The sequence below is a fragment of the Rhizobium mongolense subsp. loessense genome (genome assembly GCF_900099775.1).
Taxonomy (GTDB): Bacteria; Pseudomonadota; Alphaproteobacteria; order Rhizobiales; family Rhizobiaceae; genus Rhizobium; species Rhizobium loessense.
Genome location: NZ_FMTM01000014.1, coordinates 1 through 113,357 on the forward strand (window position 1 = coordinate 1; position 113,357 = coordinate 113,357).

The 113,357-nt window shown below is 60.1% G+C and carries 104 protein-coding genes, 3 pseudogenes and 1 riboswitch (1 of these 108 running past the window's edge); of the genes and pseudogenes, 63 read left to right on the forward strand and 44 right to left on the reverse strand.

Features of this window, described 5'->3' with window-relative positions:
• From BLP23_RS28555 to BLP23_RS28565, 3 genes are all read left to right on the forward strand, one after another.
• Positions 1-176 (forward strand): cupredoxin domain-containing protein (locus BLP23_RS28555; protein WP_233426816.1); only part of this gene is annotated, 176 nt, incomplete at its 5' end.
• Between the two features lie 22 nt (positions 177-198).
• On the forward strand, positions 199-486 hold the full coding sequence (locus BLP23_RS28560) for a copper-binding protein (RefSeq protein WP_092588106.1): 288 nt from the start codon (positions 199-201) through the stop codon (positions 484-486).
• A 139-nt stretch (positions 487-625) separates the two neighbouring features.
• On the forward strand, positions 626-1,981 hold the full coding sequence (locus tag BLP23_RS28565) for an adenylate/guanylate cyclase domain-containing protein (protein ID WP_092588200.1): 1,356 nt from the start codon (positions 626-628) through the stop codon (positions 1,979-1,981).
• Between the two features lie 863 nt (positions 1,982-2,844).
• Here the strand turns inward: BLP23_RS28565 and BLP23_RS28580 are convergent.
• From BLP23_RS28580 to BLP23_RS33935, 7 genes are all read right to left on the reverse strand, one after another.
• A complete protein-coding gene (locus tag BLP23_RS28580; protein WP_092588201.1) occupies positions 2,845-5,064 on the reverse strand; it encodes a copper-transporting P-type ATPase in 2,220 nt (739 codons plus the stop codon).
• Complete coding sequence (locus BLP23_RS28585; protein ID WP_092588109.1) at positions 5,057-5,734, reverse strand: methyltransferase family protein; 678 nt, start codon at positions 5,732-5,734, stop codon at positions 5,057-5,059. Before BLP23_RS28585 ends, BLP23_RS28580 begins: the two co-directional genes overlap by 8 nt.
• On the reverse strand, positions 5,727-5,990 hold the full coding sequence (locus BLP23_RS28590) for a DUF2933 domain-containing protein (RefSeq protein WP_092588110.1): 264 nt from the start codon (positions 5,988-5,990) through the stop codon (positions 5,727-5,729). The genes BLP23_RS28585 and BLP23_RS28590 overlap by 8 nt, the downstream gene beginning before the upstream one ends.
• A gap of 57 nt (positions 5,991-6,047) precedes the next feature.
• Entirely contained in the window at positions 6,048-7,526 is a 1,479-nt protein-coding gene (locus tag BLP23_RS28595) for a multicopper oxidase family protein (RefSeq protein ID WP_092588111.1), read from the reverse strand.
• Between the two features lie 112 nt (positions 7,527-7,638).
• The gene (locus tag BLP23_RS28600; protein ID WP_092588112.1) at positions 7,639-8,010 is read right to left on the reverse strand and encodes a hypothetical protein; all 372 of its coding nucleotides are present in this window, start codon (positions 8,008-8,010) and stop codon (positions 7,639-7,641) included.
• A gap of 23 nt (positions 8,011-8,033) precedes the next feature.
• Positions 8,034-8,339, reverse strand: a complete 306-nt coding sequence (locus BLP23_RS28605; protein WP_092588113.1) for a hypothetical protein — start codon at positions 8,337-8,339, stop codon at positions 8,034-8,036.
• Positions 8,340-8,921: 582 nt separating this feature from the next.
• Complete coding sequence (locus tag BLP23_RS33935) at positions 8,922-9,110, reverse strand: hypothetical protein (RefSeq protein WP_167364023.1); 189 nt, start codon at positions 9,108-9,110, stop codon at positions 8,922-8,924.
• A gap of 119 nt (positions 9,111-9,229) precedes the next feature.
• Here BLP23_RS33935 and BLP23_RS28615 point away from each other — a divergent pair, with 119 nt between their 5' ends.
• The 5 genes from BLP23_RS28615 (at position 9,230) to BLP23_RS33940 (ending at position 14,537) form a co-directional block, all read left to right on the forward strand.
• Positions 9,230-10,444 (forward strand): metallochaperone AztD, encoded by a 1,215-nt coding sequence (locus tag BLP23_RS28615; RefSeq protein WP_139187132.1) that lies wholly within the window; start codon positions 9,230-9,232, stop codon positions 10,442-10,444.
• Positions 10,445-10,483: 39 nt separating this feature from the next.
• Positions 10,484-10,717, forward strand: a riboswitch (cobalamin riboswitch).
• Positions 10,718-10,971: 254 nt separating this feature from the next.
• Complete coding sequence (locus tag BLP23_RS28620) at positions 10,972-12,012, forward strand: ABC transporter substrate-binding protein (protein WP_233426849.1); 1,041 nt, start codon at positions 10,972-10,974, stop codon at positions 12,010-12,012.
• Between the two features lie 59 nt (positions 12,013-12,071).
• Complete coding sequence (locus BLP23_RS28625; RefSeq protein WP_092588202.1) at positions 12,072-13,049, forward strand: FecCD family ABC transporter permease; 978 nt, start codon at positions 12,072-12,074, stop codon at positions 13,047-13,049.
• Positions 13,046-13,810, forward strand: coding sequence for an ABC transporter ATP-binding protein (locus tag BLP23_RS28630; protein WP_092588116.1), 765 nt, complete (start codon positions 13,046-13,048; stop codon positions 13,808-13,810). The genes BLP23_RS28625 and BLP23_RS28630 overlap by 4 nt, the downstream gene beginning before the upstream one ends.
• A 580-nt stretch (positions 13,811-14,390) precedes the next feature.
• Positions 14,391-14,537: a hypothetical protein gene (locus BLP23_RS33940; protein WP_167364024.1), complete on the forward strand. Its 147-nt coding sequence runs from the start codon at positions 14,391-14,393 to the stop codon at positions 14,535-14,537.
• A 16-nt stretch (positions 14,538-14,553) separates the two neighbouring features.
• Here BLP23_RS33940 and repC read toward each other — a convergent pair whose 3' ends face one another.
• From repC to repA, 3 genes are all read right to left on the reverse strand, one after another.
• Positions 14,554-15,816 (reverse strand): plasmid replication protein RepC, encoded by a 1,263-nt coding sequence (gene repC, locus BLP23_RS28635; protein WP_092588117.1) that lies wholly within the window; start codon positions 15,814-15,816, stop codon positions 14,554-14,556.
• A gap of 149 nt (positions 15,817-15,965) precedes the next feature.
• Positions 15,966-17,006, reverse strand: a complete 1,041-nt coding sequence (gene repB / locus BLP23_RS28640) for a plasmid partitioning protein RepB (protein WP_092588118.1) — start codon at positions 17,004-17,006, stop codon at positions 15,966-15,968.
• Positions 17,007-17,057: 51 nt separating this feature from the next.
• On the reverse strand, positions 17,058-18,272 hold the full coding sequence (gene repA, locus BLP23_RS28645; protein WP_040116398.1) for a plasmid partitioning protein RepA: 1,215 nt from the start codon (positions 18,270-18,272) through the stop codon (positions 17,058-17,060).
• Positions 18,273-18,651: 379 nt separating this feature from the next.
• Between repA and BLP23_RS28650 the strand changes: the two are divergent.
• Positions 18,652-19,238 (forward strand): annotated as a pseudogene (locus BLP23_RS28650) (DUF2955 domain-containing protein); the annotation flags it as partial.
• Positions 19,239-19,367: 129 nt separating this feature from the next.
• Here the strand turns inward: BLP23_RS28650 and BLP23_RS28655 are convergent.
• From BLP23_RS28655 to BLP23_RS28685, 6 genes and pseudogenes are all read right to left on the reverse strand, one after another.
• Positions 19,368-20,456: an AI-2E family transporter gene (locus tag BLP23_RS28655; RefSeq protein ID WP_092588119.1), complete on the reverse strand. Its 1,089-nt coding sequence runs from the start codon at positions 20,454-20,456 to the stop codon at positions 19,368-19,370.
• Positions 20,457-20,571: 115 nt separating this feature from the next.
• Positions 20,572-21,015, reverse strand: coding sequence for a potassium channel family protein (locus BLP23_RS28660; RefSeq protein ID WP_092588120.1), 444 nt, complete (start codon positions 21,013-21,015; stop codon positions 20,572-20,574).
• Positions 21,016-21,317: 302 nt separating this feature from the next.
• A pseudogene (locus BLP23_RS28665) lies at positions 21,318-21,703 on the reverse strand (IS6 family transposase); the annotation flags it as partial.
• A gap of 229 nt (positions 21,704-21,932) precedes the next feature.
• The gene (locus BLP23_RS28670; RefSeq protein WP_092588121.1) at positions 21,933-22,319 is read right to left on the reverse strand and encodes a type II toxin-antitoxin system VapC family toxin; all 387 of its coding nucleotides are present in this window, start codon (positions 22,317-22,319) and stop codon (positions 21,933-21,935) included.
• The gene (locus BLP23_RS28675) at positions 22,319-22,576 is read right to left on the reverse strand and encodes a type II toxin-antitoxin system VapB family antitoxin (protein WP_092588122.1); all 258 of its coding nucleotides are present in this window, start codon (positions 22,574-22,576) and stop codon (positions 22,319-22,321) included. Before BLP23_RS28675 ends, BLP23_RS28670 begins: the two co-directional genes overlap by 1 nt.
• A gap of 300 nt (positions 22,577-22,876) precedes the next feature.
• Positions 22,877-23,443 carry a TetR/AcrR family transcriptional regulator gene (locus BLP23_RS28685; protein WP_092588203.1) on the reverse strand — a complete coding sequence of 189 codons (567 nt, stop codon included), beginning with the start codon at positions 23,441-23,443 and terminating at the stop codon, positions 22,877-22,879.
• Positions 23,444-23,755: 312 nt separating this feature from the next.
• Here BLP23_RS28685 and BLP23_RS28690 point away from each other — a divergent pair, with 312 nt between their 5' ends.
• The 3 genes from BLP23_RS28690 to BLP23_RS28700 are packed head-to-tail and all read left to right on the forward strand — an operon-like array spanning position 23,756 to position 27,503.
• On the forward strand, positions 23,756-24,232 hold the full coding sequence (locus BLP23_RS28690; RefSeq protein ID WP_092588124.1) for a (2Fe-2S)-binding protein: 477 nt from the start codon (positions 23,756-23,758) through the stop codon (positions 24,230-24,232).
• On the forward strand, positions 24,229-25,212 hold the full coding sequence (locus BLP23_RS28695; protein ID WP_092588125.1) for an FAD binding domain-containing protein: 984 nt from the start codon (positions 24,229-24,231) through the stop codon (positions 25,210-25,212). The genes BLP23_RS28690 and BLP23_RS28695 overlap by 4 nt, the downstream gene beginning before the upstream one ends.
• A complete protein-coding gene (locus BLP23_RS28700; RefSeq protein WP_092588126.1) occupies positions 25,209-27,503 on the forward strand; it encodes a xanthine dehydrogenase family protein molybdopterin-binding subunit in 2,295 nt (764 codons plus the stop codon). The genes BLP23_RS28695 and BLP23_RS28700 overlap by 4 nt, the downstream gene beginning before the upstream one ends.
• An 87-nt stretch (positions 27,504-27,590) precedes the next feature.
• Here the strand turns inward: BLP23_RS28700 and BLP23_RS28705 are convergent, their stop codons facing one another.
• A complete protein-coding gene (locus BLP23_RS28705) occupies positions 27,591-28,052 on the reverse strand; it encodes a helix-turn-helix domain-containing protein (RefSeq protein WP_092588127.1) in 462 nt (153 codons plus the stop codon).
• Between the two features lie 317 nt (positions 28,053-28,369).
• Here BLP23_RS28705 and BLP23_RS28710 point away from each other — a divergent pair, with 317 nt between their 5' ends.
• The 7 genes from BLP23_RS28710 (at position 28,370) to scpA (ending at position 36,897) form a co-directional block, all read left to right on the forward strand.
• Positions 28,370-29,572 (forward strand): MFS transporter, encoded by a 1,203-nt coding sequence (locus BLP23_RS28710; RefSeq protein WP_092588128.1) that lies wholly within the window; start codon positions 28,370-28,372, stop codon positions 29,570-29,572.
• 153 nt (positions 29,573-29,725) lie between these two features.
• Positions 29,726-31,081 carry an LLM class flavin-dependent oxidoreductase gene (locus BLP23_RS28715; protein ID WP_092588129.1) on the forward strand — a complete coding sequence of 452 codons (1,356 nt, stop codon included), beginning with the start codon at positions 29,726-29,728 and terminating at the stop codon, positions 31,079-31,081.
• Positions 31,082-31,095: 14 nt separating this feature from the next.
• The gene (locus tag BLP23_RS28720) at positions 31,096-31,938 is read left to right on the forward strand and encodes an ABC transporter ATP-binding protein (protein ID WP_092588130.1); all 843 of its coding nucleotides are present in this window, start codon (positions 31,096-31,098) and stop codon (positions 31,936-31,938) included.
• Positions 31,939-31,961: 23 nt separating this feature from the next.
• Positions 31,962-33,026: an ABC transporter substrate-binding protein gene (locus BLP23_RS28725; RefSeq protein ID WP_092588131.1), complete on the forward strand. Its 1,065-nt coding sequence runs from the start codon at positions 31,962-31,964 to the stop codon at positions 33,024-33,026.
• Positions 33,027-33,048: 22 nt separating this feature from the next.
• The gene (locus BLP23_RS28730; protein WP_139187133.1) at positions 33,049-33,867 is read left to right on the forward strand and encodes an ABC transporter permease; all 819 of its coding nucleotides are present in this window, start codon (positions 33,049-33,051) and stop codon (positions 33,865-33,867) included.
• Position 33,868: 1 nt separating this feature from the next.
• Complete coding sequence (locus BLP23_RS28735) at positions 33,869-34,642, forward strand: ABC transporter permease (protein ID WP_092588132.1); 774 nt, start codon at positions 33,869-33,871, stop codon at positions 34,640-34,642.
• Between the two features lie 116 nt (positions 34,643-34,758).
• Positions 34,759-36,897, forward strand: a complete 2,139-nt coding sequence (gene scpA, locus BLP23_RS28740; RefSeq protein WP_092588133.1) for a methylmalonyl-CoA mutase — start codon at positions 34,759-34,761, stop codon at positions 36,895-36,897.
• A 196-nt stretch (positions 36,898-37,093) separates the two neighbouring features.
• On the opposite strand, the gene BLP23_RS28745 is transcribed toward scpA, so the two are convergent.
• Positions 37,094-38,158 carry an extracellular catalytic domain type 1 short-chain-length polyhydroxyalkanoate depolymerase gene (locus BLP23_RS28745; RefSeq protein WP_233426850.1) on the reverse strand — a complete coding sequence of 355 codons (1,065 nt, stop codon included), beginning with the start codon at positions 38,156-38,158 and terminating at the stop codon, positions 37,094-37,096.
• A gap of 119 nt (positions 38,159-38,277) precedes the next feature.
• The gene (locus tag BLP23_RS28750; RefSeq protein WP_092588204.1) at positions 38,278-39,444 is read right to left on the reverse strand and encodes a fumarylacetoacetate hydrolase family protein; all 1,167 of its coding nucleotides are present in this window, start codon (positions 39,442-39,444) and stop codon (positions 38,278-38,280) included.
• On the opposite strand from BLP23_RS28750, the gene BLP23_RS33945 reads away from it, so the two are divergent.
• Positions 39,440-39,610 (forward strand): hypothetical protein, encoded by a 171-nt coding sequence (locus BLP23_RS33945; protein WP_167364022.1) that lies wholly within the window; start codon positions 39,440-39,442, stop codon positions 39,608-39,610. The genes BLP23_RS28750 and BLP23_RS33945 overlap by 5 nt on opposite strands.
• Before the next feature lie 20 nt (positions 39,611-39,630).
• Here the strand turns inward: BLP23_RS33945 and BLP23_RS28755 are convergent, their stop codons facing one another.
• The 7 genes from BLP23_RS28755 to BLP23_RS28785 form a co-directional block, all read right to left on the reverse strand.
• Positions 39,631-40,488, reverse strand: coding sequence for a transporter substrate-binding domain-containing protein (locus BLP23_RS28755; RefSeq protein ID WP_092588135.1), 858 nt, complete (start codon positions 40,486-40,488; stop codon positions 39,631-39,633).
• A gap of 35 nt (positions 40,489-40,523) precedes the next feature.
• The gene (locus BLP23_RS28760) at positions 40,524-41,306 is read right to left on the reverse strand and encodes an ABC transporter ATP-binding protein (RefSeq protein WP_324613835.1); all 783 of its coding nucleotides are present in this window, start codon (positions 41,304-41,306) and stop codon (positions 40,524-40,526) included.
• A complete protein-coding gene (locus BLP23_RS28765; RefSeq protein WP_092588136.1) occupies positions 41,303-42,043 on the reverse strand; it encodes an ABC transporter permease in 741 nt (246 codons plus the stop codon). Before BLP23_RS28765 ends, BLP23_RS28760 begins: the two co-directional genes overlap by 4 nt.
• Positions 42,043-42,762, reverse strand: a complete 720-nt coding sequence (locus tag BLP23_RS28770) for an ABC transporter permease (RefSeq protein WP_092588206.1) — start codon at positions 42,760-42,762, stop codon at positions 42,043-42,045. Before BLP23_RS28770 ends, BLP23_RS28765 begins: the two co-directional genes overlap by 1 nt.
• A gap of 108 nt (positions 42,763-42,870) precedes the next feature.
• Positions 42,871-43,725 carry a transporter substrate-binding domain-containing protein gene (locus BLP23_RS28775; RefSeq protein ID WP_092588137.1) on the reverse strand — a complete coding sequence of 285 codons (855 nt, stop codon included), beginning with the start codon at positions 43,723-43,725 and terminating at the stop codon, positions 42,871-42,873.
• A gap of 32 nt (positions 43,726-43,757) precedes the next feature.
• Complete coding sequence (locus tag BLP23_RS28780) at positions 43,758-45,440, reverse strand: M28 family peptidase (protein WP_092588138.1); 1,683 nt, start codon at positions 45,438-45,440, stop codon at positions 43,758-43,760.
• Positions 45,433-46,857, reverse strand: coding sequence for a M20 family metallopeptidase (locus BLP23_RS28785; protein ID WP_092588139.1), 1,425 nt, complete (start codon positions 46,855-46,857; stop codon positions 45,433-45,435). Before BLP23_RS28785 ends, BLP23_RS28780 begins: the two co-directional genes overlap by 8 nt.
• 174 nt (positions 46,858-47,031) lie before the next feature.
• Here BLP23_RS28785 and BLP23_RS28790 point away from each other — a divergent pair, with 174 nt between their 5' ends.
• Entirely contained in the window at positions 47,032-47,667 is a 636-nt protein-coding gene (locus BLP23_RS28790; protein WP_092588140.1) for a GntR family transcriptional regulator, read from the forward strand.
• Positions 47,668-47,697: 30 nt separating this feature from the next.
• Here the strand turns inward: BLP23_RS28790 and BLP23_RS28795 are convergent, their stop codons facing one another.
• Entirely contained in the window at positions 47,698-48,342 is a 645-nt protein-coding gene (locus BLP23_RS28795) for a ThuA domain-containing protein (protein ID WP_092588141.1), read from the reverse strand.
• A 175-nt stretch (positions 48,343-48,517) separates the two neighbouring features.
• Here BLP23_RS28795 and BLP23_RS28800 point away from each other — a divergent pair, with 175 nt between their 5' ends.
• From BLP23_RS28800 to BLP23_RS28820, 5 genes are all read left to right on the forward strand, one after another.
• Positions 48,518-48,916, forward strand: coding sequence for a VOC family protein (locus BLP23_RS28800; RefSeq protein WP_092588142.1), 399 nt, complete (start codon positions 48,518-48,520; stop codon positions 48,914-48,916).
• Positions 48,917-49,071: 155 nt separating this feature from the next.
• A complete protein-coding gene (locus BLP23_RS28805; RefSeq protein ID WP_092588143.1) occupies positions 49,072-49,326 on the forward strand; it encodes a DUF2934 domain-containing protein in 255 nt (84 codons plus the stop codon).
• A gap of 86 nt (positions 49,327-49,412) precedes the next feature.
• Positions 49,413-50,810, forward strand: a complete 1,398-nt coding sequence (locus tag BLP23_RS28810) for a c-type cytochrome (protein WP_092588144.1) — start codon at positions 49,413-49,415, stop codon at positions 50,808-50,810.
• Complete coding sequence (locus BLP23_RS28815) at positions 50,807-51,301, forward strand: (2Fe-2S)-binding protein (protein WP_092588145.1); 495 nt, start codon at positions 50,807-50,809, stop codon at positions 51,299-51,301. Before BLP23_RS28810 ends, BLP23_RS28815 begins: the two co-directional genes overlap by 4 nt.
• Complete coding sequence (locus BLP23_RS28820) at positions 51,298-53,544, forward strand: xanthine dehydrogenase family protein molybdopterin-binding subunit (protein WP_407691818.1); 2,247 nt, start codon at positions 51,298-51,300, stop codon at positions 53,542-53,544. The genes BLP23_RS28815 and BLP23_RS28820 overlap by 4 nt, the downstream gene beginning before the upstream one ends.
• A 55-nt stretch (positions 53,545-53,599) precedes the next feature.
• On the opposite strand, the gene BLP23_RS28825 is transcribed toward BLP23_RS28820, so the two are convergent.
• Both BLP23_RS28825 and BLP23_RS28830 read right to left on the reverse strand, forming a co-directional pair.
• Positions 53,600-53,842 carry a DUF2934 domain-containing protein gene (locus BLP23_RS28825; protein WP_092588146.1) on the reverse strand — a complete coding sequence of 81 codons (243 nt, stop codon included), beginning with the start codon at positions 53,840-53,842 and terminating at the stop codon, positions 53,600-53,602.
• Positions 53,843-53,852: 10 nt separating this feature from the next.
• Positions 53,853-54,383, reverse strand: coding sequence for a sigma-70 family RNA polymerase sigma factor (locus BLP23_RS28830; protein WP_092588147.1), 531 nt, complete (start codon positions 54,381-54,383; stop codon positions 53,853-53,855).
• Positions 54,384-54,729: 346 nt separating this feature from the next.
• Here BLP23_RS28830 and BLP23_RS28835 point away from each other — a divergent pair, with 346 nt between their 5' ends.
• The 8 genes from BLP23_RS28835 to BLP23_RS28870 all read left to right on the forward strand — a co-directional run bounded on the left by BLP23_RS28835 (position 54,730) and on the right by BLP23_RS28870 (position 61,988).
• Complete coding sequence (locus tag BLP23_RS28835) at positions 54,730-56,064, forward strand: PQQ-dependent sugar dehydrogenase (protein ID WP_092588148.1); 1,335 nt, start codon at positions 54,730-54,732, stop codon at positions 56,062-56,064.
• A gap of 127 nt (positions 56,065-56,191) precedes the next feature.
• Positions 56,192-57,493 carry a hemolysin family protein gene (locus tag BLP23_RS28840; RefSeq protein WP_092588149.1) on the forward strand — a complete coding sequence of 434 codons (1,302 nt, stop codon included), beginning with the start codon at positions 56,192-56,194 and terminating at the stop codon, positions 57,491-57,493.
• A 115-nt stretch (positions 57,494-57,608) separates the two neighbouring features.
• Complete coding sequence (locus BLP23_RS28845) at positions 57,609-58,253, forward strand: lysophospholipid acyltransferase family protein (protein ID WP_092588208.1); 645 nt, start codon at positions 57,609-57,611, stop codon at positions 58,251-58,253.
• The gene (locus tag BLP23_RS28850) at positions 58,250-59,200 is read left to right on the forward strand and encodes a phosphatidate cytidylyltransferase (protein WP_092588150.1); all 951 of its coding nucleotides are present in this window, start codon (positions 58,250-58,252) and stop codon (positions 59,198-59,200) included. The genes BLP23_RS28845 and BLP23_RS28850 overlap by 4 nt, the downstream gene beginning before the upstream one ends.
• The gene (locus BLP23_RS28855; RefSeq protein ID WP_092588151.1) at positions 59,197-59,586 is read left to right on the forward strand and encodes a hypothetical protein; all 390 of its coding nucleotides are present in this window, start codon (positions 59,197-59,199) and stop codon (positions 59,584-59,586) included. Before BLP23_RS28850 ends, BLP23_RS28855 begins: the two co-directional genes overlap by 4 nt.
• Positions 59,586-60,230, forward strand: coding sequence for a CDP-alcohol phosphatidyltransferase family protein (locus BLP23_RS28860; RefSeq protein ID WP_092588152.1), 645 nt, complete (start codon positions 59,586-59,588; stop codon positions 60,228-60,230). Before BLP23_RS28855 ends, BLP23_RS28860 begins: the two co-directional genes overlap by 1 nt.
• A 117-nt stretch (positions 60,231-60,347) precedes the next feature.
• Positions 60,348-60,980 carry a LysE family translocator gene (locus tag BLP23_RS28865; RefSeq protein WP_092588153.1) on the forward strand — a complete coding sequence of 211 codons (633 nt, stop codon included), beginning with the start codon at positions 60,348-60,350 and terminating at the stop codon, positions 60,978-60,980.
• A gap of 93 nt (positions 60,981-61,073) precedes the next feature.
• The gene (locus tag BLP23_RS28870) at positions 61,074-61,988 is read left to right on the forward strand and encodes a DMT family transporter (protein WP_092588154.1); all 915 of its coding nucleotides are present in this window, start codon (positions 61,074-61,076) and stop codon (positions 61,986-61,988) included.
• Positions 61,989-62,017: 29 nt separating this feature from the next.
• On the opposite strand, the gene BLP23_RS28875 is transcribed toward BLP23_RS28870, so the two are convergent.
• The 4 genes from BLP23_RS28875 to BLP23_RS28890 all read right to left on the reverse strand — a co-directional run bounded on the left by BLP23_RS28875 (position 62,018) and on the right by BLP23_RS28890 (position 66,487).
• Positions 62,018-63,094 (reverse strand): ABC transporter ATP-binding protein, encoded by a 1,077-nt coding sequence (locus BLP23_RS28875; protein ID WP_092588155.1) that lies wholly within the window; start codon positions 63,092-63,094, stop codon positions 62,018-62,020.
• 9 nt (positions 63,095-63,103) lie between these two features.
• Positions 63,104-64,192: a carbohydrate ABC transporter permease gene (locus BLP23_RS28880; RefSeq protein ID WP_092588156.1), complete on the reverse strand. Its 1,089-nt coding sequence runs from the start codon at positions 64,190-64,192 to the stop codon at positions 63,104-63,106.
• On the reverse strand, positions 64,185-65,108 hold the full coding sequence (locus tag BLP23_RS28885) for a carbohydrate ABC transporter permease (RefSeq protein WP_092588209.1): 924 nt from the start codon (positions 65,106-65,108) through the stop codon (positions 64,185-64,187). Before BLP23_RS28885 ends, BLP23_RS28880 begins: the two co-directional genes overlap by 8 nt.
• Before the next feature lie 101 nt (positions 65,109-65,209).
• Positions 65,210-66,487 carry an ABC transporter substrate-binding protein gene (locus BLP23_RS28890; protein WP_092588157.1) on the reverse strand — a complete coding sequence of 426 codons (1,278 nt, stop codon included), beginning with the start codon at positions 66,485-66,487 and terminating at the stop codon, positions 65,210-65,212.
• A 257-nt stretch (positions 66,488-66,744) separates the two neighbouring features.
• Between BLP23_RS28890 and BLP23_RS28895 the strand changes: the two genes are divergently transcribed.
• From BLP23_RS28895 to BLP23_RS28905, 3 genes are read left to right on the forward strand one after another with little or no spacing between them, the layout of a single operon-like run.
• Positions 66,745-67,755 carry a Gfo/Idh/MocA family protein gene (locus BLP23_RS28895; RefSeq protein ID WP_092588158.1) on the forward strand — a complete coding sequence of 337 codons (1,011 nt, stop codon included), beginning with the start codon at positions 66,745-66,747 and terminating at the stop codon, positions 67,753-67,755.
• A gap of 11 nt (positions 67,756-67,766) precedes the next feature.
• The gene (locus BLP23_RS28900; RefSeq protein ID WP_092588159.1) at positions 67,767-68,864 is read left to right on the forward strand and encodes a Gfo/Idh/MocA family protein; all 1,098 of its coding nucleotides are present in this window, start codon (positions 67,767-67,769) and stop codon (positions 68,862-68,864) included.
• A gap of 54 nt (positions 68,865-68,918) precedes the next feature.
• A complete protein-coding gene (locus tag BLP23_RS28905) occupies positions 68,919-69,689 on the forward strand; it encodes a FadR/GntR family transcriptional regulator (protein ID WP_092588160.1) in 771 nt (256 codons plus the stop codon).
• A 149-nt stretch (positions 69,690-69,838) separates the two neighbouring features.
• Here the strand turns inward: BLP23_RS28905 and BLP23_RS28910 are convergent, their stop codons facing one another.
• From BLP23_RS28910 to BLP23_RS28925, 4 genes are all read right to left on the reverse strand, one after another.
• Positions 69,839-70,147: a helix-turn-helix transcriptional regulator gene (locus BLP23_RS28910; RefSeq protein ID WP_022713018.1), complete on the reverse strand. Its 309-nt coding sequence runs from the start codon at positions 70,145-70,147 to the stop codon at positions 69,839-69,841.
• Between the two features lie 21 nt (positions 70,148-70,168).
• Positions 70,169-71,491 carry a type II toxin-antitoxin system HipA family toxin gene (locus BLP23_RS28915; protein WP_092588161.1) on the reverse strand — a complete coding sequence of 441 codons (1,323 nt, stop codon included), beginning with the start codon at positions 71,489-71,491 and terminating at the stop codon, positions 70,169-70,171.
• A 301-nt stretch (positions 71,492-71,792) separates the two neighbouring features.
• On the reverse strand, positions 71,793-72,980 hold the full coding sequence (gene uxuA, locus BLP23_RS28920; RefSeq protein ID WP_092588162.1) for a mannonate dehydratase: 1,188 nt from the start codon (positions 72,978-72,980) through the stop codon (positions 71,793-71,795).
• A gap of 47 nt (positions 72,981-73,027) precedes the next feature.
• A complete protein-coding gene (locus BLP23_RS28925; RefSeq protein WP_092588210.1) occupies positions 73,028-73,750 on the reverse strand; it encodes a GntR family transcriptional regulator in 723 nt (240 codons plus the stop codon).
• Positions 73,751-73,979: 229 nt separating this feature from the next.
• Between BLP23_RS28925 and BLP23_RS34775 the strand changes: the two genes are divergently transcribed.
• From BLP23_RS34775 to BLP23_RS28940, 3 genes are all read left to right on the forward strand, one after another.
• Positions 73,980-74,348, forward strand: coding sequence for a replication initiator protein A (locus tag BLP23_RS34775; protein ID WP_233426854.1), 369 nt, complete (start codon positions 73,980-73,982; stop codon positions 74,346-74,348).
• Positions 74,349-74,686: 338 nt separating this feature from the next.
• A complete protein-coding gene (locus BLP23_RS28935; RefSeq protein ID WP_092588163.1) occupies positions 74,687-74,887 on the forward strand; it encodes a hypothetical protein in 201 nt (66 codons plus the stop codon).
• Positions 74,888-74,938: 51 nt separating this feature from the next.
• Positions 74,939-75,478: a Fic/DOC family protein gene (locus BLP23_RS28940; RefSeq protein WP_233426851.1), complete on the forward strand. Its 540-nt coding sequence runs from the start codon at positions 74,939-74,941 to the stop codon at positions 75,476-75,478.
• A 347-nt stretch (positions 75,479-75,825) separates the two neighbouring features.
• Here the strand turns inward: BLP23_RS28940 and BLP23_RS34990 are convergent, their stop codons facing one another.
• Together BLP23_RS34990 and BLP23_RS34995 are read right to left on the reverse strand one after the other, a co-directional pair.
• On the reverse strand, positions 75,826-76,476 hold the full coding sequence (locus BLP23_RS34990; protein ID WP_267890112.1) for an APC family permease: 651 nt from the start codon (positions 76,474-76,476) through the stop codon (positions 75,826-75,828).
• The gene (locus BLP23_RS34995) at positions 76,359-77,192 is read right to left on the reverse strand and encodes an APC family permease (RefSeq protein WP_267890110.1); all 834 of its coding nucleotides are present in this window, start codon (positions 77,190-77,192) and stop codon (positions 76,359-76,361) included. The genes BLP23_RS34990 and BLP23_RS34995 overlap by 118 nt, the downstream gene beginning before the upstream one ends.
• Positions 77,193-78,049: 857 nt before the next feature.
• On the opposite strand from BLP23_RS34995, the gene BLP23_RS28955 reads away from it, so the two are divergent.
• Together BLP23_RS28955 and BLP23_RS28960 are read left to right on the forward strand one after the other, a co-directional pair.
• Positions 78,050-81,430 (forward strand): adenylate/guanylate cyclase domain-containing protein, encoded by a 3,381-nt coding sequence (locus BLP23_RS28955; RefSeq protein ID WP_092588166.1) that lies wholly within the window; start codon positions 78,050-78,052, stop codon positions 81,428-81,430.
• A gap of 20 nt (positions 81,431-81,450) precedes the next feature.
• The gene (locus BLP23_RS28960) at positions 81,451-81,831 is read left to right on the forward strand and encodes a YybH family protein (protein WP_092588167.1); all 381 of its coding nucleotides are present in this window, start codon (positions 81,451-81,453) and stop codon (positions 81,829-81,831) included.
• Between the two features lie 109 nt (positions 81,832-81,940).
• On the opposite strand, the gene BLP23_RS28965 is transcribed toward BLP23_RS28960, so the two are convergent.
• Together BLP23_RS28965 and BLP23_RS28970 are read right to left on the reverse strand one after the other, a co-directional pair.
• Positions 81,941-83,281: an alpha-L-fucosidase gene (locus BLP23_RS28965; protein ID WP_267890113.1), complete on the reverse strand. Its 1,341-nt coding sequence runs from the start codon at positions 83,279-83,281 to the stop codon at positions 81,941-81,943.
• Positions 83,278-84,285: a LacI family DNA-binding transcriptional regulator gene (locus BLP23_RS28970; RefSeq protein WP_267890111.1), complete on the reverse strand. Its 1,008-nt coding sequence runs from the start codon at positions 84,283-84,285 to the stop codon at positions 83,278-83,280. The genes BLP23_RS28965 and BLP23_RS28970 overlap by 4 nt, the downstream gene beginning before the upstream one ends.
• Before the next feature lie 193 nt (positions 84,286-84,478).
• On the opposite strand from BLP23_RS28970, the gene BLP23_RS28975 reads away from it, so the two are divergent.
• The 8 genes from BLP23_RS28975 to BLP23_RS29010 all read left to right on the forward strand — a co-directional run bounded on the left by BLP23_RS28975 (position 84,479) and on the right by BLP23_RS29010 (position 94,712).
• Positions 84,479-86,404, forward strand: a complete 1,926-nt coding sequence (locus tag BLP23_RS28975; RefSeq protein ID WP_092588170.1) for an ABC transporter substrate-binding protein — start codon at positions 84,479-84,481, stop codon at positions 86,402-86,404.
• A 90-nt stretch (positions 86,405-86,494) separates the two neighbouring features.
• Positions 86,495-87,481: an ABC transporter permease gene (locus BLP23_RS28980; protein ID WP_092588171.1), complete on the forward strand. Its 987-nt coding sequence runs from the start codon at positions 86,495-86,497 to the stop codon at positions 87,479-87,481.
• A gap of 16 nt (positions 87,482-87,497) precedes the next feature.
• Positions 87,498-88,640: an ABC transporter permease gene (locus BLP23_RS28985; RefSeq protein WP_092588172.1), complete on the forward strand. Its 1,143-nt coding sequence runs from the start codon at positions 87,498-87,500 to the stop codon at positions 88,638-88,640.
• Positions 88,615-89,679, forward strand: coding sequence for an ABC transporter ATP-binding protein (locus BLP23_RS28990; protein WP_092588211.1), 1,065 nt, complete (start codon positions 88,615-88,617; stop codon positions 89,677-89,679). Before BLP23_RS28985 ends, BLP23_RS28990 begins: the two co-directional genes overlap by 26 nt.
• Positions 89,676-90,737, forward strand: a complete 1,062-nt coding sequence (locus tag BLP23_RS28995; RefSeq protein ID WP_092588173.1) for an ABC transporter ATP-binding protein — start codon at positions 89,676-89,678, stop codon at positions 90,735-90,737. The genes BLP23_RS28990 and BLP23_RS28995 overlap by 4 nt, the downstream gene beginning before the upstream one ends.
• A complete protein-coding gene (locus BLP23_RS29000) occupies positions 90,738-91,577 on the forward strand; it encodes a 5-deoxy-glucuronate isomerase (RefSeq protein ID WP_092588174.1) in 840 nt (279 codons plus the stop codon).
• Between the two features lie 30 nt (positions 91,578-91,607).
• On the forward strand, positions 91,608-93,497 hold the full coding sequence (locus tag BLP23_RS29005; RefSeq protein WP_092588175.1) for a GH39 family glycosyl hydrolase: 1,890 nt from the start codon (positions 91,608-91,610) through the stop codon (positions 93,495-93,497).
• Between the two features lie 207 nt (positions 93,498-93,704).
• The gene (locus tag BLP23_RS29010) at positions 93,705-94,712 is read left to right on the forward strand and encodes an alpha/beta hydrolase (protein WP_233426853.1); all 1,008 of its coding nucleotides are present in this window, start codon (positions 93,705-93,707) and stop codon (positions 94,710-94,712) included.
• 61 nt (positions 94,713-94,773) lie between these two features.
• On the opposite strand, the gene BLP23_RS29015 is transcribed toward BLP23_RS29010, so the two are convergent.
• Positions 94,774-95,487: a GntR family transcriptional regulator gene (locus tag BLP23_RS29015; RefSeq protein ID WP_092588177.1), complete on the reverse strand. Its 714-nt coding sequence runs from the start codon at positions 95,485-95,487 to the stop codon at positions 94,774-94,776.
• 267 nt (positions 95,488-95,754) lie between these two features.
• Between BLP23_RS29015 and BLP23_RS29020 the strand changes: the two genes are divergently transcribed.
• The 6 genes from BLP23_RS29020 to BLP23_RS29045 all read left to right on the forward strand — a co-directional run bounded on the left by BLP23_RS29020 (position 95,755) and on the right by BLP23_RS29045 (position 101,414).
• Complete coding sequence (locus BLP23_RS29020; protein WP_092588178.1) at positions 95,755-96,837, forward strand: ABC transporter ATP-binding protein; 1,083 nt, start codon at positions 95,755-95,757, stop codon at positions 96,835-96,837.
• A gap of 28 nt (positions 96,838-96,865) precedes the next feature.
• On the forward strand, positions 96,866-98,164 hold the full coding sequence (locus BLP23_RS29025) for an ABC transporter substrate-binding protein (RefSeq protein WP_092588212.1): 1,299 nt from the start codon (positions 96,866-96,868) through the stop codon (positions 98,162-98,164).
• A 154-nt stretch (positions 98,165-98,318) separates the two neighbouring features.
• Positions 98,319-99,233 carry an ABC transporter permease gene (locus tag BLP23_RS29030; protein ID WP_092588179.1) on the forward strand — a complete coding sequence of 305 codons (915 nt, stop codon included), beginning with the start codon at positions 98,319-98,321 and terminating at the stop codon, positions 99,231-99,233.
• Position 99,234: 1 nt separating this feature from the next.
• A complete protein-coding gene (locus tag BLP23_RS29035) occupies positions 99,235-100,056 on the forward strand; it encodes an ABC transporter permease (RefSeq protein ID WP_092588180.1) in 822 nt (273 codons plus the stop codon).
• Between the two features lies 1 nt (position 100,057).
• The gene (locus BLP23_RS29040) at positions 100,058-100,801 is read left to right on the forward strand and encodes an aspartate/glutamate racemase family protein (RefSeq protein ID WP_092588181.1); all 744 of its coding nucleotides are present in this window, start codon (positions 100,058-100,060) and stop codon (positions 100,799-100,801) included.
• A gap of 1 nt (position 100,802) precedes the next feature.
• Positions 100,803-101,414 (forward strand): flavin reductase family protein, encoded by a 612-nt coding sequence (locus tag BLP23_RS29045; RefSeq protein ID WP_092588182.1) that lies wholly within the window; start codon positions 100,803-100,805, stop codon positions 101,412-101,414.
• A 256-nt stretch (positions 101,415-101,670) separates the two neighbouring features.
• On the opposite strand, the gene BLP23_RS29050 is transcribed toward BLP23_RS29045, so the two are convergent.
• Positions 101,671-103,506, reverse strand: a complete 1,836-nt coding sequence (locus BLP23_RS29050) for a potassium transporter Kup (protein ID WP_233426856.1) — start codon at positions 103,504-103,506, stop codon at positions 101,671-101,673.
• Between the two features lie 462 nt (positions 103,507-103,968).
• Here BLP23_RS29050 and arfA point away from each other — a divergent pair, with 462 nt between their 5' ends.
• The 7 genes and pseudogenes from arfA to BLP23_RS34780 all read left to right on the forward strand — a co-directional run.
• Positions 103,969-105,489: an arabinosylfuranosidase ArfA gene (gene arfA / locus BLP23_RS29055; RefSeq protein WP_092588184.1), complete on the forward strand. Its 1,521-nt coding sequence runs from the start codon at positions 103,969-103,971 to the stop codon at positions 105,487-105,489.
• 61 nt (positions 105,490-105,550) lie between these two features.
• Positions 105,551-106,636, forward strand: coding sequence for an ABC transporter ATP-binding protein (locus tag BLP23_RS29060; protein WP_092588185.1), 1,086 nt, complete (start codon positions 105,551-105,553; stop codon positions 106,634-106,636).
• Positions 106,637-106,777: 141 nt separating this feature from the next.
• Complete coding sequence (locus BLP23_RS29065) at positions 106,778-108,046, forward strand: ABC transporter substrate-binding protein (protein ID WP_092588186.1); 1,269 nt, start codon at positions 106,778-106,780, stop codon at positions 108,044-108,046.
• Positions 108,047-108,148: 102 nt separating this feature from the next.
• Complete coding sequence (locus tag BLP23_RS29070; protein ID WP_092588213.1) at positions 108,149-108,982, forward strand: carbohydrate ABC transporter permease; 834 nt, start codon at positions 108,149-108,151, stop codon at positions 108,980-108,982.
• Between the two features lie 3 nt (positions 108,983-108,985).
• On the forward strand, positions 108,986-109,810 hold the full coding sequence (locus tag BLP23_RS29075; RefSeq protein ID WP_092588187.1) for a carbohydrate ABC transporter permease: 825 nt from the start codon (positions 108,986-108,988) through the stop codon (positions 109,808-109,810).
• Between the two features lie 164 nt (positions 109,811-109,974).
• Positions 109,975-110,898, forward strand: coding sequence for an ArsR/SmtB family transcription factor (locus BLP23_RS29080; RefSeq protein WP_092588188.1), 924 nt, complete (start codon positions 109,975-109,977; stop codon positions 110,896-110,898).
• Between the two features lie 181 nt (positions 110,899-111,079).
• Positions 111,080-111,657, forward strand: a pseudogene (locus BLP23_RS34780) (nucleotidyltransferase); the annotation flags it as partial.
• Positions 111,658-111,923: 266 nt separating this feature from the next.
• Here BLP23_RS34780 and BLP23_RS29095 read toward each other — a convergent pair.
• Positions 111,924-113,357: the 3' portion of a pyridoxal phosphate-dependent decarboxylase family protein gene (locus BLP23_RS29095; RefSeq protein WP_092588190.1), read on the reverse strand. The gene runs 30 nt beyond the window's last position; the window shows 1,434 of its 1,464 coding nt (coding positions 31-1,464); its start codon lies off the right edge, out of view; it ends in the stop codon at positions 111,924-111,926.

Below are 113,357 nucleotides of genomic sequence, written 5' to 3' on the forward strand. Positions count from 1 at the left end.
TGGAGAAGTTCCCCGAGATGGAACATGACGATCCAAACTCGATCCGCCTTCCGGCCGGTCAATCCGGCGAGATCGTCTGGAAGTTTACCACCGGTGGCGAGTTCAAGTTCGCCTGCCTGATCCCCGGTCACTACGAGGCCGGCATGCACGGCGACGTCACCGTCGCCGGAAAGTAATCGAAACCAAGGAGACACAGAGATGAAAACTGCAATGATCAAGATCGGCGTAGCGGCCCTGCTCTGCGCCAGCGCGGCCTTCGGCGCCTTCGCCGAGGAATTCACCAAGGGCGTCGTCAACAAGGTCGACGCCAAGGCGAAGAAGGTCACCATCAAGCATGAAGACCTGAAGAGCCTCGACATGCCCGCGATGACCATGGTTTTTCGCGTTGAAGACCCTGCGTTGCTGGAAAAGCTGAAAGAAGGTTCGAACATCGAGTTCGTGGCCCAACGCGTGAATGGCAAGCTGACAGTCACCGAGGTGAAGTAAGCCAACCCACCGTCGCTGAGGCGACTTTATACGCGGCCGTCGCTGGCGGCCGCGTACCCTCTTCCGCATCAAAGGTAACAGCGAGCGCTTCCGCCATAAAACCGGCAGGCGCATCGAATAGCCCCTGGTAACGATGGCCATGAAATCTGCAATCGGCACTCATTGGGATGACGCGCGAGAAATTCGCTCGATCCTTTTGCGCTTTGTCGCCTTCGCCATCCTTCTCGCCAACCTCTTGCTAGGCGGCAATGAAGGTGCCGAAAGGGCGCATTTAATCGTCGTCGTCAGCTATCTCGTCATCAGCATCGCTTCCGTCGCGACAGCGCGATTCCTTCCTGATCGCGCTTGGCTGAAAACGCTGTTTGTCGTGCTCGACGCCTTGCTGGTCGTCTTAATTCTATATGGGCACATCCTTGGCGGACCGGTTACCGAGAACCACAATTTGACGACTACCAGCTTGGTGGTGGCATTTATCCTGCTCAACCATGTCGGCCTCAAGCTGGATCGGCGGCTGGTCCTTATCTTCTCCAGCCTCGTCCTCGTTTCCTGGATGACCATGCTGGCTATCACCGCTGCGAGACATGATACGGCTGACACGGTGTCGTTGATCGCATCATTCTTCAATCAGGACCTGGGTCTCACGGTCAGCTTTGGCTTTACCGCCTTTGCAATCTATCTTCTCGCGAAGGACAATGACCGGACGCGCATGGAGGCGCTGCGAGCGGATGAGCGACGTCTCAACCTTTCGCGTTTCTTCTCGCCGCTCGTGGTCGCCGACCTTGAGGAAGGCAGCTCGGCGCTCGATCTCGAACGTCGCAACGCGGCGATCATGTTTGTTGATCTGCGTGATTTCACGAGCTTTGCCGAGACTGCGCCAGCACGCGAACTGGCCCGTGTGCTGGGGGAATATCGGCACCTTGTTTCCGGCACCATTTTTGAGCATGGCGGGACCGTTGATAAGTTTATCGGCGACGGGGTCATGGTGGTCTTCGGCCAGCCCTCCCCCACAGAAGACGATGCGGACCGTGCCTTGGCGTGCGCTCTCGACCTCGTCGATGCGCTCAGCGATTGGAAGAACCACAGCGTGCGCAATGGCTATTCTGCCCTCAACGCAGGTATTGGCTTGCACTACGGCACGGTCGTCGGCGGCGTTCTGGACAGCGGATGCCATAACGAGTTCACCGTGATCGGTGATGCGGTTAACGTCGCCCAGCGCCTGGAGTCTCTGGCCAAATCATTCGATGCGCCGCTCGTCGTATCGTCAGCTCTGATGGCCCAACTGCGTAAACCAGTTCCGACCGCGCTCTGGATACCGCAGAGTTCGGTTGTTCTGCCGGGGCGTCGACTTCCAATAGATGTGTGGTATTTGCGCCGAGAAGCGGGCCCTGCACTCGCTGAGGATAACTTGCGCTACGAGACAGGGGGCATGCAGACCGCCCTCCAAAGGTCGTCCTTCCAGTCATCGCCTCCCGGGCCTGATTTGTGCACCGGATAGTCGATGCCTCGGACGGATACCTTCGCTGGATCGTCACATTTAACGAATGCTCGATGCTTTCCCGGGTCGCGGTAACCGGCACCCGCTGCATTGCCTCGTGAAAGCGATATGAGGACATCGAAATCGTATCCAGCTCGCTCTGCGGTGTGGTTGCTTATAAGGCCAAGGCTGACAACGGTGTCGTCGTCGAAATGCGCCGTATGAAAAATCAATGGTTCCGTTGCCTTCGCACTAGAAACGAACGATAGCCCGGCGGCAAATGCGGTCAGATACCAACGCATTCACCCCTCCCGTGGTTCATGCGAATGCCAGATCATATCACTTCAACGGTCGGGCTGCTATCAGTTCCCAGAGATCAGATGCGGCTATCGGCTACACAATACGCAATGCATCGTCATCCGAATGGCGCCCAAGAAGTGCCGCGAGTACGGCAGCATCTTCTGATGGCGAGGCCAGCGCCTTGCCCGAGGTCCGGTGTCACTGCATGGGCAGCATCACCGAGACGAGAACGGCCAAGTCCTCGAAAGAAGGAGGGCATTGGATCGACATCAATGATGTCGGAAACTAGTGATTCCGCCGGCGTTGCGTCCAACATCTCCGGTAAGGGATCATGAGTATCCGAAAAAATGGCCTGAAGCGCGGAAAGTCCGATGCCCGACAGCGCGGGATCGGCAATCGTGTCTGCATTGGAGCAGGCAAACCAGTACACCCGGTCGCCAGGGATTGCCGCAAGGTTGCCTGCTTCGAAGTTGCAGGATGATGCGGGTCGGCATCGTTCGTCTGCGCGGGGGCGAGACCAGCTTCGCCGACCGCAATCAGCGCGGTCAGCATGGCCGCCTTTGGTTTTCTTCTTCCACCTGCGCCTAGTCCAGGGACGAGCGGCGCAGGCGCAGGGAATTGCCAATGACGCTGACGGAGGAGAGCGCCATGGCGGCGGCGGCGATGATCGGCGAGAGCAGTAGCCCCAGGGCCGGATAGAGCACGCCGGCCGCCACGGGCACGCCGGCTGCATTGTAGATGAAGGCGAAGAACAGGTTCTGGCGGATGTTGCTCATCGTCGCGTGGCTGAGCTTGCGCGCCCTGGCAATACCCTGCAGATCGCCCTTCAGAAGCGTCACGCCGGCGCTTTCGATCGCGACGTCCGTCCCCGTGCCCATGGCGATGCCGACGTCGGCGGCGGCAAGCGCAGGGGCGTCGTTGACACCGTCGCCGGCCATCGCGACGACGCGTCCTTCGCTTCGAAGCCTGGCGACCACCTTGCCCTTGTCCTCCGGCAGGATCTCCGCTTCCACCTCGTGGATGCCGAGCCGGCGGGCCACCGCCTGCGCGGTTGTCCTGTTATCGCCGGTCAGCATGACGACGCGGATGTTCTCCTCCTTGAGCGAGCGCAGCGCCTTTTGCGTCGTCGCCTTGATCGGATCGGCGATGGCGACAAGACCGCCGACCTTACCGTCGATGGCGATGTAGATCACCGTCGCGCCCTCGCCGCGCAGCGCTTCGGCGTCGGCCATAAGAGTCGCAAGATCGACGCCCGACTCCGCCATGATCCGGTGACTGCCGATGACCAGCTTCCTGCCATCGACCGTACCGGTGACCCCTTTGCCGACGGGGCTGTCGAACTCGCGGACCTCGCTCAGGGCAAGGCCCCTCTCCTGCGCCGCCGCGACAATGGCCGCGGCAAGGGGATGTTCGCTGGCACGCTCGAGCGTGGCTGCCAGCCTCAGGAGTTCCGTTTCGTCGAATCCTTCGACGGCCTTCAATGCGGTCAGCTTCGGCCTGCCTTCCGTCAGCGTACCGGTCTTGTCGACCACCAGCGTGTCGATCTTTTCGAAGCGCTCCAGCGCCTCGGCGTTCTTGATGAGGACGCCCATTCGCGCACCGCGCCCGACCCCCACCATGATCGACATCGGCGTCGCCAGGCCGAGAGCGCATGGGCAGGCGATGATCAGCACGGCGACGGCAGCGACGAGGCCGTGGGCGAAGCGCGGTTCCGGTCCCCAGACGCCCCAGGCGACAAAGGCGGCGACGGCAATCAGGACCACCGCCGGAACGAACCATCCCGATACCTGGTCGGCGAGCCGCTGGATCGGAGCGCGCGAACGCTGGGCCTCGGCGACCATTCGGACGATCTGCGATAGCATCGTGTCGCGCCCGACTTTGCCGGCCCGCATGACGAAGCCGCCGCTCTGGTTCATCGTGCCGCCGATCACCTTCGCACCGACCTCCTTGGTGACCGGCATGGATTCGCCGGTGATCATGGATTCGTCCACGGAGCTGCGCCCCTCCGACAACTCCCCGTCGACGGGGACCTTCTCGCCCGGCCGGACGCGTAGGCGGTCGCCGACAGCGACGGCGTGCAGCCCGATGTCCTCGTCCGAACCGTCGTCCCTGATGCGGCGCGCCATCTTCGGCGCAAGGTCGAGCAGCGCTCGGATGGCGCCGCCAGTCTGCTCCCTCGCCCGGAGTTCGAGAACCTGGCCGAGCAGCACCAGTACGGTGATGACCGCGGCCGCCTCGAAATAGATCGCGACCGAACCGTCGGCGGAACGGAACGTGGCAGGAAAGATGTCTGGTGCCGCCGTGGCGACGACGCTGTAGATCCAGGCGACGCCCGTTCCCATCGCGATCAGCGTAAACATGTTGAGGCTGCGGTTGACGAGCGAGGCCCAGGCCCGCTCGAAGAACGGCCATCCGGCCCATAGAACCACAGGTGTCGCAAGCGCGAGCTGGATCCAGTTCGCGAGCTGCGCACCGAGCACCATGTGCAGGTTGGTGAGATGGCCGCCCATCTCCAGCGCGAGAACGGGCAGGGACAGGGCGAGTCCGATCCAGAACCGCCGGGTCATATCGGCAAGTTCGGCACTCGGCCCGGTCTCCGTGGTCGCGACCTCCGGTTCGAGCGTCATGCCGCAGATTGGACAGGCGCCGGGGCCGATCTGCCGGATCTGCGGATGCATCGGACAGGTGTAGATCACGCCTTCAGGAGCCTCCGGCCTGGTGGTCGCCTGCGTGGCCGGCCGCCCATCCTCGTGATGGTGATGGCCGCCACGGGCATGGGTCTCATCGACGTTGTGGTCAGTCATGAACCGCTCCTCCTCGATGGCTTCCGGCGGCATCCGTTCCGCGGCCGAGCCTTGGGATGAAGCGGGGAACGGCCTTGGCATAGGCGTCCCATTTAGGTCCAAACTCGGCCCGCGACGCCTCTTCCTCGCGCTTTGCAAGGCGAATATAAACCCATACCAGCGCGGAGAACATGATGAGAGTCAGGAGAGTCGGCCATTGCAGCAGGAATCCGGTCATGATGACGACAAACGCGTCGTATTGCGGGTGCCGGACGCGGGCGTAAGGCCCCGTCGTCGCCAGACGGTGGTCGCGCTGGGCGGCATAGAGCACATGCCAGCTTAAGGCCAGCAGCCAGAAGCCGGCGACGATCAGGACGTTGCTCACGAGATGGAATGGCCCGAAATGCGGGTTGACGCGCCAGCCGAACATCATTTCCAGAAGGTGGCCGGCGTCGTGGGACCAGAAGTCGACGCCTGGAAACTGTCGGCCGAGCCAGCCGGACAGCAGATAGATGGTCAGTGGGAAGCCGTACATCTCCGTGAAGAGCGCCACGACGAAGGCGGAGAACGCTCCGAGCGATCGCCAGTCGCGCTTGGTCTCGAGCCTGGTGAAGCTCGCGGCGAAGACGATGAACACCACGGAGTTGATGATCACGAGACTCCAGAGTCCATAGGCGGGAGTGTTAGACATCGTCTTTCTCCTTCGGCTTGTGCGGCGTCATGCGCGCATCGTGGTCCGAATGATCATGACCGGAGTGGGCGCCGTGTCCGTGATGCATGAACATATGCATGAGCGGACAGGCCAGGATGAGAAGCCAGGGCAGGACACCGAGGACGTGTACGCGGTGCTCGTAGGCGATGAGCCCTGCCGCGATGACGGCGAAGGCGATGAAGACAGTTCGGCTGTACGTGCTCCATGCCGACGGGAAGGAATGGTTCTGATCCATGAGGATGCCTCGATTCCATAGAGTTGCAGAAGGGGCTTCGCGGTCTCGGAGATCGCGTCAGCCCATGCCGTCGTAGGTGACGTAGGCCATCATGCCCGTCGCCATGTGGTAGAGGTGATGGCAGTGAAGCGGCCAGCGGCCGGGATTGTCGGCATCGAAGGCCACGGTGACGCTCGCCATCGGCGGCACCAGGACCGTGTCTCGCACGGCGCCCGCAAGCGGCGTCCCGTTGATGGCGGTTATCTGGAAATGATGGCCGTGCAGATGCATCGGGTGCGCCATCATCGACATGTTGCGGATGGCGACCTCGATCCGCTCGCCCCGCTTCACCACGAGACCGTCCGCGCCGTCGATGCCCCAGCTATAGGCGGCCATGTCGCCGGTCAGCGAGAGCCCGAAGCGGCGGTCCGCCGCACGGTACGCCAGGGGGCTGACGGGGCGCAGCCGCTGCTCGAGTTCGAGCCCGAGAACCGGCCCCTTCGTTTCGCCCGCAACCGGAATCCCGCGAACGTCCGCCCCAGCGGTGGCCAGGACGACGCCCGTGCGTTCCGCAGCGCCTTCGCGAAGCGCGAGAACGGGAAAGGCGCCGCCCTCCTTCGGCAGGCTCAGGCGGATGTCGAGGCGTTGGCCCATGGCGACGGGGAAGGACGTCCCGGTGACAGCCTGCACGCCTTGTCCGTCGACGGCGACCAGTTCTCCGGAAAGGCGGCCGGTGTCGATGGTGAAGACGGTCGCCGTCGCGCCGTTGATGATGCGCAGACGGACGCGGCCGCCTTTGTCGACCCTAACGACTTCGGGATCGTCGAGCGTGCGGTCGTTGGCGAGATAGGCGTCGTAGTCGATGTCGTTGAGGTCCATGGCGGACGTTCCCGGCATTGCCATACCGGACATGTCGTTGGCGGGCATCACGTGCTGCATGCCGGCCATGCCCTGCATCGAGCCGTGGTCCATCGGCATGGCGCCGGGTGCGACATTTCCCTTCAGCTTCGCCAGCAGTTCCTCCGCCGGCAGGAAGGAGAAGTCGTGCAGCAGGACGACGACCTCCTGCTCGTCCCGCTTCAGGTCGTCCGCGGTCCGCACGATGAGCGGGGCGGCGAGCAGGTTCTGCTCCTGCAGTGTATGCGCGTGCATCCAGTGCGTGCCGCCCGCGCCGACCGGAAAGGTGTAGCGGCGGGTTTCGGTCGGCTGCAGAAGCGCGGCCGGATTGTCGGGCACGCCGTCGGCCGCCCAGGGCGGCGTCAGACCGTGCCAGTGGATCAGCGTCGGCTCGTCGATGACGCTCGATAGAGCAACATCGAATTCGGTTCCGGCCTCCAGCGTCAGTCCCGATTTGCCATCGGGCTGGATGAGCCCGAAGACGCGGGCGGATCTGCGGTTGATGTTAATGGTTCGATAGCCGACGGACAGGGCACGCGGCGAAGCCGGGGGCTTAGCGGCGTTGTCCTGCGACCAGGCGCGGATCGGATGAAGGGCGGCCGATGTGCCGAGCGCTGCTGCGCCGACCATCAGGCCGTTGAGAAAGTCACGACGTTTCATTGTGGTGCGGTCCTTGGTTCCGGGTCGGCATAGCCGACTATTGGTCTTGGGCATTTAGGAGGAAGCCCGTGGAAGCGACCAGAAGCCGCAACGAATGCGGCTTCCAGTATCCTCAGACCGGAAGACGAGGAGGACCGAGCGTGGGCGGGAGCGCCACACCGCTGCGGGTCTGCTCGCCCCATGCGAAACGAAGGAAGGAGCTTATGGCTGCGGGAGCTTCCGTCCTGTCCATGCTGGTCAGAACGATGCAGAATCCGCACGGGGCGGCGCAGCAGGCCTTGTGATCAGGAGTGTGAAGACCGCCTTGAAGCGAGACGTCGTCTGTCAGGGCTGACGATTGCTCGAAGCCGGATTGTCCGTGTCCCGAATGTTCATGGCACTGCATCGCCTGCGCGCTGGCCGCGGGCGCGAGGAGAAGCGCAAGTGCGACCAAGATGGTCAGCATTGCGTTCACCCATGCGAACTTGCGACGGTCGGCGACCATGTGCGCGGCTCCGTTCCCCCTGCTCAGCCGAAGCGCCGGCTGACGAAGTTGAAGATCGCAGCGATCAATGTTCCTGCATATCCGCCGAAGACGATGCTTTGAAGGAGGCCTAGCGCCACGCTTCGAAGATCAAAGCCCGTCAGGCCGAGATAGAACTGCAGCCATGGCCTATGAAGGCCCCATTCGGGAGCGACCAAGCCGAGCAGCATGCACAGCAGGAACGAGATGGCCGCGAAGGCGGCAAGTGTTACGCCAAGGATCGGGACGGAGACATGCGCCGGCATCGCTGGAGATGCTCCTGGATGGGACTGCAACGTTATGTTTGCCATTGAACGACCCTCCGTCGGTCCAGCCATGATAGTAGATCAGTATTGAGCCTTCAGTCGGCAAATTCTTTGATTCAGGTCAACAACGCCGAAACGGACCCGATGAAGTCCGGGAGCACGATTGCTGTGGCCCGCGGTTCCACCGCATCTCCTACCAGGAAAGGTCTCGGAGACCATCAGCACTCGGCGCCAATGGGGCGGAAGTGCTGAAGCTCGCCCAAGTTACCGCTCAAACGCGAATGAAAGATCGGGATGAGGGACCAAGTTTTCTCTTTGAATGCGTCTGCACGTCGCCTGCGTCGATACCGGCCTCGCACGCGGTCGCCATTCTTTCTACTTCAGCGCAAACCGGGCCGGAAGCGGCCCCTGTTAAGATGTAATGCTCAAGTCTTCCAGCCTGGATCGACAAAGGCGATCGATCAGCTCCGTCAAGTGTTTACTTCTTTCTATCAGCCAGGCGAGTGCTTCTTCGCTGATTTGAAAGTTTTTCGACAAATCGGCTTTGTTTGCGGGGACGCGAGATCACCGAGCCATGGCCCGTCGCCGGTCTGCTGGAGGCATTGCAGGTCGACAACCGCGCCGGCTTTAGGAGCCGTGCTTTCCAGAGGGGTGCCAGGATGGCGCCATCGCGATCGAATGGCGACCATCGGGTGCCCACGCTCCGGTGGCCATATCGAGCGTCTCATCGGCGCTCGGATGCGGAAGCACCACCTGCTGCCCGGCACCATGTTCGGCAACGCGCATGAGCGCGGCGAAGGCGATTCGAAGCGGCATTCGGCACTCACTTGCGCGACCTCGAGCGCTACATCGCCTTTGGCCCCGACGGCCTGGACATGTTTCTGGAACTTCGCTAGAGATTGTAATGTTATTACATATCAGAAAAGGGATTTCCGATGTTACCCAGATTGACGATCGCCGGGGCCTTTGCAGCAAGCCTCTTGGTAAAGCCGGCCTCCGCTGAAGAGGAAAAGCAGACATGGCGCCTGTTCATCGCCGACCACACGGCACCCGTCGCTCGTTCATTCGACGTCAAGACCGGTGAGCAGATCGGCGCGTTTGGGCTAAAGGGCTATGCGGCGCTGGCCGCCAGTCATTCCGGCCAGACTGTTTTTGCCGTCCAATCAGAAGCCAATACCGTCCAGGTGATCAAAACCGGCGTGACGCTTTCCGACCATGGCGAGCATCGCGATCTGGAAACATCCGCACCTTCGCTGCTGCAGGCCACACTCGACGGGAAGCGGCCGGTCCACGCCGTCATGCATGGCGACGACGTGGTATTGTTTTACGATCGCGAAGGCAAAGCCAAGCTCGTTTCCGAAGAAGGTCTTCTGGAAGGCGCAGCATCCGAAAAGCTCATAGACGCGACGGCACCTCACCATGGTGTCGCCGTGCCCATGGGGTGGAATATGCTGGTCTCGGTTCCCGATACCGACGCGGAAACCAAACCGGATGAGCTGCCGCCGCGTCTGGGCCTACGTGTTCTAAGCGCAAACGGAAGACAGGTCGGCGACGTCACACCCTGCACGGCGCTGCACGGGGAAGCCTTCTCGGCAAAGCTCGTTGCCTTCGGCTGCGAGGAAGGTGTCCTGATTGCGCGTCCTGGCAAGGACCAGACCGTGCAACTTAAAATGCTGGAATACGGCGACAAACTGCCGAAGGGAAAAGTGACGACCTTGCTCGGCAGTAAGGCGATGCAATTTTTCCTGGGCAACTACGGCGAGGACAAGATTGCCCTGATCGACCCAGACGGCACCGAGCCGTATCGCTTGGTCGACCTGCCGACCCGACGTATCGATTTCGCGCTCGATCCTACGCGGGTCAAGAATGCCTATGTACTGACCGAAGACGGGCAACTGCATCTTGTCGACGTTCTAAGCGGTCAGATAACGATGTCGGCAAGCATCACCGAGCCTTACAGCAAGGATGGTCACTGGCGCGATCCGCGCCCGCGGCTCGCAGTTGCAGGCGATCAGATTGCCATCACCGATCCTCGCCATGGCGTTGTGCGGATGATCGATATTGAGACCATGAAAGAGGTTCGGACCATCCCAGTTGAGGGACTGCCTTTCAGCATCGTCGCCGTCGGGGGATCGGGCGCCGTGCATTGATCGTCCTTGTATCTACGGCTTGACGTGACGGTTGCGCTCGGCATAACTGAGCGCGACGGTTCCCCGAAGTAGACACCGAGGGGATTAATAGGGAACACGGTGCGGATGACCCAAAAGGGACCAAGACCGTGGCTGCCCCCGCAACTGTAAGCGGATTGCCGATCATCCTCGTGGCGCCAAGCGCCATGCCACTGTGAGCTCGTTCTCACGGGAAGGCAGATGGTCCGGCGCATATCCGCGAGCCAGGAGACCTGCCGTCAAAGAGAGATCCAATTGATCGGGCGGGGTTGCCCGGAACAGGAGACGAGATGATTTCTTTTGACGCCCCTAGTCGGCGCAGACCCCTTCCGCGTGAGACGGAACGGATCGCTCTTTTCAATAAACCATAGCCGCTGCAGGTAACGAGCCGGTCGTGCCGGACGGCTCGCCCGTCCGTATGGCCTGTGACCACCTTAAGCGTTTCCCATCAACATCAGAGCGATCAGGCCGCCGTGCCGACGTATCCTCAATTCCCTATGAGTGTTTCCATGTCATCCCATCCAAAACTTCGGCGGTACATTCTGCGCCTTGCCTTCGCGGCGTTGGCAACCTGCGCGATTTCTGCACCTGCTTTTGCCGCTTCGACCACCTACCCCCTGACAATTGCCAATTGCGGCCGATCCATCACCTTCGATAGGGCGCCGGACACGGTCGTATCGATCGGCCAGGCGATGACCGAAATCCTGCTCTCGCTCGGCCTTTCGGATCGCATCACGGGCACGGCTGTCTGGTTCAGCCCAGTGCTCAAACAATTCGATGCGGAAAACAGCAAGATCAAGCGGCTCGCCGACAATGATCCGAGCTTCGAGGCGGTGGTCGGAACTGGCCCCGACCTGGTTGCTGCCGAGTTCGAGTGGCATGTCGGCCCGAACGGCTCGGTTGGAACCTACGATCAGTTTTCGAAGCTTGGCATCAACACCTATGTCGCGCCGGCCGATTGCGCCGCCAAGGACAATACGACGGGTGGTGATGGTGTCCGCAAGGAAATGCTGAAGACCGAGGTCATCTATCAGGAGATCGCCGAACTTGCTGCGATCTTTAACGTTCAGGACCGCGGCGAGGCATTGGTCGCAAGGCTGAGGGAGCGTGAGGATAAGGCAATTGCATCCGTTGCCGGGGCGAGGGTAAAGGATATCCCGGTCGTATTCTGGTTCTCCAGCAAGGAAGTCGACGGGGAAGCCTTCTTGGCCGGCCGCAACGGCGCGCCCGCCTATATCATGCAGACCCTTGGGGCAAAGAACGTGATTGCCGCCAACGAGGAATGGCCGTTAGTCGGCTGGGAAACGGTCGCCGGTCTTAATCCTGCAATCATCGTCATCGCCGGGATGGACCGTCGCCGCTACGCTGCCGACGATCCGGCCATCAAGCTTAGGTTTCTGAACACCGATCCTGTGGCAAGCAGGATCAGCGCTGTGGAAAAGAAGCACGTGGTCGTCATGGACTCGCAGGCAATGAGCCCATCGATCCGCCTTGTCGACGGCATCGAGGCGCTTGCGGCAGCCATACGGCAGTTTGGACTGGTAAAGTGAGCAAAGACGCCGGGCAACACAACGGATGGGGCGGCTTTGCCGTCTTGTCCCTGCTTTCAATGGCCGCACTGGCATTGGCGATAGGCCTTGCCGTGTCGATCGGCGAAATCGTCATACCGCTGCGGACGATTGCGGAAGCTATTGCCAACCGAATGTTCGGCACCTCCTTCGCAATTGAGCCGATCCATGAGGGTGTCATCTGGGACTATCGACTGAGCCGCGCGCTGGTCTCTGCAAGTTCCGGCGCGGCTCTTGCGATGACGGGCGCCATGCTGCAGGCCCTGCTTCGCAATCCGCTTGCCGAACCTTATGTACTTGGCATTTCGGCGGGCGCTTCGACCGGCGCGGTCGCCATCATGATCCTCGGCATCGGGTCCGGCGTGCTTTCGCTTTCCACCGGTGCTTTTTTCGGTGCGGTGGCAGCCTTCGGTCTCGTCTCGCTTTTGGCCGCAGGCGCAGGCGGCGGCGCCGATCGGATCATCCTGGCAGGCGTTGCCGGTTCGCAGCTCTTCAATGCGTTGACGTCCTACATCGTCACGACCTCGGCCAATGCCGAGCAGGCAAGGGGTATCATGTTCTGGTTGCTCGGGAGCCTCAGCGGCGTGCGCTGGACGGATGTTTTGCTCGTCACCCCCATTGCCGGCGGCGGCTTTGTTATCTGCATGCTTCACGCACGCGTGCTGGATGCCTTTGCCTTCGGTACGGACTCGGCCGCAGCGCTCGGCGTACCGGTACGGCGGGTGCGGATGACGCTTCTTGGACTGACGGCCGTGATGACCGCTGCCGTCGTCAGCATCGTCGGTTCAATCGGCTTCGTTGGTCTTGTCATTCCGCACGCGGCGCGCTTTCTGGTCGGTCCGGCTCACGAGCGGTTACTGCCGGCAACTGCGTTGATCGGGGCGATCTTCATGGTACTTGCCGATATCGTCTCGCGCACGATCATCCCGCAGCAGGTGCTTCCAATTGGCGTGGTAACGGCACTTTTCGGCGCTCCCGTCTTCGCTCTCATCCTCTACAAGGCAAGGAGGCCGGTATGAGCATATCGATGCGCAACGTCACCTGGTGCGCTGGCGGCACAATGATCGTCGATGGCGTCAGCCTTGATGTTGCGCCGGGCAAGACGCTGGGTCTGCTCGGACCCAATGGCTCTGGCAAATCGAGCCTGCTGCGTCTCATCTGCCGGCTGCGGCAGGTCAAGAGCGGCGTCATCAGACTGGGCGAGAGCGATATCAGCACAATGGCGCGTCGCGAGATTGCCCAGCGTATCGCACTGGTCGAACAGCAAGCGACAACCGATGCGGAGCTTACGGTAAAGGATGTTGTCCGCCTCGGGCGAACGCCGCATCGAGGCGCGCTCTCACTCTGGGATAGGACCGACGAAGACGCCGTCAATGCGGCACTGGAACAGGTCGGCATGACGGCCAAGGCTTTACAGCTGTGGCGTACGCTGTCAGGCGGAGAGCGTCAGCGCACGCACATCGCTCGCGCGCTTGCGCAAACGCCGACCGAACTGTTGCTTGATGAACCAACCAATCATCTCGATATCCAGCATCAGTTGGAGCTGCTGGGTCTCGTCACGACGCTTCCGGTCACCAGCGTCATCGCATTGCATGATCTCAATCTGGCGGCAATGTTCTGCGATAGCCTGGCGGTCCTGCACAGCGGCCGCGTGGTTGCGGCCGGGCCGCCCGAAGCGGTTTTGACCGAAGAGCTCGTTCGGGATGTATTTGGGGTCCGGGCTCATATTGAAAAGTCGGCGGTTCACGGCAGGCATTACATCCAGTATCTCGCCCGTTAACGACGTTACAGTCGATGGCGGCGGGGCAGGCATCATTCGCTCCTGCCTTCGGCATCCTCGTCTGGAGCGACGTCCGCTTTCAAGGCTGGCGCCGACCTGTCCGTGCCGCCGGTTTTGCCGCAAAGGTTGGTTCGGTGTCGTATCTTGCCGATCTATGGCGCTGGACGAGATGCTTTCCTTGACCATACGGCCCCGTTTAGGTACCATATGAGCATGATTTCCGGGAGATCGGATCAAGTTTAGCCGATCTCTAACAGTTTGTTATCACAGACTATTCAACATCTAACGGAAACAATCACGACATTTCGTTCGGTCACTGTGGCCCCTGTTTCAGGCATCTGGATGCGTTGATTTCTCGGCCTCAAACGAGTGATGCGCCTCCCCTATCTCTCCACCCCTGCCGGATCCCCGAATTTCGACGCTATTGCAACTCCATCCGTTTGCCTCAGGGTATTTGAAGTCGCACCTCCGACTCGGGTGAGCGCTCCACACTCTGCCTATTGCAGACCCGAGGAAGCTGCTTGGTGACGTCTGACGTATTGATTGCAGCGTCTGGCCGATCAGCGTGCCGGCGGGCATCATGTCCTACGAGGCTTTGATCGTTTCGACGGGACCGTATCCCGCAGCGTTGGGCGTGCCGGCAAACGAGGAAGAGCCGAAGCAAGGTGGATGCGGCGTCGGCTGGTGGATGCTGCCGGGCTGTCGTTTTGGGGCCGGTCAAGTGTGAGTTTACTGCGGTAAACTCAGTGATGGGCGTCATGATGTTCCTGGGTCCTTGCGAGTGCTCTTAACATCGATCCGATCGCAAACTCTCCGCGTTGAGCACGCCGGGTGAGGTCGCGCAAATAACCGCCGGCTGAATTGATTGTCCCCGACCGTTCGAAAATGCAGGCGAGCACGGCTGAGGCAGCTTGCGGACCCATGACCCTGCAGGCGTCCCTGTATGCCGAGGGACTGATATGAAGCATTGAACTGACGATGGCGCCGGCGGCAATAAGGTCCTGCCAGGTTCTGACAGTTCCAGCAGGTCCATAGCTACGCACTTCCGGGCATGCCTGCAGGACGAGGGAGAGCGGAAATATCGTGGATACGGTGTTGGTTCCTGCCTGAGGTTGAGGGAGTTCACTGTCGCTGTCGTTTGCCGGATCGATTACTTCCGAGTTTACTGCAGTCAACTCAGGGGTCGGAATTTTAGCCGCGGCTTCAGAATCAAGATTAGATTCGGATTCTGTTATCTGTATGTGCCGCTCATTTTGTGAGTCATTGGCGCTCAGATTGTCCGTTTTAATCTGTATTTCCAGTCGCTTGACGATTTCATCGCGCAATGCCTCGAGGAGATCCAAGGTGGACGCAACCGCATGGGCGCCAGCTGCGCGCGGCAATTGGTTCAGGATATCGTGAAAGCGTCCGTTGACCGCCTGCCAGTCTCCGGGAAGCTCTTCACCGATCGCTGCGTGGACAAGCTTTGAAATGTCGCGGCGGGTGAGCGTGAGACGTTCCTTGAGCGTTTGGATATAGAGACGGTCGGCAGAGACTTTCGCGGCCAGGCGTTCGATTTCGCAGGCGCGCGCAAGCAGAGGGGCGAGTGAGAAGCCAAAAGCTTCGTGGATCTCACCATTGCGGCTCTTGCGAGCGTAGCGCTTTCCGTTGGGGCTGTCCTTGCGGATCACGAGACCGGCAGCGACGAGGACGGCCATATGGCGCCGGATCGTTTGCTCGGCCATGCCATGGCAGCGGAGCGAAAGCTGCGCGTTGGAGGGAAAGACGACAAGACTGTCGTCTGCAGCAAGCTCGCCTTTTGGGTAGAAGCTCAAAAGCGCGTTCAATACCGTGAGCGCTCTGTCGGATATATCGAGCAGAGGCTTGGCTTCGCAAAGCGCACGATAGATTTTCCATTTGTCGATCGAGGCGCCTGGCTCAATTTTTTGGCTGGTGACCTGACTTGCGAGCATGCCAAGTGTCATCGGCCGCCGCCCAAAGGGCGTCGTCACACTTCCGCTTTCCATTTTCTTCGCCTTCTTCAAGGCAAAAGATATCAGCTCACCGAAAATAGGTGCCGGAGACTCTTGACTATGTTGTGCGGAAATGTGATTCTCTGGGTGTCTAGATCAGAGAGGGCTTCCGCTACGGCAACGTTCGGGGGCCTTTTCTTTTGCTATTGATCTCCGTTCTTTCCTGTCGTCCTGCTATCTTCGAACGCCTCGTAGAGACGATCGAGATTATCCGCAATATAGGTGCCGAAGGCTGACGCCTTCCCTGCCCTCAGCGCGATGGTGAATTGCTTCCCGTCATCCTTGATCTTCGCCTTGACGTCGCTCCGCTGCCACTCAGTCACGGCAGAAGATGGCGTTGTGGTCTGGACGGCTGATGCCGGCTTCTTGCTGAGGAATGCGGCAAGCATGTCGAACCGTGCGTCCGGCTCGGCAGCTTCGAAGGCTGTCGTTCCGATAAACAGCATGGCCCGCTCGGCAGCGTTGTCTTCTTCGAATTTCGCCGAAAGGTCATGCCAACGGTCGCGGCCGGTTGCGCGCGCTGCGCCAATTGCCAAAAGAACCTCGGCCGGAATGCGCCGGGTGACGGACAGCATCTTGGAGATCGTCGTCTTGTCAGCGTTGAGCGCTGCCATGATCGTCTCACGATCGAAGCCGAGCTTGTCGAGTTTGTCGGCAAACATCGTCCGTTCGATGAAGGAGAGATCCGCGCGTGCGGAGTTTTCCTGTCCCTGGGCAATTACATGATCGCGGTCGGCAAGTTTCTTGACGACGGCGCGAACCGGCCGGCCAAGTTCCTTGGCAGCGCGTGCGCGGCGATGGCCGAAGGCAATCTGGAACTTTCCGTCCCTTTCCGGATGCGGGCGGACAAGAATGGGTGAATCCTGCCCTCGCAGGCGGATGGCTTCCACCAATTCCTGAAACTGCTCGTCGTTGTGCCCGAGGCGATCGCTGACGAAGGAATCTTCAATGAGTGCGGTGTCGAGATCAATCACGGTTTCGCCATGGGCGAGCTTTTCTTCGATCTCGCGCGCGGCGTCGGCCCTTGCGGCAAGGGCATCGATACTACGGGTAACGGCACCGAGGGCGCCAATTCCCTTGAAGTTCATCTGCTGCTTGTCGGGGTCGTTTACGGGCTCGCTGTTTACGGCGGTAAACTTCTTGGAATCGTCCATCAGGCCCGAGAGGATATTCTTACGTGCCATTCTTTCTCCTCCTGGCGGTTGAACGGTTGGTTGAGGTCAATCGGTGCGCCGTCATCTGCGCCCCCATGCCTTATGGATGAGCTCGGCGATCTCGCCATTGACGGCGCTCATGGCCTCCATGGCGCGGTCGTAGGTCGCGCGGGTAAACTGATTGCGCTCCACCTCGTAGAGGGTCTGGTTTGTCATAGCAGCATCCGAAATCGCCACGCTTCGCAGCATGGGATTTGTAAGGACGTGATTGCGGAACATCGAGCGCATGAAGGCGACCATCTGCGTCTGTGGCCCATCCTGCGGGTCGTAGCGTGTCACGAGATAGCGCAACCAGTCGAGATTCATGTTGCCGCCGGCGCCTTTCAGCGTGTTCAGCACCTCGCCCAGCATCTGCAGGAACTGGCACATCGACATCACGTCGAGCATTTGCGGATGAACGGTGATGAGCACGGCGGTTGCGCTGCAGATGGCGCTCATCGTCAGGAAGCCGAGCTGGGGAGGGCAGTCGATGACGACGACATCATAGTCGTCGGCGACGGAAGACAGTGCCTCGTCGAGGCGGGCAAAGAAGATGCGGCCGTAGTCGCTCGCTTTCCCCTGGGCAAGCACGCGCGGCGTATCATGCTCGAATTCCATCAATTCGAGATTGCCCGGAACCAGGTCGAGATTGGGAAAATTGGTCTTGCGAATGATTTCCTTAAGCGGTCGCCGTTCGTCGTCGTAACGGATTGCCGCATAAAGCGTCTCGTTTTCGTCGACGTCGAATTCGGGCTGGAAGCCGTGGATCGCCGAAAGCGAGGCCTGCGGGTCGAGGTCGACGGCAAGAACGCGGTGGCCAGTCAGCGCCAGATGCTGGGCGAGATGGGCAGCACTCGTGGTTTTGCCGCTGCCACCCTTGAAATTCACGACGGCGATGACCTGCAGGTGCTCATTGCCCGTGCGGTGGGGGACGTAACGCGTGCTGCCTCGGGCATTCTGATCCAAGAACAGGCGCATTTCATCCATCTGCCTGGCGGTATAGGATCTGCGCCCGGATGGCGTCACCTGCGGCAGGGGGCCCTTGCCCTCCAGCGAAAGATTGCGAAGATAGCCGCTCGTAACGCCAAGGAAGCGCGCAACCTCGGCAAGCTGGAATTCGCGCAGGCTTTTCATCGCACGGGGCGGAAACATTTCCAGGCGATGCTGCTTCAATTTGTCGGACAGTTCCTGTGCCTGGCCGATGATCAGCTGATCGACATCAGAAATTGCTTTACCAATTGTAGGTGCCATATTCATGGAAATCTCGAAAATGCGATTTTAACGCCGTGAGGCCAATGAAACCGCATTTAGCGCCGATTCTCATTTTCTTGCAAGGCCGCTGGCTTAACAGGCGGTTAAGCACCTTCTAAACGGGCTTTCTTCGCGCAATACTGACCCGAGCGACAGAAGTATGACTTGCGGAAATGAACCTCTTTTTAGCTTCCGTAATGAACTGGATACAAATCATATCAGCATATTAGCTGGAAAGCGCCAAGGTCTGCACCAGCCGAATCGGGGTAAGCGGGGCAGATCTAGTGGCACTGCTGGTTTGCCAGGCAATCTTGCCCCTCCTCCTTGTCTGATTTGAAGAAGATCGCCGCCCGCGACCCAGATCGACAGGCATCGACGCCACCCCGGCAACCTCGGTGGCACGCTCCTGATGTGGCGCGCCCATGCGGTGTTCCCGCAGCCGCCTTCGACGCGCCGGGTGGCGGCTTCAGCAACAGTCGGACCTCCCTCCTATCTGCGCGCACTGGCGAACACGGCGATACTGCTGGGGGCGGTAGCGGTCTGTCTGATCAACGATCAACTGTCCGCAGCGCTCGTCATCCCATCACCGTCGCTTCGCTGCTCGGCCAGTTCGATGCCGCTGCCAGCGGCCGAGTGGCACTCGGGCTTGTGATCATCAATCTGTCAGGAGGGATTCTGGCATCCATCGCCTACAGCATCCTCACTCTGCGCCCAAGCCTGTTCTCGATTCTCGTGGTGGCATTGCTCCTTGGCCGGCGCGCCGCTGCCAGTTCGAAGGACACCCGGATGTACGCCGGCGCTCTGACGACATTCCTGATCCTGTTCGGACTTGGCGTGTCACCGGTGCCCGGCGGCGCCGCCGAATCCTTCGCGACCGGCATTGTCTACGTCGGCGCGGCGTTGATCTACACGGTGCTGATGGCGGTAATCTTCTGGCCGCAATCGGAAACACGAGAAAGTCATGCCAAATGACGCGCATGGCCTCTTCAAAGGTTCCATTTGAGGGTGAGCCGTCCGTACCCGCCAGACCGACTCCGGACGGCCCCGAGGTTTTGCGGACACCAACCGACCCAAACAGCAGCATCAAGCTGAAGCACACACTCACGTGACCGCCGCCGACTGCTCCTCCTTGGTGCCGAGCCAAGTCTGCAACACGGTCCAGAGCACGGCCAGCGTCGTCGCACCGATGAACATGCCGGTAAAGCCCCAGGCTGCCAGGCCCCCGATCACGCCGATGAACAGCACGAGCATCGGGAGCTGGCCGCTGCGCGCGATCAGCATAGGCTTGACGATATTGTCTGATCCCATGAGCAGAATGATCCCCCACGCGGCGGTGAAGATCGCCCAGCCGGTCTGCCCCTCGGCACCTAGCCAGATCGCCACCGGCAGCCAGACCAGAAGCGGTCCAATCTGGATAACGGCTAGGAAAAACGTCGCGGCAGCCAAGGCGATGGCTCCCGGAACGCCGGCGATTGCGAAGCCGATCCAGGCCAACACCGCCTCGAGCAGAGCCGTTCCAATGACGCCGATTGCCACGCCGCTTATTGCCCTTCCCGCGGCATTCAGCAGTTCTGGTCCCTTCGGTCCAACTATACGTACCATGATGGCGGAAACATACCGCAGCACCCAGGTGCGCGACGCATGAAATATCGCGGCTATGATGACACCCACGCAGATTTCAAGGACAGCCACCAGAAGACCTGCACCCAAATTGATGAGCCAGCGCCCTGCGGCAGCGAGCTGGGGTTGGTAGCGCTGCATCAACACCAGACCCTCGCGCTGCAGTTCCTGCCATGCCGCCGATACCTTGTTTCCAACCAGCGGAAGTCCTGCAATCCACTCGGGAAGGTTGGGGATTCCGCGAGTGCTGGCCGTGCTCAACCACGCCTCGGCGACGCTCAGATAGTCGGAAATAGCGGAACAGAGATAGATCAACGGCACGATGATGATCGTCACGGCGACCACGCCGAACAGCACCGCAGCCAGGCGACGCCTTCCATTCAGCAGCGCAACCATTCGATCAAACAGCCCCGCTGTGGCAGTGGCAAGGATCACCGCATAGGTGAGGACACCGACAAAGGCTGACAGTACCCAGAAGCTCGCGACGATCAGCATGGACACAAGCAGCAAGGCGAGAGCTGCCTCGATGAGCTTCCGGTGTCGCCCGCCTTCAACATGCAATTCCTGCATAACAGCACCTCCTGGATTGATCAGAAGTCGGCGAGGCCCCTTTCTGCAAGGGACAGCCGCTGATGGTGGCGTACGTCGTGCACCGGGGGCCTGTCTCGCACCGCAAGTCCTTGTTTCACGGTTGCGCGATGTTTCGATCCGCAGCGCGCCGGGAGGACCACAGTTCCGAGACTTTGAAAAGAAATGCCGTAGTCCAGCCGAACAGCAGGATTCCGTTTACACCTTCGATGGCACTGGCGAGCCGCCATTCGTTGGATAGCGTGATGTCGCCATAGCCGATCGTGGCGAAGGTAATCGCCGAGAAATACATGGCGTCCTCAAAGTTCGGCAATTCGCCGACTAGCCGGTACGCCGTGGCCCACAGCATGATTTCGATCATGTGAGCGATCACAAAGCCGGTGACAAAAAAGTAACTGATGCCCAATCGGGCGTAGCCGGAGAGTTTCCGCGTGCCGTCAAGGTGACCTCGTCCTATCCGGAACAGCAGCATAACCGCCATGCCATGAATAAAGATCGTGGCAAGCAGCACGCCAGTGCCCGTGACAATCTGAAGTAACATCCTCGCGCGTCCCCCAGCACCAACAAAGCCCCCGGCGTTTCCACCCTGGCCGTACCCCGCACCAACGCTGCATCGTATGAAGCCTGCCTCGCCAACTCCAGTCGCACTGGAAAATCACCCCTGTTCCGAGGGGAGGCCACAACTCCGATGCATCATTTTGCCTCAGAACGCAACCGCCGACAAGTAACTTACCGGAACCGTAATAAGCCCCAAAGTCGCTGGCCACCGCTGGGAGCCACCGCGGCATGCGGGAACCTGAGCTGGCGACCTCGATCTCCGTGGTCTGAACGCACCTGGCCGTGCAGCTTTCGCATCAGCCGAAGAGCGGCTTTCTTGTTTCTCCGGCTTTGAGGAGGGCGTCGAGAATATAGCCGTTGGCATCGACGGCGCACCACAGCCAGTATCTCGTTCCCTTGATCGACACGACCATCTCGTCGAGGTGCCATTTGGCGGCAAAGCTGGCCCGTGATCGCTCGCGAAGATGATTGGCAAATTTGCGACCGAATTTTACGGCCCACTCCGACACGGTTTGAAACGAGACATCGATCCCGCGCTCGGCGAGCAAGTCTTCGACGTCACGTAGGCTCAGCGGGAACCGATAATAAAGCCACACCGCATGGGCGTTCTCGGCAGGGAAACGATGGCGCTTGTACCGATGGACCGTGCTGTCACTTGGAAGCCTTGTCATGGCTACGCATACCATTCCGATCAGCACCAATCGGTTAAGGCGACGCCACCATCCAGCGTCTCCAGTATGGCGACCAGGTCCAGCCGGCGGCACAGGCGCGTCGGGTACTGGCAGAGTTCGCCGCCTCGACATAGCCGCGGGCACGATAGGTGACATCCTGCAAATGCGCGGGTAGGGCAGGGGGACGATGTTAGACGGTCGTTATCGGAAGCAGCGTCGCCAGCCATCACTATGCCGCCTCGATATCGGTGCGCGAAAAGTCCTCGCCGATGAAGAGAAGCGGTTCGTCCGCACGCTTTGCCAAAGCGTAGGAAAAACAATCGGCAAAATTCAATGCGGCCGGATGGCGGCCCTTGCCGTAAGTAAGCCAGGCCTGTGTCGCCAGATCCACCAGATCGGCGTCGACCGGAATGATGTCGGCCTCGATTCTGGCGAGCCACAGATCGATCTCGGCAAGTGCGTGTTCGCCGCGCCGGCTGACCAAGACCATACGCGCCTCAAGAACACATGTCGCGGGGACCAAGCGAACAGGGTTAGCAACGACCGTTCTCTCGAGCGCTGCGGCCTCTGGTTCACTGCGCAGGATCGCGACAATTGCAGAGGTATCGAGCACCATCAGTTCGGAATTCCATGCTCATCGTAGCCGATGATTTCTTCATCGCTTCGGCTGTCGAGTTCGGGCAATCGCGACACTCGCCCACGGATCGCCTGCATCTCGGTGAGCAGACGCTCCTGCGCCACATCGCCGTATCCCATGCGATGTAGACGCTCCGTCAAAGCCTGATGAATGGCTGCGGTCTTGCTGATACCTAGCCGCCGCGCAAGTTCGTCAACGAGAGCGACTGTGGCGGGGTTTTTGATATTGAGCGACATGACAGCTTCGAAATTTCTACCTTCTCAAGCATTTCTACCCTAGATCTCGATCGCTGTCAAAACTCCGATCGATCCTTGTATGAGCGAGGCGGTACGGTTTGTGGCGCATCAGGGACATAAACCGCTCTCCCGGTGGCATGGATTTCAGCCGCGAGGAGCTATCTGCTATATCGCGGCTGCCGCGGTCGCGCTCTTTGCGAGCCCCGCTATGACCCTGCCATGGCCAAAATCGCGGCTTAACTTCCTGTCGATCCTACAGGCCGGTCATCAGGACTACGTCCTGAACGACGAGGCAATGACCTAATCGGCCGGCCCCACTTTTACCCCCCATTTAAGTCCATCCATCAACAGGCGGATCAGCCTGCGCGAGCGTTCCCGCCATTCCGGCGAGTCGGGCATCGAATAGATACTCGAAAGCGCATGCAAGAGGTCGGTGCTCTCCACGTCGCTGCGGATCATGCCTTTTGCGGCAGCGTTGTCCATCAACTGTCGAAGAGCCCCGGAGATGATGCCGGCGCTTTCGGCAAAGAGCTCCGAGTTGCAATTCAGCAAAATGCGCAGGCTTTGTGCCATGCCGCGCTTGGCGGCAATGTAGTTGACGAAACGGTGCATCCACTCTTCGAGGGCCTGGTCCGCCGGATGCGTTGCCGCCAGATTGCTCGCGGCAGTAGCCAAATTCTGCAGCTCCCGCCGATAGACAACTTCGACCAGATGTTCGCGTGTCGGAAAGTGCCGGTAGAGCGTACCGATACCAACGCCGGCACGCCGGGCGACCTCCTCCAGCGAACCTTCGACGCCATGATCGGCGAAGACGTCGGCGGCAACAGCAATGAGTTTGTCGCGGTTGCGCAACGCATCGGCACGCATGCGTCTTTCGGGTTTCGTCTCGCTTCCGGCTATTGCCTTTCCGGTCAAAAGCCTCTCCTGCGGATGGGGGCTTGACGCTGCCGCGCAAGCCGCTAGTTTAATCGGAGGCGCCTCCGTTTAACTTGAGGGCCTTGCACCTGTTATCGCAGAAAGAGGCGGAATGTCATGTCTCAATTGCGCAGGCGCCACGAGGTGAAAGCAAATCCCGCAGAGACCGAAACCAGATTTTAGCTGGCACAGGCGCTTTGCAATTCAAGACCCGGCTATTTTCAATGACGCCGCAACATTCCTCCGTCGAGGCAGGAGAACACCATGACCCGGACAATCAACCTCAGGCTTGATATCAACGGCGCATCGCATGCGCTTGCTGCCGATCCACGCGTCACGCTGCTTGATGCATTGCGTGAACATCTGGCGCTGACCGGCACGAAGAAAGGCTGCGACCACGGGCAGTGCGGCGCTTGCACCGTCCATATCGACGGCAGGCGCGTGCTTGCCTGTCTCACGCTTGCGGCCCAGGCCGAGGGGCGGCAAGTCACAACAATCGAAGGCCTTGCCGCGGCAGACGGCACCCTTCATCCGGTTCAGGCGGCGTTTCTTGAGCATGATGCATTCCAGTGCGGCTATTGCACGCCGGGCCAGATCATGTCGGCGGTTGCCTGCATTCGCGAGGGTCATGCGGGCTCCGATAGCGAGATCCGTGAATATATGTCGGGCAATCTCTGTCGGTGCGGAGCCCATAACAGCATCGTAGCGGCGGTGCGCGAAGCTGCGGAGACGGCGCGATGAAAGAGTTTTCCTATTTGCGCGCATCGTCGGCCGATCAAGCCCGTGAGGCAGCTGCTCGGCACGGCGCGATGGTCATTGCCGGCGGTACCACCCTGCTCGATCTTGCCAAATGCGGCATTGCCGCGCCGGAAACGGTCGTCGACATCACATTTCTTTCCGGGCTGGACGCAATTTCGTCGACCGAGACAGGCGTTACGATCGGCGCGCTCGCCAAGATGAGCGAGGTCGCCGAGCATCGGGACATAATAGAAGCGTTCCCGGCGATCTCGCAATCGCTGTCGCTGGCGGCATCCGCCCAGCTTCGCAACATGGCGACAATTGGTGGCAACCTCCTGCAGCGCACCCGCTGTGCGTATTTCCGCGACCCGGCGGTCTTTACGGCCTGCAACAAGCGCGAGCCGGGTTCGGGATGTTCGGCGATCGGCGGAATGACCCGCAACCACGCCGTGCTCGGCACCAGCGAGCACTGCATCGCGGTCAATCCCGGCGATCTCGCGGTGGCGCTCGTCGCGTTCGACGCGGTGATCCATCTGGGCGTGCGGCAGGTTGCGGTCGACGACTTCTTTCTGGCTCCGGGCAACACGCCGCAACTGGAGCATAAAATTGAACGCGGCGAACTCATCACCGCCATTTTCATCCCCGCCTCGCAAGCAGCCCGAAGATCGATTTATCTTAAGGTCCGCGACCGGCAATCCTACGAATTTGCTGCCGCCAGCGCCGCTGTCGGCCTCGAGCTTGAAGAGGATGGCAAAACGATCCGCGACCTTCGTGTTGCGCTGGGTGGCGTTGCGACAAAACCGTGGCGCGCCCGCGCGGTCGAACGCGCCTTGATCGGCAAGACCGTCGAAGCCGCGGCGATCGCAAAAGCAAGCGTGCTTGCCATTGAGGGCGCCATCGACCATGGCGCCAACCGGTACAAGATCGACCTGGCGCCACGTGTCGTTGCTCGCGCCATAAAAAGATTGGGAGGCTTGGCATGACCGTCATGGAACCGAAAATCAAACGCGGTGATGCAGCAGATGGCGTGCTCGGAGGCCGCCTGTCGCGGTTGGATGGACCGGCAAAGATTACCGGCAAGGCAAACTACGCACTCGAAAATCAAATCGACGGCGTCGTTCACGGCGTGATGGTCCAGAGCACGATCGCGGCAGGCACAATCAGCTCGATGGACATCTCTAAAGCTGAGGCATCGCCTGGCGTGCTGCTCGTGCTGACCCCGGACAACATCATGGAGCTGAAATCGGCAACCACCTGGGCCGGCACGCCCGGTCCTGAAGGTCCCTATCTCGCGCTGACCAACGAGATTGCCTTCAGTGGGCAGCATGTTGCAGCCGTGTTTGCCGAAACGCTCGAACAGGCGACCGCCGCCGCGGCGTTGATTAAGGTGAGCTACGACGAGAAGCAGGCCATCTTCGGCTTCGATGATCCACGTGCCGGGGAGGGTATTGCGGTCGAGCAAATGACGATTGAGTGGGGTAACGCCGAACAGGCGCTGGCTGAAGCTCCTGTTCGGATCGAAGCCGAATACAAGACACCGCGCGAATATAACGTGCCGATCGAACCCCATGGGCTGATCGCCAAATGGGACGGCGATGTGCTGACGCTTTGGGAACCGAGCCAATGGGTGGACGGCATGGCGCGCAGCTATGCCGAGTGGTTCGAATTGCCTTTCGAGAACGTGCGGATCATCTCGCCCTATATCGGCGGCGGTTTCGGTTCCAAGGCACTCTCGTTGCCGCATGCGGCCCTTGCGATCATGGCCGCAAGGAAGCTCGGCCGTCCCGTCAAGCTCGCGGTCACCCGTGCGCAGACATTCACTGCCTTCGGCGGCCGCCCTGCCACCCAGCAAACGCTGGCGCTCGGCGCAACGAAGGAAGGAAAGCTGCTATCGATCGTCCAGCGCGGTGCCAGTGAAACGGCGATGACGGGTGTGGCCGTCGAGCCGCTCGGTGCCGTCACCTCGATCATGTATGACGTGGCGAACTTCAGCTCGAGGCAGAACATCGTGCCTGTGCATACGGTTCTGCCCGGCGCGCTTCGTGCTCCCGGCGAAAATCCCAGTGCATGGGGCCTGGAGTCGGCAATCGATGAACTCGCCTATGCCGTCGGCATCGACCCCGTCGAGATCCGTTTGCTGAACTATGCCGAGCGAGATCCGCATGCCAAGATCCCTTGGTCGACGAGACAACTGCGCGAAGCCTTTGCCGTGGGCGGTGAGGCCTTCGGCTGGTCGAAGCGCTCGCCACAGCCGCGTTCCATGCGGGACGGCAACGCGCTGATCGGCTGGGGTGTGGCGGCAGGCACCTATCCGGTGCGCCGCACGCCTGGTGAGGCACTTGTGCGAATCCTTGCCGATGGTACGGCGGAGGTTGCAAGCAGCGGCATCGACATGGGCCAGGGGACGTATACCATCATGGCCCAGACTGCCGCTGAAATCCTTGGCATCCCCGTCGAGCAGATCCACGTCAAGCTCGGCGACTCGGCCTTGCCGAGGGCACCCGTTGCTGGCGGCTCGCAGCTTGCAAACCTGATGACGGGTGCCGTCCATAAGGCCGCGCTTGCCGCGCGCGACGAGTTGATCGGGCTTGCTCTCAACGATGCGAATTCGCCGTTCCGGGACGCGCAGGCCAATACGCTCACGATCTCTGAAGGTCGAATCTTGCCGCCGAGGGGCGAAGGTGATGGCGTTGCGATTGCAGACTTCATGCGGCAGATCGGCCGTGAGAAGGTCGAGACGCTGCGTGACACGCTGCCGGAAGACAAGCGGGATGGAAAAGACCGCTACGACAACTTTACGACAATGATGACAATGAAGGCGCCGACAGAAGGCGGCTATTCGCTCCATAGCTGGTGTGCGCATTTCGTCGAGGTTCGCGTCGATGAAGATTTCGGCACGGTCCGCGTCTCGCGCATGGTTTCCGCGCTCGATTCGGGAAGGCTCTACAACCCGAAGCTCGCCGAAAGCCAGTGGCGCGGCGGCATTATCATGGGCATTGGCCAGGCGTTGCTGGAGGAAGGTATTGTCGACGAACGATATGCCCGCGTGATCAACAACAATCTGGCCGACTATCTCGTGCCGACCAATTCGGACGTGCCCGACCTTCAGGTGATTTCCGTCGGCATCCCCGATTACCGTGCCTCGGTGCTCGGCGGCAAGGCTGTCGGCGAATTGCCGATCGTCGGGGTGGCGCCTGCGATCGCCAACGCCGTCTTTCACGCGACTGGCAAGCGCATCCGTTCGTTGCCGATCACGCTGGAGAAGCTCATCTAGGCTGCGTGCTGCGAATGAAGAACGCTCCCACAGTTCCGGCACGGCCTGGCCCGGGAGCGTTGCGGTTCTTTCGGCCGCGGGTTTTCCTCAAGCGTCGAGCGCAGCGCTCGTCTCAGAGTTTGCCGGATCGACAGTCATATCCCGGCGCTCTCCGGCCTGGGCCATCGCCTTGACGAGGGAAAGGACCTTTTCACGCACGGTTGGGTCGGTGATCTTCAAGAAAGCGCGATTAAGCGCCAGCCCTTCCTTCGAACGCAGGAATTCTCCGACCGGATCGAGGTTTTCGGAGGGCTCCAGTCCGTCGAGGCTCAGCGGCTGAGCGGCGTCCTGCTGGAAGAAGAAGCTCGGCGGTACGGCAAGGACTTCGGCAATCTTTTGCAGCCGGCTTGCGCCAATGCGGTTCATGCCTTTCTCGTATTTCTGCACCTGCTGAAAGGTAACGCCGATCTGGTCGGCCAGCCGCTCCTGGCTAAACCCCAACAGCAGCCTACGCATCCTCACGCGCGAGCCCACGTAGATGTCTATTGCATTAGGAGCTTTTGCGTTCATTTTCGGGTTCCATGGACTGTGTTGACGGGGCGCCCTTTCGAGGCGGCATTTCGGGCAGAATGATAGTGTATGAGCACATAGGAAAATTCAATTGGTACTTTCTTGTGGCAGAATCATTCGTGCAGCAATACAGGCGTTCCAGCGAAATTAAAGCATCAGCGTACCAAACTTGGGAAAACTGGGCTGTAACTGACGCGCAAGTTGCGGTAGATGCTCTGCTTGCGGCGCCGAGAGCTTCCCCAAGGCTGCAGTCGCCCGGATTCACCTGATGAATAAGTGATCGGCGGCACGCGCAGCGGTCCGCAGGAGAAATGCCTATGGCCGTATTGAGCGAGACTTCCCCCCGTTTCGAGAAGACGACGATGTCGATCCTCGTGGCTGTCAGCTTCTGCCATATGCTGAACGACATCATGCAGTCGCTGCTTTCCTCGCTTTATCCGCTCTTCAAGGCAAACTACGATCTCGATTTCGTCCAGATCGGGCTTTTGACGATGACGTTCCAGGTCACGGCTTCCCTGTTGCAGCCCTTTGTGGGGATCGTCACCGACCGCTGGCCGATGCCTTATTCTCTGCCGGTCGGCATGGCCAGCACCTTTTGCGGCCTGATCCTGCTCGGCAATGCCGCAAGTTTCGAATTGTTGCTGGTGGCTGCGAGCCTCATCGGTTTTGGTTCGGCCGTCTTTCACCCCGAATCCTCGCGCGTTGCGCGTCTTGCCTCCGGCGGTCGTCACGGTTTTGCGCAATCCTTCTTCCAGGTCGGCGGCAATGCCGGCCAGGCCATTGGGCCGCTGATTGCCGCCTTCGTCGTGCTGCCGCTCGGCCAGCACAGCGTCTCCTGGCTCTCCGCCATCGCGATGATCGGCATCGTCGTGCTCGGCTGGGTCGGCAACTGGTTCATGAGTCACCGCCGGCAGAATGCCGGAAAGCCTGCGGTGAGCCGTGCGCTGCCCTTGCCGCAGAACAAGGTGATCATCGCGCTCATCATACTCGTCTTGCTGACGGCGACGAAGAACGTCTACATGGCAAGCGTGTCGAGCTACTTCACATTCTACGTCATCGACAGGTTCCATCTGGATGTGCAGCAGGCCCAACTGATGCTGTTCCTCTTCCTCGGTTCGGTCGCCGTCGGCACCTTCCTCGGCGGGCCGATCGGCGATCGCTTCGGTTCCCGTTTCGTAATCTGGTTCTCGATCCTTGGGGTCATTCCCTTCGCATTGCTACTGCCTTATGCAAACCTCTTCTGGACCGGCATCCTCAGTGTCGTCATCGGCCTTGTCTTTGCCTCTGCGTTCTCGGCGATCGTCGTCTTCGCGCAGGAACTGGTGCCCGGTCGCGTCGGCCTGATCGCCGGCGTCTTCTTCGGCTTCGCCTTCGGGGCGGGGGGACTGGGTGCTGCCTTCCTCGGCGATTTCGCCGACAGTCACGGCATTGAGTTCGTCTATCGGATCTGCTCGTATTTGCCGCTGCTCGGCCTGCTCACGGTTTTCCTGCCGCGCATTCCGAGACACAAGGCCGTCTGATTAGGCCCCAATCTCGACCGCAATGCTTTCCCGCCCCGGTGTGAAAGGGCTAGAGATTTAATTTCCCGGATCAAACCGTAATAGAATACTATTTCTATGGATTATAGTCATTGTTGCTAGGCTTTGCGGATCGCCATTGCCGAGGAGAGCAACATGACCGACACTCGCCGAGAGCTCAAGCTTGGAGCCTTTCTCTATCCGACCGGCCACCATGTTGCCGCCTGGCGCCATCCCGACGCACAAGCCGATGCCGGATCCAACTTTGCCCATTATGTCGCGCTTGCGCAGGCTGCCGAAGCTGCAAAATTCGATCTCGTCTTCATGGCGGATGGTGTCGGTACCCGCGGCACGGACATCGAAGCGCTGAGCCGTACCGCCATCCGCTACGTCGCGCAGTTCGAACCGATCACACTTCTTTCGGCACTTTGCGCCGTAACCCGCAATATCGGTTTTGTGGCAACCGCCTCCACGTCGTACAACGAGCCTTATCATATTGCCCGCAAGTTTGCCTCCCTCGATCACATCAGCGGCGGTCGGGCGGGCTGGAACCTCGTTACTTCGTCGAGCGAACATGAGGCCCACAACTTCGGCCGCGACGAGCACTATGCCCATGCCGAACGCTACGAACGCGCAGAGGAATTCGCCGACGTGGTGCGTGGCCTTTGGGATACCTGGGAGGAAGATGCCTTCCCTCGCGACAAGGAAAGCGGCATCTATTTCGACCCCGACAAGCAGCATATCCTCAATCACAAGGGCAAGTATTTCAAAGTCCGCGGGCCGCTCAACGTCGCCCGTGCGCCGCAGGGACATCCGGTGCTGGTTCAGGCAGGCTCCTCCGAGCCCGGCAAGGAACTTGCCGCGCGCACCGCGGACGTGGTCTTCACCGCCCACCAGACGACCGAGGATGCGCGCGCCTTCTATTCGGACCTCAAGGGCAGGCTCGCAAAATACGGCCGCGACCGCGACGATCTGAAGGTCATGCCCGGCATCTTCCCAGTCGTCGGGCGGACCGAGCAGGAGGCGCAGGACAAGTTTCAACAGATCCAGGACCTCATCCACCCGGCCGTCGGGCTGTCGATGCTCGCGGGCATGGCAGGCTCGATCGATCTGTCGCGATATCCGCTGGACGGCCCAGTGCCGGAGCTTCCCGAAACCAACAGCAGCAAGAGCCGCCAGAAATTGCTGCTCGATCTTGCGCGCCGCGAGAACCTCACCATCCGCGACCTTTACCTTCGCATCGCCGGCGCCCGCGGTCATTACCAGGTCGTCGGAACGCCGGTGCAGATTGCCGACAAGATGGAGGAGTGGTTCACGACGGGTGCTGCCGACGGCTTCAACATCATGCCGCCGCATCTGCCGGTCGGGCTTTACGAGTTCATCGAGCATGTTCTGCCGGAGCTTCGCCGCCGCGGCCTTTTCCGCAGTGACTACGAAGGCCGCACGCTTCGTGAAAATCTCGGGCTCGGCGTGCCGCGCCATCCCGCCCGCGCCCAGATCGCTGCCGAATAAGGGGAGGGAACAAGATGACCAGTTCGACCCATCTCGAAATCCGCAGCGTCACCCGCGATTTCCAGGTGAACGGCAACAAGCTCACCGCACTCGACGATATCAGCCTCGATGTCGCAGAGGGCGAATTCGTGACGATCGTCGGCGCCAGCGGCTGCGGAAAATCGACGCTGTTGCGCCTTGGCGCCGGACTCGATACGGCTTACGACGGCTCCATCACCCATGCCGGAACAAGAGTAACCGGTCCCAGTCTTAATCGCGGCATCGTCTTCCAGGAGCCACGGCTGTTTCCCTGGCTGACCGTCGGGCGCAATGTCGCGCTCGGGCTTGAGAACGCCGGCCTTGGCAAGGCCGAAAAGAAGCGTCTCGTCGAGGAGCATCTGGAGCTGGTCGGCCTGTCGGCCTTCGCCGATGCCTATCCGCACCAGCTGTCGGGCGGCATGGCCCAGCGCGCAGGCATTGCCCGCGGGCTTGTCAACCGGCCGAACGTGCTTTTCCTCGATGAGCCCTTTGGCGCGCTCGACGCGATCACCAAGACGCGGCTGCAGGACGAGCTTCAGGAAATCTGGGCCAGGGAGCGCATCACCATGATCCTCGTCACCCATGATGTCGAGGAGGCGGCCTATCTCGGCGACCGCGTCGTCGTGATGTCGCCACGCCCCGGCCGCATCCGCGAGATTGTGCCTGTCGATCTGCCGCGGCCGCGCGATCGGACCTCTGCAGCACTTTCTAAAGTGCGCAACCGCGTGCTCGAAAGCCTCAGCACCACGACGAAGGCTGGCGAGCAGCAGAGCCCCGGTGTTCCGCCCAAGGCGCGCAAGGTGGCTGGACTGCGTCCCGCCATTGCCGCGGCCGGCTAAATTTGTCGAAACGGAGAGAAGTTATGAAACTTGCATCCCTTGCCGCGGGCATTGCGCTTGCTCTTGGCCTCTTCACTGAAGCGCTAGCTGAGGAGCCGCTCGTCATTCATGTTGGCTATGCGGCAATCGGCGTCGATAATCGGCCCTACTCGGAGGGCACATCGGCGGCCACGGCGCGTGCTGGTGAATACCTGGAGAAGGAATTCGCAAACGATCCGAATATCAAGATCGAATGGACATTCTTCAAGGGCGCCGGCCCGGCGGTCAATGAGGGCTTTGCCAACGACCAGCTCGATTTCGCCTACCAGGGCGACCTGCCCTCGCTGATCGGGCGGGCAACCGGCCTGAAGACCAAGTACCTGCTGGCAAGCGGCGCCCGCAAGCCACTCTATCTTGCTGCCGCAAAGGCCTCCGGCATCACGAGGATCGAGGACCTGAAGGGACGCAAGATCGCCCTGCAGCGCGGCACGAATGGTCATCTTGCCGCCATCAAGGTGCTTGCGGCCCACGGACTGAATGAGCGCGACGTGCAGGTCATCAATCTCGACAGTGCCGGAACGGTCGCTGCGCTGACGAGCAAGGACATCGATGCAGCCTTCGGCGACACGCAGCTCATCAACCTGGCGGCCAAGGGTGCAGCCGACATCATCTACACGACCAAGGGCGATGATCCGCGCTTCGGCCGCAATGCCGGCGTGATCGGCCGCCAAGCCTTCATCGATGAGCATCCGGAAATAACGCAGCGCGTCGTCGATGCCTTCGTCAAGGCGGCGAAATGGTCGTCCGACGAGCCAAATCGTCCCGCGCTCTTCGAACTCTGGCACAAATCCGGCACTCCGGTTCCGATCCTGGAGGAATATTTCAGCAACGACACGCTGGCTTACCGCAACTCGCCACTCATCGATGACCTGCTGGTGTCGCAGTACAAGGAGCAGGCGGTCAAGGGCAAGGAGTTCGGTCTCATCCGCCGCGACGTCGATCTCAACGGCTGGTTCGAGCCGAAATACTTGAACAGTGCGATCGAACGGCTCGGCCTCAAGGATTTCTGGCAACCTTACGGCGCAGATGGAAAACCTCACGCATCGTAGGCTCACGCAAACGGAGACCGGCATGGCTGCAATCTTCGAGGCCGCCGGCGATGCCGGCATTCGCATGGCGCGACGACGGCGAAGCCGCGCCGTCTTCGGCGTCGCCGGTCTGGTCCTGCCTGCGGCGCTTCTTGGCCTCTGGTGGGTGGCCTCGGCAAAGGGCTGGCTTGCAGAACAAATCCTGCCGCCGCCTTTCTTCGTCTATGAGACGGCACGCGACATGATCGCAAGCGGCGAACTTCTCTTCCACGCCTGCGTCAGTCTTCGCCGTGTCGTGATCGGCTTTGCAATCGGTTCCGCAGCCGGGCTTTGCCTCGGTATCGCGATCGGCCTGTCGCAGAAAATCGAGGATTATGTGAAGCCGCTCTTCCTTGCCTTTGCGCAAATCCCGACGCTCGGCTGGATCCCGTTGCTGATGCTTTTTGTCGGCATCGGCGAAACGCTGAAGATCATCATCATCGCCAAGGGAGCACTTGTACCGATGACGCTGAATACATTTTCCGGCATCCGCGGCGTATCGCCAAAATACGTCGAGGTCGGCCAAGCGCTGTGTTTCAGCCGTTGGCAAAGATTGCGGCTGATCGTGCTCCCGGGCGCCGTCCCCTCGATCTTTACGGGTGTCCGCTACGGTCTAACCCATTCCTGGACCTCGCTTGTCGGGGTCGAACTGCTCGCTTCGTCCGAAGGACTTGGCTATCTGCTGGTCTGGGGCCGGCAGATGTTCTGGCTCGATACGGTCATCGTTGCCATGATTGTCATCGGCCTCGTCGGCTTTGCCATGGACAAGGGCTTGGATCGCACCGAAATGCTGATCCAGCGCTGGAAACGTCAGGACTTATGACATGACGGTAGCACTCTCCGCCCGCTTCCGCCGCGGCGTCACACTGCCGGTCCTTCTGCTTGTTGCATGGGAGATATCGGCCCGCACTGGCCTTGCCGACCCGCGGTTCCTGCCTTCTCTTGAAGACGTGGCGCTGACGGCCAAGCGTGAGATTTTCGACAACGGCCTCTTTGGCGAACTCGGCTTTTCTTTGATGCGCAATATCGCCGGATTCTGGATCGGCGCCGTCCTAGGCATCGCCTTCGCAACGCTGCTTGCGCTCTCGCGTCCCGCCGACCGGCTGATCTCACCCACCTTCAACGGCCTGAAACAGATTTCGCTGCTTGCGTGGATCCCGCTCATTTCCGTCTGGTTCGGCTTCGGCGAGCAGGCGAAGATCGTCTTCGTGGCACTTGCCGCCTTCATCCCGATTGTCCTCAATACCTATGAAGGAATGCGCAGCGCTCCCGCCGATCTCATTGAAGTCGGCCGCGCGCTGAAATTCACGACCCGTCAACGTATCTTGCGCATCCATCTGCCGTCGGCCATGCCGTCGATTGCCACCGGCGTGCATCTCGGGCTGATCTACGCCTGGCTTGCGACGGTGGGTGCTGAATATTTCCTCGCCGTCGGCCCGGGCATCGGCGGGCTGGTCATCGCCGGCCGCGAGCGTTTCGACATGGCCCTTGTCATGGTTGGAGTGTTCGTTCTCGGCCTGGTCGGCTTCTTTCTCAACCGTCTCGCCTATGCCCTTGAATCCTACCTCCTGCGCTGGCGGCCGAGACAGGCGCGATAGGCGCCACGCTGGACATGGAAATCGCCAGTTTCCTGCGTAAATTATCCTAAGGCCCTATCGCGCCCTATGCGGTTCGAGTGATAGCGTGCGGCCAAAAGGAAATGCCGGAGGAAAACATGGCCAAGAAGACGACCGCGGATTGGGCGGCATTGGCGGAGAAGGAGCTGCGCGCTCAGCCTGAAACGCTGATCTGGCACACCCCGGAAGGCATCGACGTCAAGCCGCTTTACACGGCCGCCGATATCGAAGGGGCGGGGCATCTCGACTCCCTTCCGGGATTTGCACCATTCGTCCGGGGTCCGCGTGCGACGATGTATGCCGGCAGGCCGTGGACGATCCGCCAGTATGCCGGTTTTTCGACGGCCGAGGAATCCAACGCCTTTTACCGTCGCAATCTCGCCGCCGGCCAGAAGGGCCTCTCCGTCGCCTTCGATCTCGCCACCCATCGCGGCTATGACAGCGACCATCCGCGCGTCGAAGGTGACGTCGGCAAGGCCGGTGTCGCAATCGACTCGGTCGAAGACATGAAGATCCTCTTTGACGGCATTCCGCTAAGCGAGATGTCCGTGTCGATGACCATGAACGGCGCGGTCATTCCGATCCTTGCCTCCTTCATCGTTGCAGGCGAGGAGCAGGGCTGCTCAAGGGGCGATCTTTCCGGCACCATCCAGAATGACATTCTCAAGGAGTTCATGGTCCGCAACACCTATATTTATCCGCCTGAACCTTCGATGCGGATCGTCGCAGACATCATTGAGTATACGGCGAAGGAGATGCCGAAGTTCAATTCGATCTCGATCTCCGGCTACCACATGCAGGAGGCGGGTGCGACACTGGTGCAGGAGCTTGCCTTCACGCTGGCGGATGGCCGCGAATATGTGCGCGCCGCAATCGCCAAAGGCCTCAATGTGGACGACTTTGCCGGACGCCTTTCCTTCTTCTTTGGGATCGGCATGAACTTCTTCATGGAGGCGGCGAAGCTGCGCGCGGCCCGGCTGCTCTGGGCGCGGATCATGGAGGAGTTTTCGCCGAAGAAATCGTCCTCATTGATGCTGCGCACCCATTGCCAGACCTCGGGTGTGTCGCTGCAGGAGCAGGATCCCTACAACAATATCATCCGCACTGCCTTCGAAGCGATGTCGGCGGTGCTGGGTGGCACGCAGTCGCTGCACACCAATTCCTTCGACGAGGCGATCGCGCTGCCGACGGAATTTTCCGCGCGCATCGCCCGTAACACGCAACTTATCCTGAGCCATGAGACAGGTGTCACCAGGGTCGTCGACCCGCTCGCCGGCTCCTATTATGTCGAAAGCCTGACGCGGGAACTGGCAGACAAGGCATGGGCTCTGATGGCGGAGGTCGAGGCCATTGGCGGCATGACACGCGCAGTCAACGAAGGCCTGCCGAAGCGGTTGATCGAGGAAGCCGCCGCCAGGCGGCAAGCTGCGGTGGACAAGGGCGATGAGGTTATCGTTGGCGTTAACAAGTACCGCCTCGAAAACGAAGAGCCTATCGATATCCTGGAAATCGACAACAGCGCCGTAAGAGCCGCGCAGATCAAGCGTATCGAAGAGACGAAGCGCCGGCGCGACAGCGCCAAGGTCGCCCAAACGCTCGCTGTGCTTGTCGATGTCGCCCGCAGTGGAAAAGGCAATCTCTTGGCTGCGGCCGTCGAGGCGGCCCGTGCGCGCGCCACCGTGGGCGAGATCTCCGATGCCATGCGGAAAGCCTTCGGCGATCACGCCGCGACGCCAAAGGTTATCAAGGATGTCTATGGCGAAGCCTATCGCGACGAGCCGGAGCTTGCGGTCTTGAAGAGCCGCATGTCGGACGTCAGCGCGGCGCTCGGCCGCAGGCCGAAGATCATGGTTGCCAAACTTGGCCAGGATGGCCATGACCGCGGCGCCAAGGTGATCGCATCGGCGTTCGGCGATATCGGTTTCGACGTGCTTGCCGGTCCGCTTTTCCAGACGCCGGAAGAGGCGGCGCAGATGGCGATCGGCGAAAAGGTCAACGTCATCGGTGTCTCGTCGCTTGCCGCCGGCCACAAGACGTTGCTGCCGCAGCTCGTCGATATCCTGAAAGCAAAGGGCGGCGGCGATGTCATCGTCATTTGTGGCGGTGTCATCCCGCGCCAGGACTATCAGTTTCTGGCTGACCACGGTGTTTCTGCCGTTTTCGGCCCCGGCACGCATGTGCTCGACGCTGCCAATTCCGTGCTGGATCTTATGCAGGGAATCCGGCGCAACCAGTAGATTTCCCGGCCGGCATTTGCCCGCTGTTGCGGGCGATCGGCAGGATCTTACTGCGTGGCATTTTTTTTACACGCAAGCCAGGCCGGCGGAAATCGCCGACCCTACGTCGCTTGCCGGGTGTTGCCGGGCCAGGCTTTTTTTCTCAGCCGGCGACTATCGCCAAGGCAAGAGCCGTTGTTCGACTGCCGGCAGAAGGTCAGCGCAGCAGCCCGGCTGCGCGCAGTGCGTCATTGATGATCTTGCTGACCCGACTGTCGGCGGGCTCCGGTTGAGGGCTCCGCCGCTTTCTTGCGCCAGCGAATTTCCGATCACCAGCCCCCTCGGAAGCGGCGAACTCTGTTGCTTCGACATCGGAATCGGAAGCGAGGCCCCAACTGCGCGCAATGCGCGCGGTTGACGAAATACCCGCCTCGAGCATGTAGGGTCCCGGTCGGCCGAACGAGGAGCCGCCTTGGGTTGCAAGAGGAAGGCCATGCGCCATGCCTTTGATAGAATAGGTTTCGATGACCATTCGCCCATCGGCATCGAACCAGACCTTGTGCTGGTGCCCATTCGCCACTTCCGTGCGGTCCGGCTCTTTACGTGTCGCGTGAACGCCGCTCCATTGATCGACGATCTGATCTGCATTTCTCGGTCGCACTGTTTGATCATGCGTTCCATGCCACACCGATACAGTCGGCCACGGACCTGTGTGATGTCCCGCACGCCTCAACGCGGAGCGGAGCTTCACGGCGCTCGACGGATTTCGCCCCTGCATTTGTGCGAAGGCTTCTCCAACATTGGCCGCAGCGCCATAGGGAAGACCCGCGATGATCGCGCCGCCGGCGAACATCTCAGGATAGGTCGACAGCATCGCGTTCGCCATGGCGCCACCTGCCGAAAGACCCGTCACGAAGACCCGGTTCGGATCGATGCCTTGTGACTGAACGACATGTGCGACCATTTGGCTGATGGATGCGGCTTCGCCCGCACCGCGTCGTGCATCCCCGGGTTCAAACCAATTGAAACAGAGGTTCGGGTTGTTCGAGTGCTGTTGTTCTGGATAAAGAACCGCAAATCTCCGCCGCTCGGCGAGTTGCGACCATCCAGAACCCAGTGCGTATCCTTTAGCTGTCTGGGTGCAGCCATGGAGGGCTACGACGAGCGGGGTACGCGTATCCATATCTGTCGGGAGGAACAGCCAAGCCTTGAGCGCGCCGGGATTGGATCCGAATGCTGCGATCTCGACAAGGCGTTCGTCTGGTGAATCTCGAAAGGACACATGCTTCTCCTTGAGCCAACAAAGGCGCCGAGGATACATATAGGGCCGATTGCTGCAGTGCACAAATAAAGGAGGCCAATTGCCGCAGATCCAGGCGGCCGAACTGGCCCGGAGCGCTGTCAGGCGTGAAGCAGCCCCCGCGCGGCAAGGTTTGCCATCAAAGCCGAAATGCCGAACGTCCACGGGGCGCATTCGGTAGAAAGGCGAACGGTATTGACGAGCGTGCCGAGCCCAGATGAGGAGATCTCGACCACATCGCCGACCTTGTGCGTAAAGCCCTGGTTGGGGGCGTCGCGGTCCTGCGTCGGGGCAAACAGCGTGCCGAGGAACAGCATGAACCCATCCGGATACTGATGATGAGGCCCGCAGGTCTGCCTGACGAGATCGGTCGGGTCTCGGCTGATCTTCGACATTGAGCTCTTTCCGTTGAGAACGAAGCCGTCCTGGCCGGTGACTTTCAGGTCAAGCTCGGCCTTGCGGACCTCGTCGAGGCCGTATGTGGCGTCGAACAGGCGAACGAAAGGACCGATGGAGCAGGAGGCATTGTTGTCCTTGGCCTTGCCGAGCAGCAGAGCCGAGCGGCCTTCGACATCACGCAGGTTGACGTCGTTGCCGAGGGTTGCGCCCTTGATTTCGCCGCGGCTGTTGACCGCAAGCACGATTTCCGGTTCCGGATTGTTCCAGGTCGAAATCGGATGCAGGCCAACATCGGCACCCCAACCGACGGAGGAAAGAACCGGCGACTTGGTAAAGACCTCGGCATCCGGGCCGATGCCGACTTCGAGATATTGCGACCACATGCCTTCGTCGATCAACGCCTGCTTGACCTTTGCCGCTTCCGGAGAGCCTGCTTTGATGTTGGCAAGGCTGCCGCCGATCAGTGTGCCAACGCGGCCCCGGATCGAGGCTGCGCGATCCGGATTGCCGGCAGCTTTTTCCTCAATGACGCGCTCGATCATCGATTGGGCAAAGGTCACACCGCAGGCCTTCACGGTTTGAAGGTCTGCCGGCGCCAAGAGATAGGGCCTGGCAGCGTCCGGCCTGCCGGTGCTGTTTGCAGCAACTGTTTCAAGTGAAGCAAGCCGTTTGCCATCCGCTTGGCGCACGAAACCTGCCGGGTCGGCTTTCTCCAGAAGCGCGCTCAATGTCGGGGCTTGCCTGGACGTTATGTCGACGATTTCTCCGTCACGGATGGTGACAATCGCCGGACCGGCTGCCTGCGGATTCCAGACGCGGCCGACAAACAGGCCGCCCGATGAGGCGTCGTCGAGGAGCTGAGGCATGATGACCTTCCGTCGCAGTCGAGCTTTTTGCTCATGTGATTTGAAATTCGCCGCCCTCCAGCAGCGCCGGAAATCGATCACATCTGTCCGGGCGGGGCAAGGTCAAAAATACCAATGCAAGCAAGTTGAGAAGTCTTTGGCAAAAAATCAGGCCGGCGGCGCTGAGTGACGCCGCCGGCCCTGGGAGGGTCACTTCGGTGTCACGTCGAAGCCGAACCACTTTTCCGAGAGCGTCTTGATGGTGCCATCGGCCTTGGCGGCGGCAATCGCCTTATTGAATTCCTCTTTCAGCTCGGAATCGCTCTTGCGCAGGCCAACCGAGCTGCCGCGGCCAAGAAAGCCGCCCTGGAAGCGCGGGCCGGTGGTTGCCATGTCTTCATTGCCCGGTCTTTGCGATGCTGTGGTCAGATAGGCCATGGAGGCCATGACGAGGTCGACACGGCCGGCCTTGAGATCGAGGTCGTGCTCTTCGGTCGTCTTGTATTCGCGCACCTCGACGACACCCTTCAGATATTTGTCAACAAAGGCTGCGGCCGTCGAAGCGGTCTGCACGCCGATCGTCTTGCCCTCAAGCATCGGCTTCAGCTTGTCAATTTCGGCGGCCGCACCTGCTTCGTCGCTTGCAAGCGAGAAGACCCGGCCCTTTTCGGGCATGTGGGCGAGATCGCTGGATTTGGACGTTGCAAATGCCTGGCCCGTCGAGCCGTAGGAGTCGCTGAATGCGATGACTTCCTCGCGCTTGGCGGTCGCCGACATGCCGGAGATGATCGCATCGAACTTGCCGGCATTGAGTGCCGGGATCATGCCGTCGAAATTCTGAACGACGATCTTGCATTCCACCTTCATGTGATCGCAGAAATACTTGGTGAGTTCGATTTCATAGCCGTCGAGCGTGCCGTCCGGCTTGGTAAAGTTGTAAGGCTTGAACGCGCCTTCGGTGGCGATCGTGACCGTCGTCCACTTCTTTTCTTCGGCATGTGCGGCCGTCGAAATGGCCAGCATGGTCATGGCCGATGCCGCCGCCAGGATGCGATTGAAAGCTGTCATGTAGGCTCCCCTTTTCTTGGTTTGGGTTGAGGTTGTCATTTGCTGATGAATTGCCGGAAACGATCCGATTTCGAGTTGGCAAATACGTCCTGTGGCTTGCCGTCCTCTTCGACGAGGCCCTTGTGGAGGAAGACGACGCGGCTGGAGACGTCGCGTGCAAAGCCCATCTCGTGCGTGACCACGAGCATTGTGCGTCCTTCTTCGGCAAGCGCGCGCATGACGCGCAGGACTTCACCGACGAGTTCCGGATCGAGCGCCGAGGTCGGTTCGTCGAAGAGCATGACCTTCGGCCGCATCGCCAGCGCCCGGGCGATTGCTGCGCGCTGCTGCTGGCCGCCGGAAAGATGGGCGGGATAGAAATTCCGTTTCTCGGCAATGCCGACCTTGGCAAGCAGAGCCTCGGCCTCCTCGACGCTTTCGGCGCGGGACCGGCCCTGGACGTGGATGGGCGCCTCGATGACATTTTCAAGCACGGTCTTGTGGGACCACAGATTGAAGCTCTGGAAGACCATGCCGAGCTGCGAGCGGATGCGGTCGACCTGCCTGCGATCGGCCGGACGGCTGCCGCCCCTGCCGTCAGCGGTCATACGGATCGTCTCGCCGGCAACGGTGACCTCGCCGGAGTTTGGCGTATCGAGCAGGTTGATGCAGCGCAGAAAGGTCGATTTGCCGGAACCGGAGGAACCGAGAATGGAAACGACATCGCCTTCGTGGGCATCGAGTGAGATGCCCTTCAACACTTCGACGGGGCCGAAGCTCTTGTGCATGTCCTTGACGCTGAGTGCGATCGGCGAAGGGGAGGGCATTGCCGCGGTCATCGCGCGTCTCCTTCAATAGGTGCGGTGGAAAGGCCTGCCGGAGGGTGTGGCATGGGCTGGCGCAGGTGCGGGCTCAGCCAGTATTCGAGAAGGTGGACCAGCCGCGTCAGCAGGAAGTTGATCGCGAGATAGATGGCACCTGCGACGACGAAGACCTCGATGGCACGGTAGGTCTCGGAGATAATTTTGGCGGCAACACCGGTTACCTCCATAAGCGTTATGATGGAGGCAAGCGAAGTTGCCTTGACCATCGATATCATTTCGTTGCTGTAGCCGGGCAGCGCTTGACGAATGGCAAGCGGCAGGAGGATGCGTCGAAACTGCATCCGGCGCGGCATGCCGCAGGCCCGGGCGGCCTCGATCTGCCCGAAAGGCACCGACAGCAGGCCGCCGCGGATGATCTCGCTGCCATAGGCGGCCGTGTTCATCGTCAGCGCCAGAACGGCGCACCAGTAGGGCTCGCGCAGAAAGGGCCAGAATAGGCTGTTGCGGACTGCCGGAAACTGCCCAAGGCCGTAATAGATCAGGAAGATCTGGACCAGCAGCGGCGTGCCGCGGACGATGAAGACGTAGCTTCGTGCGAACCAGTCGAGAGCCGTAATGCCAGAGAGCCGGCAAAGTGCCAGGGCAAGGGCGAGGATTGCGCCAAGTATGATCGATGTCGCGGCAAGCTCCAGGCTCAGCGGGATTGCGGACATGAGGCTCAAGAAGGTCTCGAAGAGAAATTGCAAGTCCATCAGCTTCTCCTCACGCCGCGCGAAAAGTGCTGCTCGGCGCGGCGCATGAAGAGACCGGAAGCCGTCGAGATCAGCAGGTAGATTGCGCCTGCGATGAGATAAAAATCGAAGGGCAGGCCGGTCGATCCCGCCGCCACCTGGGTCTGGCGCAACAGCTCGGCGACACCGGTGATCGAGACGAGCGCCGATTCCTTCAGCACCACCTGCCAGACATTGCCGAGCCCCGGCAGTGCGTGGCGCAGCGTCAGTGGCGCGACGATCCGCCGAAAGCGCAGCCATCGGCTCATGCCGCACGCGATCGCCGCTTCGATCTCACCGGCATGCACTGCCTTGAACGCGCCACGGAAGACCTCGGTAAACTGCGCCCCGGAGGTGACCGCGACGGCGAGCGACCCGGCGAGGAAGCCGGGAAAGCCGACGAAGCCCTGGGCACCGAAGAGCTGGCCGACGGCGGTGACAACGGCACTGCCGCCGAAATAGAAGAGGTAGATCACCAGGAGATCGGGAATACCGCGCAGCACGGTCGTATAGGTGTCGGCGGCGATACGAAGCCCGCGGCTTCCCGATATCTTCGCCCAGGCTCCGAAGGAACCGATAACCGCGCCGATCGAATAGCCGGCAAGTGCGATCAGAATTGTCATCCACGCACCGGCAAGCAGTGCCTTGCCCCAGCCGTCCGGGCCGAAACTGACCAGTTCAAGGATGCCGGCCTGGTTCATGGCGCCTGCCTTTTGCATTTTTCTAGAGGAGCTGGAAACGACATGTCACCCATCACGGAAAAGTCGGTGGCGGAATAAGGCGACGGTCTGTCGCCGCCTGGATCAAGATCAATTCGTCTCGAAGGATGGCGTGAGGTCGATCTTGCTCCAGTGCTCGGAGAGCTTCTTGATCGTGCCGTCCTTCGCAGCGGATTTGATGGCTTCGTCGAATTTCGCCTTCAGATCTGCTTCGCCCTTGCGCATGCCAAGGGCGACTTCCGTGGCGAGCATGGCGCCCTTTATCAGCGGTCCCGACATCATCAGTTCGTCGTTGCCGGATTTTGCAAGTATGGAGGTCGCATAGACGCCGCTGTCGAAGCCGGCATCAATGCGGCCTGCCTTCAGGTCGAGGTCGCGTTCGCCGGAATTCTTGTAGGCGCGCACCGTGACATTGCTGCCGTAGTAAGCATTGATCAGTTGTTCCTGGCTGGTCGACTGGACAACACCGACGGTCTTGCCGTCCAATGCCTCGCCGATCTCGGCCATAATGGGATCGGCCTTGCTCTTGTCGTTGAGGTTGAGCTTCTGTCCGGTCATCGGCAGCGAAGCGACAGGACCGTCCTTCAGCAGAATGAAGCTTGCAACGCCACTGGCGTATGGAACGGTGAAATCGACAACCTGTCGGCGCTTCTCATTGATGCCAAGCGTCATCACCAGATCGAACTTGCCGGCATTGAGGCTCGGGATCATGGCGGTCCACTCGCCAGGAGTGAGCTCACACTCCACCTTGGCCCGGGCGCACAGGTCGTTGATCAGGTCGACATCGAAGCCCGCGAGCTTGCCGCTGGAATCCATCATGTTCCAGGGTGGAAAGGCGCCTTCTATGCCGACCTTCACATGTGTCCAGTCCTTGGCCTCGGCAGCAATTGCAGCCGTGTTCAAAACGGTCGCCAGAACGAAGAAAAGTAGGTTCTTCCTTTTCATGACATCATTCCCCTTTTTTTGCGGTTCGCTGTTCAGGCATCAAATACAGATCTCAAAGCGGCATTGGCGTTACGAAGGGCGTGGGCGATGCGATTGCGCGTCTGCCGGGCGTGAACGACATAAAATGGAGTGTCGGGTGCGTGCTCGGGCAGGCCAGCCAGTTCGCGCAGGCCTTCCAAAGCCGGCCAAGGCGGATGCGGCAGCGCTGAATCGTGATGAAAGCGATCGCCGCGGGTATAGTTCAGTGGCACGAGCTGGCGGGACGCGCGCATCAGCGCGGCGTTGAGACGCTCGGCCTGCGTCAGGCAGCCACCGCTTGCTGCCAGGACTGCCTGGGCATTGTGCCGGAGCTCGCCAATTGCGCCGGCAATCGGTGCGAGATCGAGGCGGCCGCCAATGGCGGTACTCAACCGCGTCAGCTCCTCTTCAAGCGAAGCCGCGTAGACCGTGTAGTCGAGTGGCAGAACGGGGGAGATGAGCAGGCGCTCGAGAACTTCGATGATGATCTGTGTGTCGCGACGCAGATTGTCCGGGTCGATATGGTCGATGGTGTCATGGGCAGTGTGCCACCACCAACCGAGCGCCGTCAGCATCTTTATCGGTCCGGGAGGTTGATGGCTCAGGCTGCCGAACATCGACGGAATACCGATGCCCCAGAAGGACTGGTCGGCGGCGCGGCCGTGACGTCGGCCGGCATGGCGCTGGCCGGTGATCTTCTCGATCGCCTCGGCCGCCAGCGGTCTGAGCTCATCGATCACGCTGGAATTGCTCAAAATCGCCGCGCCCTTCCCACCCGTCGAGTCGACATTGACGTGGACGGCGCAACGGCGCTCGAGATCATCGAAATATTCGTCGGCATACCAGGCTGAACCGGAGTAGCGCCCATGGGAATGCCCCGACCAGAAGCAGATGCGCAACCCGCGCTTCCAGCTCGACGCCGCTTCGCCCAGCAGTCGTGCTGCCTCCAGCATCGTCGCATTCGCGCCGCCGTTGTCCATGACGCCGTAGTGCCAGGTGTCGTGATGACCCGACAAGAGTATGAACGGATCGTCTGCCCCTTTGCCGGGGGCGGACATCTCGGCCACCAGCAAGGGCGTCTTGGTCCAGCGGGTGTCGACTTCGGCAAACAGGATCGCCTTGACGGTTTGGCCGTCTGCAAGGCGTTTGCGCAAGGCGGCACCGTCCTGGTTGTCGATCGAGCAGATGACGGTCGCAGGGAGCCGGTCGCGGGTATGCTGGGAGGGGTTCCCCCACACGGGCGACACGCACATTTCATAAAGATGCTCGGTAGGACTGATATGGAGCTGGCCGCGCGCGCCGGCCGCACTTGCCAGCGCCGCGACCTCTTCGGTTGCAATGCCGTCCACGAGAACGATCTTTCCAGCCACCTCGGCCTGCGAAAAATCGGCTTCGGTGCCTTCGCCGACATGAACGAGTTCGGCGCTGACGCCGGCAGGCGGGCTGGACGCGGACATCGAATGGGTGATGCAACGAAGAGCTGCGCCGTCGATTTCCACCTTTGCCTGTCCCGGCAGGCTGATGAAGGCTTCGTGAAACAGCAGCTCGGCGCGATAGCCATAGCTTGTCATCTGCCGCTCGAGGTAGCCGAAACTTTCCAGCTCTTCAGGCGTTCCGGACAGCTTGACGCGCCGGGAAAATTCCCGAAGATGCGCCATCAGACGCCCGACATCGGGCTGTGTGAGCTCGTCAGGCATGTCGTTTTTCCGGCAGCGGCGGCTGCACGTCATCCGGGATAGGATTGACGAAGGGTGTCCCGTCGAGGCGGGCCCTGAGGTCGGCCTTGGCGGCATCGATGAGTGACGGGTCGCAGATCAGATCAACGGCCGTGCTTGCCATCACCTTTGCGGCATGTTCGGTGCCCTTATGGGCGGCCGGAAGCTTGCCCTGTGCGACCAGCTGCCAGGAATGGCCGGGTGTACCGATCGCATAAGTCGCGCCACGCATCTGCACGGTCGGAACGACCCAGCTCACGCTGCCGACATCGGTCGAGCCGACGATAGAGCCGTCTCCGGAATACAGCGGGAATATCTCCTCGCAAAGCGGTTGATCCTTATTCGGTTTCAAGCCGAAGCGGTCATAGGAAGACGCGATATCCTCCGCACTCATCGCCTGCTGGAACGTTCGGGCGGTTTGTTTGTCATTTTCGTCAAAAACGGGAGGGCCGAGACGCTGGAGATGGGCAAACATCAGTTCTTCCAGCGGGGTATTGCCGACCAGGTTTGCATCGCCGCTGAGGATCTCGCTGCGGACCGACGTCTCGGTCATCATCGCCGCCCCCTCGGCGACTTTCTTGACGCGCGCAACAAGCGACAAAAGTTCGGGCAAAGTGCGGGCGCGGATGAGATAACGCACGGTCGCGCGGGCTTGGACGACGTTAGGCGCAGCGCCACCGGTATCGGTCACGGCATAATGAATACGGGCTGTCGATGGCATATGCTCGCGCATGTAATTGACGCCGACATTCATCAGCTCGACGGCATCGAGCGCACTGCGGCCAAGGTGCGGTGTCGCGGAGGCATGTGAGGCGCGGCCGGTGAAATGGAAGTTGAGTTCGTTGCAGGCAAGCGAGATCGGATTGTTGACGCCGGCAAAGGCGGCCGGGTGCCACGAGATGGCGACATCGACGTCGTCGAAGACGCCGGCGCGCACCATGAAGCCCTTGGAGGAGCCGCCTTCTTCGGCCGGGCAGCCATAATAGCGCACGCGTCCCTTCAGGCCGTTCTGTGCAAGGAAATCCTTGACTGCGGCGGCTGCAAGCATCGAACCGGCGCCCAAAAGGTTGTGACCGCAGCCATGACCGTTACCGCCGGCAATTGCTTCGCGCTGTTCGGCAAGGCCTGCCACCTGGCTGAGGCCCGGCAGCGCGTCGAACTCGCCAAGAATTGCTATAACCGGTCCGCCGTCGCCGGCCTCTCCCATGACCGCTGTCGGCAGCCCGGCGAGGCCGCGTTCGACGCGAAAGCCTTCCTGTTGCAGAAGCCGCGCATGTTCGTCCGACGAGCGATATTCTTCATAGTTCGTTTCCGGCAGATCCCAGATGCGATCGCTAAGCGCAAAGAAGATTTCGCGCTTGCCTTCAACGATGTCCCATACGCTGTGCGAGTTTTTCATGGCTTTCAAAACGGCTTCTTTTCACTTAGTATCCAAAATTGGCGCCAATTTAGGATACAAAAGATTTTTGCGCAATCCGTGGGCATGAATAAAATTTGAACAGGATCGAAACTGTCTGGCTGCCTACAGAATCTGAAGGCGCCGTGATATCCGTTTCGAAAAAGGGAGTCTTGAATGGCAGACGTTTTGATGGGGCCGACGCCGGAGATCGAAAATTCGAAAGACGTGACCGATCTTGTCCTCCAGGATATTCTGGCAGGCGTGCTTCTTCCCGGCACCTGGCTCAAGCAGATCGATCTCGAGCGACGCTACAAATGCACGCGGCCGGAAGTCCGCAGAGCGCTCGATCGCCTTGCGCAGAAGCGGCTGGTCGAGCATGTGCCCAATCGCGGCTATCACGTCTACGAGCCCGACGGCCGCCGCGCCAGGGAGGTAAGCGAGATCCGTATCATTCTCGAGACGGCGGTTGCCGGCACGATCCTAAAGAATGCTTCTGCTGACGATCTCGATACCTTGCGGAAGCTGGCGGTCCATTTCGACCGGATGGTCCTTGATGGTACGATGCTGGAGCTTTACGAAGCCAACCTCGCCTTTCACAGGCAACTTCTGGTTCTTGGCGGCAATCAGGAGCTTGTCGACCTTGTTGCGGAAATTCGCCAGCGAACCTCCTCGGCACCCGTCGCTCAATGGCGCACGCGCGCCCGCATCGAACAGTCCGGCCGCGAACATCACCTGATGATCGACGCCATTCAGCACAAGGACGCAGAAGAGCTCAAGCGACTGGTGAGGCAGCACATCATTCAGAACTGACCGTTTGCGAGGGCCGGACTGCGTGGGACTCTACCGGCGCGCAGCCCAGGCAAGGCCACGGCGAAGAATGAGACGCATGTACGGATGGTCGAATTCGGCCGCGACATGGCCGAGTGCCGAGTAAAAGACGCGGCCCGCACCAAAGTGGCGTTTGAAGACCACCGGCATTACGACATTGCGGGCGGCCTCGTCATATTCGCCGGTAAACGTCGTGGTCGCCAGAATTTCAACGGACGGATCGTAGTGCAGGTAATACTGCTCCGAGTGGTAGTCGAAGTCCGGAATGCCCTGCATCAGCGGATCGTTTTGTCGGCTCACATTCACGCGGAAGTCGATGATGTTGCCCGGATGAGAAACCCAGGTGACGCCGGAAACATAGCGGAACGGCGCACTTTCCTTGAAGGACGTCGCGAGTGCGCCATGGTGACCGCCGAGGCCAAGGCCGTCACGAACAGCCATGACCAGCGCATTCGCATGCGCCTTTTCCAACTGCTCCCCGGTGATGATCGGAACAAGCAGATCGGCATTGGCAATCAGCGGCGAGCCGAAGATGTCGAGATCGCCGGTAATTTCAACTGCGAAGCCGTCTTCTTGCAAAAGCTCGCCGACGACGCTTGCGCATGCTTCCGGTTCGTGGCCCTGCCAGCCGCCCCAAACGATGATCGCTTTACGCATGCCCTGCCTCCCGGCTTTCGATGGTTAGGTCGTGACGTCGTGGCTTTTCCAACCAGATAGCGCCCGATTTCATCGACCGCAAGCCAGGTCGCTTCGATTGCCGTCACACGATTTGGTCTTGACGGCGGCAAGGGACCGCAGTCAGCTCGCGCATTATCTGTGGGAGGAATTTTGAATGCTGAAATCCTTCGAACATGTCGGCATGACGGTAAGCGATATGGACCGTGCCGTCGCCTTTTATTGCGGCCTCCTCGGCCTTCGGCTGCATCTGCGCAAGACAATGCCGGATGGCTCGCAGGTTGCTTTTCTCGATGCCGGCGGTGGCATGCTGGAGGTCTTCGCGCCTGCAAGCGGGGCGGTGCGCGCAACCGACGTTCCCGAGGGTGCCGCCGGTCTGCGCCACCTCACGTTCCTGTTCGGCAGCGTCGCTGAAACCTTCGCAAAGCTCGAAGCGGCCGGAGTTGAGGTGAAGGAGCGCCCGCGCCTTGCTTACAACTCCGAGGTTCTGCACAAGGTTGCTTTTCTCCGCGATCCCGACGGCATCCTCATCGAGCTCGCCGAGCGGACCGATTGAGACAGTTACCCGGCAATACCAGTATCTGAGCGGCACTGCTGTTTTCCCGCTCAAGACCGCGCAAACCGCGCGTCCGGTCTGAGGCGAAGTAACAACTCCGTAAGCGAAATCTGGCAACCTCGAGATGAATATTTTCTCCATTTTGGTTGGGTGTCATGGTTTACAACAAGGAAGATTGGATCAGCCAGCGCGCATACGCCATATGGGAGGCGGAGGGACGCCCGTGCGCGCGCGAGACCGAAAACTGGCAGCAGGCGGCAGCTGAGTTCGAACAGCTCCAAATGACCAGGGCGTCCATCGATGGAACCGACCTGATCGAGATGCTGCGCGCCACCGGGCGCCTTATGCGCGCCAGCGACAATGAGCCGGCTCGGGTCATTCAAGAGCGCGCCACGATCGCCAAACGCTAGCGATTCAGCACCTATTTCGGGAACAAATCCCGGCTCCTTGCGTTTTGTGCAGTTCGGTTTGCACTCCTGGGAGGGTCATATCGGCAATGCGAGCCATCAGACTGCTGTCGACGATCCTTACCCTCTTTATCGTTTTCGGTCTCGCATTCTTTTTTCTTGCCTGGCGCCCCGAAATCAAGCCGCAAGACCCTTCACAGACCATCCGCTTCGATAACGCACTGATCGCCAAGGGAGCCAGCCTCGCGGCGGTCGGAAACTGTATCGCCTGTCATACGGTCCCGGGAAAGGAAGCTTTTTCCGGGGGGCTCAAACTGCCGACGCCTTTCGGGATTATTTATTCGACGAACATCACGCCGGACGATGAAACCGGTATCGGACGCTGGAGCGAGGCTGCCTTCCAGCGCGCCATGCGCGAAGGAGTGGATCGAAAGGGCGATCATCTTTATCCGGCATTTCCCTATGATCATTTTACCCGCGTCACCGACGAGGACAACAAGGCACTCTATGCCTTTTTGATGACGCGCACGCCCGTCAAGGCGACTGCACCCAAAAACGAGCTGCCCTACCTGCTGCATGTCCGCCCCATCCTTGCCGCCTGGAAGCTGGTCTTCTTCGACAAGGGGGCTTTCGTGCCCGATCCGCAAAAAAGCGAGGAATGGAACCGCGGTGCCTATCTTACCGAGGGCCTCGGCCACTGCGGCGCTTGCCACACGCCTCGCAACGCCTTTGGTGCCGAGGAGCGCGGCAGGCACTTCGGCGGCGGCGAGGCGGAAGGCTGGCAGGCTTATGCGATCAATGCGCAAAGCCCCTCGCCGATCCCGTGGGACAAGGCTTCGCTCGCGTTCTATCTGCGCCATGGCTACCACGCGTTCCACGGCGTCTCGCGTGGTCCGATGGCTGAAGTCACCGGCAATCTCGGTGCGCTTCCCGACAGCGATATCAATGCAATCGCAGCCTATGTCGCCTCGATCATGGGCGAACCGTCTGGCGAACGCGTTCAAAGGGGCGAAGAGCTGAAGAAGCAGTTCGTTCCACAGCTGGATGGCGTGGTGACGGCGGCGATTGACGAGAACAAGGCGTCGGCCGAACTTGCCTCTCATCCGGGTGCAGCCATCTATGGCGCAGCTTGTGCGACCTGTCATGAGTCCGGCCGCGCCGCGCCGTTTGGAGGACTGAATTTCAATCTCAGCACCGCCGTCAACGCGCCCAATCCGCAAAACATTGTCAATGTCGTGCTTTTCGGCCTGCCACCGGCCGACGGTGAGCCAAGCGCCGTTATGCCCGGCTTTGCCGGGGCATTGAACGACCAGCAGATCGCGGATCTGCTCGCTTTCATGCGCCAGCGCTTTACGACGCGCGACCCTTGGCCCGATCTGCTGCAACGCGTCAACCGCACACGCTCCGGTGAATATTTTGTCGCCGTCCGCCCCTCGGAAGGAATTGAACGAGCGCCGTCCAATGTCGGCGCGAAGGAGCCGAGATGACAACGCTCAAAGTCAACGGACACACCCACGAGGTTGCCAGCGAGCCCGACACGCCGCTGCTTTACGTGCTTCGCAACGATCTTAATCTCAACGCCGCAAAATTTGGCTGCGGCCTTGGCCAATGCGGCGCCTGCACCGTCATGGTCGACGGCCAGGCGGTTCTTTCGTGCGTGACGCCGCTCGTCGTCGTCGAAGGCAAGGAAATCATGACCGTGGAAGGGCTTGGAACAGCTGAAAAGCCTGGACCGCTGCAGGCGGCCTTCATCGAGAAACAGGCGGCCCAATGCGGCTACTGCATTCCCGGCATGATGATGAGCGCAGCAGCGCTTCTGAAGCAGAATGCCGCGCCGACTGACGAGGAGATCCGATCGGCGTTGCGGACCAATCTCTGTCGCTGCGGCACACATATGCGCATCCTTGCCGCCATCCGGCGCGCGAGCAAACTGATGGAAGCTGCGGGGCTTGCGGCCGCCAAAAGGAGTGCCGGATGATGGATATTCTCACCAGACATGAAATGAGCCGGCGCGGCCTGCTTGCCGGTACCGGCGCTCTCATCGTCAGCTTTTCCACGATCCGGACGCTGGCCCAAGAGATACCGATTGCGGCGCCCGAAAAACCGAAGTTGCCGGGCAGCCTGGATGACGACCGCTATCTCGATAGCTGGATAAGGATCGATTCGGACGGCAAGATTACCGTGTTTACCGGCAAGGTGGAGCTTGGACAGGGGATCGGCACGGCCCTCATCCAGGTCGCCGCCGAGGAACTGGAAGTCGATCCCTCAGACATCGCGCTCGTGACGGCCGACACGGCGCGCACGCCCGACGAAGGGTTTACGGCAGGCAGCCAGTCGATGCAGAACAGCGGTACTGCCGTACGCAACGCAGCCGCGCAGGTTCGCGAGCTCCTGATCGCCGAGGCGGCGCGCCGTCTTAACCTGCCTCCAGACCAGCTCAGGGCGAAAAAGAAAAGCGTCTCCGGGCCGGACGGCAGATCGGCGACCTATGGCGAGCTGGTGTCGGGCCAGTTCCTGCACGTCGAAGCCCAGCCGCAATCGAAACTGAAACAACCCGATGCCCTGCGCATCATCGGCCGTGATGTGCCGCGCATCGACATCCCGGGCAAGGTCACCGGTGCTGCAGCATATGTGCAGGACCTGCGCCTCGAAGGAATGGTGCACGCGCGCGTAATCCGGCCGCCGAGCTATGGTGCGACATTGAAAGACATCGATGCTACGGCGGCCGCAGCCATGGCTGGCGTCATCTCGGTCATCCGCGATGGCAGTTTCCTTGCCGTCGTGGCGGAGAAAGAATGGCAGGCGATCAAGGCCATGCGTGCCGTGGAAAAAGCGGCGCATTGGGACGAACCTGAAACACTTCCGGAACAGACTGATCTCGCCGCCGCTCTTACCGCCCTGGAAAAGGATGTCGGCACAGTGGCCGAATCCGGCCATGCGAGCTTCCCGAACGGCGCGATCTACGAGGCGACCTTCACGCGCCCTTACCAGATGCACGGTTCGATCGGCCCTTCCTGTGCGGTCGCGCACCTGAAGGCCGACGGCAGCCTTGATATCTGGTCGCACACGCAGGGGGTTTTCCCCGATCGGGGTGCGATTGCCCAGATGCTGGCGATGCCGCAGGAGAAGGTGCGTGTCATCCACATGGAAGGGTCCGGCTGCTACGGGCACAACGGTGCTGACGACGCAGCTGCCGACGCAGCACTCATCGCCATGAAAATTCCCGGCCGCCCCGTGCGTGTCCAGTGGATGCGCGAACAGGAGCATATGTGGGAACCTTACGGGCCCGGCATGGTGTCCAAGGTCCGGGCATCGCTTGATGCAAGCGGCAGGATCGACAACTGGACCTATGACGTGTGGAGCAATACCCATAGCACGCGCCCCGGCAATGCCGGCTCGTTGCTTGCCGGCCGCGCCAAGGAACAGCCGACGCCCTTAGAACCGCCGAAACTCAGCATCAGTCCCAATGGCAGCGGCGATCGGAATGCCGATCCTCTCTATGCGATCCCGAACCGCCGGGTGCTGTGGCATTTCCTGCCCGACATGCCACTCCGGGTTTCGGCACTGCGCGGCCTTGGTGCTTATGCCAATGTTTTCTCGATCGAAAGCACCATGGACGAACTGGCCATTGCCGCCAAAGCCGATCCTGTCGAATTCCGCCTGCGTCATCTGGAAGATGATCGAGCCAGCGATGTCGTGAAGCTGGCGGCCGACAAATTCGGCTGGGGAAGGGGCCAAGTGCCTTCCGGTCACGGTCGCGGCTTTGCTTTTGCGCGTTACAAGAACCGTGCCGCCTATCTGGCGGTCGCACTGGAAGCGAAGGTCGAGCGCGAGACCGGCCGTGTGCAGGTGCTGCGCGCCGTTGCCGCCATCGACGCCGGTCAGGCCGTCAATCCCGACGGGATCCGCAACCAGACGGAGGGCGGCATCTTGCAATCGATCAGTTGGACGCTCTATGAAGCCGTCACCTTCGATCGCACCCGCATAACCAGCACTGATTGGTCGAGCTATCCGATACTGCGTTTCGGCAGCGTTCCGGAAAGCATCGAAGTGCATATTCTCGATCGGCCCGGTCAGCCCTTCCTCGGCACAGGCGAGGCGGCGCAGGGACCGACCTGTGCGGCGCTCGCCAACGCAATCCGCAATGCGACGGGGAAGCGGTTGGTCGATCTGCCGCTATCGCGCAACAGGGTGAAGGAAGCGACCGGTCTCGGCTGGTAGAACCTTAGCCGGCTTCTCATCGCAAGGGGTGCAGACTGCAGGCCTGCATCATTCTTCAGCCGTTGGCGATCGCCGGCGGGTGCCCGATGGATTTCGGTGACGTGGCGGCCGGTGGTCTTGGTCTGAACCGGACAAGCACCTCGCGCCCGTCGGCCGAAGCCTGCGTGCGCTCGAGCTCGTCTCGCTCCCGCACGGCCTGTGCCCAATGCTCGCCATCCAGGCCATGTTGGCGCCCGGACGCTTCCCAAAGTGCATAGGCCCTCTTGGCGATCCATTCGTTCCTGTCCTGGCGGCTCATTGCGGCGCACCTAGTGTAACGAGGCTGCTTCGGAAGATTGCGTCTCGCCGAGCATTTCCAGAAGATGGTTGCGAGCGCGGCTCACCCGGCTCTTGATGGTGCCCACTTGGCAGTCGCAGATCGCAGCCGCTTCTTCGTAGCTTGTCCCGTTGACCACGAGCAGCAGTGCATGGCGGTGCGATGCTCCGAGCTTGTCGATCGCAGCCTGCACGTCAAGAGCTCTCAGCGACCATTCCTGCGTCGACTTGACCGGTAACTGATAGCCGGTCAGGTCGCCGACGCAACCGACCGGTTCGCGCTTGCGGCGCTTGTAGCTGCTGCAATACGTGTTGCGCATGATCGTAAAGAGCCATGACTTCAGGCTCGTGCCGTCCTGGAACTGTGCGATATGACAAAGCGCCTTGGAGACCGTCTCTTGAACAAGATCGTCGGCGTCGCTTTCAACACGCTCGAAACGCCTCGCAAAGGCTTTGAGAGCTGGAAGAAGCGAGACAATTTCTGCCTGAGCGCTGCAAGGTTGTGCAACGGAGACTGTGGGCATGGCGTCCTCCTTCTACGGAGGAATTAATGCCCTCGCACTCTGTGAGGTTCCCGATAAACTTCATAGGTCCGCAATCGTACAATGCGGGCCGTCCGGGCCTGAAGTATCAGGCAGTCTCTTTGCGCACATGCCTCAAGACTCAGCACACTGAGCGCTCGCTCATGTCGTGTCGCTCGTATGTGATCTTGTCACACTTTCAACACGTGGAAGATGGGGATTGAGAAACAAAAGCTGCGCCGTTGAAATCTTGAACCTTGGGGCGTTTGCTCCATCATTCGAATTTATCAGGGGCGGTGACACCTATAGCGGTCAAACCGTTAGCACGGTCTTGCATGAAAGATCATCCATGAAGAAGATCATCATTGTCGTCCTTCTTCTCATCCTTGTTGCAGGCGGGTGGATATTCGTCTTTGAGCGTGAGTCCGCCACCGTCCCGATCGAACAGGGCTACGGTCCCTCACCGACGCTGCCCGCGCCGAACCCGACGCTGATCCCGACAGTCAATGTTGCGGAAGCGGCGAGCTGGCCGGAAGGAGCCACACCAAAAGCCGCAGAGGGGCTGAAGGTCAAAGCCTTTGCAAGGGGCCTCGACCACCCGCGCTGGATCCATGTCTTGCCGAACGGTGATGTCCTTGTTGCCGAAAGCAACAAGCCGCCAAAAGGTGAAGACGCCGGGTTCAGCATCCGCGGCTGGTTCGAAGGTCTCGTCATGAGCCGGGCCGGCGCCGAGGTCAAAAGTGCAAACCGCATCACATTGCTGCGCGATGCCGACAGGGACGGTGCAGCCGAGATGCGCACCGTCTTGCTGAAAGATCTCAAATCTCCCTTCGGCATGGCATATTCCAAGGATAGGCTCTACGTCGCCAATACCGATGCGGTCATGGCTTTTCCCTATAAGGAAGGTGAAACGGTGATCACCACGCCGGGCGCGAAAATTGCCGATCTACCAGCTGGCCCGATCAATCGGCACTGGACGAAGGACGTGATCGTGAGCTTAGACGGCACCAAGCTCTATGCCACTGTGGGCTCCAACAGCAATGTCGGGGAAAACGGCATGGATGCGGAAAAAAACCGTGCCGCGATCCTCGAAATCGATCTTGCCACAAAGGCTGTTCGCGTCTTCGCAAGCGGCTTGCGCAATCCAAATGGTCTTGCCTGGCAGCCGCGGTCGGGCGCACTTTGGGTGGCAGTTAACGAACGCGACGAGCTCGGCAGCGATCTCGTTCCCGACTACATGACCTCGGTGAAGGAAGGTGGCTTTTATGGCTGGCCCTACAGCTATTTCGGCCAGCATATCGATAGTCGGGCAAGGCCGCAAAACCCTGAAATGGTTGCGAGCGCCATCGTCCCCGATTATGCCCTTGGTCCTCATACCGCCTCGCTCGGCCTGACCTTCAACACGAGCAATCTGTTTGGTCCGGATTATGTCGGCGGTGCCTTCGTCGGCCAGCACGGCTCCTGGAACCGCAAGCCGCGCAGCGGCTACAAGGTGATCTTCGTGCCTTTCACCGATGGCAAGCCCTCCGGCCCGCCGCGCGATGTCTTGACGGGCTTCATCGGGGCGGACGACAAGGCCTTTGGCCGACCTGTGGGCGTCGCAATCGACATCAAGGGTGCCCTGCTTGTTGCCGATGACGTCGGCAACACGATATGGCGGGTCTCACCGGCTTCGGCACAGTGACGGGGCCAGCCAACAACCCATACAGAAGCGCCGAGCAAAAATAGCCGAAGCAAGGTGCAGGCCTTGCTTTCATTGTTGGCGCTTTGCCCCTATTTTGAGGCATCGCTGTCAATATCATAGGCTTCTTTTGTTTCTGGAAATCATAATCGTTGTGCTGCTCACTATCTTGAACGGTGTGCTCGCAATGTCCGAACTTGCCGTCGTTTCATCACGTCCCGCCCGTCTGAGGGTCCTGGCCGATCATGGGAGCCGGGGAGCTGCCCAGGCCATCAAACTTGCCGAACATCCCGGCCGCTTTCTCTCAACCGTTCAGATCGGGATTACACTCGTCGGCGTTCTCTCGGGTGCCTTTTCGGGCGCCACGCTGGGCGGCCGTCTTTCGGCCTGGCTGAGCGCACAGGGCGTTTCCCCCGCCCTTTCCGATGCGCTTGGCGTCGGCACGGTGGTCGTTGCCATTACCTATCTATCGCTCATCATCGGCGAACTGGTGCCGAAGCAGATCGCGCTTCGCGAACCTGAAGTGGTCGCGAGCAAGGTTGCTCCGGCCATGGCCCTGCTTTCCAAGCTTGCCTTGCCGCTCGTCTGGCTCCTCGACGCGTCCGGCAAGCTTGTGCTTACGCTTCTTGGTCAGTCCGGAAAAGGCAGCGATGGGGTGACCGACGAGGAGATCAAGACGGTGCTCGCCGAGGCGCAGAGTGCCGGCGTGATCGAGAGCGAGGAATCGGCGATGATATCCGGCGTCATGCGCCTTGCCGACCGGACGGCGAGAGCCTTGATGACTCCCCGCCGCGACGTCGAAGTCGTCGATATCGAAGACAGCATCGAAGACATTCGCAAGCAGCTGCACCGAACGCACCGCTCGCGTCTGCCTGTGCGCCGCAACAGTTCTGACGAGGTGCTTGGCGTGCTCTTCGTGAAGGACTTTTACGATGCGCTCGACGCGCATGGCCATGCAGACATCCTCTCGCTTGCCCATGAAGTTCCGGTGATCTCGGATCTTTCGACGGCAACGCATGTCATTCAGGCCATCCGCAGATCACCGGTCCACATGGTGCTTGTCTACGACGAATACGGCCACTTCGAAGGCATTGTCTCTTCCGGCGACATCATGGAAGCGATCATGGGCGCACTGCAGGAGGGACCTGCTGACGAACAGGCAATCGTTCGCCGCGGCGACGGTTCCTATCTTGTTTCAGGCTGGACGCCGATCGACGAGTTCGCCGAATTCATGAATTTCAAACTGGCGGATGACATTGAATTCCAGACCGTCGCCGGCCTTGTGCTGGAAGAGTTGAAACACCTGCCGGACCTCGGCGAAAGCTTCGTGAAGGATGGCTGGCGCTTCGAGGTCATCGACCTTGACGGCCGCCGCGTCGACAAGATCCTCCTCTCGCCTGAACCTGTAGAAGGCGAGGAGCGGACGGCTTAATCTGCCCGCTGCATGTGGAAATCTTTATCCGGCTTTCCAACCGTCTTCCGATTTGTCCAAAACGCAGCTACGTTCCTGCAATCCTGAATGCGGGAATTGGGCGTCGATGAAGCAGATGCAAAGCCTGATCGCAAAGCCTGTCGCGATCGCTATCGTGCTGTTTGCCCGCGCAATCACGGCTGTGCGGGCGATCTGGGCGAATGACGGTTTGCCGCCCCGGCGCTGCGTCTATTTTGCCAACCATTCGAGCCATGGCGATTTCATTCTGATCTGGGCGGTGCTGCCGCCGCGTCTGCGCGGACAGGCAAGGCCTGTGGCCGGGGCAGACTACTGGCTGAGATCGCCGCTTACTACCTTCATTGGCCGCGAAGTCTTCAACGCCGTGCTGATCGAGCGCGACCGTGAAAGGCGCACGCAGGATCCGGTCGAGCAGATGGCGGCGGCAATCGATGCCGGCTCGTCGCTGATCGTGTTTCCAGAGGGCACGCGCAACCAGACCGACGAGCCGCTTCTGCCCTTCAAGAGCGGCCTCTTCCATCTGGCTGCAATGCGCCCGGGGATCGATCTCGTGCCGGTCTGGATCAACAATCTCAATCGCGTCATGCCGAAAGGCGAGATCGTGCCAATTCCACTGATCTGCACGGTCACCTTCGGCGGCCCGATACGGGTTGAACCCGGCGAGACCAAGGACGACTTCCTGGCAAGGGCAAGAGCCGCCTTGATTTCCCTTTCTCCAAAACATTCAGGCGGCAGCGAATGAACGACGCGCGGTCCGATCTTATTACGCTCGTGCTCGGCATTTTCGCCGTGCTGATCTTCGCCTCACTGGTTGGCTATGTCCTGCACCGGCGTCTTTCGCCGGATGGCTCCAACAGCGCCGTCGAGAACCTGAACGCCCGCATCAAGGCCTGGTGGATCATGGTGATCTTCATCGGCGTCGCGTTTCTGGCGGGTCGTGCCGGTGTCATCATTCTTTTTGCCTTCTGCTCCTTTGCGGCACTTCGAGAATTCATCACGCTGACAAACACGAAGCGGGCTGATCACTGGGCGCTTGCCTCGGCCTTCTTCGTGGTGCTTCCCATTCAGTATTATTTGCTGTGGGCTGAAGAATACGGGATCTATTCGATCTTTGTACCGGTTTACGCGTTTTTGCTGATGCCGATCATTTCCGTGCTCCGGGGCGACACGGAGCGGTTCCTCATCCGCATTGCCGAAGTGCAATGGGCCTTGATGATCTGCGTCTTCTGCGCTTCGCACGTGCCAGCGCTGCTGACGTTGAACATTCCCGGCTATGAGGACCGCAACGTACTTCTCATCGCATTTCTGGTCATCGTCGTGCAGCTCAGCGACGTCTTGCAGTATGTCTGGGGCAAGCTTTTCGGGCGAACGAAGATCGCCCCGAAACTCTCGCCGTCGAAAACCGTTGAGGGCTTTGCGGGCGGCATCGTCAGTGCGACTTTGATCGGGGCGTCGCTCTGGTGGATCACACCGTTTACGCTTTTGCAGGCGGGCCTGCTCTCGCTGGTCATCACGCTGATGGGCTTCTTCGGCGGTCTGGTGATGTCGGCTATCAAGCGCGACCGGGGTGTCAAGGATTGGGGCAATCTCATCGAGGGTCACGGCGGACTGATCGACCGGCTTGATTCCGTGGTCTTTTCGGCGCCGATCTTCTTTCATCTTGTCCGCTACTGGTGGTCGCTGACATGAGTGGTTGGGTCGGACGGCTTGGACGCAGCAGCACCGTTCATGTGACTTTCGCCTTTCTCGCCATGGGAGGCTGGGCGCTGTTTGCCAATCGCGTCCATCCTTTGCCGCGCATGCTGCTTGCAGGCGTCGTTCAGGGCGCGCTGTCTGCTTGCCTCACCCTGTTCTTGAAATCGGCGGTCGAAGCATTTTCGAAGCGCTTCAAAGGCTCTGCCGCATTCATTGCGCCGCCTCTCATCGCCTGCCTCGGTTCTGCAAGCATTCTCATCGCCATCCACGCACTCGCCGCAACACCCGAAATACTAAGGACCGTTGCGGTGCCGCTTGCCGTCTCCACCAGCTATGCGGCGATTTACAACTATTCTCTTTTGACCGGGGAAGGTAAGTGATGACTGACACTGAAGATCGCCGGCCGCTGAACAGCCGGAACAGATGGTGGGCAAAGGCGATCGCGCAGAAGATCGCGGCGAGATCCGTCACACCGAACCAGATATCGCAGGCAAGCATCGCCGCTGCCTTCATCGCCGGTCTCCTGTTCTTCGTCGCCGGACGCGACGCCGGCTATTCGCGCATGGTCCTTCTCGCTCTTGCGGCAATTTTTTGCCAGGTGAGGCTTCTCTGCAATCTGTTTGACGGCATGGTTGCGGTCGAAGGGGGCAAGGCAGAAGCCGACGGTCCGTTCTGGAATGAATTTCCAGATCGCGCCGCCGACATGCTGATTTTTGCCGGCATCGGTCTCGGTATTGGCCATCCCGGCCTTGGCTGGGCGGCGGCAGCATTCGCAGTGCTGACTGCCTATGTGCGCGAGCTTGGCCGGGCGACGGGCCACGGCAGCGATTTTTCAGGCCCGATGGCCAAGCAGCACCGCATGGCAATCGTCACCATGGCTGCTGTCATTTCGATCGGCGAACCTTACTGGGATCTTTATAACCATGCCCTTTGGCTGGGGCTTTGGATCGTGCTTCTCGGTGCCGCCGCAACCGCGGCCCGGCGCAGCTTGCGCTTGATCCGGTCCATGAAAAGTTCGCACTGACAACGGCTGTGCCGTGGGCCGAAGTTGCTGCGGCTTTAAATTGTCATCCCTACAATTCCACCCTTGCGGCGTGCCGGGGGCTCCTTCATCAGTTGGCGATCGAGCCGGAGAGAAGTTATGCCCGAACTTGCAAGTCTGCTTGCCTTTGCCCTTATCGCTCTCGGCATGGTTCTGACGCCCGGGCCGAACATGATCTATCTCGTATCACGCTCGATATGCCAGGGACCGGCGGCCGGATTGATCTCGCTTGGCGGTGTGGCACTCGGTTTCGTCGTCTACATGCTGTCGGCAGCGCTCGGGATTACGGCCTTGGTCTTCGCCGCGCCAATTGCTTATGATGCGCTTCGGCTGGCAGGCGCCGCCTATCTTGCCTGGCTTGCCTGGAATGCATTCAGGCCCGGCGGCCGCTCGGTCTTTCACGTTCGTGACCTTCCGCGCGATACCAATCGCAAGCTCTTCGCCATGGGCTTCGCCACCAGCTTGCTCAACCCGAAGATCGCCATCCTTTATCTCTCACTGCTGCCGCAATTCGTGAACCCGCAGGTCGGCAGCGTCTTTCTGCAATCGATCGCGTTCGGCTTTACGCAGATCGCGATCAGCGTCAGCGTCAACGCACTCATCGCCCTTTCTGCCGGCTCGATCGCGCTTTTTCTCGGCGAACGGCCGGCCTGGATGCGGGCCCAGCGCATGCTGATGGCAACCGTCCTTGGAGGACTTGCCGTTCGCATGGCGCTTGAATCACGCCGCTGACACGCTTTAAGCTTCACCTGACCTTGACATCGGTGCTGTTAAAGCGGAAGCCGCACTCGGCTGCCTCGCGGTGTCGTATCAAGGAATGTCAGGATGAAGCGCAGTGCCGTTGCCGTCAGTTCGAACCTGATCTTGACGGGCGTCTTGTTGATGCTGCTCGGCGATTTCCTCTTTGCGCTCAACGATGCGATGGGCAAATGGCTGGTTGCGAGTTTCGCCGTCGGCCAGGTGCTGGTAATCCGCTCGCTCGGCGCCTTCATCGTGCTCGGTCCGATGATCATCCGGCAAGGGACGCGGCAGCTCTTCAATGTCGAGCAAAAGGGGCAGCAGGTGATGCGCGTGGTCATGACGACCTGCGATGTCAGCCTGTTTTATGCGGCCGTCGCCTATCTGCCGCTGGCCGATGTCATGACCTTCTATATGGCGGGGCCTATCTATGTCGCCGCGCTATCGCACTTTTTCCTCGGCGAGAAGATCGGCTGGCGCCGCTGGCTTGCGGTTTTCATCGGCTTTGCCGGTGTCGTCGTAGCGCTGCGTCCATCGTCTGCGATGCTGTCCTTGCCATCTCTTTTCGGTCTGACGGGCAGTCTCGCCTTCGCACTCACGCTGGTGATGAACCGCTCCTTGCGCGCGACAAGCGACACCACGCTCGTCACCTGGCAGACGATCGCTGCCCTCATTGCCGGGATCATTCTCAGTATCGGCCATTGGCGTCAGGCGACACTTCTCGACTACTCAGGCATGCTGCTTCTGGGCGTCGTCGCCACCTGCGCCCACCTGCTGATTACCCGATCGCTGAAGCTTGCCCCGGCATCGCTGCTGGCGCCGCTGCAATACACGCTGCTCATATGGGCGATCGTGCTTGGCATGATCTTTTTCGATGACGTACCCGATATGCAGATCCTCATCGGCGCGGCGATCATCGTCTTTGCAGGGCTTTTCATCTTCCACCGGAAAAACCTCAGGGACACGATCACGCCGGATGTCGTTCCGCCGGACGGACATTGAGCGTTCAGTCGAAGGATTGCCCCGGCAGGTCAGTGGGTTTTGATCCGCAGGCCCGTTTCGTCGAACAGATGCCAATGGCCCGAACGGGGCGCGATGTTGAGGACATCGCCGCGCGCGACCTGGCTCTGGCCCTGCTGGTGCACCAGGATGGGCTCGCCGTTTGGAAGGGTGCAATGCAGGTAACTGTTGGCGCCGTGCTGTTCGGCAACGGCGACCTCGGCTGGCCAGCCGCTTTCACCGACCAGGAAATCTTCGGGCCGCACACCGAGTGTTGCTTTGCGTCCGGCTGCAAGCCCGGCTTCAAGGGGCAATTCCAACGGCGGCAATCCGGCGCCCTCGAAGGCGAGCCTCCCGTCGGTCGAAGTGCCGATTGTCCCTTCGATGAGGTTCATGCGCGGTGAGCCGATGAAGCCGGCAACGAAAGTGTTGTGCGGGCGATTGTAAAGATCAAGCGGCGCACCGACCTGCTCGATGACGCCCTTGCGAAGAACAACGATCTTATCTGCCATCGTCATCGCCTCGATCTGGTCATGCGTCACATAGATCATCGTATTGCCGAGCCGCTCGTGCAGCTTGGTGATCTCGACGCGCATCAGCACGCGCAGCTCCGCATCGAGGTTGGAAAGCGGCTCGTCGAAGAGGAATATCTTCGGATCGCGGGTGATGGCGCGACCGATTGCGACGCGCTGTCGCTGACCGCCGGACAGCTGGCGGGGGCGCCGGTCGAGCAGCGTGTCGATCTGCAAAAGCTTGCCGGCTGCATCAACGCGGCGGTCGATCTCGTCTTTCGGCATCCGGATATTCTCAAGTCCGAAGCTCAGGTTCTGGCGAACAGTCATGTGGGGATAAAGAGCGTAGGACTGGAAGACCATGGCGACGCCGCGATTAGCGGCCGGCGTGTCGATGACGCTTTCGCCGTTAATGCGGATGTCGCCGCCCGTTGCCTCTTCGAGCCCGGCAATCATCCTAAGCAGCGTCGACTTTCCGCAGCCGGACGGGCCGACGAAGACGACGAATTCGCCATCCTTGATATCGAGATTGATATCGGGGATCACCTGCAGCGTGCCGAAGGATTTGTTGACATTTTCAAGTACGAGGTTTGCCATGAACGAAACTCACTTGATGCCTGTGGATGCGATGCCGGTGGTGATGTAGCGCTGCAGAAAGATGAAGGCGCAGGCAAGCGGCAGCGCCGTCAGGGTCGTCATGGCGAGCATCAGATCGTAACGGACCTCGAACTCGCTCTGGAAAGAGTTGAGCGCCAGCTGCAGCGTATAGACTTCGCGGCGATTGAGGACGATCAAGGGCAGCAGGAAGTCGTTCCAGCGCGACAGGATCGAGAAGATCGCCACAACGGCAAGCGCCGGGCTGGAAAGCGGCAGGACGATCCTCCAGAAGATGCGCCACTCGCTCGCATGATCCATGCGCGCTGCTTCGATCAGTTCGTCAGGGATTGTCAGCATGTATTGGCGTAGCAGAAAGACGCCGGTCGGCGTCGCGACGGTCGGCAGGATGACACCCCAGAGATTTCCGACAAGGCCGAGCTCGGCAACGATGAGGTAAGTCGGCACGAGAACCACGGTTGCCGGGATCATCAGCGTCGACAGGATCGAAATCAAGGCGACGCTGCTGCCTGCGAAACGGTATTTAGAAAGCGCAAAGGCTGCCATGGAATTCATCACCAGCGTGATAATGGTCGCAACAGTGGTGATGAAAAAGCTGTTATAGACATAGCGGCCCATCGCCTGGCCGGAACTTGCGACCAGGTTGGTGTAGTTCTCGGTCGCAAGGCGCACCTTGCGGACGGGGACGGCATCGGTCACGGCAACGGTGACACGGCCGGCGCCAGGGTTGTGCGGATTGATCATCTGCGCATTCCTGCCGACACGGCGGATCTGCGCAAGCCGCGCCTTCGTGCCGTCCTTCAAGGTTACGTCAAAGAGCGGCAGCGGCTGGTCGAAACCTTCAACCACGGCTGTTTCGCTGGAATAGGGCAGAATGCTCGGGGGAAATTCCTGCAAATTGGCTTGCGTCTTGAAAGAAGACAGGACCACCCAGGCAACCGGCGTGAACATGATGAGCAATCCAAGGACGAGGAAGCCATAGGTGAGCCAATCGGCAACGTCGAGCCTGTTGCGCCCGCGCCGGGCAAAGAGCAGACCGCGCATGGGAGCTCCGGATTTGGACAGGGCAACGTCAGCCATGTTGCGAATTCCTCGACAGGCGCAGTTGGAGCCCGGTGAAGATCAAGAGCACGACGCCGAGCAGCAGCGAGGCCGCGGCCGCGAGACCGAAATTGCGAGGCTGCACGGCGAAACCGACCTCGTAGATATACTGGACGATCAGCATCGTCGCAGATCCAGGGCCGCCGCCTGTCAGCACGTAGAGTTCATCGAAGGTCTGGACAGAGCGAATGACGCAGAGGACGAAGACGACGAGCAGGACGGGCTTTAGAAGCGGCAGCGTGATGCGCGTGAAGACCCGCCAGTTGGTGGCGGAGTCCATCTTGGCAGCTTCGTAGACATCGCGCGGGATCGACTGCAGACCGGCAAGCAGAATGATCGTGTAAAAGCCCATATGCGCCCAGACGGTGACGAAGACCGACCAGAAGAAGGCGGTATTTGGAAATACCAGCCAGTTGACGGGCGAAAGTCCGAGCCAGGTTAGAATGCCGTTCAACGCGCCGTTGCGCTGCAGGATCCACTGCCAGGTCAACGCCACGACGACAGGCGAAAGCATGACGGGAAAGAAGAAGACGGCGCGAAAGAAGCCGCGGCCGCGGATCTCGCGATTGAGGCAGACAGCGGCAAGCAGCGCGACGCCGATCATGCAGATCACCTGGATCGGCACGAAGACGAGACTATTGCCGAGCGCCCGCCAGAAGAGATCGCTCGAGCAGGTGGATGCATCGAGGTAGTTGGTGCAGTCGAACAGCGTTTCGTAATTGACTGAACCGATGAAGGGTCGCTCGCTCGGATAAAGGCGATCGCTGCCGGTGACCGAATAGAAGACGTTGATTGCGACCGGAAGGAGCGAGAAGAACAAAACGGCGAGGAGGTTCGGCAGCAGAAAGACCCACGGCATGCGCCGGATGCCCAGGATCTTTTGCAGGCCCGTCATCAAAGGCTCGGCGAGCCTTGCCGGCAGGAGGATGACGCCGCCGGCAACCGTCGCAAGTCGAGCCCTTGTGGCCATGCCTCTCTCCTTCCGGATCAGCCTGCCTATTGGCCGGCCGCCTTGATGGCGAGCTCGACATCCTGCTTGACACGGTCAAGTGCTGCATCGACCTCCAATTCGTCGTTCAGGACCTGGCTGATGCGCGTCGTCAGCGCGTTCATCATGGCGCGCTGATAGCGCCAGCCCTGGAAACGATAGGCGGCCGGCGCCATTTTCGGGATCTGGGCGATGAAGGTCGAAAGCGATTGCTGCGTACGCTGAGAGGCGCCCGGATAGGTCACGCCATTTTCGATCAGCGATTTTGCCGCCGGAATCTCGACGGCCGCCGAGACGATTTCGGCGTTGTTCTTCGACTGGGCGATATAGTCGATCAGCTTGCCGACCGCTTCGGGCTGCTTGGTATGCTTGAAACCGACGAGCGCTCCGCCGCCCGGCATGACGGTGCACGATGAGGGCCCGCAGGGCGCAGGTGCCACCTGCCAGTCGAAGAGGTCCCCGACTTCCTTGTCCATTTGGCTGAGCGTCCAGGAACCGCCGAAGTAAAGCACGGTCTTGGCATTCAGGAAATCTGAGAAGAGTTCACGATGCGTTGCGCCGCCGACCGCTCCCCAAAGGTCCATCGGCATTGTTCCGTCCTTGTGCCAGGCCACGAACTGTTCGACGGCGTCCTTCAGCCCCTTGTCGATAACCGGTTTGCCCTGGTCATCGACCAGTTCGGCGCCGTAGCTGATGGCAAGGCTTGCAAAGCGGTGGCCAGAGCGGTCCATCTCCATGGCGTATTCGGTGTTGGTGGCCTTGGCCACCTTGCGTGTCGCTTCGGCCCATTCGGCCCAGGTTGCGCCCTCCTTGGGAACCGGAACGCCCGCCTGCTCGAACAAGGTGAGATTGACATAGGCGCCGTTGACGGTGAGCGTCGTCGGCATGCCGTTGATCGCCTTGCTGGTCGGATTGGAGCCACGCAGCCATTGCAGGGTCTGGCTGTATTCCTTCTCGAAATTCGCCGCGTTCACATAAGGCGTCAGGTCGAGATAGTAACGGCTGAGGCCGCCGAGGTCGGTGATGATCGCCGCATCGGGGCCTTCGCCGGATTCGAGCTGCACCGGCAGGCTTTCGACGAGCGACTGATAGGGAACGGTTTCGAGCTTGACCTTGACGCCTGGATTTTCGGATTCGTATCGTTTGACGACCGGATCCATGGTCAGGCAGCCGAAGCCGATATCGTCGCAAAAAACGGTGAGCTCCTGCGCCTGGGCAATACCCGTCAGCGCCGTGGCTGCAAGCAGCGTCGAGGCCGCCCACAAGCCGATGCGGGTGCGTTTCATATGCAAATCCTCCAGTGATCGCGACGGGCCTCCCGCCCGGGGTGGCGATCTGCCATAAACATGTCTGGACTTACCAGATTGTCAACCGGCAAGCCGAAAGAATTTTGCCAAAAACCCGCGCCAATGTGGCCGGTTTGCCGCAGTTCCCGTTCCAAAAACATTCTTGACAGGTTCGAGCTTTGAGTGTCTGGTTTGACCAATGATGAGGAGACGAGAAGCCGCAGCTCCCACGGCTTTTGCAGGAGGACGATATTAAAATGCTGAGATTTGCCGTTGTCGGAATCGACCATTCGCACACGTTTGATCATGTGAAGGGATTGCTAGCGGCGGGTGGAGAATTCGTTGGCTATTGCCCGAAGACCTCTGTTCCGGCGCTCATCGAAAATTTCAAGAAGACATATCCGGATGCGCCGCAGATCGACCGCGAGACGATTTTCGCCGATCCGTCCATCGACGTCATCTGCATCTCCGCCATTCCGCGCGATCGCGCCGGTCTTGCGATCCGTGCCATGAGGGCCGGCAAGGACGTGATGACGGACAAGCCGGGCGTCACGACGATCGAGCAGTTGGAGGAGGTCAAGAAGGCCGTCGCCGAGACAGGCAAGATCTTCTCGATCTGCTTTTCGGAGCGCCATTGCGTTCGCTCGGCGGTCAAAGCAGCCAAACTCGTCAAGCAAGGCGCAATCGGCCAGGTCATCCAGACGCTCGGCATGGGACCGCACCGGCTGCAGCTTCCGACGCGGCCCGACTGGTTTTTCGATCCCGAAGCCTTTGGTGGCATCATCGTAGACATCGCCTCGCATCAGATCGACCAGTTTCTCTTCTATACCGGCTCGACGAGCGGCGAAGTCGTCGCAAGCGCGATCGGCAACTTCGGCATGCCGGAGAAACCGGAATTCCAGGACTTCGGCGAGGTATTGCTTCGCTCCGACAAGGCGTCTGGCTATGTCCGCGTCGACTGGTTTACGCCCGAGGCGCTGCCGACCTGGGGTGACGGACGTCTGACGATTCTCGGCACCAAAGGCTATATCGAGCTTCGCAAATACATCGATATTTCCGGCCGCCCCGGCAAGGATCATCTGTTCCTCGTCAACGGCGAGGAAAATACCTACATCGACTGCAGCAGCGAGAAGCTCGACTATTTTGAAGCATTCACCGCCGACGTGCGCGATCGCACGGAAACGGCGATGACGCAGGCGCACGTCTACGAGGTCTGCCGCCTTTCTCTTGAGGCGCAGGCCAAGGCTTCCCAGCTCGGCGGACGATAGGAGGAGATATCATGACGAAGAAATTGCGCGTTGGCGTCATCGGTGCGGGCATCGCTTCGCGCCATCTGATCGGTTACGACTGGAACAAGGACCTCTTCGACGTGCCGGTGCTCTGCTCGCTGGACGAAGAACGCGGCCGCGAGCTTTGCGAAAAGCATGGCATTGGCGAGTATACCCAGAATGTCGACGACCTCTTTGCCCGCAACGATCTCGACATCATCGATATTTCGACGCCGCCGGATTCGCATTTCGAACTCTGCAAGAAGGGCATCGAGTCGGGAAAACATGTGATTTGCGAAAAGCCGCTCTTCGGCTCGATTGCCGATGTCGACGAGATGAGCCGCATTGTCGCGCGTTCCGGCGGCAAGAAACTCATGCCGATCTTCCAGTATCGCTACGGCTCCGGTCTTCAGAAGCTGAAGCTGCTGATCGAACTTGGTCTGACCGGGCGTCCCTTCCTGACGACGATCGAGACCCATTGGTGGCGTGGTCCTGCCTACTACGAAGTTCCCTGGCGCGGAAAGTGGAAGAGCGAGCTCGGCGGCGGCCTGCTTGGCCACGCGATCCATGCGCACGACATGCTGAACTATGTGCATGGCGCCTGCGCCGAAGTCTTTGCCTATGGCGCGACGCTAGTAAACAAGATCGAAGTCGAAGATACGATGGCGCTTTCCGTCAAGATGCAGAACGGATCGCTGGCGGCACTTTCCATGACGCTCGGCTCACGCAAGGAGATCTCGCGTCTGCGCTTCTGCTTCCATGATCTCGTCGCCGAAAGCATTCTCGAACCTTATACGATGGGTCGTGATCCGTGGAGCTTCATCGCAGGCACCGAGGAGCACCAGAAGCGTGTCGACGAGGTGCTTGCCGGCTACGAAGTGAAGGAAGACGGCTATACCCGCCAGTTCGAGCTGTTCCACCAGGCGATCATTGAAGACAAGGAGCCGCCGGTAACGCTGCAGGACGCGCGCAATTCGCTGGAACTGGTCACGGCTGCCTATCATTCGCAGCGCACCGGCAAGCCGACGCCGCTGCCGATTACCGCCGAGCATCCGCTTTATCACTCGTGGCTTCCGGACGAAGAGCGGCGTATGGCCGCCAGCGCCTGAGCGCCAAACAGACATGCGTCACCCGTCTTTAGGGTGGCGCCGCAAGGAGGTATCATGGGGGCAGCCGTACCAACGCTTCGGCTTCAGGGGGAGCAGCGGCTTTATCAGATCGTCGCACGCCGGATTGCGCGCATGATCGAGGCAAACGCCAAGAACCCAGACTGGCGCATGCCTTCCGAACGCGAGCTTGCCGAAGAACTCGAAGTTAGCCGCCCGGTCGTGCGCGAGGCGGTTATTGCGCTGGAGATGCGCGGCATGGTGGAAGTCAAGGGCAGGGCCGGCATCGTCGTTTTGCCGGTCCGCGGTAATCAGGTCAATTTTGACAAGATCAGTGCGGATGCCGGCCCCGGCCCGTTCGAGCTTCTGGAAGCCCGGCTTGCAGTTGAGGCGAGCGCTGCCGCCATGGCGGCCGAACGCGCGACGAATTACGATATTGCCGTGCTCGAGGACTGTATCGCTCAGATGGAGCATGAGACCGACGTCACCTTAAACAACGAAAAGGGCGACCGCGATTTCCATGTGACGATTGCGCGCATGACCGGAAATGCCATCATCGTTTCCATCGTCGAGGCGCTTTGGGTTCAGCGCGACGAGTCGCTGATGTGGAAAAAACTGCATGAGCATATCCATGCGCCAAGCGTGCGCCCGCTCTGGATCGGCGATCACCATGCGATCCTGACAGCTCTGCGTCTGCGCAATCCCGACGCCGCCTACAAGGCGATGGCGCGCCACATCCGCAACGTCAGTAACGAGTTGATGGAAGCGGACGAAAGGGGACGGTTTGCGCCTGAAGGCATGCAGGCGGATGATGGAAAATCGCGCTAGCCGGATGGTCAATGCCTCTGGGTTCAACGCCCACCTTCTCGAGACTTTCGGCAGGGATCCGATTGGCTCTCCTGTCCGGGCAGGACCCACATGAGCGGCTGCCAATGTGGCAGACAGTCGGTGCGCCAACAGCTGGCGCCTGAGAGGCTTTACGCCAGCGGTGATCCTGGCTCATCGTCGCGCGGCGTTTTCGGTACAAATCCAACAGAAAAGCCGAATAGCCTGCCAATCTTCTCTAGCGTCTCTAGAGTCGGGTTCCCCGTGCCGGTCTCGATTTCGGCAACCTGCCGGCGGGTAAGCCCGAGCGTCTTAGCGAACTCCTCCTGCGTCATGCCGAAGCTCTTGCGGATTTCGAGCACCGCGCCAGGCAGGCGCAGCGCGCCATGGCGCGCGCGCTCCGCCAAGATTTGGCGCAGTTCTCGGACTTCCTCTTTGCTCGGCTTCTTCCATCGAGCCATATGATCAGTTCCTCGCCGGCATCATGAACTCGTTGCCAAAACGCCGTCGGCAATCTCAGCGCATCGCGCCATCGCCCGATCGAGGATTTCCGAGGGTGCGTCCAATTTTCGTGCCATCCGAGGCACTTGTTTCAGGCGCTCTGCAAACTCACGTAGCTCGCAAAGAAGGCGCATCTGGTCATCAGGGTCATCAAGAAGCTCTGCACAGATTGTCTTCCAATCCGGCAAATGATCGCGGCCACGGTCGCGCATGCACGCCCATCGCGTAGACCGGATGATTCCTTCCTTTGCCAGTCGCATGGGGGCGAAATCAAAGAGTGGCGAGAGCCGAATGCTTCCATCAGGATACTTGCTCAGCGCCGAGTTTCGTCCGTGATTGTCGGGATTGCCGAGCGCCAGATTTGCGACGTCACGTCTTACATACTCAGCGATGTCGGCAAAGGGATCAGACGAGAATTGTTTCAGGACGTCGATATAGGCCTCATGCGTGCCGATATGGCCGAAATCGGCAACGCCGATTGCCGACACAAGGCTTTCCTGCCCAAGGCGCACGACTTGGCCATGATTGCCACGTTGCCGATCAAACCGGGGTATGATCAGCACGCCTTCGGCGTATGTCGAGGTTTCCTTCACGTTCAGGCCGATTTCCACCGCGATCCGGGAGTAGAGTGCTTCGCCTTCGAGAATGAGGCGATCCGCGGGCTCCGTGCTGCGGACAAGTTTTACAATGACATGACGCACTGCCTCGTCATCTGCGACAAAACCGTCTGGGTAATAAAGCCCGTCACTCGCCTGGGTCATCGACACCTTCGGCCACTCTCCTTGAAGCCCGCTTGACCCCGAAGCCAACATGCCGAAACGGTCTGCAACTTCCATGAAGTGATCGGTACGCTCGAGAATGTCGTTCTCGGTCACGCCCTGGCGTTGAACCTCGCGTAGACGAGGCGCTTCGGCATCAGCCGCTTCTTTGATGCGGATATTGCCAATCCCTCCGGTCGCCGCCCGGAGCAGGAGGGGAAGATCGGCTTCGCGCGAAGCTTCGTTCAGCTCAAGGTGTTCGGCAAGTTTCCGGCGCGCATGTCCTTGTGGCATTAGATCCAACAGGAAGGGTGGCCAGTGGCGACTGTATCGGTTTTCAAGGTCTACGGGATAGCGGACGGATAGGGCGCGATGGTCGCAAACAGCCTTTCCATTGGCAAAATCGACAGAAGCTGCCTCAACAAAGTAATCAAGATCGTAGTCAATGATCGAGGCGCCCGTATAGCCAGATCCTTCGTCTTGCAGTTGTAGGGTTGCGGCCCCACGCCATTTGCCATTGTCATGAACTTGAAGCGTCAGGCGCATATTTAATCCCCTTTAATGGGTCAATTAATGCGCTGAGGTTTAAAAATCAACCCCCTATGATGGTACAATAGAGAGTGCGGTGGTCAATCGATGGCGGTTTTCGTTTGGTCTGAATCCAAAATGGCGCAGCACGACACCAAGAGCGCCCACGCCAGCCATAGCATTTGTGCCGGATTCGATCCGTAAGAGCTATATGGCCCGCAAAAATCCCCGCTTTCATCGAGCCGAAATTCCGGTGAGACAAAACGAGGAAAAGCAACCTGCGAAAATCGGAATGCGGGCCTGGAGGGCTCTCTCACGATCAGGATGGTTTGGCACCGAGCGCGTGCAGGATGCCGCGCAGTTCCGCCAGTCCGCGCATGCGGCCGATCGCGGGATAGCCTGGCGTGACGGTCTTGTTCAGATCATCCAGCATGCGGTGACCATGGTCGGAGCGGAACACGATTTCGTCTTTCGGGCTGCGCTTGCGGTCCTCGGCCACGAGTTCCTTGAGAACCGCCACCATATCGACATCACCTTCCAGATGCGCGCTTTCATGGAAGGAGCGGCCGTCGCCTTCACGCTTGGTGGCGCGCAGATGCGCGAAGTAGATGCGCGAGGCAAAGCGCCGGGCGATTGCCGGCAGGTCGTTGTCGGCACGCACGCCGAGGCTGCCGGTGCAGTAGCACATGCCGTTTGCCTGTGATGGTACGGCCTCAAAAAGGGCAGCGTAGTCGTCTGCCGTCGAGGCGATGCGCGGCAGGCCGAAGAGCGAACGCGGCGGATCGTCCGGATGGAGCGTCAGCTTGACGCCGCGCGCTTCGGCGGCCGGTGTGACGGCCTGAAGGAATTCGATGAGGTGCTGGCGGAGCTTTTCGGCGTCGATGCCGGCATAGGCGGCAAGCTTTTCGCGGAAGCCGGGAATGGTCAAAGGCTCGGTTGTCGAGCCGGGCAGCGCCGAGGTTATGATGCGGGTGATCTCGGCGATCTCGGCTTCCGGCATAGCCTCGTAGACTTCACGGGCGCGTTTCAGGTCGTCCGCTGAATATTCCTTTTCGGCGCCCTGACGCTGCAGCACGAAAAGGTCGAAGGCGGCAAAGCGCTCGTGATCGAAGCGCATGGCGGTCGCGCCCGTTGGTATCTCGTAGTCGAGCTCGGTGCGCGTCCAGTCGACTACGGGCATGAAGTTGTAGCAGATGATCGGGATCCCGCAGGCGGCGACGGCTTCGAGGCTTGCAATCCAAGCCTCTATTTCGGCCTTGGCCTGGCCGCCCTTGCGCTTGACTGCATCGGGGATCGGAATGCTCTCGACGACAGACCAAGTGAGGGACGAGCGGCCGGGCGGCGTGTTTTCGATCATGGCCTTGCGTTCACTGACTTCGCTTTCCGTCCAGGTGCGGCCGATTGGAACCTGATGCAGCGAGGAAACGATGTTCGTCGCGCCCGTCTGGCGTACATCGTCCAGGGTGACGGGAGCCTCAGGCCCAAACCATCTCCAACCTTGCCGCATCTGTTTCCTCCTTGCTGTTTCGTTGTTTATGGGTTCTGCCGGCTGCTTCAGCAGAAATAATCGGGATAACGTGTTCGAAGCTCCGCGACATCGGGGATGACGGCGCTCAGATGGTGAAGCATGGCGTTGCGGGCGGCTTCCGCATCGTGGGCTGCAATCGCATCGCGGATAGCACAGTGTTCGGGAACCACATTGTCCATGCGGCCCAGGGCTGGAAGCGTCAGCCGCCGGGCTCGGTCGATCTGCACCTTGACCGTTTTCAAGATGGTCCAGATACCGGGATAGCCGGCGATCTGTATTATCGCCTCGTGAAAGGCCTCATCTTCTTCATGGAAGCTGGACACGTCGCCGAGGGCGGCAAGCGCTTTCTGCCGGGAGATGATGGCATCGAGCCTGGTAATGTGGTGCGGCTTGGCCATCCTGGCAGCACTCTCGATGGTCGTGCCTTCCAGTGCTTTGCGAACGACAACCGCTTCCGGGATTGCCGAAACGGGGATACGCGAAACGACGGTGCCGGACTGTGGATAAATCTCCACGAGCCCACCTTCGGCAAGACGAAGCAGCGCTTCACGCACCGGCGTGCGGCTGACGCCGAATTCCTCCGCGATGCGCTTTTCCTGAAGTGCAATTCCCGGCGGCATGCGCAGCGAAACGATGTCGGCATGAAGCCTCTTGAAGATCGCATCCGCCGTGGTTACTCGGCGAAGCTTCGCCGGTCTTTCCAAAAGAGCCGGAAAATCGATCGCTTCGGAACTGGACGCCTGCCGCATGAACTGCCTGAACATGACTTCGTGTGCATACTAGTATATCAATCGACGTCCGTTGCCAAGGCGCGCCAAGAGGTGGCACACGGCGCTCCCGCATCGACGAGGCCAAAGGCCTCAAGCCGAGCACTCCGCCCCAGCGGAAACCCTTAAGTTCTGCCTGCGCGAACTTGGCGGCAAGCAGTAAGAGGATCTGGAACGCGCGCTCGCGCGGCTGCCGGCGACAAATATCCGCATCACCAACCTCAAGGGTGGCCGTGAGGGCCGGGACCGGCGCGCGACCGAAACCTTCCCCGTGATCGGCCGCTACAAGGTGGTCAGCCGCACCAACCAGGATCGGGTCCGATCAGATCGAGATCGAGATCCCGGGCTCGTGCGCCCCGATAGAAAGCCGACCATCCTGACGCTCAATCCGGACTATTTCCTCCTGTCACGGCCGCTCGCTCGTTTCATCTACCGGCTTGCGCGCAAGGCCGCCGGCGACACGACGGCCTTTTATTCCCTGAAAGAGCTGCACAAACGCAGCGGTGCCACGGTGCCGATGCGGAAATTTCGCCAGACCATCGAGAAAATCGTCGAGACGGCCACGATCATCGCTACCTGACTATGATCTCAACCTTGAGGATCGCGGGCCACGATCTGGTCATGCATATGCGGAAGCGGACAAGAGCCTCCCTGGCGAAATGGATCTCGCGGCGATCGCCTAATTTTGTAAAAGCGCCGTACTTCGGTCCGCCAGACTTTGACAAAAAATTCAGCTCGTTTGAAGCCCGCCTGAATGGCGGATGCCACCACGTTTCCATGGTGGCATCCTAACCCTTTACGGTTATCGGCTTCCCAGCCTGTACCGTGCCCGCAGTGAATCACGCAATCACGCCGGCCGAGGCTTGCCAAGCGGAATCCTTTTGCCGCCTGCCACAAGGACGTGATAAGTTCTGATTCATGAACACTCTGAAAACGCCCAAACTAAACCGCAACGCCAAGACCGGCCGCCTTTCGCAGGCGCGTGCCGAGAAGATCAGTGCCGTTGAAGGTCTCGTGCTCAGCCCGCGCATGCGCAACATCCTCGCCCAGACCAAGGACCAGCCGGCCGAGGAACGCCGCCAGGCTATCCGTGCGCAGTTCGCTCGCAAGTCCGCCTAAACATTGGTCTATACCGCCGAATCCGATCCCCTCTGTTATCCGGGCACGACTGTGCTCCGCAACAAGCTGGATCTGACTGACCAGGACGAGCTGGACGAGTTCGAGACCGCCATGTTCGTCATTCGCTCCGACGAAGCCTGGCCGGCCGGAAATCTCGACGTCGCGCATTATCTGGCGCTTCATCATCACCTCTTCCAGGATGTTTACGATTGGGCCGGTGAGATCCGCACGATCCGGATCGGGAAGGGCGGCAACTGGTTCTGCTACCCCGAGCACATCCACGCCCAGCTGGGCCAGGCGTTTCAGTTCCTGGCGAATGCCAATTATTTCGATGGCCTGGCGCCCGCCGAATTCGCGGCCCAAGCCGCACATCTGCTAGCCGAGATCAACGCGGTCCATCCTTTCCGCGAAGGCAACGGCCGCACGCAGCTGACGTTGCTCGCGGTCCTGGCCGAGCACGTTGGCCTTCCCTTCAATGAAGAGGCGCTTGATCGTGATCGCGTCCTCGATGCCATGATCGAGAGCTTTGCGGGCTCCGAAGCGCCGCTGGCGGCCCTGATCCTCGACATCATCACCGAACCCTCATCCTAACCTTTTTCGAAATATCCTCGGGGGTCCAGGGGCAGACAGTCCCCCGGGGTACGCCGCGATTTTGCGGGTAGGCTAGGGGGCTGGGGGGGACTCCCCAGTGGTAAGCGCGCAGAGCGCCGTGAATTTTTTAGGTATACAGGACGCGCCCAGGTAGTGCGGCAAGAGGGCCGGCGCGACAAACAGGCCGAAGCCACCGATGATCAAGAAAAGACCGGCGGCAGCCACAAGTAGGTGGCTATCCGCCGGGCGGACTGTCTTGACCAGCATCGAGGCTTCTACACGCCTTATAAGGATGCTCAGCTGATGTTTCTTGTGCGTCTGTCCACGACGCGCCCTCAAGGACGACTTCAACCTGATGGAAATCCCCTACTGTCGATGCGCATGATGCCGACTGTGACGAACCACAGTACGACGCCAAGGCCGAGAAGGACGGCGGCGATCAGGTACTGAACCGGATCGCGGCCGGTCCAAGGTCCGGCGAGGAACACACAGGTGATCGAACCCAGCACCGGCACAATCGTCGTTGCTTTGAAATGCGAATGTCCGACGCTGTCGCGTCGAAGTACGAGCGCGGCGATATTGACCACTGCGAAGACGCACAGCAGCAGGAGGGCCGTGGTGCCGCCGAGCGCCGGAACGCCGCCTGCGCACACGATCAGCGCGACGGCAAGAAGCGAGGTGAAGATGATTGCCACATACGGCGTCTTTCTGGACGCATGGACCTTTCCAAGCATGTCAGGCAGAACGTTCTCGCGGCTCATCCCATAGATCAAGCGGCTCGCCATCATCATGTTGATCAAAGCGGAGTTCGCAACCGCAAACATTGTGATGATCCCGAAGATGCCGACGGGGAAACTCGGCGCACCTGCCTGCACGACCTTCAAGAGCGGCGTTTCGCCTTCGCCGAGAGCGGCGGCAGCGACCAGCGTAATGGCCGAAATCGCAACAAGGATGTAGATGGTGTAATCACCAGGCCGCCAAGGAGCACTTTCGGAAATATCCGGCTCGGTGCCTTGCATTCCTCGGCCATGTTGACCGAATCCTCGAAGCCGACCATGGCGAAGAAGGCAAGCGTCGTCGCCGCGATAACGGACCAAAAGACGCCGCGATCGCCGCTCGGCTGGAAAGTCCATACTCGGGAAACGTCGCCTTCTCCGCCGGCGATTGCCCAAAAGCCGATGCCGATAATGATCAGAAGACCGCTGAGTTCGACGGTGGTCAGCAGTACGTTGAGCTTGACGCTCTCGCCGACGCCGCGGAAGTTGATCGCTGCGACGAGCGAGATGAAGACAACTGCGATGAGGGTCACGCCATAACCGCCGAAATCGAAGCCGAAGGCTGTCGTGAAGTTGGCCGCAAAAGCGCGGGAGGCCGTCGACGCGGACGTAATCCCCGAGGACATGACGGCAAAGGCCACGAGGAAGGTGAGGAAGTGGATGCCGAACGCCTTGTGCGTATAGAGTGCCGCACCGGCGGCGCGCGGATATTTCGTCACCAGTTCAAGATAGCTGAAGGCGGTCAGCAGTGCGACGACGAAAGCAACCAGGAACGGCAGCCAGACCACGCCGCCGACCTCTTTGGCGACTTGTCCTGTCAACGCATAAATACCCGTCCCGAGAATATCGCCGACGATGAAAAGCAAGAGCAGACCGGGTCCCATGACGCGCTTCAATTCCGGCTGATCCGGAAGCGTCTCCAATGGTGTCTTGCGCATGCTCCCTCCTTTCAGATGTCCGACAATGACTGCATTCGCTCAGGCTTTTGGCAACTAGAGCGGGAAATAGGAAAGAAAAGCAGTATTTTGAGCTTCAGGCAGGCGAACCAAGGCAAGCTTTGCAGAGCCGGTGGCGGCACACCACATGCCGTGCCGCCAATTAGAAGCCGCCGTCGCAGGAGGCACGTCGAGGACGGGTCACCATCGCCAAGCGGCTCTTGAATCGGGTGCCGAACTTCGCTTCACGGATCGTCGGCTTTCCGAAACGCCTGTCCGCAGAGGGTGACGGCGGTCGGTTCGGCATCCGAGCTCGAGTCCGATCCAGAGCGATGGTCAGAGGGTCCGCCCGGCCTTTTTGCTTTTTGACCTTTAAGGCAGGAAACATCGATATACGGGCTTGAATTTGCTGCGTTGCAGCATTATCTTTTGATGATCCGAAGCGATTCACCCTCCTCCCGAGCCGCTTCGGTCCGACGGGCAGCACTCCTCCTCCCAAGCTGCCAGTCATTATCGAAGCCCGGCGCACCTCCTCCCGCGCCGGGCTTTTCTTTGTGCAACCGGAGGCTTGTCGCACGGAAGGTCGTACGCCGATTTGACCGCGAGCTACCGCGGTGATGCGACGGAAATTCTTGCGCCTTGAGCCGCTGGAGCTCTTGCGCCCAAATCCTCGGGGGCTGGCTGCATCCGGTGCGGTGCCGGAGGCGTCCTTAACGCCTGGATAGCCGAAGCTGCCGGGCGATGCCGGCCCCTTTTCGAGCTCGCGTCCGGGGTCGGTATACAATGCGTTGGCCGAGTGCTTTTTCCCGGTGGATGCGGTATAGTGTTTTCTTGAGGGTCGTCCTGGGGAGGGGACCCCGATGATTATTTCTTCCTGGCTGGAAAGCTTGGGATGCGGGCAATACGCCTCGGCCTTCGAGATCAATGCGATTGACGCGGAGATGCTGCCGAAGCTGACCTCCGACGACCTTAAAGAGATCGGGGTGGCCCCCCTCGCGCACAGAAAGAAAATACTCGAGGCAATTGCTGGACTTGACGACGGCCAAGGGGCTCTGCGGCTGCCTCGTCAGGCGGATTTGACCGCCGTTCCTCCTCGCCCCCAGCCATTGTCCGCGCGGCCCCGAGAGGCGGAAAGACGCCAGCTGACAGTGATGTTCGTCGACCTGGTGGGTTCTACTGGCTTTTCCACCCATCTCGATCCTGAGGAAATGGGCGCGCTGTTGCGTGAGTTCCAGAATGCCGTGGCGGGCGACGTCGTCCGCTTTGACGGCTACGTGGCGAAGCTGATGGGCGATGGCGTGCTTTGTTATTTCGGCTGGCCCCAGACTCATGAGGACGAAGCCGAGCGAGCCGTCAAGGCAGGTCTTGCAGTTGTAGAAACCGTCAAGGGCTTGTCGACCAAGGGCGGCCAGCAACTCTCCGTTCGTGTTGGGATAGCAACCGGTCTGGTGGTCGTCGGCGACTTAGTCGGTTCCGGCGCCGCTCAAGAGAATGCAGTTGTCGGCGAGACACCAAACCTCGCGGCCAGACTGCAAGCTCTGGCTGAACCGAACACAGTGCTGATTTCTGAACTTACATTCCGACTGACAGGTAAGCTCTTCGAGGTGAAGCGTATCCGTCCGCAGAAACTGCACGGTTTCGATACCCCCACGAATTCCTACCAAGTGATCGGGGAGGGCCGGGCGGAAAGCCGTTTCGACGCTCTCCACGCTGGAGCCACTGCTCCGCTGGCGGGTCGAGATCTTGACCTGGCCTTGTTGACCGAGCGATGGAATCTCGCGGCTTCGGGGGAAGGCCAGGTCGTCGAGCTCTTTGGCGAAGCAGGGATCGGAAAGTCACGCATCCTTCAGGAACTTCGCGAACGGTTGAAGGAGGAGAACGTCACATATTTGCGTTATTTCTGCTCACCTTATCATACGCAGAGCGCGCTTTTCCCAGTCATTGACCAGTTGCTGCGCGCTGCCAGCATTTCACGGACGGATCCGCCCGAACGGCAGCTGGCGTTTCTCGAAGGAGTGCTTGCAGCGACCAACAATCCGCAGGAGGAAGTGGCGCTGATTGCCACCCTGTTGTCGATCCCCACGGGAGACCGTTATCCTAAACCCGATCTGATGCCTCAAAAGTTGAAAACGCGCACATTCGAGGTCTTGGTCGACCAGCTGGTGGCACTTGCTGCAGCAAAGCCGATCCTCATGCTGCTTGAAGATGCGCATTATCTTGATCCCGTATCGGCCGAGCTCTTCGATGTGATTGTGGATCGGATTCAAAAGCTTCCGATCATGCTGGTCGCCACATCCCGGCCGGAAGGCTTGGTTCGGTGGAATGGCCTTCCGCACGCAACTTTATTGACGCTGAACCGATTGAGTCGAGCGCAGGCGGCCTCGATTATCATGGTCATGACAGCAGGAAAGCGTCTTCCACCCTCGGTTCTCGACCAAATTCTTTCAAAAACCGAGGGCGTGCCGCTCTTCATCGAGGAATTGACCAAGGTCGTCTTGGAATCGGGCATGCTTAGCGACACAGGCGAGGACTACGAACTGTCAGGCCCTCTGCCTTCGCTGGCGGTACCTGCAACGCTGCACGACTCTTTGATGGCAAGGCTCGATCGGCTGGCCTCGGTCAGGGAGGTTGCCCAGATCGGTGCAGTGATCGGCCGGGAATTCAGTCACGAATTGCTGGCTGCTGCCGCTGGGCTGGCAGAATCCGAGCTGGAGAGGGCGACTGACCAGCTTGTGGCTGCAGGCCTGGTATTCCGCCGTGGCGTAGGCGGCGATGTCACCTACGCCTTCAAACACGCATTGGTTCAAGATGCCGCTTACGGGAGCCTTTTATTGAGCCGACGCCAACAGCTACACGCGCGAATTGCGCACATCATGGAGGAACGCTTTCCCGAAAAGGTGGAAGCTGAGCCAGAGTTGCTTGCGCATCATTTCAACCAGGCCTCTCTTTTAGACAAGGCCGTCGAGTATAACGAATTGGCCGGTCGGCGTGCGCTTTCGCGCTCCTCGATATCGGAAGCGCTTGTTCGGTTCCGGAATGCCCTGAACGGATTGGCGGCTCTCCCGCCCTCCAAGCAGCGATCGCGGCGAGAACTAGCGATTCAGGTAGCGCTCGGCAGCGCGCAAGTGGCATCACATGGTTTTGCCGCGCCGGAAACAGGAGCGGCGTACCTGCGGGCACACGAGCTGTGCGAAGAGCTGGATGAGGTGCGCCAGCTGTTCCCGGTTCTCTACGGCCTCTGCCTCTACCATCTCTACGCGGCCGAGCTTGGTGAAGCACGCCGCGCCGCCGACAAGCTGCTGGAGCTGGCCGGTCAGAACAATGACCGCGGCCTGTCCTTCTTCGCCCATCGGGCGGCGGGTGTCAGCGCACTTCCCGCAGGCGAATTTTTGCGTGCTCGCGCCCATTTGAAGGAAGCACTGTCACTTTATGACCCGCAGGAGCATCGGTCGGAAGCATTCGTCTATGCCTTTGACCCCCGCGTCGTCTGTCTCGACTATCTGGCCCGCACTCTATTGCCGCTTGGTTTGCCTGATCAGGCGATCGCGGCCAATGATGAAGCGGTGCGGGAAGCGAGAAGCTTAGAACACCGCAACAGTCTCGCTCTGCCTTTGTTTTTCGGGGGCGTCGTCCATCAGATACTCGGCAATCGGGAGGCTGTGAAAAGTCGGGCCCGTGAACTCCTGGAAATATCAGAAGAGGCGGGATTTCGCTTTTGGCAGGCAGGAGCAATGATCCTGCATGCCTGGGCAATTGCCGAGGAGGGCGAAACAGATCGTGGCAGATCCGATTTGTTAAGGGGTATTGAAGAGTGGCGTCGCACCGGGGCGAAGTACATGTCGCCGTACTTCTCGGCGGTTCAAGCCCAGATCGCCATGAAAGCCGGACATCCGGGTGCGGCCCTCGCCCTGCTTGTGGAAGCACAGCAGGTCATCGAACGTACCAATGAGCGTTGGTTCGCGGCCGAGGTTTTCCGTCTTCAGGGAGAGGCCATGCTGCAAATCGATCCCGAACGGAAAACGATGGCTGCGGAGCGCTTCGGCGAGGCGCTGGCCACTGCCCGAGCACAGGGCGCACGCTTTTGGGAACTGAGGGCGGCAATGAGCCTTGCGCGGATTGACGACGAAGCGTCCGCGCGTGAACAGCTTGCCCAAATTTGTGAAAGTTTCACAGAGGGTATGGCACTGCCAGACCTTAGGAACGCGCAATTGCTAAGCGGACGCACCGCAGGAGCAGCTTAGCCCACAGCCAGGAGGTGACCATGCCGGAGTCGAATATCCGCGAAATAGTCAAGGACGCCAACGACCGCTGGAATGCAGCTTTCAACAGCGGAGATTCAGCTTCGATTGCGGCTCTGTACACCGAAGACGGAACCGTGCTGCCGCACACACATGCAATCGTAAAGGGCCGCACGGCAATCGCCGATTTCTGGGCCGGAATGATCTCGGCCGGGATCAAAGGCCACGGCATAGAATTGCTTGATGCCCAGAATGCGGGTGACATCGCCTATTCCAGCGGCAAGTGGTGGGCGTCTGGTTTGGGAGAAGACGGGAAGGCGATACGCTACGAGGGCACGATCGTCACGATCTTGCGAAAACAAAGCGACGGTTCCTGGAAGACGTGCCTGCACACGTGGAACTGAAGCGATTGGAGACGGGGGCACGTTCAGGAAATTCCCCCCTGGTGAGCTTATAACGCCTTGTGGGGACGCGATGGACCCCACTTGATCATTTGGCGCGACCCCGACAGCCTCACGCCTTCAGGAAAACTTCAATGACCGGCACCGTGACCGACGGCCTGCGTACAGGCAACACGAAGCTGACGGTATCTTCGCCGACGGGGAACTGGCTGTTCTTCCAAAGTGTATTTCCGGATGGCTTGAGCCAGGCTACCTCGCTGCCATCGTGCAGAAACTGGGCATACTCGATCTTGCCCGCCAGCGCGTCGAAATGCAGGTGCCGGAACGGCCAGTTGAAAAGGTGGATGTAGAGCCGGCTGCCATTTTGCGTCAGCCTGCAGTCGAGCGGCGCGGAGAATTCAGACTGCGTGCAGCCGTAGATGCTGCGCCCATGCAGCGCGATCCATTCTTCGTAGGCGCTGAGCGCAGCCTTAGCGCGATGATCAAGCGTGCCGCGCGCCGTCGGACCGACGTTCATCAACAAGTTGCCGCCCATCGCCACACTGCCGATCAGGAGCTGGATCAGCTGCTCGGGGCTTTTCCAACTATCCTCGTCTCGGTGATAACCCCATGAGCCGCTGAAGGTGTGGCACGCCTCCCAGGTCATCCGTTTGCCGTCTCGTTCAGGCCAGGCACGAGGCACATATTGCTCCGGCGTAACGATATCGGGCACGAGGTCGGCAAGATCGAGCCGGTTGTTGATGATCGTATCCGGCGCGAGTTCGCGCACCAGGCGCACCAACGATTCGCTCTCCCAGTCCTTTTGCCCTTTGCCGACGAGGTCGCCCTGCTTCCACTGCGGGTAGGAGAAATCGAACCACATGACATCGACCCGCCCGAAGTCGGTAAGCAGTTCGCGGACCTGCTCGCGCATGACGGCAGCATAGCGTCGAATGTCGCGCGCTTCATTGATTTTCACGGCATCGGGACGGTTGCGCTGAGGATGACGCGGGTCGATCGTAAAATCTGGATGGTGCCAGTCGATCAGCGAATAGTAGAAGCCGATCTTCAGTCCTTCGGCTCGAAATGCTTCCACGAACGGAAGCAGAAGATCTCGTCCGTAGGGCGTGTTGGTCACCTTGTAGTCGGTCGTTTTGGTATCCCACAGACAGAAACCTTCATGGTGCTTGGAGGTCAGCACGACGTATTTCATGCCTGCGGCGCGGGCACGCCTGGCCCAGTCGCGGGGATCGTAAAGATCCGGATCGAAATGATCGAAATAGTTCTGATAGTCGGCGTCGCTCAGCTCTTCGCGGCTTTTCACCCATTCGTGCCTCGCCGGCAGCGCGTAGAGCCCCCAGTGCACGAAAAGACCGAAGCGGTCATGCACAAACCACGCCTTCTTTGCATCCGGCAAGGTTAAAGCCTGCAGGTTCTGCACATTCATCGAAAACTCCTCCTGTCTGTCTGTCAGGTCGTCTCGCGGACCATGAGCTCCGGCTCGATCACGACCCCGTGCTGCTTATTTTTCGTGACGATGCGGCTGAGTAGAAGCCTTACGGCCGCTTCGCCCATCTCGCGCTTGTGCACGCGCAGGGTGGTCAAGGCCGGAGACATCAGCTCGGCAATCGGTATGTCGTCGAAGCCGACCAGAGCCATTTGCTGCGGTACGGTGATGCCCGCCGCCCGGCAGGCTTTCATGGCGCCGATCGCGTTGAGATCGTTATAGCAGACCAGGGCGTCGAAGCCCGACTTCGCGCCCAACAGCTCTTCTGCCGCGATGCGCCCGCCGGCAACCGTTGGGTCGCAGTAGATTGGCTCGGGCGCCTGGAGACCGTGTTCGGCCAATGTCTTGCCGATGCCGATCAGGCGACATTTACCGCCATAGGAATTGCGAGGACCGGCGATGATTGCAATCTTGCGCCGGCCACGCGCCACGAGGTGGTTGATCGCCTGGGAAGCGCCATGCTCATAGTCGGTCATTATGGTGCCGGCGACATCCTTCGGCGCCTCACGGTTGATAAGCACCGCTGCGCGATGTGGGCTGAGCGCCTTGTGCAGCGCCGCGTCTGGCAGGCGCGCGCTGCACACGATGATTCCATCGACACGATGCATCAGGAACGCATCGATCAACTCAGCCTCGCGCTTGCTGCTTTCCACGACGTTCGACAGCAGCAGATTGTAGCCGGCGGCATTGGCCGCGTCTTCCGCACCGCGGATAATCTCGGGAAAGAACGGGTTGGTAATGTCTGGAACCAGAAATCCAATGGTTCTCGATCGATCGGACCGCAGCCCGCGTGCGAAAGGATTGGGCCGGTAGTTCAGCGCGCTGGCAGCCGAGACAACACGCTCGCTGGTTTCGGCACTGGCGCCGCCATGGCCATTCAGCACCCGTGAAACGGTCATCGGCGACACGCCCGCCGCGCGGGCCACGTCGGCGATGGTGATCTTCGATTCGAAATCCTTTGGCCGGGTCAAATGCTCGTCTCGCAGCAAACTGATGATAACGATATCGCACATATATGAGATAAAAGCCAAGCAAAATGTGGCAGTTGTAGGCGCCAAGAGAATCCGTTTGACAGAAGGTTACGGTAACGATAACGTAAACCAACGACGGAGAAGAACTAGAGGATAACGACAAACGTCTGCGGGTTCACATTGGGAGGAAATGATGAAGCTCGTCCAAGATCTGCAACGGCAAGCCGCTCGTGCTGCCGTTCTCGCACTTGTTGTTGGCGCCGGCTGGGCCGGGGCTGCAGCTGCATTTCAGGAGTCTCCGCAGCTCAAAGCGCTCGTGGATGCGGGAAAATTGCCCCCTGTTGACAAGCGCCTCCCGGCAAAGCCCCTCGTACTCACGCCGCTCCAGTCGGTTGGCAGTTACGGCGGCACCTGGCGCACCGCCACTTTCGGCGGCGGCGACAGCGAGATCGAGCGCTCGATCGGCTATACCCGGCTTGTGCGCTGGAACCCCGAATGGACTGAGGTCATTCCCGATATCGCCGAGAGCTTCGAGGTCAATTCCGACGCCACGGAATACACGTTCACTCTGCGCGAAGGCACCCGCTGGTCGGACGGCGAGCCCTTCAGCGCCGACGACCTGATCTTCTGGGACGAGCATGTCCTGCGCAACAAGGAAATCACGCCCTCGCCCCCGGCATGGCTGACGGCAGGCGGCGAGCCCGTCAAAGTCGAGAAGCTTAGCGACTACAAGGTCGTGTTCAAATTCAAGGCGCCCAACGGCCTGTTCCTGATGAACATGGCCACCATCCGCGGCGCCGATATCCTTGCCGCCTCGCCGGCGCACTACCTCAAGAAATTCCACAAGGATTTCAATCCAGAAGGCATCGCCGCGCTGGTCAAGCAGGCCGGTGCGGCAGACTGGGTGCAGCTCTTCAACAACAAGATCTCGTTCCCGGGTCGCTGGCGTGACGTCGGCCGCCCGGTGCTCGACGCCTGGATGCTGACCGCCCCCTATGTTGGCACATCGCAGGTCGTGGCCGAGCGCAACCCTTACTATGCGAAGGTCGACACCGCTGGCAACCAGCTGCCCTATCTCGACAAGGTCACCATCGACGTGATGGAAGACACCCAGGCGATCATTCTGAAGGCGATCAATGGCGAGATCGACATGCAGAACCGTTTCATCGAGACCACGGACGCCCGCCCGGTCATCGTTCAGAACCAGGAAAAGGGCGGATACAGGCTTTTCATCGCGCGGCCGGCTTGGTCCAACGCCTTGCTTATCACGCTGAACCAGACCCACAAGAACAAGGTGCTGCGCAAGATCTTCTCCGATAAAAACTTTCGCATCGGTCTCAGCCACGCCATCAACCGCGAGGAGCTCAACCAGCTCATCTACGCCGGTCAATCGAAGCCATACCAGGCCGCTCCGCGTGAGGGCAGCGCGCTCTATGACGAACAGATGGCGACCCAGTACCTCGAGTACGACGTCAATCTTGCCAACCGGTATCTCGACAAGGCGGGACTGAGCACTCGCGACGCCGAAGGGTACAGACTCGGGCCGGACGGCAGGCGCGTAACCTTCGCCATAGACGTGCTGACGGGTAGTCCGATCCAAAGTGACGCACTCGAATTGATCCAGCGCTACTGGAGGACGGTCGGCATCGATATGCAGCCGCGACCGACCGAGCGCTCGCTCATCTTCGCCCGTCTTCAGACCAACGAGAACGATGGCATCGGCTGGGTCGGCGGCGGAGGCTACGATTTTCTGGGACTGCTCGATCCCAAATGGTACTTCCCGCATGAATATGAATCGAGCTTCGCTACCGCCTGGGGTCTTTACTACCAGAACCCCAACGATCCGAACGCCGAGGAGCCGAGCGAGGAAGCCAAGAAGCAGATGGATCTGTACCGGAAGGTGCAGCAGAGCGCGACACTTGAGCAGCAGCTCGCGGCCATGAAGGAACTGCTCGCCATTACACGCGACCAATTCTACATCATCGGTACCAACCTCGAACCCGACCGCGTGGGCATCGTCAAGAAGAATATGCGCAACGTGCCCGACGTCATCCCGAGCACCTCTTTCTACATGATCCCCGGGCCGGTGAAGCCCGAGACCTTCTACTACGAAAACTGACCTTCCGAACCGGACGGCGACAGGAAATGTCGCCGCCCTTGTGTCTTGTGGCAGGCGATCTGCCCACAAACACCCGCAAGGAGCGAAGAAATGGCCGGATTCATGATCAGACGCCTGCTCTACATGATCCCGATGATGTTCGTGATTTCGATCGTCACGTTCATCATCATCCAGCTTCCGCCGGGCGATTTCCTGACGGCTTTGACCGCCCGGCTGGCGTCGCAGAACGAAACCATCGATCCCGGGGTGATCGCAGGCCTGCGCGAGCGCTATGGGCTCGATCAGCCCTTGATCGTCCAATACTGGAAGTGGATCAGCGGCATTTTGCTGCGCGGCGATTTCGGGCAGTCCTTCGACTGGAACAAACCGGTCAGCGAGCTTATCTGGTCGCGCCTGAACCTGACGATGGTGGTTTCGCTCATCACGCTGATCTTCGTTTGGGCGGTGGCATTCCCGATCGGCATCTATTCGGCCGTGCGGCAATATTCCGTGGGCGACTACATCGCCACCTTCTTCGGCTTCCTCGGCCTTGCCATTCCAAGCTTCCTGCTGGCGCTGGTGCTGATGTATTTCAGCGCTCACTATTTCGGGCTGAGCATCGGTGGACTGTTCTCACCCGAATACATGAACGCCGCCTGGAGCTGGGGCAAGCTTTGGGATCTCATGAAGCATATGTGGATCCCCGTCATCGTGCTCGGCACCGGCGCGACGGCAGCCCTCATCCGCATCATGCGAGCAAACCTGCTGGACGAGCTCAACAAGCCCTATGTCGACATGGCACGCGCCCGCGGACTCAGCGAGACCAGGCTCCTCTTGAAATATCCGGTGCGCGTGGCGCTCAATCCGTTCGTCTCAACGCTCGGCTGGGTGTTACCGCATCTCGTCTCCGGTGCGGTCGTCGTGTCTATCGTGCTCAGCCTGCCGACAACCGGGCCGCTGCTGCTCAGCGCGCTTTTTGCCCAAGATATGTATCTGGCCGGCAGCATCATTCTGCTCATGAGCATCCTTACCCTCATCGGTACGCTGATCTCCGACCTGCTTCTTGCATGGCTCGATCCGCGGATCCGCAACGGTTAAAGAGGAGGCACCCGCAATGGCCGATCAAACTGTGGCAACGGCCATCCCCCAGATTCGGCCCGCCAAGACCGCAAACGCCTCGGCGGGGCAATGGCGGTTGATCTGGTGGCGCTTTTGCCAACACCGGGTGGCTTTGGCTTCCGGCGCCGTCATAGTGCTGGTCTATCTGATAGCCGCCTTTGCCGAGTTCCTGGCGCCGATGTCGGAGCAGGCCTACGATCCACGCTTCACCTATGCCCCGCCGCAGCGGATCAGGTTTGCGGGTTATGACACCAACGGCACGTTCCACATGCTCTATGTGAACGGCTACTTAGCCAAGGTCGACCCGATCGCGCTCAGCCGCAGCTATGAACCCGATCCGAACACGCTCATCCCTGTGGGTTTCTTCGTCAAGGGGGAGCCCTACCGGTTCTGGGGCCTGTTCGAGACGAACCGCCACTTGATCGGTCCGCTCGAACTGGGCCAGCCTTTTTACCTGTTTGGTGCTGACCGGCTTGGCCGTGACGTGCTCAGCAGAACCATCCATGGAACGCGTATCTCGATGTCGGTGGGCCTTATCGGCGTGACGATCAGTCTGATCCTCGGTATTCTTTTAGGGGGCATATCGGGTCTTTACGGCGGTTGGGTGGATGATGTCATCCAGCGCGGCATCGAGCTTTTGAAGTCGATACCGACCATCCCGCTGTGGATGGGACTGGCGGCGGCCGTTCCGATCAGCACCGACCCGCTCGTTGTCTACCTCTGGATCACTGTCATCCTGTCGCTGATCGGCTGGACTGACATGGCGCGCGTGGTGCGTGGGCGCTTCCTGTCGCTCAAGTCTGAGGATTTCGTTATCGCCGCAGAGCTCGACGGCTGTTCCAAGATGCGCATCATCTGGCGACACATGGTGCCGTCATTCATGAGCCATATCATCGCCTCGGTGACGCTGGCGATCCCCACCATGATCCTGGCCGAGACGGCGCTGTCTTTCCTGGGCATCGGGCTCAGACCGCCGGTGGTGAGCTGGGGTGTACTGCTGCAGGAGGCGCAGAACATCCTCGCTGTCTCCAACGCGCCATGGCTGTTCCTGCCCGGGCTGGCGGTGATCATCACGGTCCTTGCGCTCAACTTCCTTGGGGATGGAATACGCGATGCTGCAGATCCCTATGAGTACTAAACCCATGCCCGCTAAAGAGCCAGACCGGAGCGGGGCACCGGACCTGCTGATCGAGGTCGACAACCTCCACACCCATTTCTTCGGCAATGCGGGATTGGTGCGGGCGGTCGACGGCGTGTCTTTCTCGATCCCGCGCGGCAGGACGGTGTGCGTCGTGGGCGAATCCGGCTCCGGCAAGAGCATTACCGGGCGCTCGATTCTAAACCAGGTTCCGCGCGGCGGGCGCGTTGTGTCCGGCGCAATCCGCTACAGGCCAGACGCCGGAATGCCGCCGGTGGACATTGTCGCTCTCGATCCACGCGGCAAGGAAATGCGGGCGATCCGCGGCGCTCAGATCGCCCTGATCAGCCAGGAGCCGATGGCCGCACTCTCGCCGGTCCACACGATTGGCAATCAGATGATCGAAGTCATTCGCCTGCATCTGAACATGGGCCGACGCGAAGCGAAAGAGCATGCGATCGAGACGCTGGCGCTTGTCGGCATTCCCCGCCCGACGGAGCGTATGGAGAGCTACGCCTTCCAATTTTCCGGCGGCATGCGCCAGCGCGTCTGTATTGCGCTTGCGCTTTCCTGTCGCCCGAAGCTCTTGATCGCCGACGAGCCGACCACGGCACTTGACGTGACGACGCAGGCCAACATCCTCGACCTGCTATCGACGCTGCAGGCCGACTTCAATCTTTCGGTGCTGTTTGTCACCCACGACCTCGGCGTGGTCTCCGAGATCGCCGACGAGGTGGTCGTCATGTATCTGGGCAAGGTCGTCGAGGCCGGCGACGTCGACACCATCTTCCACGCGCCGGCACATCCCTACACTAGGGCGCTCCTGCAATCGGTCCCGCGTATGCATGCCGGTGGAACAAAGCGGCTCCCGACCATCGAGGGCATGGTGCCTTCGCCTTTTGACCGCCCTGAGGGATGCGGCTTCCACCCGCGCTGCGGAATGGCGGTGGCAGGGCTTTGCGATCGAAAGCATCCCGAGCCGGTCACGATTTCCGAAGGCCACGTTGCAAGCTGCCTTCTGCACGGAGAGAAGAGATGACGGCTGAAGCACCCCGGCGACAGAAACCCCTGCTCGAATTGCACGATCTCAAAATGCACTTCCCGCTCCATCGAGGTGCGTTCCGGCGTGTCGTCGGCCACATCAAGGCCGTCGACGGCGTATCTCTCAGCGTCGATAGCGGCGAGACGCTGGGCATCGTCGGCGAATCCGGCTGCGGAAAGTCGACGCTCGCACGCACCATCCTGCGTGTTTACCGCCCGACGGCAGGCGAGATCGCCTATACCGGGCGCAGCGGTGCGCCCATCGATCTTGCCACATTGTCCGGACCGGGGCTGAAAGAGATCCACCGCGATATCCGCGTCGTCTTCCAGGATCCGCAATCGTCGCTTAACCCGCGCATGCGCGTCATCGACATCATCGGCGAGGTGCTGAAGGTGAATGGCATCGCAACGGGCTCGGAACTGGTGGATCGGGTCGCCGAGCTGCTGCGCAGCGTCGGACTTCGCCCCGAATTCATGCGCCGCTATCCGCATGCCTTTTCCGGCGGAGAAAGGCAGCGCATCAGCATCGCCCGCGCGCTGGCGCCCGAACCGCGTCTGGTGATCGCCGACGAGGCCGTCTCGGCTCTGGATGTGAGCGTGCAGGCGCAGACCATCAACCTGTTGCAGGACCTGCAGGAGCGTTTCGGGCTGACCTACCTCTTCGTGGCGCATGACCTTTCGGTCGTTCGTCACATCTCGGACAACGTCGCGGTCATGTATATGGGGAAAGTCGTGGAGAAGGCGCCGACCGACGCCATTTTCGCCAGCCCTCGCCACCCTTATACCGAGGCTCTTCTTTCGGCCGTTCCGATCCCCGATCCAAGGCTGCGCCGCCGTGGCCGCCGCATCCGGCTTGCCGGCGAGGTGGCGGATCCGGCGAACCCTCCTTCAGGCTGTCCTTTCCACCCCCGCTGCCGCTACGTCACAGACTTCTGCAAGAGCCACGTACCGCCACTGCGGCCGATCGAGATGGATGGCCATGCCGTCGCTTGCCATCACGCCGAAACCTTGAAGCTCACCCCCTTCGACGAGCACCCACTTGCGGAGTTGCATTGAATGCCAGAACTCATTTCCCGTAGCGAGATCCGCGCCCGCCCGCTCGTCGACCAATCGTCGGCTACCCTGGAGCTGATTTACTTCGACCTTCTCAAGCTTTCTGTCGGCCGTCAGGAGCGAAGACGGCTGCCGGCGCATGAAAGCCTTTATGTCGTGCTCTCGGGTAGGGTCGACATCGAGGTCGACGGCATTCGCTTCGAAGCGGTCGGCCAACGCGCCGACATCTGGTCAGGTGACGCGGATTCCGTTTATGCGCCCGTCGACGCAGAAGTCGTTGTCACGGCAATAAGCGAGAGTGTCGAGATCGCCGTCGCCGGTGGGATCTGCGAGAGGCGCTATGCAGCTTTCCGCGTCACGCCTCAAGAGGTCGACGCGGTCAATGTCGGCTCCTCGGAGACGCATAGTCAGCGCCGCATAGCCCATCTGCTCGGCCAACGCCAGAACGGGCGCTGTGGTCATCTCCTGGTGAGCGAACTCTACGCCGGCGATGGTTGCTGGTCAGGCTACCCGCCCCACAAGCACGACACCGAGTGCGGCGATGTCGAAAGTCGTCACGAAGAGCTCTACCATTACCGTTTCCTGCCGGAGACCGGTTTCGGTGGACAGATTGTCTATGAGGAGAACGGGCCGGTCGAGACATTCATGACCCGCAGCGGCGATACGTTCCTGCTCGACCGCGGTTATCATCCGACGGTCACGTCGCCCGGACACCGCAGCTACATCTTCACCATCCTCGTCGGCAAGCATCGCCGCGGCCTTATCCAGCGCTTTGACCCGGAGCATGAGCACCTGACCGGGGTCATTCCAGGGATCGACGCCATGCGCGCCAAGTTCAAATAGCCTCTTCGACCAACCAAGGAGATTGCGCGAATGCGCCAGCGCACAAAGATAAACGTTGACGTGAGCAAGCCGGTGCGTCCTTTCAAACGCTTCTGGCGCGGCACGGGCTTTTCTCCGGCAGAACTGCTGCTGGAGCCGGAAATGCGCCAGATGGTCGCCTATCTTGGCGGCGTACCGCATGAAGGCGTCCGCTATTTGCGCGTTCACTATCTGCTCAATCTGCTGACTGCGAGCGGAGGCATTGAAAATCCCAGATACGACTGGTCGCTGCTTGACCGCGCAGTCGACGTGATGGTCGAGCATCGGCTCAAACCGTTCTTCGAGTTGATGGGCAATCCATCCGGCATCTTCACCGACTATGAGAACATCGACCAGGTCAAGGCGTGGCGCGACCTGGTCACGGCGGTGGCGGAACGTTATGCCGGGCGCTATGGCATAGAGGAGCTGCGCAGCTGGTTTTTCGAGACGACCAATGAGGCGGACTCCGGCTGGTGGACCTACGGTGAGCGGGGCTACACAAACTACTATGATGCCTGCGTCGCCGGACTCGACGCCGTCGATCGCGCCTTGCCGATGGGCGGTCCCGGCACGGCGCGCACTCTCTCGCCGATCTTTCGCGCCATCGTTGCGCACTGTGATAAAGGCGTAAGCTGCCTGACCAATGACGGCCCGCCGCGGATCGACTTCATTTCCATCCATGAAAAGGGCGTCAATGGCAGCATCGAGGATCTGACGCCCAACACCAAGGGCATCATCGATCGCACGCTACTCGTCGTCGACTATTTGCGGCAGCATCATCCGCGGCTTGCTGAATTGCCGATCGTCAATGATGAATGCGATCCGCAGCTTGGATGGTCCGACCATCACTCGTGGCACGGAAAGGCCTATTATGCCGCCATCATCGGCAAGATCATCGAGCAGCACGAGCGCTGCATCATCGCGCCCAAGGCGGCCGACTTCACCTTTCTGAGCAACGATCACGCCTTCATCGGCGGCTGGGGGCAGAGAACGATCTTTTCCTATTTCGGGCCCCGCAATTTCCGGCGGGCGCAATGGGAGCACAAGACCGATCTTAGGACGCTGGCAACCGACGTCGACGCTGCCCCGCCTTTCGAGCAGATCAAAAAGCCCGGCCTGACATCGCTCGAACTGCTGGCAACGCTGGGCGACACACTGTGCGAGGCGACGGCGAATCCGAAACTCGATCCGGATATAGACGGACTGGCCATCCTGCCTACAAAACTTGCCGACGGCGGCGCCTCAATCGCGCTGATCCACTCCGTCGACGCAATCACACAGTCCGGACGCACGTCGGTGCGGCTTCAAATCGACGGACTAGAGCCGGGCCGTCACGGCGTTTGCCTGCTGCGCATCGACAATGAGTTTACCAATCCCATGGAAGTGTGGGAGGCGCAGCGGGACGAAAGCAACCCACGCGGTCCGTGGGAGCCGGTCGGCGCGCCGCGCGAGCCAACCGCCGATCAGTTCGCCGAATTGCGGCGAGCCCAGGAGCCTGCGCTTTTGCACCCGATCAGCATCGTCGACGCGCGGGAAGGCCGGATCAGCCTCGACCTTGACGTGCCACTGCCCTCCCTCACGCAGATACTGGTGGTCCCCGACACGGGCGCGGCGCCGTCCGCGCCGACCGGGTTGACGGCGACGCGCTACCGGGGTCTTGGAGAGCGGCAGCAACGGATGCTGTTCTGGGCCGCAGGCGATGCCCGTCCGGGCATTTTCTACGACGTTTTAACCAGCACCGATGGAAAGATCTTCGAGGAGGTCAATCCCGTTCCTCTGATCTCGACGGCCTACTTGCATGTATCGCCGCAATCGGGCGTGCGCTATGCCGTGCGGGCACGCGACGCCTTCGCACGGGAGAGCCCACTCTGCATCATCGCCGACGGCGCCGCGGGTGTTTAGCCGGACATAAAGCGGGCACTGTCCGGGGTGACGGTGCCGATCGCCCCTCAGGGTGATCGCCGATATGGCGACAGCGGTCTGAGGACGGCTTGCGGCGGGCCAGGACAAATACGCCCGGCAACTGCTTCCCTTTCTTTACACGATAGCAATTGCCGCTACAGTCTTGGCGAGCCGCACTGATAGTCAGGCGAGGACAAGAGGAGTTTCATGCCATTGCGATCAAAAACGGGTTTGGCTGGCAGGGCGATGGCATGCCTGCTTCTGGTATCATCGCCGATCGGCATTGCCCGTGCCGACGACGCCAGCGCAACAAAGTCGGATCCGCGATCGCGCGCCAAGGAAATCATCGCTCGGCTTCTGGACGACAGGAGTGATTTTCGCGATCGAAGGCTGCGCTTCGAGGAGGCGATGAGGGCCACGCCTGAGCCAACCCGGGTGCAGATACGCCAGGTCGATGCCGACGGCGTTGACGGCGAGTTGATCTGGCCCGCTCGCCTCCACCACCCGCTTGGCAAGCGGGCGATCCTCTATCTCCACGGTGGAGGTTTTTATGGCGGCTCCATGCGCAGTCATCGCAACATCGCCGCGTCGTTCGCGAAGGCCTCGTCTGCCGATGTGCTGTTGATCGAATATCGGCTTTTGCCTCAATACCGCTTTCCGAGGCAGGTCGACGATGCCGTCACCGCGTTTCGATGGCTGCTTGAATCCGGCTACGAGGCGGCAAACATCGTGGTGATCGGAGATTCCGTCGGCGGAACCTTGGCGCTTCAAATGTCCCTTCGCCAGATCGCCACGAATGGCGAGAAACCCGCTGCCGTGATCGCTATCAGCCCGATTGCCGATTTCGAGGGTGAGGGGGTTGCGGCGCATGGCGAAGACGAGGTTTCCGTCAGCCGCGAATGGCTGCAGCAGGTGGGGAAGGAATATGCGGGGAAGGGGAGTTCCTCGCTTCAAACCGTGTCGCCGATAAACAGCGATTATTCAGGTTTTCCTCCGATCCTGCTGCAGGTCGGGGACAAGGAGACTTTGCGGGGGGATGTTCAGCGTCTTTTCGAAAAGCTGAAGGCTGCCAATGTCGATGTGCGGCTCGACGTCGTGCCGGGCCTTTTCCATGGGGCCTCGTTGTTTCCGTTCTGGCTCGACGAAGCCAGGAGATCCAACCAGAATGCGGCGGAATTTGCCATGGCTCATTTCGCCGATGGACCACCGCAATGAAACCGAGTTGGCAATGCTCCGACAGCCGGTATTCGCCTTCGTCCGCCAAGCTGTCCGGGTCCTAGATTGCAAACGCCTCTTTCAATCCGAAGCTTTTGCGTTCGCGCAGATCCAGATCGGCTTCGATATGGGAAATATGGTGCACCATCAGGCGGCAGGCGGTATCGAGATCGCCGTGTTCAATAGCCGCAACGATATCGCCATGCTCTGTGTGGCCGCAGCTTGATACGGTCGACTGACCGTAGAGCGCGATGACAAGCGAAGAGCGGGCAACGAGCTCTTCCATGAAGCGCTGCATGATGGCATTGCCGGAAATCTGTGCGAGCATTAAGTGAAAATCGCCGGAGGCCTTGATTTCCGCGCGTCGCGCTGTTTGGCCGCGCTCGCTCATCAGACGGCCCTCCTCCAATAGAAGCTGCCTCAGATGCTGGATGTGCGAAGGCGTAATGCGCGCGGCCGCTTCGCGCAGGATTCCGGGCTCCACGAGCCGGCGGGCAGCGAAAATCTGACGGGCCTCGTCCGGGGACGGATAGGCGACGAAGGCGCCACGGTTCTTCTCCACGCTGACGAGGCCCTCATAGGACAGGGCCTGGAGCGCGGCGCGGGCAAGCGTGCGGCTGACGTTGAAGAGATTTCCGACATCGCCTTCGGAAAGTTTCGTACCGGGAGAAAGGCGCCGCTCGACGATCGCATCGCGGATCGCATCGCGAATTTGCTGCGTGCTTGTCTCGGCTGAATCATCTGCCGAAAGAACTGCGTCAGAGGTGGACTTCATGAAAACGGATACCTGATTATCGCCTCAATGATAGACAGCTTCGGAAGAAAAGTTAAACGGAATTTGCGAGCAAAATGCCGATCAAATTGTATACGATTATCTGCATAAATTGCAGACAAAAGCCTATTTCCTGTGCAGGTCGGTAAAGGACGCAATTGGGGCGGGCCTTGGATCTTCCAAAAAAGCCCAGTGATTCATGGGGGTTTGGCGCCGGCGACGAAACTGGCACGGCGGATGCATTGATCTTCTCGAACAGGGGAAGACATGATGTCGAAAGCGGCGGAAATCGATATAGCATCCGTTTCGAAGGTTTATGGCGCGACAACTGCGGTCCACGCCATCAGCTTGAAGATTCCTGCCGGATCCTATTGCTGCTTCCTCGGCCCATCGGGCTGCGGCAAGACCTCGACGCTGCGCATGATCGCCGGCCATGAAAGCATCTCGTCGGGCGATATCCGCCTCGGCAATACGGTTGTCACCGACTTTCCTCCCGCCAAGCGCGGCACGGCGATGATGTTCCAGTCTTATGCGCTCTTTCCGCATCTGGACCTCATCGACAATGTCGCCTTCAGCCTGAAGATGAAGCGGGTCGGCAAGGACGAGCGCCGGGCCAAGGCGCTGGAGATGCTGAAGCTGATGCAGATGGAAGCTTACGCGACCAGGCGTCCGGCGCAGCTTTCGGGCGGCCAGCAGCAGCGCGTGGCGCTGGCGCGCGCGCTGATCACCGACCCGGAAGCGCTGCTGCTTGACGAGCCTTTGTCGGCCCTCGACCCGTTCCTGAAGATCCGAATGCGCGCGGAGCTCAAGAAGCTTCAAAAGACGCTTGGCATCACCTTCGTCCATGTGACGCACAGCCAGGAAGAGGCGATGGCGCTTGCCGACATGATTGTCGTCATGAATGACGGCAAGATCGAACAGGCCGCAGCACCGCGCCAGGTCTTCGAGCGCCCGGCCACGGCTTTCGTCGCCCGTTTCATGGGCGATCACAACGTTCTATCCGGTCGCGTCGTCTCTGCCGAAGGCGGCGTGATCACCCTCAAGGTGCCGGAAGGCCAGACATTTTCCGTGCGTGGTGAGGGCAGGAAGGCGGGCGAGCCAATCGATATCGGCATCCGCACCGATCGCGTCCGCCTCGAAGCGCCGGCGGAAAAGACGCTCGGCTTCCACGGCGTGGTTTCCAACATCGAATATCGCGGCGCTTCGGTGAAGATCACCGCAATCGGCGCGGGCAGTGACGACTTCACGGTCATCGCGAGCGACGGCGATTACTTCGCCAAACCCGTATCGATCGGCGATGCGGTGTCTTTGAGTTGGACCCTGGAGGATGCCGTCCTCCTTGGCCGTCCATGAATTTCGCAATCAAAAAAGGGGAACTGACATGACGACTGAAACGAAGACAACCAAGGCTGAGAAGGGCATTTCCCGCCGTTCGCTTTTGAAGACGGGCGCTGCCGCCATCGGCGCAGCCGCCGGCTCGGGGCTGATCACCGGCTTTCCGACGATTTGGGCGCAGTCCAGCATCACGCTTCGCCAGTTCGGCACGGGCGTGTCAAACATCAATGCGATCGCCGAACAGTGCAAGAAGGACCTCGGCATCACGCTTGAGATGACGGCAACGGACTCGGACGCTGCTGCCCAGCGTGCCGTCACCCAGCCGGACAGCTATGACATCGCCGACATCGAATATTGGATTGCCAAGAAAGTCTTTCCGACCGGCGTCCTCCAGCCGATGGATACGTCGAAGCTCAAATATTTCGACAAGATCGTGCCGCTCTTCATCAACGGCAAGATGAAGCCGGACAGCGTCATTGCGCAGGGTACTGCACCGCATACGGTCGGCTTCGTCGAGGGCGCCGATTCCAAGACCTTCGCCAAGGAGCCGACGAAGTGGATGACGATGGTTCCGACCATTTACAACGCCGACACGCTTGGCATCCGTCCGGATCTCGTCGGCCGCGAGATCACCACTTGGGCCGACATCATGGATCCGAAGTTCAAGGGCAAGACCTCGATCCTGAACATTCCCTCGATCGGCATCATGGATGCCGCGATGATCATGGAAGCCATGGGCAACATCAAATATGCCGACAAGGGCAACATGACCAAGGAAGAGATCGACAAGACGATTGAATTCCTGATCAAGGCAAAGAGCGAAGGCCAGTTCCGCGCCTTCTGGAAGAGCTTCGACGAGTCGGTCAACCTGATGGCGTCGGGCGAGGTCGTCATCCAGTCCATGTGGTCGCCGGCCGTTGCCGCTGTCCGTTCCAAGGGTATTGCCTGCAAGTACCAGCCGCTCAAGGAAGGCTACCGCGCATGGGGCGGCGGTCTCGGCCTTGCCTCGCACCTCAAGGGCGCTCAGCTCGACGCCGCCTACGAGTACATCAACTGGTACACGTCCGGCTGGGTCGGCGGCTACCTCAACCGCCAGGGCTACTACTCTGCCTGCATGGAAACCGCCAAGGGCTTCATGTCGGCCGACGAATGGGGCTACTGGATCGAGGGCAAGCCGGCGCAGGGCGATATTCTCTCGCCGGAAGGCAAGGTCATGGAGAAGGCCGGCGCCGTCCGCGATGGCGGCTCCTTCGAGGCCCGCATGGGCGCTGTTGCCTGCTGGAACTCGGTCATGGACGAAGACCGCTACATGGTCCGCCGCTGGAACGAGTTCATCGCCGCATAAGATGTTCGCCGCGTTCGTCTCCTCAACCCTCCCGACACAAGGAGGGGACCCGGAGCGGTCGCGGCAGAAACTCCCTCCTTCTGCGGGAGGGCTGGGGAGGGGTCTTTCGGATCCCTTCCATTTTGGTTTCCGCGAATGTCTAAGAGGACAGAAGATGGCAACGATCGCTTCCGCACAACCCGGTGAGAAGGCTGAGCGCGTTCGAAGTGGCGGCTTTCGCCTGCCGCTGGCTGCGATTTCCTATTTCCAGGCCCTGCCGCTCGTTCTGATCCTCGGTTTCTTCTTCCTGCTGCCGATCGCGATGATCGCGGTCGTGAGCTTCTGGGATTACGACTTTGCGGGGCTCTATCCCGCCTTCCTCACCATGAATTATACCGAGACGCTCGGTTCATGGGTCACCTGGAAGATCTACCTTAACACGCTCAAATTCACCGTCATCGTCTGGGCGCTGACGCTCCTCATCGGCTTTTGGGTCGCCTATTTCCTGGCTTTCCATATCCGCAAGACCTCGACGCAGATGATCCTCTTCCTTGTCTGCACCGTCCCCTTCATGACGTCGAACATCATCCGCATGATCTCGTGGATTCCGGTGCTCGGCCGCAATGGGCTCGTCAATACGACGCTGATTGAGATGGGCCTCATTCCGCAGCCGATTGAGTGGCTGCTCTATTCCGATTTCGCCGTCGTACTCGCCATGGTGCACCTTTATACGCTCTTCATGGTGACGCCGATCTTCAACACGCTGATGCGCATCGACCGCTCGCTCTTCGAGGCGGCGCGCGATGCCGGTGCCGGTGGCTGGCAAATCCTCTGGAACGTGGTCATCCCGCTTGCAAAACCCGGTATGGCGATCGGTACGATCTTCGTCGTGACGCTGGTGATGGCGGATTTTTCCACCGTGCAGGTCATGTCCGGCGGCCAGAGCGCTTCGGTCGCATTGATGATGAAAAACCAGATGTCGCTGCTGCAGTATCCGGCGGCTGCCGCCAATGCTGTCGTGCTTCTGGTCGTCGTGCTCTTGATGGTCGCCGCCATTCTGCGCGTCGTCGACATCCGCAAGGAGCTTTGAGATGAACCATGAAAAGCGAACCGTCGAATTCTACGTGCTCGCGGCCTTTTTTGCCGTCTTCGTGGTCTTTCTCTACGGCCCGCTCTCGGCGGTCCTGATCCTGTCGTTCCAGGGGCCGGACGGTGGCCTGACCTTCCCGCTGAACGGGGTTTCGGTTCACTGGTTCTTCAACCTTTTCGAAAAGCAGGCCGTCGGCGATTTCGGCGCATCCTTCAAACGGTCCTTTTCGCTCGGCTTGATGGTGATGATCGTCACCGTCGTCGTCTCGCTGCTCGCAGGTCTGGCCTTCCGCCGGAAATTCCGGGGCTCGACGGCACTGTTTTATGCGACCGTTGCGAGCCTCGTTGTTCCCTCGATCATCATTTCGCTCGGCATCGGCGTCGTCTTCCAGCAGGGCGGTCTGAAGCCTGCCTGGTATTCCTCGGCTTTCGGCGCGCACCTCACCTGGACGCTGCCGTTCGGCGTGCTGATCATGTTTGCCGTCTTCAACCGGTTCTCGCCGGCCTATGAGGAAGCGGCGCGCGATCTCGGCGCAAGCTCATGGCAGACCTTCCGGCACGTTGTCTTGCCGATGATCCTGCCGAGCCTAATCGGCGTCGGCCTTTTCGGCTTCACGCTCTCCTATGACGAATTCGCCCGCACGCTGATGACGTCGGGCACCTACAACACGCTGCCGCTCGAAATCTACGGCATGACGACGAACGTCACGACGCCCGTGCTTTATGCGCTCGGAACCGTGACGACCCTCTTCTCCTTTACCATTATCCTCGTCGCGCTCGGCATCATGATGATGCTCAGCCGGCGGCAGGCAAAGATCAAATGACATGCGCATATTGCTGGTAAACCCCAATACGACGGCCTCGATGACGGAAAAGGCTGCTATCGCCGCACGCGCCGTCGCCGCAACAGGGACGGACATCATCGCTGCCACGTCCCGTATGGGACCGGTTTCGATCGAAGGCCACTATGACGGGGCGCTGGCAATCCCGGGACTGCTGATGGAGCTGAAGGAGCGCCAGGAGGCTGGCTATGACGCGGCGGTCGTCGCCTGCTTCGACGACACCGGCCTTGATGCGGCGCGCGCCTTTGCCAATGTGCCGGTGCTCGGCCTTTGCGAATCTGCGGTGGCGACGGCCGGCTTCCTGGCGCAACGCTTCACGGTCGTTACCACGCTGGAGCGCTCCCGCGTGCTCATCGACAATCTTGTCCGCCGCTACGGCATGGGCGGTCGGGCGAAGGTAAGGGCATCCGACATCCCCGTGCTCGAACTCGAAAACGAGGCCTCCGGTGCCATCGGGAAGCTTCGGGCTGAGATCGAAAAGGCACTTTCGGAAGATGGTGCGGAAGCAATCGTGCTCGGCTGTGCGGGCATGACCGATCTCGCGCGCGATTTGCAGGAGATCTATGGTGTTCCGGTCGTCGATGGCGTTGCTGCGGCCGTGAAGCAGGCCGAAGCGCTGGTGTCGCTCGGACTTTCGACCAGCAAGCGCGGCTCCTATGCCTCGCCGCTTCCCAAGGCCTTCACGGGCGCGATGAGCAGATTTGCCCCAATGCGGACAGCAAGCTGATATGAGCATCTCCTTCGACTTTGCGACACTGAGCGAACGCGAGCGCTACAAGCTGATGATCGGCACGATCATTCCGCGTCCGATCGCGCTGGTGACGACGGTGGACGAGGAGGGCCGCATCAATGCCGCACCCTTTTCCTTCTTCAACTGCCTCTCGGCCGACCCGCCGATCCTGGCGCTGGGCGTCGAGAACCATCCGGACATGTCGTTTAAGGATACCGCCCACAATATCCGCATGACCGAGGTTTTCACCGTCAATATCGTTTCCTTTTCAATCGCCGAGGCGATGCATGTCTGCGGCGCGAAGTATCCGCGCGGTGTCGATGAACTGAAGGAGGCGGGTCTGACCGCCATGCCCGGAGAAAAGGTCGGTTCGCCCTGGATTGCCGAGGCTCCTGCCGCCTTCGAATGCCGCAGGCATGTGACGCTGGAGCTTGGCAAGTCGCGCCAGGTTATCCTCGGTGAAATCGTCTTTGCGCATTATCGCGACGGTGTTGTCGATCCGGAGCGCTTTCACGTTGACCCAGCAGCAGTCGATGCGATCGCCCGCCTTGGCGGCGACATCTGCTCCACCGTCCGCGACCGCTTCGAGATGCTGACGCCGAAGTTGTAGATCGGCGGTCATCTGCCAGAAGCAAGCCTGCTCGTATCTCAAGACCCTGGCGGCAATTTTCTGGACAGCGACCCTTGGGGAGAGAAGCAGAAGGCAAGCGCGACCATTGCCTATGACGGCCGGTTCGACGGCTGTTTTATGTCGGCCGGCGAACGGTGTGCCGTCATTCGCATCTTTCGCCTTCGTCACGAAGAAAGCTTTGCGCTCGCAAGCGGGACGCCAGGCACCGCGCCGATGGAGGGCTGAACACAGCTGCTCAGATCGTCACCTGGATCCCGAGTTCGACGACACGCCCGGTCGGGAGCCGGAAATACTCAGTTGCGTTGCTGGCATTGTGCGCGAGTGCGATAAACACCCGATCCTGCCACAGCGGCATGCCGCCCTTTTCGGACGGCAAGATCGTCCTGCGCGACAGGAAAAAGGTCGTCGACATGATATCGAATTTGAGGCCGAGCTTGCGCGCCAGGATAAGGGCGCGGGGAATGTTGGGGGTCTCCATATAGCCAAAGGTGATGACGATGCGGCTGAACAGGGGATGCAGGCTCTCAAGGAAGATTTTCTCGTCATCGGCGACATAAGGTGACGGGGACGTCAGAACGCTGAGGATGATATTGTGCTCATGCAGCACCTTGTAGTGCTTCATGCTATGCAAGAGAGCAGTAGGCGCGCCTTCGACGTCACTTGTCAGAAACACTGCAGTTCCCGGCACGGTTGATGGCTTTTTCCTTGTCAGATTGTCGATGATCATCGTGAGGGGGACCTCGTCCGCCCTCGTCCTAATTGTCAGCAAGCGACGTCCGGAAATCCAGGTTTGCATCAAAAACGCGGCGGTGAGGGCCACGACGACGGGAACCCAGCCGCCTTGTCCGAACTTTGCGACGTTGGCGATGAAGAAGCTGGTGTCGATCAAGATCAGCGGAGCGATTACGATCAATGCAAGCGTCCGTCGCCATCTCCAGACGCGTCGCGCGACGACGAAAAGTAAAATACCGGTAATGAGCATCTCACCGGTGACGGCGATCCCGTAGGCGGCGGAAAGACCGCTGGAATTTCGAAACGTGGTCACCAAGGCGATGACGGCGACAAACAACAATGTGTTGACCTGGGGCATGTAGATTTGTCCGGCCTGAGTTTCCGACGTATGGCGGATGCTGAAGCGCGGCAGAAGATTGAGATGCATCGCTTGGCGGATAAGAGAATATGCCCCGGAAATGACCGCTTGGCTGGCAATGACGGTTGCAGCGGTAGCGAGAACGACCACAGGAAATTGCGCCCATTCGGGCTGCATCGCAAAAAAGGGATGTTCGATGTCCTCAGGATGGCCGAGGACATATGCGCCCTGACCGAAATAATTCAAAAGCAGGCTTGGAAACACCAGCGCGAACCAGGCAAAGACGATCGGCTTGCGCCCGAAATGCCCAAGATCCACGTAGAGCGCCTCGGCGCCGGTTACCGCCAGGAACGCTGCGCCCAGAACCGGCACTGAAATTCCAGTATGCGTGCCGAGAAATTGTATGGCGTGAAGCGGATTGATGGCCGAGAGGATCAAGGGCTGTTCAAGGATGTGCGCAAGGCCGGAGACGCCGAGTGTCAAAAACCATAATGCGGTGACGGGACCGAATACCGATGCGACACCGCCCGTCCCGAACCGTTGAACGAGAAACAGTGCCGTTATGATGGCAACCGTGGTCGGAACGACCCAGTGCGAAAGCTGCGGGGCGACCACCTCGAGGCCTTCGACCGCCGACAATACCGATATCGCAGGAGTGATGATGGCATCGCCCAGAAACAGCGACGCGCCGGCAATGCCAAGAACAAGGACCCAAACCGGCCTGCCTTCAAGGCTCTCTCGGGCAAGCGACATCAGTGAAAGCGTGCCGCCTTCTCCTTTGTTATCGGCTTTCAAGACGAAGCCGACGTATTTGATGGCGACGATGGAGGTCAATGCCCAGACGATCAGGGAAAGCAAACCGAGAATCTGCTTGCCATCGACTATTCCGGACATCTGACCGGAGACTCTCAGGGCTTCGCGGAATGCATAAATCGGGCTTGTGCCGATATCGCCGTAGACGACGCCGAGGGCCCCGAGCACGAGGAGGGGGAAATTCGCCGGTCCCCGGTGATCGTTTTCGGCTTGGGGTCCGTTCCCGGGTCGCTTCGTCGAGGTCAAGGTTGTTTCCTGGTTGACGATCGCTGTTCAACAGCCGGCGACGATCTGCCGTCCAGCCGCCAAAGAAGTCCCCGAAGAGGAAACGATGCGAACGTGCAAAGAGATCCTTGCCTCGGATCGTCCTGGTGACGGTTCCTCTCGATCGGATGCCCATAATCGCAGTTTCTGCGGTCAATGTCACGCCAGAGCAGCGATCCTTCAAGTGGATCACGGCCGGTCGGATGCGAAGCTGAAATGCGCAGCTGGCCAGGGCGAAAATACGTTCGCCAACCGCACACACTCAACATATGAAACCGATTTTTTGATACAAAACAAAATACTTGAAATAAAAAACTTCCAAGTCTAGCTTGCGGAAAAATCAAATTCAATAAACGAGGAACATTCATGCGGGCAAAAGCCACCCTCAACCGGGAATTCACGATCTCGACCGTCGACAAGCGGGTCTATGGCTCCTTCCTTGAGCACATGGGCCGCGCCGTTTACACCGGCATCTACGAACCGGGCCATGCCAAGGCGGACAAGGACGGCTTTCGAACCGATGTTCTTGATATGGTGCGCGATCTCGACATGCCGATCGTGCGCTATCCGGGTGGCAATTTCGTCTCGGCCTATCATTGGGAAGACGGTATCGGCCCGCGGGACCAGCGTCCGACAAGGCTTGATCTCGCGTGGCGAACACGTGAAGCGAACCAAGTGGGCATCAACGAATTCGCCGACTGGTCGAAGCTTGCCAACACCGAGATGATGCTCGCCATGAACCTCGGCTCGCGCGGACTGAACGATGCCCGCAACTTCCTCGAATATTGCAATCATCCGGGCGGAACCTACTGGAGCGACCTTCGTGCCAAGCACGGCTACAAGGACCCGCACAATGTCCGTATCTGGTGCCTCGGAAACGAGATGGACGGTCCCTGGCAGGTTGGCCACAAGAGTGCTGCCGAGTACGGCCACCTCGCCAACGAGGTCAGCAAGGCCTTCAAATATTTCGACAAGACCTTGGAGACGGTTGTCTGCGGCTCGTCCAACGACAAGATGAAGAGTTATCCCGAATGGGAGGCGACGGTTCTCGATGCGAGCTATGACAGTGTCGACTACATTTCGTTGCACAAGTACTTCGGCAACGAAGAAAACGACACGCTGAACTATTATGCCAAGGCGATCGAGCTCGATCGCTATATCGTCACCATCGGCGGCGTCATCGACTACATCAAGGCGAAGAAGCGGTCGAAGCGCGATGTGAAGATCTGCTTCGACGAATGGAACGTCTGGTATCACGACCGCAAGGAAGACGGCGAGCGGATCGCGAGCTGGGATTGGCCGGAAGCGCCGCCGCTCCTCGAAGAGCTCTATAATCTCGAGGATGCGATTTTCGTCGCTTCGCTGATCAATGTGTTCATCCGCCGCTCTGACCGGGTCAAGATCGCCTGCATGGCGCAGCTCGTCAACGTGATTGCGCCGATCCTCACCAAGACCGGCGGTCCGGCATGGCGCCAGTCGATTTATTATCCGCTGCAATTTGCCTCGAAATACGGTCGCGGCACGGCGCTGTCGGTGTCGTCATCCGGCCCGACTTACGACTGCGAGGTCGCGCAGGACGTGCCCTATCTCGATCTGTCGGCGGTGCTGCACGACGATGGCAAGACCATAGCGCTCTTTGCAATCAACCGCAGCCTTGACGAGGCGTTGGACTTCAGCGTCGACCTGCAAGGCTTCAAGGATCTCAAGATCGTGCAGCATCACGTCATGACAGGCGAGGATCTGAAAGCCAGGAACTCGGTCGAGAACCAGGAGCGCATCGTCCCAAAGGCGGGCGCGGGTCTTTCCATCACCGACGAGGGTGCGCTCATCGGGGCCCTGCCGGCAAAATCCTATCATTTCATACTGCTGTCTGTCGCCTCGGCGTGAACTGATTGCCAACGGGGCGGCGGAGGAGCCGCCCCGTTGAAAACGACAATCGGGAGGATGCATGTCTGGTATCAAGCTGACGAATGTCAGCAAGTCGTTCGGCTCGTTCAAGGTCATTCATGGCGTCGATATCGAGATCGAACAGGGTGAGTTCGCGGTTTTTGTCGGTCCCTCGGGCTGTGGAAAGTCGACGTTGCTCAGAATGATTGCAGGGCTGGAGGAGACGAGCGGCGGGGAAATCCGCATCGAAAACGACGATGTGACGCACAGGGAAGCCTCCAAGCGCGGCGTGGCGATGGTCTTCCAGTCCTATGCGCTCTATCCGCATCTGACCGTTTTCGAAAACATGGCGTTCAGCCTGTCGATCGCACGTCGGCCGAAAGCGGAGATCCAGCAGAAGGTCAAGGCGGCGGCCGACATTCTGCGTCTCGGTGACTATCTGGATCACAAGCCAAGCCAGCTTTCCGGCGGCCAGCGCCAGCGCGTGGCGATCGGCCGGGCGATCGTGCGCGAGCCGCGCGTCTTCCTTTTTGATGAGCCGCTGTCCAACCTTGACGCCGAACTGCGCGTAAAGATGCGCATGGAGATCGCCCGGCTGCACCGGCAGATCGGCGCGACCATGGTCTATGTCACGCATGACCAGGTGGAGGCGATGACGCTTGCCGACAAGATCGTCGTCCTGAGAGGAGGCGTCGTCCAGCAGGTTGGCGCGCCGCTCGAGCTCTATCGCGATCCGCAAAACATGTTCGTCGCAGGCTTCATCGGCTCGCCGGGCATGAACTTTCTGAAGGCAAAAGTCGTAAAGGCGGGGCAAGGCTTCTTGCGCGTCGAGCTTGAAGACGCGCCCGGCCACTCGTTCGATCTGCCGACGCGTACGGGTGTTGCTGCCGGCGCCTCCGTCCATGTCGGCGTCCGTCCGGAGCATATCGGGCTCGGGGCGAGCGAAGGCACTGTGACGCTTCCGGCCGTGGCCGAGTTCACCGAGGAGCTCGGCGGCACCGGCTACCTGCACATTTTGACTGCGAGTGGCGCGGAAATGACGGTCGAGTGCCGCGACAGCCGTCCGCAGCCTAAGGAAAAGATCAACCTCTCTTTGAGGGTCCCCGAAATGCTGGCCTTCGACAGCGAAGGCAGGAGGCTCAGCTGATAGCCGCAATTCGGGCGTCAAAGCCCGGATTTCGGAAGTGAATGCAGGATGAGGATGCAGGCCTTGGAGGAGGTCTGCAGCCAACACCGTTTCGTATCGCGGGATGGTCGCAACCCATGAATTTATCGAGGAGGAACCGACGTGAAAAAACTATTGAAACTGGCCGTTTCGGCGGCAATCGCATTGCTGCCCTCGGCAGCGGCATTCGCACAGACGGACATTACCTGGTGGGATTTCTTAAGCGGAGGTGACGGTATCCGCATGAAGGCGCTCATCAAGGAGTTCAACGACACCCACCCGGACATCAAGATCAACGCGACGACGCTTGAATGGGGCGTTCCCTTCTATACGAAGGTGCAGACGTCGGCAGCCGTCGGCCAGCAGCCCGACATCATGACCTATCATATGTCGCGTTATCCGCTCGCCGTCCCGACCGGGATCTTGCGGCCATTCTCGGATGAAGAGCTCGCTTCTGCCGGAATCAAGAAGGAAAACTACGTCGATGCGGCCTGGAAACAGGCGACTTTTGACAACAAGGTCTATGGCATTCCCTTCGACGTTCATTCGATCGTCCTTTACTACAACAAGACCATTTTGAAAGAGGCCGGGTTGCTGGGCGACGACGGTCTGCCCAAGGGTCTCGACGGGCTCGACAATTTCAATGCCGCGCTCGAGAAGATCAAGGCAACCGGCAAGGTCGAGTATCCGTTGTCGCTGCACACCGACGAAGGCGGATCGATGTGGCGCGTCTTTTATACCCTGCTTTCACAGCAGGGCGCAAAGTTCATCGACGCAGACGAGATCCTGCCGGGCGATGCCGGCGTCAAGGCGCTGCAGACCATGGCGAACTGGGTTTCCACCGGCTATTCGCCGAAACTGATTTCCTATGAAGCCTCGATTGCGCTTTTCACCTCCGGCAAGGCCGCCATGCACATCAACGGCGTCTGGGAGGTGCCGACCATGGTCGACCTGCAGAAGAACGGCAATCTCGGTTTTGAATGGGGTGCCATCGAAATCCCCAACCTGATGGGTACGCAGGCGACCTGGGCGGACTCGCACTCCTTCGCGATCCCGAACAGCGATGCCAAGCCGATCGCTCCGGAGAAGGTGAAGATCGTACTCGAGATCATCAACTGGATGAACGAGCATAGCATCTCCTGGGCGAGTGCGGGTCACATTCCGGCCTATAAGCCCGTGACCGACAGCAAGGAATTCAAGGAAATGCAGCCGAACGCGACCTATGCGAAGCTCGCAGACACGGCTGCCTTCGATCCGGTCTCCAAACTCGCAGGCGTCGCAGGCCCGATCTATGAGGCGACGCAGAACTTCGTGGTTCCGGCATTGAACGGGCAGCTCGAACCGGAAGACGCGATCGAGCAGATGCGCGAAGAACTGAAGAGCCAGATGTGAAAATTCGCCGGCCGGAGCGACGCTCCGGCCGGCGTTTGCGCTTGAAGGAGATGCTTAGTGTTCAGCAGTGAAAGACGAGGCAAGACGCTGACGGCGATCATCATGATCGCGCCGTTTCTGACCGCCTATCTGGTCGTGTTCGCCTACCCGGTCTACAAGATGTTTGCCTTGAGCTTCACCGACGCGCCGTTGATCGGCGCCGGGCAATGGGTTGGTTTCGGCAACTATGTGAAGCTTTTCGGCCAGAAGCTCTTCTATACGTCCGTGTCGAACACCGGCTATTTCGTCTTGTTGACCGTCATTCCGAACACGCTGATCGGCCTTGGTCTGGCGCTGATGGTCGTGCGGCTGAAGGGGTGGCTGCAGAGCCTGATACTCGTGCTTTTCTTCATCCCCTATATTCTGCCGGTTTCTGTCGTGACCCAGATATGGCAATGGGTGCTCGACCAGCAGTTCGGCATCGCGCAGTACATCATCGAATTCTTCACCGGCAAGCGCATCAGTGTTTTCCGTGATCCCGTCTGGGCCATGCCGATGGTGGCCCTCGTCACGGTCTGGTGGACGAACGGCTTCAACCTTTTGCTTTTCATCGCCGGACTGCGCAATATTCCGCAGGATTATTATGAGGCTGCGATGCTCGACGGTGCGACGCGCCTCCAGTGCTTCCGTCGCATCACCTGGCCGCTGATCTGGCCGGTCACGGCGCTTGTTCTCACGCTCCAGCTTATCCTGCAGCTGAAGATTTTCGACCAGGTCTATTTGATGACCGAAGGCGGACCCTTCAACTCGACCTATGTGCTGCTGCAGCTTGTTTACCGCGAGGCCTTCCGCCTCAATCATGGTGGTGTCGGCTCGGCGGTGGCCGTGATGCTCTTTTTGATCATCGTCGTCGTTTCCGTGCTGCAATACCAGCTTCTGCGCGTAAGGGAGCGCTGAGACATGCCCGGCAAGAGTATCGGCAACGCGCTTCTTCTCGTCCTTACCCTGTGCATCGCCTGCATGTGGGCATTCCCGATCTATTGGGCGATCGTCACATCGATCAAACCGGAGCAGGAGGTGGTATCGAAAACCACCTTCATTCCGGACGTCTTCAACTTTTCGGCCTATTACTTCGCGCTTTTCAATACCAATCTCGCCACCTGGTACATGAATTCGATCGTGACCTCGGTCACCGTCACGATCGTCGTAATCCTGATCAGCGTGATGTGCGCCTACGCGCTGTCGCAGATCGTCTTTCCGGGCCGCAAACTGCTCTATGGCATCATCCTCGCGAGCTTCATGGTGCCGTCGCAGGCTCTTGTGGTCTCGCAGTTCGTGCTCATGCACCGGCTCGGCCTGATCAATACCTGGGGTGGCATCATCCTGCCGCAACTGATCGTTCCGGTGGTCGTCATCGTCTACAAGCAGTTCTTCGATTCCGTTCCAAAGGAATTGCGCGAAGCGGCAAAGCTCGACGGCTGCGGGGAGTTCCAGATCCTCTTCAAGCTCTATCTGCCGCTGAACTGGGGAATTACCACGGCACTTGCGATCATTACCTACATCATGGCCTGGAACGCCTTCCTGTGGCCCTTCCTAGTCACGAGCTCGGAGGACATGATGACGGTTACCGTCGGCATTACCCAGATCAGCGATGCCTTCGGCGTCAAATATGCCCGTGACATGGCCGTCGCGATCCTCGCCGCCATGCCCGTCGCAGTTGCCTATCTGCTCTTCCAGAAGCGCGTGACGCAGGCGCTGATGCTCTCTTCCGGCATCAAGGGGTAGACGAATGAAGAACACCTTTCGGGCCGAGGTGAGAAGGCCCAGCCGGTCCGCGGCAGCTCTCCCGAGGCGCGGGCCGGCACACATAGAAAAGGCGGCGACACCGGCAACCCTGCATGGTATCAGCGAAGTACAGCCGAGAAAGACTGGAGAACCAGTAGTAGCGCATGGAGACTAAGCTTCTAACCGTCGATCCGATGAAGGATGCCGAAGTCGTACAGGCCCTCGGTTCAACGACGCGTATCGAAATCCTCAACCTGCTGCGCCAGCAAGGCCCCTTGAATGTGAACGACATCGCCGGTCACATGGGCTTGCCGCAATCGACGGCAGCGACCAACTTGAAGGCGCTGGAACAGGCAGGGCTGATACAGACGCAGACGATGAAGGCGACGAAGGGTAATCAGAAGGTCTGCTCCTGCATTTACGACGAAATTCTGATCCGCTTCGGCGCCAGTGGCACAAAGTCTGCCGAAGACGTCGTAACCGTCAGCATGCCGATCGGGCTTTTCACGGAATTCGAAGCGGAGGCGCCCTGCGGCCTGTGCTCGGTTAACAACGTCATCGGCATGCTGGACGTGCAGGAAGTCTTCCTCGACCCGCAGCGCATGCAGGCCGCACTTTTGTGGTTCACCCGCGGCTATGTGGAGTACAAATTTCCGAACAATGCCAAGGTCACGGGCCGGAAGATCCGCAAGGTGGAATTTTCGGCGGAGCTCAGCTCCGAGACGCCGGCGACCAATGCCAACTGGCCATCCGACATCTCGATCTGGGTGAACGGCATCAAGGCCGGCCACTGGACGTCACCGGGCGATTTCGGCGACCGGCGCGGCATGTACTCGCCGGCTTGGTGGAAACTCAGCGGCTCGCAGTACGGCAAGCTCAAGACCTGGACGATCGACGACAAGGGAACCTGGATCGATGGTGCGATGGTCTCGACACAGACGATTGCCTCGCTCGGCATTGCCGATCATCATTCCATTCGCTTTCGCATCGGCATTGACGAGAAGGCGGACAATCCGGGCGGCATGAATATTTTCGGCAAGGGCTTCGGGGATTTCGACCAGGACCTGGAGATGTCGATCTATTTTTGAGCAAACCAGGGAAACGGAAGGAGCTCGCCTCCTGTCATGTCGGCGAGCCCCATGAATGTCATCGACTTGGTCGAGTTCGGTGACAGCAGACAAACGCAGCTTTCGGCAAAAAGTTCCTGCCAGCGACGGAACCAACATTCCCGCCACCTTAGGTGCTCTGCCAATGCTGGTGTGAAGAAGAATGGTCGAGGCGTTGGCTGCGCTAAGAAAGCGATTCAACGGGAGTGCCTTGACGAAGTCGAGCCTCGATCATCTTCCGGAAAAGAAGCAGCGCGAACTGGCGCGTGTTGTCGAGATCATTCACGAGGAATTCGAAAACGCGTTGAAGGGTGGGGAGGCGGAATTCAAAAAGAAGGGCCGCATCTGGAAGGTCATTCTCTTCGGGTCTATGGCCGCGGCACCTGGGTCAATGAACCGCATACGATGAAGGGTTATCGGTCCGACTACGATACCCCCATTATCGTCAATACGAAGAAGCTGACCGACCCCGAATATTGGTATGCCGCCAAGGATCGGTTGATGCGTGACCGTGGTATCAAGACCTTGGTCAATCCAATCATCCATTCCCGTCGTGAGGTCGGCGACGCTCTGCACCGCGGACAGCATTTTTTCTCAGACATCCGGCGAGATGGCATCGTTATTTATGAAGTCGATAATCAACCGCTTCCCGCGCCACATCTCTTGTCTGCCGAACAGGCAGGCATCGTCGCAACGGGTCATTTCAATGCGCGTTTTCCTCTCGCCATCGGCTTTCTAGAAGGACGCCTTTCCAGCAAAAAATCTCGATCCAGCCGCGCCCGCCTCCGTCTGGTCGCGACCAAGATCGAGCCCGGTGATCTTCGAACGCTGGCAAAGCCGATGAGCAGTACGGCGCGGTTGCGAAGGCCGGCCAAGTGTCTCGAGCATCGCTATGAGGTCTTCCGGCAGGATCGCCTCCTTCCGGAGCACGAAAAATACAAGCTCGCCGGCAGGGATGCGCGCATCATCCCGGTGGACGAGCTTGAAGCTCGCATCTGAAACTCCTCTCAAGAGGTTGCTGCGTGCAGGTGATCGCCAATGCGGATTACCTCCCGCACGAAAAGTTCCAGATCCTCATGCCGTGTACGGTGGTTGGCGATCGCGGCGCGTAGGCAATGCTCGCCGTGAACGGTCGTGTCGGAGACGACGGCGATGCCTTGTTCCTGTAGCCGCAGCATGATCTCGACGTTGATTTCCTTTCGCCGGGGCGCATCGGCATCGTGTGGCCGGTAGCGGAAGCACACGATGTTGACAAAGGTTGGGGCAACCAGTTCCAGCATCGGCTCGGCTTCGATCCGTTGTGCGAGATGGCGAGCCTGCGCGATGGCCTGGTCTATCAGGCGCCCGAATTTCGCGACGCCATGCTCCTTCAGCGCCATCCATACCTTCAGGGCCCGGAAACCGCGCGAGGTCTGCAAACCGTAATCGTGCAGCCAAACTCCCGCCGCCAGGCCGCGCGGCGCGGTTTCGAGATACTCGGCCGTCGTCGCGAAGGCGCCGCGGTGTGCGGCCGCATTGCGGACCAGCGCACAGCCCGCTTCGAACGGAGCATGCAGCAGCTTGTGCGGGTCCAGGGCCACGGAATCGGCACGCTCGATGCCAGAGACCAGATGCCGGTTTTCCGGCGCGATCGCGATGAGCGCGCCGACACAGCCGTCCACATGCAGCCAGAGCCCTTCGCGTGCCGCAAGGTCGGCGAGCGCAGGAAGGTCGTCGATCGCGCCCGTATTGACCGTTCCCGCATTCGCGATGATGCAGGCGGGGCGGATGCCCTGCGCGCGATCCTGCGCGATCGCCGCTTCAAGCTCCGCGATATCGATCCGGAGCGCTGCGTCGGTGCCGACGCGCCTCAATGCGCCGTTGCCGAGGCCGAGCGCCTCAATGGCCTTGCGGTGGCACCCGTGGATCTGGTCCGATCCGTAAAAGCGTAGCGGCTGCGGCATTGCCGCGACGCCATGCTCGCGAACGTCCACGCCGGCCTTGACATTGCGCGCGACGGTCAACCCGATAAGGTTCGCCATCGAGCCGCCGCTGACCAGCGTGCCGCTGGCCTCCGCCGGAAAGCCCAGCATCTCCTTGCACCAGTTGACGACCTGTCCATCGACGAGGGCTGCAGCATGGTTGCCGCCGCCGACGTTGGAGCCCTGGATCGCGGCCAGGAAATCGCCGAGCGCGCCAGTGAAATTGCCGGAGCCCATGTACCAGGCCCAGAACCGCGGGTGAATATTGCCCATTGGATAGGCCATCACGGCATCGGCCACCGTGCGATAGACCTCGCCGAGCGGCGTGGCGCCGGTCGGCAGGGGGGTGCGGAAGATGTCCCGCACGTCCGCGGGCATGGCCCGCCAGGCCGGCCGGTCGCGCACGTCGCGGAGATAGCCGATCGCATCGCTGACGATGCGATGCGACAGGGTCTCGACCTCCGACCAATCGGAAGGATC

What these genes read in the sequence shown, in the direction of transcription:
- BLP23_RS28560 (WP_092588106.1), top strand. Translation starts at nt 199, where the DNA reads ATGAAAACTGCAATGATCAAGATCGGCGTAGCGGCCCTGCTCTGCGCC.
- BLP23_RS28565 (WP_092588200.1), top strand. Translation starts at nt 626, where the DNA reads ATGAAATCTGCAATCGGCACTCATTGGGATGACGCGCGAGAAATTCGC.
- BLP23_RS28580 (WP_092588201.1), bottom strand. Translation starts at nt 5,064, where the DNA reads ATGACTGACCACAACGTCGATGAGACCCATGCCCGTGGCGGCCATCAC.
- BLP23_RS28585 (WP_092588109.1), bottom strand. Translation starts at nt 5,734, where the DNA reads ATGTCTAACACTCCCGCCTATGGACTCTGGAGTCTCGTGATCATCAAC.
- BLP23_RS28590 (WP_092588110.1), bottom strand. Translation starts at nt 5,990, where the DNA reads ATGGATCAGAACCATTCCTTCCCGTCGGCATGGAGCACGTACAGCCGA.
- BLP23_RS28595 (WP_092588111.1), bottom strand. Translation starts at nt 7,526, where the DNA reads ATGAAACGTCGTGACTTTCTCAACGGCCTGATGGTCGGCGCAGCAGCG.
- BLP23_RS28600 (WP_092588112.1), bottom strand. Translation starts at nt 8,010, where the DNA reads ATGGTCGCCGACCGTCGCAAGTTCGCATGGGTGAACGCAATGCTGACC.
- BLP23_RS28605 (WP_092588113.1), bottom strand. Translation starts at nt 8,339, where the DNA reads ATGGCAAACATAACGTTGCAGTCCCATCCAGGAGCATCTCCAGCGATG.
- BLP23_RS33935 (WP_167364023.1), bottom strand. Translation starts at nt 9,110, where the DNA reads ATGCCGCTTCGAATCGCCTTCGCCGCGCTCATGCGCGTTGCCGAACAT.
- BLP23_RS28615 (WP_139187132.1), top strand. Translation starts at nt 9,230, where the DNA reads ATGTTACCCAGATTGACGATCGCCGGGGCCTTTGCAGCAAGCCTCTTG.
- BLP23_RS28620 (WP_233426849.1), top strand. Translation starts at nt 10,972, where the DNA reads ATGTCATCCCATCCAAAACTTCGGCGGTACATTCTGCGCCTTGCCTTC.
- BLP23_RS28625 (WP_092588202.1), top strand. Translation starts at nt 12,072, where the DNA reads ATGGCCGCACTGGCATTGGCGATAGGCCTTGCCGTGTCGATCGGCGAA.
- BLP23_RS28630 (WP_092588116.1), top strand. Translation starts at nt 13,046, where the DNA reads ATGAGCATATCGATGCGCAACGTCACCTGGTGCGCTGGCGGCACAATG.
- BLP23_RS33940 (WP_167364024.1), top strand. Translation starts at nt 14,391, where the DNA reads ATGTCCTACGAGGCTTTGATCGTTTCGACGGGACCGTATCCCGCAGCG.
- repC (WP_092588117.1), bottom strand. Translation starts at nt 15,816, where the DNA reads ATGGAAAGCGGAAGTGTGACGACGCCCTTTGGGCGGCGGCCGATGACA.
- repB (WP_092588118.1), bottom strand. Translation starts at nt 17,006, where the DNA reads ATGGCACGTAAGAATATCCTCTCGGGCCTGATGGACGATTCCAAGAAG.
- repA (WP_040116398.1), bottom strand. Translation starts at nt 18,272, where the DNA reads ATGAATATGGCACCTACAATTGGTAAAGCAATTTCTGATGTCGATCAG.
- BLP23_RS28655 (WP_092588119.1), bottom strand. Translation starts at nt 20,456, where the DNA reads ATGCAGGAATTGCATGTTGAAGGCGGGCGACACCGGAAGCTCATCGAG.
- BLP23_RS28660 (WP_092588120.1), bottom strand. Translation starts at nt 21,015, where the DNA reads ATGTTACTTCAGATTGTCACGGGCACTGGCGTGCTGCTTGCCACGATC.
- BLP23_RS28670 (WP_092588121.1), bottom strand. Translation starts at nt 22,319, where the DNA reads ATGGTGCTCGATACCTCTGCAATTGTCGCGATCCTGCGCAGTGAACCA.
- BLP23_RS28675 (WP_092588122.1), bottom strand. Translation starts at nt 22,576, where the DNA reads ATGTCGCTCAATATCAAAAACCCCGCCACAGTCGCTCTCGTTGACGAA.
- BLP23_RS28685 (WP_092588203.1), bottom strand. Translation starts at nt 23,443, where the DNA reads ATGCGTGCCGATGCGTTGCGCAACCGCGACAAACTCATTGCTGTTGCC.
- BLP23_RS28690 (WP_092588124.1), top strand. Translation starts at nt 23,756, where the DNA reads ATGACCCGGACAATCAACCTCAGGCTTGATATCAACGGCGCATCGCAT.
- BLP23_RS28695 (WP_092588125.1), top strand. Translation starts at nt 24,229, where the DNA reads ATGAAAGAGTTTTCCTATTTGCGCGCATCGTCGGCCGATCAAGCCCGT.
- BLP23_RS28700 (WP_092588126.1), top strand. Translation starts at nt 25,209, where the DNA reads ATGACCGTCATGGAACCGAAAATCAAACGCGGTGATGCAGCAGATGGC.
- BLP23_RS28705 (WP_092588127.1), bottom strand. Translation starts at nt 28,052, where the DNA reads ATGAACGCAAAAGCTCCTAATGCAATAGACATCTACGTGGGCTCGCGC.
- BLP23_RS28710 (WP_092588128.1), top strand. Translation starts at nt 28,370, where the DNA reads ATGGCCGTATTGAGCGAGACTTCCCCCCGTTTCGAGAAGACGACGATG.
- BLP23_RS28715 (WP_092588129.1), top strand. Translation starts at nt 29,726, where the DNA reads ATGACCGACACTCGCCGAGAGCTCAAGCTTGGAGCCTTTCTCTATCCG.
- BLP23_RS28720 (WP_092588130.1), top strand. Translation starts at nt 31,096, where the DNA reads ATGACCAGTTCGACCCATCTCGAAATCCGCAGCGTCACCCGCGATTTC.
- BLP23_RS28725 (WP_092588131.1), top strand. Translation starts at nt 31,962, where the DNA reads ATGAAACTTGCATCCCTTGCCGCGGGCATTGCGCTTGCTCTTGGCCTC.
- BLP23_RS28730 (WP_139187133.1), top strand. Translation starts at nt 33,049, where the DNA reads ATGGCTGCAATCTTCGAGGCCGCCGGCGATGCCGGCATTCGCATGGCG.
- BLP23_RS28735 (WP_092588132.1), top strand. Translation starts at nt 33,869, where the DNA reads ATGACGGTAGCACTCTCCGCCCGCTTCCGCCGCGGCGTCACACTGCCG.
- scpA (WP_092588133.1), top strand. Translation starts at nt 34,759, where the DNA reads ATGGCCAAGAAGACGACCGCGGATTGGGCGGCATTGGCGGAGAAGGAG.
- BLP23_RS33945 (WP_167364022.1), top strand. Translation starts at nt 39,440, where the DNA reads ATGATGACCTTCCGTCGCAGTCGAGCTTTTTGCTCATGTGATTTGAAA.
- BLP23_RS28755 (WP_092588135.1), bottom strand. Translation starts at nt 40,488, where the DNA reads ATGACAGCTTTCAATCGCATCCTGGCGGCGGCATCGGCCATGACCATG.
- BLP23_RS28760 (WP_324613835.1), bottom strand. Translation starts at nt 41,306, where the DNA reads ATGACCGCGGCAATGCCCTCCCCTTCGCCGATCGCACTCAGCGTCAAG.
- BLP23_RS28765 (WP_092588136.1), bottom strand. Translation starts at nt 42,043, where the DNA reads ATGGACTTGCAATTTCTCTTCGAGACCTTCTTGAGCCTCATGTCCGCA.
- BLP23_RS28770 (WP_092588206.1), bottom strand. Translation starts at nt 42,762, where the DNA reads ATGAACCAGGCCGGCATCCTTGAACTGGTCAGTTTCGGCCCGGACGGC.
- BLP23_RS28775 (WP_092588137.1), bottom strand. Translation starts at nt 43,725, where the DNA reads ATGAAAAGGAAGAACCTACTTTTCTTCGTTCTGGCGACCGTTTTGAAC.
- BLP23_RS28780 (WP_092588138.1), bottom strand. Translation starts at nt 45,440, where the DNA reads ATGCCTGACGAGCTCACACAGCCCGATGTCGGGCGTCTGATGGCGCAT.
- BLP23_RS28785 (WP_092588139.1), bottom strand. Translation starts at nt 46,857, where the DNA reads ATGAAAAACTCGCACAGCGTATGGGACATCGTTGAAGGCAAGCGCGAA.
- BLP23_RS28790 (WP_092588140.1), top strand. Translation starts at nt 47,032, where the DNA reads ATGGCAGACGTTTTGATGGGGCCGACGCCGGAGATCGAAAATTCGAAA.
- BLP23_RS28795 (WP_092588141.1), bottom strand. Translation starts at nt 48,342, where the DNA reads ATGCGTAAAGCGATCATCGTTTGGGGCGGCTGGCAGGGCCACGAACCG.
- BLP23_RS28800 (WP_092588142.1), top strand. Translation starts at nt 48,518, where the DNA reads ATGCTGAAATCCTTCGAACATGTCGGCATGACGGTAAGCGATATGGAC.
- BLP23_RS28805 (WP_092588143.1), top strand. Translation starts at nt 49,072, where the DNA reads ATGGTTTACAACAAGGAAGATTGGATCAGCCAGCGCGCATACGCCATA.
- BLP23_RS28810 (WP_092588144.1), top strand. Translation starts at nt 49,413, where the DNA reads ATGCGAGCCATCAGACTGCTGTCGACGATCCTTACCCTCTTTATCGTT.
- BLP23_RS28815 (WP_092588145.1), top strand. Translation starts at nt 50,807, where the DNA reads ATGACAACGCTCAAAGTCAACGGACACACCCACGAGGTTGCCAGCGAG.
- BLP23_RS28820 (WP_407691818.1), top strand. Translation starts at nt 51,298, where the DNA reads ATGATGGATATTCTCACCAGACATGAAATGAGCCGGCGCGGCCTGCTT.
- BLP23_RS28825 (WP_092588146.1), bottom strand. Translation starts at nt 53,842, where the DNA reads ATGAGCCGCCAGGACAGGAACGAATGGATCGCCAAGAGGGCCTATGCA.
- BLP23_RS28830 (WP_092588147.1), bottom strand. Translation starts at nt 54,383, where the DNA reads ATGCCCACAGTCTCCGTTGCACAACCTTGCAGCGCTCAGGCAGAAATT.
- BLP23_RS28835 (WP_092588148.1), top strand. Translation starts at nt 54,730, where the DNA reads ATGAAGAAGATCATCATTGTCGTCCTTCTTCTCATCCTTGTTGCAGGC.
- BLP23_RS28845 (WP_092588208.1), top strand. Translation starts at nt 57,609, where the DNA reads ATGCAAAGCCTGATCGCAAAGCCTGTCGCGATCGCTATCGTGCTGTTT.
- BLP23_RS28850 (WP_092588150.1), top strand. Translation starts at nt 58,250, where the DNA reads ATGAACGACGCGCGGTCCGATCTTATTACGCTCGTGCTCGGCATTTTC.
- BLP23_RS28855 (WP_092588151.1), top strand. Translation starts at nt 59,197, where the DNA reads ATGAGTGGTTGGGTCGGACGGCTTGGACGCAGCAGCACCGTTCATGTG.
- BLP23_RS28860 (WP_092588152.1), top strand. Translation starts at nt 59,586, where the DNA reads ATGACTGACACTGAAGATCGCCGGCCGCTGAACAGCCGGAACAGATGG.
- BLP23_RS28865 (WP_092588153.1), top strand. Translation starts at nt 60,348, where the DNA reads ATGCCCGAACTTGCAAGTCTGCTTGCCTTTGCCCTTATCGCTCTCGGC.
- BLP23_RS28870 (WP_092588154.1), top strand. Translation starts at nt 61,074, where the DNA reads ATGAAGCGCAGTGCCGTTGCCGTCAGTTCGAACCTGATCTTGACGGGC.
- BLP23_RS28875 (WP_092588155.1), bottom strand. Translation starts at nt 63,094, where the DNA reads ATGGCAAACCTCGTACTTGAAAATGTCAACAAATCCTTCGGCACGCTG.
- BLP23_RS28880 (WP_092588156.1), bottom strand. Translation starts at nt 64,192, where the DNA reads ATGGCTGACGTTGCCCTGTCCAAATCCGGAGCTCCCATGCGCGGTCTG.
- BLP23_RS28885 (WP_092588209.1), bottom strand. Translation starts at nt 65,108, where the DNA reads ATGACGGGCCTGCAAAAGATCCTGGGCATCCGGCGCATGCCGTGGGTC.
- BLP23_RS28890 (WP_092588157.1), bottom strand. Translation starts at nt 66,487, where the DNA reads ATGAAACGCACCCGCATCGGCTTGTGGGCGGCCTCGACGCTGCTTGCA.
- BLP23_RS28895 (WP_092588158.1), top strand. Translation starts at nt 66,745, where the DNA reads ATGCTGAGATTTGCCGTTGTCGGAATCGACCATTCGCACACGTTTGAT.
- BLP23_RS28900 (WP_092588159.1), top strand. Translation starts at nt 67,767, where the DNA reads ATGACGAAGAAATTGCGCGTTGGCGTCATCGGTGCGGGCATCGCTTCG.
- BLP23_RS28905 (WP_092588160.1), top strand. Translation starts at nt 68,919, where the DNA reads ATGGGGGCAGCCGTACCAACGCTTCGGCTTCAGGGGGAGCAGCGGCTT.
- BLP23_RS28910 (WP_022713018.1), bottom strand. Translation starts at nt 70,147, where the DNA reads ATGGCTCGATGGAAGAAGCCGAGCAAAGAGGAAGTCCGAGAACTGCGC.
- BLP23_RS28915 (WP_092588161.1), bottom strand. Translation starts at nt 71,491, where the DNA reads ATGCGCCTGACGCTTCAAGTTCATGACAATGGCAAATGGCGTGGGGCC.
- uxuA (WP_092588162.1), bottom strand. Translation starts at nt 72,980, where the DNA reads ATGCGGCAAGGTTGGAGATGGTTTGGGCCTGAGGCTCCCGTCACCCTG.
- BLP23_RS28925 (WP_092588210.1), bottom strand. Translation starts at nt 73,750, where the DNA reads ATGCGGCAGGCGTCCAGTTCCGAAGCGATCGATTTTCCGGCTCTTTTG.
- BLP23_RS28935 (WP_092588163.1), top strand. Translation starts at nt 74,687, where the DNA reads ATGAACACTCTGAAAACGCCCAAACTAAACCGCAACGCCAAGACCGGC.
- BLP23_RS34995 (WP_267890110.1), bottom strand. Translation starts at nt 77,192, where the DNA reads ATGCGCAAGACACCATTGGAGACGCTTCCGGATCAGCCGGAATTGAAG.
- BLP23_RS28955 (WP_092588166.1), top strand. Translation starts at nt 78,050, where the DNA reads ATGATTATTTCTTCCTGGCTGGAAAGCTTGGGATGCGGGCAATACGCC.
- BLP23_RS28960 (WP_092588167.1), top strand. Translation starts at nt 81,451, where the DNA reads ATGCCGGAGTCGAATATCCGCGAAATAGTCAAGGACGCCAACGACCGC.
- BLP23_RS28975 (WP_092588170.1), top strand. Translation starts at nt 84,479, where the DNA reads ATGAAGCTCGTCCAAGATCTGCAACGGCAAGCCGCTCGTGCTGCCGTT.
- BLP23_RS28980 (WP_092588171.1), top strand. Translation starts at nt 86,495, where the DNA reads ATGGCCGGATTCATGATCAGACGCCTGCTCTACATGATCCCGATGATG.
- BLP23_RS28985 (WP_092588172.1), top strand. Translation starts at nt 87,498, where the DNA reads ATGGCCGATCAAACTGTGGCAACGGCCATCCCCCAGATTCGGCCCGCC.
- BLP23_RS28990 (WP_092588211.1), top strand. Translation starts at nt 88,615, where the DNA reads ATGCTGCAGATCCCTATGAGTACTAAACCCATGCCCGCTAAAGAGCCA.
- BLP23_RS28995 (WP_092588173.1), top strand. Translation starts at nt 89,676, where the DNA reads ATGACGGCTGAAGCACCCCGGCGACAGAAACCCCTGCTCGAATTGCAC.
- BLP23_RS29000 (WP_092588174.1), top strand. Translation starts at nt 90,738, where the DNA reads ATGCCAGAACTCATTTCCCGTAGCGAGATCCGCGCCCGCCCGCTCGTC.
- BLP23_RS29005 (WP_092588175.1), top strand. Translation starts at nt 91,608, where the DNA reads ATGCGCCAGCGCACAAAGATAAACGTTGACGTGAGCAAGCCGGTGCGT.
- BLP23_RS29010 (WP_233426853.1), top strand. Translation starts at nt 93,705, where the DNA reads ATGCCATTGCGATCAAAAACGGGTTTGGCTGGCAGGGCGATGGCATGC.
- BLP23_RS29015 (WP_092588177.1), bottom strand. Translation starts at nt 95,487, where the DNA reads ATGAAGTCCACCTCTGACGCAGTTCTTTCGGCAGATGATTCAGCCGAG.
- BLP23_RS29020 (WP_092588178.1), top strand. Translation starts at nt 95,755, where the DNA reads ATGTCGAAAGCGGCGGAAATCGATATAGCATCCGTTTCGAAGGTTTAT.
- BLP23_RS29025 (WP_092588212.1), top strand. Translation starts at nt 96,866, where the DNA reads ATGACGACTGAAACGAAGACAACCAAGGCTGAGAAGGGCATTTCCCGC.
- BLP23_RS29030 (WP_092588179.1), top strand. Translation starts at nt 98,319, where the DNA reads ATGGCAACGATCGCTTCCGCACAACCCGGTGAGAAGGCTGAGCGCGTT.
- BLP23_RS29035 (WP_092588180.1), top strand. Translation starts at nt 99,235, where the DNA reads ATGAACCATGAAAAGCGAACCGTCGAATTCTACGTGCTCGCGGCCTTT.
- BLP23_RS29040 (WP_092588181.1), top strand. Translation starts at nt 100,058, where the DNA reads ATGCGCATATTGCTGGTAAACCCCAATACGACGGCCTCGATGACGGAA.
- BLP23_RS29045 (WP_092588182.1), top strand. Translation starts at nt 100,803, where the DNA reads ATGAGCATCTCCTTCGACTTTGCGACACTGAGCGAACGCGAGCGCTAC.
- arfA (WP_092588184.1), top strand. Translation starts at nt 103,969, where the DNA reads ATGCGGGCAAAAGCCACCCTCAACCGGGAATTCACGATCTCGACCGTC.
- BLP23_RS29060 (WP_092588185.1), top strand. Translation starts at nt 105,551, where the DNA reads ATGTCTGGTATCAAGCTGACGAATGTCAGCAAGTCGTTCGGCTCGTTC.
- BLP23_RS29070 (WP_092588213.1), top strand. Translation starts at nt 108,149, where the DNA reads ATGATCGCGCCGTTTCTGACCGCCTATCTGGTCGTGTTCGCCTACCCG.
- BLP23_RS29075 (WP_092588187.1), top strand. Translation starts at nt 108,986, where the DNA reads ATGCCCGGCAAGAGTATCGGCAACGCGCTTCTTCTCGTCCTTACCCTG.
- BLP23_RS29080 (WP_092588188.1), top strand. Translation starts at nt 109,975, where the DNA reads ATGGAGACTAAGCTTCTAACCGTCGATCCGATGAAGGATGCCGAAGTC.